Here is a 115343-nt window from a genome sequence, read left to right on the forward strand (position 1 = left end):
TCGGGTCCGGCGCGCTCGTGCTCGCGAGGGCCTGCTCGTACGCGGCCGTCGTGCCGGGGCCGCCGAAGTCGGCCTGGGTGTAGTCGAGACCGGTGTCGAGGACGGCGACGTTGACGCCCTTGCCGGTGCGGCCGGTCTGCTGCCACGCGTCGAGCGAGCGCGTGTAGACGTCGCTCGCGGCGTTCTTCGGGCTGACGCCGTCCGCGCCCGGCTGCACCAGGTCGGGGTCGACGCCGCTCGGGGCCTTCGACGCGTCACCCGGGGTCGGGTCGACGATCTTCTTCGGCGTGAGCGGGATGATGCTCTCGACGTCCGACCGGCTGGCGATGTCGCGCAGGGCGTCGACGTCGGCGACGACGGCGACACCGGGGACGGTGTACTCGGTCGAGTACAGCTCCGTCGCCTCTGCGTCGGACCGCTTGACGGCGGCGCGGACGGCGTCGACGGTCGACGTGATCGCCTGCACGCGCTCCTTCGCGGCGGACGACGGCGTCTTCGACCTCGTCAGGTCGCCGCCCTTCGCCTTCGCGTCGACCTCGAGGGCCCCCTGGCCGGTCGTGCGGACGAACGCCGCGACCGTCTTCTGGGGCTTGGCGTCGCGCAGGGGCGCCGCGAGCTTGAGGTCGGCGGCGGAGAGACCGCTCGGCGCGGCGTTCGCTGCGCCGCCCACGGCGAGACCGCCGCACGACAGGGCGACGGCGGCGATGCCGGCGGTCAGGATGCGTGCGACGCGTGACCGCGTGGTGCGCTCCGTGGTGGGTGGTTGCTCGGGTACTGCACGGTTCGGTGTTGCACGTGTCACAGGGCGCACTCCTCGGCTCTGTCCGTGGTGGGAATTCCTGTGAAGTTATGCGTTCGTTCACAGGCGGAACAGTCCGCACTTTGGAGGACTGGCCCTCGTTCGGGGGTACAGCACCTCGTAACTTGCACAGCAGTGTGCACGTTATTACGATGGTGCTCGTGACCACCACCGACCAGCCCGGACGCGCGCCCCGACGGGACGCGACGGCGAACCGGGCCGCCCTGATCGAGGCCGCACGGAGCGTCCTGCAGCAGGACCCCGATGCCTCGCTCGAGACCATCGCGTCCGCCGCGGGCCTGTCGCGCCGTGCGGTCTACGGACACTTCCCCTCCCGCGACGACCTCGTGCGCGAGGTCGTGACCGGCGGCGCCGCACGGATCGCCGGCGCGATGCCGTCGTCGTCCGAGCTCGCCGACCTCCCGCCCGCCGCACGGCTCGCGGCGATCGCCGTGACGCTCTGGGCCGAGGTCTCGCACGTGCGCTCCATGGCCCGCGTCGCCCTGCGCAGCCCGTTCGCCGAGTCCGTGGCCGAGGTGTTCGCGCCGCTGCGGGCACAGGTCCGCACGGCCTGCGCGCTCGGCATCGACGAGGGCTCGATGCGCGACGACGTCGACGCGGACACGCTCGCCCGCCTGGTCGAGGCCGCGTGCATCGCCGTCCTCGACGAGGCCACCCGGTCCGGCACGAGCGACGAAGCCGGTCGCCGCACGGTCGTGCTGTCGGCGCTCGGCACCGCCGGCATCGACTGGCGCACCGCGCTGCTGTCGGAACCCGCCGCACCCGCACCCCGTACCGAGCAGGAGACCCGCGCATGACGCTCGAACTCGACCACGTCGGCATCAGCGACGAGCCCGGCGCCGCGCTGCCCGTCGTGTCCGCCGTCGCCGCCCCTGGTCGCCCCGGTGTCGTCGCCGTCGAGACCGAGCAGGCCCCGGTGCTCGCGTCCCTGATCGCCGGCGGGCGGATGCGTCCCGAGTCCGGGCGGGTGCTGCTCGACGGACACGAGGACCCCGCAGCGGTGCGCGCGGCCTTCGCGCTCGTGGACACCCCGGGCGTCGCCGAACCGTTCCCCGTCATGACGCTCCGGAAGGTCGTGCGCGAGGAACTCGCGTTCGCCGGGCAGCGCCCCTCCCGCGACCACGTCGACACCGTGCTCGACGAGCTCGGCGTGCGGGACCACGCCGACACGCAGGTGCAGCGGGTCCCGACCGACGTGCGGGTGCGGCTGCTCGTCGAGCTCGCGCTGCTGCGGGGCGGGGTCACGGGCATCGTGCTCACCTCGCCCGAGCGGCACGGCGGCGCCGTGGCCGACTGGTTCGCGGTCGTGCGCGACGTCGCCCGGCGCGGCGTCACCGTCGTCCTCGTGACGTCGAAGGCCGCCGCAGCCACCGTCGAGCAGCTGCTCGACACGATCCGCACCGAGGGTCCCGACGACGCGACCTCGACCGACGGAGGCGACCAGGGCCTCCCGTCCGGCCCCTCCGACCCCGAAACTCCCGCAACCGTCCCGACGGAGGCACCCGCGTGACCATCCCCTCGCTCATCCGCGCCGAACTGGCGCGCCTCACCGCCACGCCGCTCGCCCGGCTCGCGTTCGTCGCCCTCATGGTGGTGCCGCTGCTCTACGGCGGCGCGTACCTCTGGGCGAACCGCGACCCGTACGCCAAGCTCGACCAGATCCCGGCCGCGATCGTCGACCAGGACGCCGGCGCGACGCTCGACGGCGAGCGGGTCGACTACGGCGAGGACGTCACGAAGGAGGCGATCGACGGCGCCGACTTCAAGTGGACCGAGACGACCGCGGCCGACGCGCGCTCCGGCGTGCGGAACGGCAAGTACGACTTCGTCGTGACGATCCCGCACGACTTCTCCGAGGCCCTGGCGTCGGCGCAGGGCGACGACCCGAAGCGTGCCGAACTCGTCATGACGACCGCGGACACGAACTCGTACCTCGCCTCGACCATCGCGGAGCAGGCCGGCAAGACCATGCGCACGGCCGTCGCCGAGCGGGTCGGCAAGCAGGCGGCGACGACCCTGCTCGTCGGACTCGCCGACGTGCGGGACAGCCTCGGCGACGCCGTCGACGGTGCGGGACAGCTCGCATCGGGGGCCACCACGGCTGCCGACGGTGCGTCCTCGCTCGCGTCCGGCACCTCCGCGCTTTCCGACGGGGCCTCGCAGCTCGCCTCCGGTACCGCCTCGCTGCCCGCGCAGACCGCGCAGCTCGACAGCGGCGCACAGCAGGTCGCGTCCGGGGCCTCGACCCTGGCGTCCGGGCTGCAGTCCGCACAGCAGCAGACCGCCTCGCTGCCCGCGCAGACCGCGCAGCTGAACGACGGCGCGCAGCGGGTCGCCGCGGGGAACGCCGCGTTGGCCGACAAGGTCGACTCGGTCAGCGCCGACGTCGACGCGGTGCAGCCGGTGGACGCCGCCACGGTGCTCGCGCAGATCACCGCGAACCTGCCGGAGGGCGTCACGCTGACCCCCTCGCAGCAGGAGGCGATCACGAAGGCGGTCGGCGACGTGAACACCGCCGGCGCCTCGGCCAAGGAGACCTACGCGTCGACCAAGTCGGCCGTCGACCAGCTCCGCGACGGGTCGGCCCAGGTCGCGGCCGGCACGTCGGCGCTGGCCTCGGCGTCGCCGCAGCTCGCGGACGGCATCGCATCGGCGTCGAGCGGCGCCTCGCAGCTCGCATCGGGCTCGTCGCAGGTCGCCGCGGGCACGTCGAAGCTCGCCGCCGCGGCACCGACGCTGTCCTCCGGTGCGGCCTCGCTCGCGGACGGTGCCGCGTCGGCCGCCTCCGGCGCCTCGCAGCTCTCATCGGGTGTCGACCAGCTCGAGGACGGCTCGAAGGAGCTCGCCGCGAAGCTCGACCAGGGACGCACGAGGATCCCGGCATCGACCGCCGCCCAGCGCTCGTCGCAGGCGTCCGTGATCTCGGACCCGGTCAAGGTCGGCGACGACAACGTCGCCGCCGCGTCGAACTACGGCGCCGGCCTCGCACCGTTCTTCATCTCGCTCGCCGCCTGGATCGGCATGTACGCGCTGTTCCTCATCCTCAAGCCGATCTCCAAGCGGGCGATCACCGCCGTGCAGAAGCCGCTGCGCGTGGTGCTCGGCGGCTGGCTCACCCCGGCGCTCCTCGGGGTCGTGCAGATGGCGGCGCTGTTCCTGATCGTGCGGTTCGCGCTCGACCTCGACGTGGTGCACGCCGGGTCGACGGTGGCCGTGATGGTGCTCGCCTCGGCGACCTTCGCGGCGATCATCATGGCGCTCAACGTGCTGCTCGGCTCGGTCGGGCAGTTCCTCGGCCTGGTGCTCATGCTCGTGCAGCTCGTGACCGCCGGCGGGACCTTCCCGTGGCAGACGCTGCCGGGGCCGTTGGCGGCGCTGCACTTCGCGCTCCCGATGACCTACTCCGTGGACGCGATCCGGCAGACGATGTACGGCGGGTCGTTCGCGGCGGTGTGGTCGGACGCGGGGGTGCTCGCGTGCTGGTTGCTCGGCGCGCTGCTCGTGTCGTACGTCGTCACCGCGCGGCAGACCCGCTCGCGGACGCTGCGCGACCTGCGGCCGAGCCTGATCGGGTAGCGCGGGCGCGGCGCGGAGCGCGGCGCGGAGCGCGGCGGCGCGGGCGGCGCGGGCGGCGCGGGCGCGGCGCTCGGGGCGGCGCGGGCGGCGCTCGGCGCTCAGGGCGGCTCGGCCGTCAGCACAACGAGAAGCACGTCGCGCCACGCGGTTCCGTGGCGCGACGTGCTTCCGGTGGTGCGCGAGCACCCAGCACCACACGCCGCCTCCGCGCCACCTCCGCCCCGCGAGCACGCCGGACGCCCCGCGCCCGCTACACCCATCCCATCGCACCCCACCCACCCCGGTCGGCGCACCATGTCCTGACAACCGCTCGAGTCGGGGCCGCTACGATCGAGGGACACCACGACGGGTCGAGGGAGATCATGGGAGACGGCAGGTCCGCCACCGCAGACGGCAAACCGGCGACCATCTACGACGTCGCCGCCCGCGCAGGGGTCTCGAAGTCCCTCGTCTCGCTCGTGCTCCAGCGGTCCCCGAAGGTCAGCGACCAGCGCCGCGAGGCCGTCCTGCGGGCCATCCAGGAACTCGACTACCGCCCGAGCACCGCGGCCGTGTCCCTCGCCGGCACCCGCAGCCGCACGATCGGCGTCGTCCTCGACGACTTCCGCAACCAGTGGTTCGTCGACCTGCTCACCGGCCTGCGCGAGGCGCTGCAGGACCAGGGGCACCGCCTCGTCGTCGCCGACCGCTTCCTCAACACCGGGCTCGACGCCTCACCCGTCGAGGGCTTCCTGTCCATGCGCGTCGAGGGCATCGTCATCGCCGGCGAGCCCGACACCGACCTCGCGATCCCGGCGAGCATGCCCGTCGTCGTCGCCGGCGGTCGTGCGGCGCTCCCCCGCGCCGACACCGTCGCGAACGACGACCGCGCCGGTGGCCGGATGGCCGCCGAGCACCTGCTCGCGCTCGGCCACACGCGCATCGGCTTCGTCGGCGGGCGCTCGGCTGCGTCCGCGGAGCGGCTCACCGGCCTGGAGGCACGGATCACCTCCGCCACGTCGCCCACCTCGCTCGCCACGCACGTCATGCCCGTGGAACCCACCGAGGAGGCCGGCGCCGAGGCCGTCGGGCACCTGCTCGACGCCCACCCCGACGTCACCGCGGTGTTCGCCGCGAACGACGTCATGGCGCTCGGTGCGATGTCGGGGCTCGCCGCACGGGGCTTGCGCGTCCCCGAGGACGTGTCGGTGATGGGCTACGACGACACCCCGCTCGCGGCGTCGTCCTACGTCGGCCTCACGAGCATCGACGACCGCAGCGTGGAGATCGGCCGCGGCGCCGGGGAGCGCCTGCTCGCCCGGATCGCCGACCCGACCGCTCCGGCGCAGGAGACCCTGGTCGAGCCCCGGCTCGTCGCCCGCCGCACGACCGCTCCGCGCTGACGCGAGCAAGCCCGCCCGCGCCGCCCGCGCGCACGAGACTCGTCTGAGCGGACACGTTCGCGGCCCCGGCGTCGCGAACGTGTCCGCGGAGCCGAGTCTCGTGCGCGGCCCCGCCGGCCCGGCGGCCCCGCGGCCCGGCGGCCCGGCGGCCCCGCGGCCCCGCGGCCCCGCGGCGAGCGCGTCAGTCCATGGGCAGGACCGCGTGCTGGACGACCCAGGCGTGCATGACGATCGCCGCCGCGGCCGAGGCGTTGATGCTCCGCGTCGACCCGAACTGCGTGATCTCGAGGTGGGCGTCCGCGCCCGCGACGGCCTCGTCGGTGAGCCCGGGTCCCTCCTGCCCGAACAGGAACACGCAGCGCTCCGGGATCGCCGCGGTCTCGATGCGCTCGGCTCCCGGGGTGTTGTCGATCGCGACGACCGGTCGTCCCTCCTCGTGCATCGCAGCCAGGAACGCCGCGACGTCCGGGTGGTACCGCACGTGCTGGTACCGGTCGGTGACCATCGCCCCGCGCTTGTTCCAGCGCCGCCGACCGATGACGTGCACGGTGCCGGCGAGGAACGCGTTCGCACTCCGCACGATCGACCCGATGTTGAGGTCGTGCTGCCAGTTCTCGATCGCGACGTCGAAGGCGTGCCGGCGGGTGTCGAGCTCGGCGACGATGGCGTCCATCGACCAGTACCGGAAGCGGTCGACGACGTTGCGGGTGTCCCCGGCGGCGAGGAGCTCCGGGTCGAGCCGGGGGTCGTCCGGCCAGGGCTCGGGGTGCGGCCCGACGCCGTTCGTCGTGGCCTCGTGGGTCGGTGGCAGCGTGGGACCGTCCGGCTGCGCCGGTCCCGTCGACGGGACCACGGGGTCGGACGGGAGGCGCTCGGTCACGTGACCAGCGTAGGGCGCGTGCCCCGCGCCTCCCGTCCGGCGACCGCCGTCAGCCGACGGTCAGTACGACGTCGGGTACGTGACCGACGGCTCGGACATCGCGACCGCGACGAGCGCGATGAAGAGCACGGCGTAGAAGACCGTGATCACCCCGCCGACGATGACCGCTGCGAGCGCCAGGCCACGGCCGCCCTCGTCACGCTTCTTCGCCTGGGACATCGCGACGAAGCCGAGGACGAACCCGACGATCGGCGCGACGAACGCCGCCACGAGCGCGATGATCGCGAGGGTGTTCGTGCGCTGCGGGGCGGCCGGCGCCGTTGCGTACGGCTGGTACGGGTGCTGCTGGGGCTGGACGTTCTGTTCTGACACGGCTGACGAGCCTAGGAGCGCCGCGTTTTCGTGGAGAAGTGCCAATCTTCGTCCGGCCTCAGGTCGTGCCGGGGCGCAGGTAGTCCTCGGGGTCGTCGCCGCTGCCGGTCGTCGTGAAGATGCGCTTGCGGTCGCCGGGGCGGGCCGGGTCGTGGAGCACGGTGACCGTCCCGCCGAGCACCGGAGCGGTGCCGTGGGTGAAGCCCTCGGTCCGCTCGACCCAGCGCCGGACGCCGTGCAGGTCCATGAACGAGAACGTCCACCGCAGCAGCGTGCGCGACGCGTCCGGGGTCGTACCGCCGCTGATCGCGGTGACCTCGCCCGTCGTACGACGGCCGTTCGCCATGACGTCCGTGAGTCGGGCGCGACGGTTCCCGCGGCCGACCCGCGTGGCACCGCCGGCCACGAGCGCGAGGACGGTCACGACGGTGAGGAGCCCCGGCAGCCACCACACGGCGGTGTACAGGATCCAGCTGCCGATGCCCCACGTCTCGTCGTGCCCGAACGTCGGGTCGACGGCCACGCCGACGCGGTCCGGGGCGGGCCACTGCGTGGTCGTGGCCCACCAGGTGCACGCGGTGGCACCGACGAGCCAGAGCGGCAGCGGCCCGAGCCCGACCAGGTCGGTGGTGCGCCCGGACCACCGGTGGTTCCACCGCGTGTACACGCCGACGGCCACCAGGGTGCCGACGACCGCGCTCGGGGCCGCCCACAGGTGCGTCTCCGGGTCGGGGCTGTCGGAGAAGATGCTGTTGACCGTCATCATCCGGAAGCGCAGGACGAAGTCCGACACCGCGAGTCCACCGATCACCCCCGCGGCGACGACCAGCAGTGCACCGACGACGGTCATCGTCAGGGCGGTGGTCGAGCCGCGGTACCGGGCCTCGCGTTCGCGGCGTGCCTGCTGCGGGTCGACCGTGCTCACGACGCGGTGGTGCCGTGCGTGCGGACGCGGGCCTCGATGCCGGCGGTGATGATCTCGAGGCCCAGGGCGAAGCGGTCGTCGTACGAGTGCTCGCCGAGGATCTCCCCGACCACGCGGTGCCGCTCGGGGCGCCCGGCCTCGGAGTCGCCGCGGCCGACCTGCACGCCGGCGTGCCCGACGACGAAGTCGTAGACCACGAAGAACGCGTACATGGCCTCGCGCTCCGGCAGACCTGCCTGCTGCAGGGCCCCGACGACCTTCGCCACGACGGCGTCGGACTCGGTGGAGGCGAGCGGGGCGCGCTGGCTGTGCGACTCGAGCACGAGGGGGTGGGTGCGCATGAGGTCGCGGAAGGTGCAGGCGAAGACGTGGACGACCGAACGCCAGTCGTCCGGCCAGACGAAGGTGGCCGTGAACTCGTCGACGGTACGACGGACGAGCTCGGCATGCAGGTCGTCGAGGCCGCCGATCGTCCGGTGCACGGTCATCGGTGCGACGCCGAGCTTCGCGCCGAGGGCGCGGAAGGACAGGCGGTCGAGGCCCTCCTCGTTGGCGATGGCGGTGGCGGCGTCGACCACCTGCTGTCGGCTCAGGACGTTGGGGCGACCGCGGCGGCGACGGGGCGCGGCGGCGGTTTCGGCTGCCGGTGTCGTCCCGGTGGGGGCGTCGGCCGCTCCCGCGCCGGTACGGCCGTCGGTCGTGGTGCGCGGCTGTGCGGTGGGGCTGCCGGGGTCGACGAGCACGGGGAGGCCTCCTTGATCCGGTACGTGTCCCGAAAATCGTAGCCCAAAGCCGAACGCCGGTCGGTGTCCGGTCGGCCAGTCCTCCACAGTCGGGTGACCACCGGGTCCGGCGAGCGGCGGCCCCAGTACGCTGGGCCCATGGCGACCCGCGACGAAGTCGAGTGCTGGCTGACCGACATGGACGGTGTGCTCGTCCACGAGAACCAGGCCCTGCCGGGCGCTCCCGAGCTCATCCAGCAGTGGCTGGACGAAGGGACCGAGTTCCTCGTCCTGACGAACAACTCGATCTTCACGCCGCGTGACCTCAGCGCCCGGCTGCGGTGGTCGGGTCTCGAGGTCCCCGAGGAGCGCATCTGGACGTCGGCGCTCGCCACGGCGGACTTCTGCCGCTCGCAGATGCCCGGGGGCTCCGCGTTCGTGATCGGCGAGGCCGGCATGACGACGGCGCTGCACGAGGCCGGCTTCATCATGACCGAGACCGCGCCCGACTACGTCGTCGTCGGCGAGACCCGCAACTACTCGTTCGAGGCGATCACCAAGGCCGTTCGGCTCATCCGCGACGGTGCCCGGTTCATCGTGACGAACCCCGACGCCACCGGGCCCAGTGCCGAGGGGGTCCTGCCGGCGACCGGGGCCATCGCCGCGATGATCGAGAAGGCCACCGGGAAGCAGCCGTACGTCGTCGGCAAGCCGAACCCGATGATGTTCCGCTCGGCGATGAACCGGATCGGGGCCCACTCCGAGAACACGGGCATGATCGGCGACCGCATGGACACCGACGTGCAGGCGGGCATCGAGGCCGGGCTCCACACCGTCCTGGTGATGACCGGCATCAGCGACCAGGCCGAGATCGACCGGTACCCGTTCCGCCCGAGCGAGGTCATCGCCGGCGTGCACGAGCTCGTCCGCGCGGAGCCGATCGAGGTCGAGCTCTAGCGAGGGCGTGAACGCGCGCTCAGACCGGGTTCGCCCGGAGCAGCCGCTCCGTCGCGATCATCGCGCCGCCCACGACCGCCGGGATCCCGCCGCCGGGGTGCACCGACGCTCCCACCCGCCACAGCCAGGGCCGCCAGCGGTCGTTGTACGAGGGGCGGTGGAACGGCCCGCTCTGCCACGGCGGACGGGCCGCCCCGTAGAGCGCCCCGTGCGGTTCGCCGCCGGTGCCGTAGTACTGCGGGTCGAGGACCACGTGGTCGTCGAGCAGGTCGGTGATCGGTCGGTCGAGACCCAGCGCTGCCGACACCCGGTCGACCTCCCGCCGCACGAAGGGGTGGTCGACCTCGTAGTGCGCGCCGTCCGCGGGTGCGGTCAGCAGCACGCCCACGGTGCCGTGCGGGTTCGGGGAGAGCTCGCCGGCGCGGTAGTGGTTGACGAACACCATCGTGTCCGCCGGTTCGTCGCCCGCCTCGAGGCTCCGGTGCAGTGCGTCCGGCTTCGTCGGCAGCACCACGCTGTGCGTCGCGAGGTTCTCGGGCAGCTCCTCGCGCAGCACGCCGTAGAGCGCGACGGCGGAGCAGGACAAGGCTCGGGGGCGGGAGCGCGGGCGGGGCAGCGCGGACATCGCGGACATCGCGGACGGACCGGACGGACGGGTCAGCGCGGCGAGCCGGTCGGCGTCGAGGGCGCTGACGACCAGGTCGGCGGGGTGGTGCGCGGCCTCGGTGGTGACGCCACCGCGCGCGATGCAGGTGACGGCCTCGCCGGTGCGGACCTCGACGCCGGCGGCCTCGGCGAGTCGCTGCAGCGCGAGCACGACCTCGTAGACGCCGCCGCGGGGCACCCACGCGCCGGTCTCCGCCATGATCGCCGGCATGCTCGCGTAGAGCGCAGGGGTGCGTGCGGGTGAGACCCCGGCGTTGAGGGTGTGGATCGCGATGATCTCGCGCAGCCCGTCCGGCAGCCACGGCAGGCCGTCGAGGTACGCACGCGTGGTGAGCCGCGAGCCGTACACGGAGAGCAGGCGACGGACGGCCGGCAGGGCCGAGCGGTCGAGCGGGTCGGCGAGCAGGAGCCGCGTGACGTCGTCGGCGAGCGGCGCGTGCAGGTCGGCGAAGCGTCGCCACGCCGGGTACCAGGGGTGGTCGGGTGCCACCGGGAGCGCGGTCTCCTCGCCGCCGTGGAAGTACCGGCCGACCTCGGGCATGCGCACCAGGTCGAGGTGCCCGTCCTCGCCGGAACGTCCGCCGAGTCGCCGCAGCAGCTCGTCCCACACCGCCGGGAAGGTGACGAGCGACGGCCCGGTGTCGATCCGGTCCGCCCCGAGCTGGATGCGACGGCTCTTGCCGCCGAGCCGGTCCGACGCCTCGAGCAGGGTCACACGGTGCCCGGCACGGGCGAGCAGGGCGGCGGTGGTGAGGCCACCGATCCCACCTCCGACGACGACGACACGACTCACCGGGCACCTCCGAGCACGATGGACACCAGGAGCAGCACCCCGGCGAAGGACCCCGCGATGTACGGGAAGGCGACCGACAGGCGGTACAGGCGGTGACCGGTCTCCGGCGACGGGGCGCGCAGCAGGCACACGACGAGGACGCCGGCGATGAGCAGGTTGACGGCGGCGACGGGGATGCTGACCACGGCGAACAACACCGTCGACACCACCCACCAGGCGCCGCTCCACAGCGCGGTCCCCCGGGGTCCGAGCCGGACCGCGGTCGTGGTGATGCCCGCGTCACGGTCCTCGACGATGTCCTGCACGGCGTCGAAGGCGTGCTTGGCGACGCTCCAGGCCATCAGTCCCAGCGCGGCGGGCCACGTCGGCTCCTCCTCGAGGGCGAACGGCACGATGACCAGCGGCAGCGCGTACGCCGCGTTGCTCAGCGAGTCGAGGTACGGCCGCGCCTTGAAGCGCACCGGTGGCGCGGAGTAGCAGACGAAGACGACCGCGTAGAGCAGGATCGCGGCGTTCGCGAGCGGCGGCAGCGTCAGCAGGAACGCGACGAGGAACGGCACGTTGACCACGGCGACCGCCCAGACGATGAGTCGGACCTCGGACTGCCGGATCCTGGCACCCTCGATGGACCCCTTGCGGGGGTTCGTCGCGTCGGTGTCCTGGTCGAACACGTCGTTGACGCCGTAGATGAGCAGGTTGAACGGCAGCGTCAGCCAGATCAGGATCGGCAGCGCCCGCAGGTCGAACAGCGCGCCGGTGAGCCACACGGCGACCAGCCCCGAGCCGATCGTGTTGATCCACAGGACCGGACGCGAGACGTGCACCAGTCGGCGCACGGTCGCACCGGCCCCGGACCGCAGGGTCCTGGGCAACTGTCCGGTCCCGTCGGTCACCGGCCCGAGCGTACCCGGCGGCGCCCGTGCTACTCCACCGTCACGAGCGTCCCGAGCGGCAGGGCGTCGAGCGCCGCGACCCCCTCCGCGGAGAGCCGCACGCACCCGTGGGACACCGTCCCCGAGGCCGCCGCGTTCCAGTGCAGGCCGATGAGCCCGCCGTCCGACCCGCCGTACGGTTCGTCGGCTGCGCTCGAGTGCAGCGACGTCAGCTGGATCGCGTGGTCGCCCGTCCCTTGCGAGGGGTCGACGTACCGCTGCTCCAGGTACCCCGTCACGCCGGTCGGCGTCGGGGTGTCGGAGGTGCCCACCCCCGCGGGGAAGCTCCGGGTGACCCGTCCGGACGAGGACTCGATGGACACGGTCTGGTCGGCGGTCGAGATGACCACGTGCGACGTCGGTGTCACCTGCTGCACGAGTGCCGTCCGCGGCATCCACGCGGCCGTCTGCGCGGCCGCGTGTCCGTCGGCCGCCGAGGGCAGCTCCCGCCGCGCCGGCGTGAGGACGAGCTCCCAGTCCCCCTCGTGCCGCAGTCCCACGACCGTCGTCGGCTGGCCGAGGAAGTCGGTGGCCGCGAAGCGCGCGACAGGGTGCTGCCGATCGGACCCGAAGAGCGGTGCGTCGGTGCGGAGGTGGAAGACCTCGGCGGACGACACCGTCCGGTCGACGGGCAGCAGGCCGCCGACCACGGCCGAGTAGCGCGCTTCGGGCAGCGCGGCGAGCGCCGCTGCGGCGACGTCGGGGACGCTCGGCACCGTGCGCGCCGTGGCCGTGGGGGTGCGGTCCGCCGCGGCGGGGACGGCGTCGCCGCCGGTCGCGCCGGTCAGCACCGGGACGGCGATCGCGGCGGCGGCGACCACGACGGCGGCGATGCCGACGGTGGTCCAGGTCTTGGGGTACGGCACGGGGGCCTCCGGTGGTGCGAGGGGGGTGAGCGGTCAGGCGCGGCGGACGGGAGGCGCGGGGCGGGCCGGTCCCGCGCCTCCCGTCGGGTGGGTGCGGACGGGAGGCACGTGACGGGCCGGTCCCGCGCCTCCAGTCCGGTGGGTCAGCCGCTGACGACCGGCAGGTGCACGCCGGCGGGGACGGTCCCGGTGGCGCCGGTGCCGCCCGACGTGCCCGCGCCGCCGGTCGATCCGCCCGCGTTCGACGCCGCGGTCACGGTGATCGCGAGCGGCGTCACGAGCACCGAGGCGCCCGACGCGTCGGCGAGGTCGAGCGTGTGCGCGCCGACCGGAGCGTCCGCGGGGATCACGACCGAGCCGGTCGCGGAGCCGTCCGGACCGACCGTGAGCGTGCCGACCGTGACCGGGTCGGACCGCAGGACGACCTGCAGGGTGGCGCCGGCGGGGAGTCCGGTGCCGGCGAGGGCGATCGTCTTCCCGGCCTGCACGGAGGTGCCCTCGGGGGCGCTCAGCACGCCGGAGACGACGCGGGCCTGCCCGCCGGTCGAGACGACCGTCGCGGTGCCGTCCGCGCCGACGGCGACGGTCGCGCTCGTCGCGGCTGCGAGGTCGAGCCGCTCCCACGAGCCGTTCGCGGAGCCGGACTGGTCGAGGGGGTGGCCCGAGGCGATCTCGGTCTGCGCGAGCACCTGCGTGCGCTGCGCGTCGGTCAGGGTCGGGAAGGTCGACAGGAGCAGGTTCGACGCGCCGGTGGGGACCGACGGGGCGAGACCCGCGGTGCCGGTCTGCGCGAAGCCGTAGGTCATGCGCTCGCGGTAGACCTGCACGGCCGAGGCCCGGTCGGTGACGACCTGCGCGGTGCCGCCGGGCATCGCCTGGCCGCCGTAGGGGTCGTCGGTGTAGGGCCGCTCCGCGGCGATGCAGTTCGCGAGGGTGTCGCCGCACGTCGCCTCGAGGTACGCCGTGAGCTCGGCGCGGGCCGGCTCGAGGACCTCGGTGCGGTACCGCGTGTCGGACCAGCGGGCGGCGAGGGCGGCCTCGCCGTCGATGCGTCCGCCCATGATGTCGAGCGGGTAGTGGACGCCGAGGACGATGCGGTCGTTGCCGGCCTCGGACGTGCGGGCGAGGATCTCCGGCGCGAGTTCGGGCACGAGCGTGGCGAGGGTGATGCCCGCCTGGTACGCCGTGGTGGTGTGCCCGGACGGGTACGAGCCGCCGGTGCAGATGCCCTTCTGGCCGTAGCCGGCGTCGAGCACGACGTCGTTCGGCGAGAACTCGTGCGTGGTGTCGGTCGTGGCCGGCACCCGTGTGATCGTGAGGTTGCCCTTCGCGTCCGCCCAGGCCGTGCCGGTGCGGTTCGCGGCGAGCGACGACGCGTTCACGGTCGCCGGGTTGCAGCTGGCCGTGTCGTCACCGGCGGGCAGCGTCGCCGCGGTGTCGGTCGGCAGGTACGGCCGCGGGTAGCTGTAGTGGGCCTTTGCGTCGCCGGTGCCGACGTAGGCGCCGCTCGTACCGTTCGACGAGTTGACGAGCGCGTCGACGAGCGGCAGGTCGCCGTCGTTGCGCCCCTGCACGAACAGCTTGCTCAGCGTCTCGCCGAGCCCCTGCGACACGGTGAAGGACTGGTCGTAGGCGGTGTTCGTCGCGTTGTCGTACTCGGCGTCCTGCAGCGCCCGGAACTGTTGCGCCGTCGTCGCGTGCTGGTTGATCCACGACGTCAGCTGGTCGTTCTTCGCCAGCGTCGCCGGGTCGTCCACGGTGCCGTGCAGGTCGTTCTTCCCGCTCGACGTCCAGTACTGGTCGTACCCGCTGAGCAGCGACACCAGGTCGGGCTCGGTGGAGTCGCTCGGGTACGTCGCAGCCTGCGCGGCGAGCGGCGACCCGAGCACGAGTGCGGTCGCGACGGTGGCGACGGTCACGCCGCGGACGGTGGATCTGCGCATGTGGTGGTGGTCGCCCGGGGGCGACGCCCCTTCCTGTTGTACCGGTGTGGGAACAGGGCGAACCTAGGGACGGGTGGTTGCCGGACGGCGAACGGTCCCCCACCCGGGGGTGAACCGGGCCGCAGGCTGTGCGCATTCGCAGCCCGTCGCCCTCGTGGACGAGTCGGCCCGGCGGCGCCCGCCGGGCCCGGCACCTGAGCGCGGGCGGTCGGGTCAGACGGCGGACGGGAGGCGCGGCTCGTCCCCCTGCACCGCGGGCGCCCCCACGGGCGGCACCGACCGCCACCGGCGCAGCAGGCGGCGACCCCGGTCGTCCCGCCATGCGACCACGCCGCCGGCGACCACCCCGAGGGCGAGCACCGCGAACGCGAACAGTCCGAGGAGCCCGACGGGCACCATCCGCACCAGGTCCTGCGTCGGCACGGTGGCCGACACCGCGATCGACCCGAAGTCCCAGAAGGCGTGCAGCAGCACGGGCGCGAGCAGGTTCCCGGTGAGCCGGCGGGCGAGGTAGAGCGTCGAGCCGAACGACGCCGCGAAGACGACCTGCACGACGGTCGCACCGACCTCCGCGCCGGCGAGGACGTTGAGGAAGTGCAGCAGCCCGAACAGCACGCACGACGCGATCCACACGCCGAACTCGGGCAGCCGCCGCCGGAGCCCGACGAGCAGCACGCCGCGGGTGAGCAGCTCCTCGAACACCCCCACGAAGAGGACCCCGACGGCGAGCAGCAGGAAGTACCGCACCGGCTGGGCGCCCCACTCGACGAGCGGGAGCCGGGCGACGCACACGGCTGCGATCAACGCCGGGGCCGTGAGCGTCCACCGGAGTGCCGTCCGACGACGGTCGGCGGTCGCGATCGGCCACCAGCCCAGCGCGGTGACGTAGACGCAGAGCACGAGCACCGCGATGCCCTCCGGCACCACGAGTGCCCCGAGGACGCCCTCGACGGTCTGCCCGAGCGTGCTGTAGTCGTCGCTCGGCCGCGAGCGCCAGGCGCTGACGGCCGCGAAGGCGACGAGCGGCGCGAGGCCGAGCAGGAGCGACGGGGGCACCGGCCAGCGACGGCGTCGGACGGGTGCGGTGGTGGTCACCCGCCGTTTGTACCATTGACGCATGCGCCTGCCCTCCCTGTCCGTCATGGCGGAGGACTACGTGAAGCTCGTGTGGAAGTCGACCGAGCGCGGCGGCGAGGGGCTCGCGACGCGGGACATCGCGGCGGCCCTCGGGGTCTCGGCGTCGACGGTGTCGGGGAACCTCCGGAAGCTCGACCGCGACGGCCTCATCGAGCACACCCCCTACTACGGCGTCGTGCTCACCCCGCTCGGGCAGCAGGTCGCCGTGGCGATGGTCCGTCGCCACCGGCTCATCGAGACGTACCTGGTGCAGCGGCTCGGCTACTCGTGGGACGAGGTCCACACCGAGGCCGAGGCGCTCGAGCACGCGGTGTCCGAGACGTTCCTCGAGCGGGTCGACGCCGACCTCGGCCACCCGACGCACGACCCGCACGGTGACCCGATCCCGGCGACGGACGGGTCGGTCCCGTCGTCGGCGGGCACGCTGCTCGGCTCGGTCGAACCCGGAGCCTGCGGGGTCGTGGACCGGGTGTCCGACGACGACCCGGCCCTGCTCCGGTACTTCGACGAGCTCGGGGTCGCACTGGGCACGCACCTGCGCGTCGAGCGTGTCCGCGACTACGCGGGTGTGATCGCCGTCAGCCGGCGGGCTCCCGACGGCGAGGAGTCCCTCGTCGACCTGCCCGCCGCCGCCGCCTCCGCCATCTGGCTCGCCCCCGACGCCGACTGACGCCAGCCGCCCGCCCGCTCGCCGAGCGGGCACTTCCTGTCACACTCGGCGGCTCCTGCCGACGGATCCTGCCCGCCCGACGGGACGCGCGCGGCACGTCCTGCCCGTTCGATGCGGCTGGTGCCCACGAACGGACGGGAGGCCCGGTGCCAGCCCGCCCCGAGCCTCCTGTCCCACGATTCCCGTCGCACGACATGCTGCTCACCTCCGCCGCCGACGGCACGTCGTGCGACCTGAACGGTCGCCGACGGCAGGTCGTGCGACCGGAACCGCCGGCACGCCCATCGGACGGGAGGCCCGGTGCCAGCCCGCCCCGAGCCTCCCGTCCCACGATTCCCGTCGCACGACATGCCGCTCACCTCCGCCGCCGACGGCACGTCCTGCGACCTGAACGATCGCCGACGGCACGTCGTGCGACCGGAACGGCCGCCGGCGGCAGTCGTACGACCGGAACCGACCGCAGCCGCCGCGGCCGCGGCCGCGGCCGCGGGCGGAGCCGCGCCGCCGCCTACGCGGCCGGAACGCCGGCGGCGCTGGCCCGCCGGAACGGCGCTCGCAACGTCGGCACGATGTCCTTCCGGTTGATCCACAGCACCACGAGCGCCGCGACCACGTGCACCCCGCTCAGCACCCAACGCCCGCTCGTGTCCGTCACCACGAACTGCACCGCGAACAGCGCCACGAGCGCGATCGCCGACCACCGGTGGAAGCGCAGCGCGATGATGATCGCCACGCCCAGCACGGTCTGCGACGCGGTGAGCACGAACTCCTCGACCTGCCGACCGTCGAGCGGCAGCCCGCCCGTCGTCCCGCCACCGAGCACGTGGGCGATCGGCAGCGACCCGACGAGCAGCGACCACTGGTTGACCTTCGACGCGATGAGCGTCCCGATCGCCGCGCCGCCCATCCCGCGCAGGGCGAAGAGCGCTGCGACGATGAACTCGGGCGCCTCGGTCGCGAGCGGCGCGAGCCACTGCACGAGGAAGTAGCTGTCGATGCCGAGCGCGCTCCCCGACTCGACGAGTGCGTCCGCGAACGGCTCCGCCGACGACAGGATGACGGCGGCGGCCACGACGAACAGCGCGACGATCGTCCAGCGTCGCGCACGCTGCGGCATCGAGGCGATGTTCCCCGCCATGCCGACCATCTCCTCGTCGCCGCCGTCGTCCGGCGCCTGCGATGCCCGCCACAGGTACGCGACGAAGGCGGCGAGCAGCACGAACCCGAACCAGAGCGGGATCGAGCCCATCAGCGGGATGAGGAACGCGACGACCGCCAGGAGCGCCAGGAAGCCGATGTCCAGCCGCGAGGACTGCTCCAGCTGCAGCACCGTCGTCGCCGACCGGGGCAGGGTGCCGGCGCGGACGTACCGGCGGGCGACGAGCAGCGAGATCACCACGACGAGGGGCCAGCCGAACCCGAGCAGCAGCCGGTTCGAGCCGGTCATGTTCGCGGCGGCGAACTGCTCGTACGACGGGTCGTACCCGGAGCGGAACGCGTAGTACAGGTCGACGGCGTACTCGGGCAGCACGGCGATGAGCGCGAGGATCGCGATGGCGAGCGCGCCGGAGATGTCCTTCTGCGCGGCCTCGGCGGCCCAGGCGAGCAGGAACGAGGCGGCGACCACCGCACCGCCGAAGACCAGCAGGTCGACGACGGGGTTCGGGGCGGAGCCCGTGACGCGGAAGACCACGGCGGGCAGGGCGATCACGATGCAGATCGCGATGCGCCCCCAGGCGCTGCGGCCCATGCGGGCGGGTGGTGCGTCGGCATCGACGACGCGGACGGGTGAGGTGTCGATCACGGGATGGTCCCTTGGTCGGGCCGCACCGATCGCGCAGGGGTGGGGAGCGCTTCGGCACGGCAGAACGGCCGAAGGTCTCGCTCGCCCGCCGGGTGGGACCGGCAGGTGGTGCACCGGGCCGATCGTCGTGATGGCCAGTGTGTCGATGCACGCGCTGGGAGCTACTCCCCTTCGCCGTCCACCTTGGCGCGCTCCGATCCGCGTGCGCAAGCCGATCGGGCCTGTTCGTCGACCCGAATCCGGGTCTTCCGCGGCCCGCCCCGGAACGGCGGGACGCGCTCGTGGCGCACCGCGCGTCGGACGGGAGGCCCGTGGCGGCGCAGCCACGGGCCTCCCGTCCGTCAGGTGGTCACCCGGAGGCGCGTTTGCCGCGTCCGAGCGCCATCTCGCGACGGGCGCGTTCGAGCGCGAGCGCCGATCCGGCGTCCGGGTCGGCGAGCAGTCGTCCGGTCTCGTCGACGTGCGCGCGGACGGCCTCGCCGCGACGTTCGGACGCGTCTGCCAGGACGGGGGCGACGACGTCCTCGCCGAGCGAGACCAGCGCACGGCTCAGCGCGAGTCGGGTCTCCCGGTCATCCTGACCGAGTTCGCGGGCGAGGCGTCGGGCGAGGGCGGGACCCTCCTCGGCCGGAGCGAGCAGGACGGCCGCGCGCCAGGCCGTCCGACGCACACCGGGGTCGTCGTCGCCGAGCCGGTCGGCCACCTCGGGGTACACCGACCCGTCGCGGATCTTCGACAGGGTGTGGAGCGCCTGCGAGCGAGCCTGCGCCTCCGGACGGTGCAGCTCGTGCGTCAGCCGGGGCACGACGGTCTCCGCCGGCAGCCTGACGAGCGCCCAGGTCAGGGCCTCGCGCACCTGCAGGTCCGGCTCGACGGCACAGCGTTCGACGAGCACCTCGAGGTCGGACGGCCTCGCCTCGGTGCCGGCGGCCATCACGGCACGGAGTCGGACGGACGAGCGGGGGTCGGTGAGGTCGTCGGCGAGGGTGGTCATCCCCTCATGCAACACCGGGTACCCGCTGGTCACGTGCACGGAGCCGGGGCATAGCGTGGACGAGACCCGTACCGCACCGGAAGGACTCCCCATGCCCCGCATCGGAACCAGTGACCTGCACGTGTTCCCCCTCGCCCTCGGCGGCAACGTCTTCGGCTGGACCGCCGACGAGCAGACCTCGCACCGGGTGCTCGACGCGTACACCTCGGCCGGCGGCGACTTCGTCGACACCGCGGACGTCTACTCCGCGTGGGCGCCGGGCAACGAGGGCGGCGAGTCGGAGCGCGTCATCGGCTCGTGGCTCCGCGCCTCCGGGAAGCGCGACGACGTCGTGGTCGCGACGAAGGTCTCGCAGCACCCGCAGTACAGCGGCCTGTCCGCGTCGAACGTCGCTGCGGCTGCCCGCGCGAGCCTCGAGCGGCTGGGCACCGACCGGATCGACCTGTACTACGCGCACTTCGACGACCAGGACACCCCGCTCGAGGAGACCGTCCGCGCGTTCGACCAGCTCGTGCAGGAGGGCCTCGTCCGGTACACGGCGATCTCGAACTACTCGCGTCCGCGTGCCGAGGAGTGGATCCGCATCGCGAAGGAGAACGGGCTGGCGCTGCCCGTCGCGATCCAGCCGCACTACAACCTCGTCACCCGTGAGCCCTACGAGTCGGACATCGCCCCGCTCGCAGCGTCCGAGGGCTTGGGGGTCGTGCCCTACTTCGCCCTCGCCGCCGGGTTCCTGACCGGGAAGTACCGCACGAAGGACGACTTCGCCGGCAAGGACCGCGAGGGGCAGGTGTCGGGCTACTTCTCGGACGAGGGACTGGCCGTGGTCGACGCGCTCTCCCGCATCGCCGAGGCGCACGAGGCCGAGATCGCATCGGTCGCCCTCGCCTGGCTGCAGGCCCAGCCGGACGTCGTCGCACCGATCGCGAGCGCGCGGAACATGGAGCAGCTGCCGGCGCTCCTGGCGTCCGCGGACCTCGAGCTGGGCGCCGAGGAGCTCCGCACCCTGGACGAGGCGTCCGCGCGGGTCCCCGCCGCGTCCTGACCGGCGCCGCCCACCCCACCCTACGCCCCCGCGCCCGCGGCCCTGCGGCGCGGCTACCCTCGCGAAACGCAACGTCGGCGGTTGCTCGCAGCGGTACAACGCTGCGAGGAACCGCCGACGTTGCGTCTTGCGGAGAGGGGATCGGGTCAGGTGCCGCTCGGGGCGAGCGAGCCCGTCAACGGCTGGCCGCTCGAGCGCGTCGCGAAGCACGAGATGAAGGTGTTGCCGCGGTCCCAGGTCTCCTGGTCGGGCGCGTAGGTGCCCTGCACCTGCACGTCGCCGTACCGCGCCGCCGCCGCGGTGTCGACTGCCTGGGCGGTCTGGCACACCTGAGCCGCCTGCGCCGCCAGGTCGTCCGGCCCCGGCCACGCTCCGGCCTCGACCTGGATCCGGGCGGTCAGCTGCCCGGCGTGCGCTGCTGCGCAGTCGACCACCGTGAAGGACTGCGCCCAGGCGTCGGTGAACGGCGACAGGCACTCACCGCCGGCGAGCTCGTTCCAGGCGTGCTCACCCGGGGCGGCCTGGGTGGTCGCGAACTGCAGCGGCGGTGCGGGGGCCGCGGCGGCCTCGGTTGACTGCTCGTCCGAGGGCTCGTCCGAGGGAGCGGCCGACGCAGCGGCGGACGACGCGCTCGCCGCGGGAGCGCTCTCCTCGCTGATGGAGTTCCCGAGGATCCAGCGGGTGAGCCCGAAGACCGCCACGAGCAGCACCACGATGAGCACGACGGCGCCGATCACGAGCAACTGCTTGCCGCGCTTGCCCTCGCCCGCGAGCCGACCGAAGCCCTCGTTGATGAAGTTGTCCCGTCCGCCGCCGTCGCCGGGAGCCGTGCTCCCCGAGGCGGTGCGGTCGGGAGCCGTCCCAGGGGTTGCCGCGCGTGCACCGGGCGTCCCGTCACGACCGGGAGCGCCGGCCGGAGCGGCGACCGCGGGCATCATGCGCGTCCCCGAGTCCTCGGGGTCGTACCCGGTGTCGCCGAGCTGCCCGACCGCAGCCGTGCCGAACAGGTCCTTGATGACGCTCGTGTCGCTCGTCTCGCGGCCGTCCCACTCGTCCTGGTCGAGGTCGTCCGGTGCAGCGGCGGGCAGGCGCTCGACGGGGTGCTCGTCGTACCGCTCGTCGTGGACGTCGTCCTCGTCGCGGCGGTCGCTGCGGGCGTCGCGATCGCCGGCCAGCCCCCGGAGGTCCTGGCCGACGGACGGCGGGAGGTGCGCCGGGTACGCAGCGGTGGCGTCCGACGACGCCGGTTCGATCAGCGGCGGCGCCGCGGTCGGCGGCACGGTGGCGTCGGGCTCCGCCCACCAGGGGGTCGCCGCTGCGGCGACGGGCATCGGCGCGTCCGCAGCGGAGTCGTCACGTCCGACACCGCCCACGGCCGGCACCGCCGTCGTCCGTGCATCGTCGTCGCGGTGTTCGCGGTTGCCCCGGTCGTCGTCCTGCACCGACGGCAGCGCCGTCGTCCGTGCCACGTCGTCGTCCTTCGCATCCGCCGGGGCCGACGTCGGCACCGGAGCGGGTACCGGCAGCGGTGCCGGCACCGGCGCCGCGAGCAGCCCGCTCGGGAGCCCACCGGCAGGCGTGTCGACCTCGCCCGCGACCACGTCGTCGTCCGCCTCGTCCGCGAGCGACCACGACCGCGCCCCGAGTGCCGTGGTGTCGAACCGGTCGGTCGTCAGCGTCGTCGGGACCTCGCCGGTCTCGTCGTCCCGGATCGCCCAGTCGAACGGCCGTTCCGTCGCGCCGGCCGGGGCAGCGTCACCCGCTCCCTGCAGGCGCAGCAGCTCGGTGAAGCTCGGCGGCTCGTTCGTGGGTGCCGGCGCGGGCGGCAGGACGTTCTCGACCCCGAGCGGCTGCGCGACCGGCCCGGTCGGCGTCGGCGCGGGCGTTCCCGGCTGCGACCCGGTGACCCGCCCGAGCCAGTCGACGTCGCTGCGCCCCTGGCCGAACGGGTCGGCACGTCGTCGCTCGTCGTCGACGGCGCGGTTCTCGGCAGCGCGCTCGTCCCGGTGGCGCATCGCGGTCGGCAGCGAGATCGAGGACGGGTGCGAGACCGTGCTCGTCGGCGGCACCGGCGCAGCGGGCGGGATGCGGTCCCCGAGCGTCTCGCGCTCGTGCTCGACCGTCGCCTGCGGGTTCTCCGACGGCTCGCGGAGCTCGTCGCCCATGTGGATCGCCTGGGTCGCCCCGGCATCCTCGTCGGACTCGGATCCGGACGCAGCCCCGGACGTGGACCCCGGCCCGGACCCGGCCTCACGGTCGCCGACGGGCGGCGCCGGCACGACCGGTGCGGGCGCGACCGGTGCGGGATCGACGGCCTCCGGCTCGAACGGCTCCGGCAGCGGCGCGCCGGTCTCACGAGCGGCCCGCTCCGCCTCGCGCCGCTCGCGGCGCGAGGGCCACTCGTCGGCACCACGCGGCGCACCGAAGATGTCGGCGGCACTGCGGAGACCGCGGAACGGAGCGTCCGAGCCGGACGCGCGCAGGGCCTCCCGGTCGTCCGCCCCGTCTGTCGGGCCGGACGGACGGTCGGGATCGCGCGCGTCGTCCGGACGCTCCCCGGTCACGCGCTCAGCCCCAGGTCGGCCAGTCCGATCGCGGCGAAGTAGGGGTAGCCGGCCGCCTCGATGCGCTCCTTCGCGCCGGTGTCGCGGTCGACGACGACGGCCACTGCGGCGATGATCGCGCCCTCGCGCTCGAGCGCCTCCGCGGCCTTGAGCGGCGAGCCGCCCGTCGTGGAGGTGTCCTCGAGCACGACGACGCGCTTGCCGCGGACGTCCGGACCCTCGACCTGGCGGCCGCGGCCGTGGTCCTTCGGCTCCTTGCGCACCACGAACGCGTCGTAGGCGAGGCCGCGCGCCGCGGCCTGGTGCAGCACGGCACTCGCGATCGGGTCGGCGCCCATGGTGAGGCCACCGACGGCGTCGACGTCCGGCACCTGCTGCAGCAGGTCCGTCATCACCTGACCGATGAGCGGAGCGACCCGGTGGTCGAGGCTCACCTTGCGCAGGTCGATGTAGTACGACGCCTGCTTGCCGCTGGTGAGCGTGAAGTCGCCGTGGAACACCGCGTCTGCGGAGATGTGCTGGATCAGCTGGTCGCGCGTGTCGGTCACAGCCCACAAGGGTAGTCGCTCGGCCCCGGAACGCCATCGCCAGGCGGCGTCACGGCTCGCTCGGTACGCTCCGCTCATGTCACCCGTCGCGCCCGGCCCGTCCGGCCGCGCTGCGGTCCCGGAGCCGGTCGCGATCGCTCCGGCGGGTCCGCCGTCGCGCCGCCGGTGGGTCGCGTCCGGCCAGGAGGCACTGGGCGCCGCCGTCGCGCTCGCCCTGGCCGTCATCGCCCTCGGCCACGTCCTGGTCACCGAGCGGGTCGCCCTGCTCTGGTACGACGGCGACTCCGTCCTGCTGCCGCTCGTCGAACGGTCGATCCGGCTCGGGCAGCCGTTCGAGTGGGCGATGTCACCGGCCCTGTTCTTCTTCCCCGAGCTGCCCGTCTACCTGCTCTGCTCCCTCGTCACCGCGACCCCGCAGCAGGCGCTGGCGCTGAACGGCGTGCTCGTGCTGCTCGCCGTGTACGCGCTGGTGCGGGCGGCGGCGAACGAGCTCATGCCGGCCGCACGCCGGTCGGCCAGGATCGCGGTGTCCGCCGTCGCGCTCGGGTTCGTGACCGCGATCGTGCTCACGGAGTACACGGCAACTGCGACCTCGCTCGAACTCGGATCACTCCTCCTGACGACGACCTACTACTACGGCGCTGTGCTCGCCATGCTCGGCACCGCGGTCCTGGTGCTCCGCGCGGTCCGGACCGGCCGCACCTCCGTCGTCGTCCTCGTCGTGACCGGCCTCGTCGCCGCGTGCACCACGGCGTCGAACCCGTTGTACGTCCCGTGGTCGGCGGCGCCCGTCGTCGTGACCCTCGTGCTGCTCTCGCTCGCGCGACGCGTCCCCTGGCGTCCGACCGGGTGGATGTCGGCCGTCCTCGTCGCCGGTTCCGTCGTCGGGTACCTGCTCCGGATCCCGCTCGCCCCGTTCGTGTCGCTCGACCCGTCGACCTACGTGCACCCGGAGCAGGCGGGCCGGACGCTCGCCTTCTTCGCGGCGCTGACCGACGACCGCGCCGGGTCGGCCCGTGGCGACGCCGAGCTGCTGCTGCTCTTCGCGGGCGTGGTGCTGGCCGTCGGCGGCACGGTCTGGGCCTGGCGGGTGCGGACCGCGCGGACCGTGCTCGTCGCGACCGTGCTGCCGCTCGTGACGGTCGTGGCGGTGTCCGTCGGGGTGGTCGTCGCCGGGTCGGAGACACCGCGGTACCTCGAGCCGATCGTGACCGCACCGCTCCTGGCGCTCGTCGCCGTCGCCGAGCTCGTGCGCTCCGCCGTCCGTCGGACCCGGGTGCACCGGCCGCGCCGCGGCGTGCAGCTCGCCGCGGCGATCGCCGCGGCGGTGGTCCTGCTGGGTGGGGCGGCCGTCGCCCCGACCACGGTCAGCACCGTCGCGACGGCCCGGTACGCGCCGGCGGACTGCCTGGACCGCTGGGCGGACGGACGGCAGGTCACCGGCGTCGGGCAGTTCTGGACCGTCCGGCCCCTGGCGGCGTACGCGTCCGACGACGTCGAGCTCCTGCAGGTCCGGGACACGTTCGAGACCTACCCGTGGCTCGTCGACCTCGGCGCCTACCGGGACGCCAGACCGACCTTCGTGGTGATCGGTGCCAACGACGTCTGGACGACCGCGGTCGAGGACTCGCTCGGGGCGCCGGCGACCATCACGCACTGCACCGGGTTCGACGTCTACGACTACGCGGGCACGGTCGGGGCGGCCGTCCTGCAGCGCGACGTGGTCGGCAGCGCGGACGCCATCCGTCGCGAGCGGGGCTTCTGAGGCGCGGTCGCGGCCCGCGATGCCGTCGGGAGTTCTCCACAGGCGGCGCGGCGGCGTGTCGCGCCGGCTGTACGGATGTATAGGCTCGACCCCGTGACTCGTCCCACAAGCCACCGCGTCCCGCGCCCCGCCCTCCGTCTCCGCATCGCCGCCACCGGCCTGGCCCTCGCCGGCCTGCTCGCGACGGTGCTCGTCGACGCGCCGAGCGCGAGCGCCGCGAAGTACCCCTCGTGGGACGAGGTCATGGCGGCCCGGGGGCAGGAGTCCGCGAAGCAGGAGCAGATCACGAAGATCCGCGGGGTCATCTCCGGGCTGTCGGACCAGGTGCAGGAAGCCGAGGCCGAGGCGAAGCGCCTCGGTGACGACTTCTTCGACGCGCAGAGCGAAGCGCAGGAAGCCGCGGCCACCGAGCAGAAGCTCCGTGCCGAGGCCGACGAGCACGCCGAGATCGCCGAGCGCAGCGCGTCGCAGGCGGGGCAGTTCGCGGCGCAGATGGCGCGGCACGGTGGCGCCGACGTGACGGCGTCGGTCCTGGCCGAGGGCGAGGACGCCCGCGACCTGCTGTACGACCTCGGCGCCCTGAGCAAGCTGTCGGAGCAGGCCGAGCGGGTCGAGGCAGCGGCGAGCGCCGACGCCTCGGTCGCCCGGTCGCTGACCGCGCAGGCCGACCGCGCGTCGAAGGCGCTCGACGAGCTCGCGGCCGAGGCCGAGCGCAAGATGCAGGCGGCCCAGGCAGCCGCCGACAAGGTCCAGGCCGCGTACGACGAGCAGCAGGAGAACAAGGCGCGGCTCGACGCCCAGCTCGCGACCCTGACCTCGGGGCGTGTGCGCACCGAGGCCGAGTTCGCCGAGGGTGAGAAGGTCCGCAAGGCGGCTGAGGAGAAGGCCCGGCAGGAGGCCGAGGCCGCACGGCAGCGCGAAGCCCAGCGGCTGGCCGACGCACAGGCGGCGGCAGCGAACCGCGGTGGCGGTGGCGGCGGCGGTGCGCCCGCTCCGGCTGCCGGCGGTGGCGGCGGGGGCGGCGGGGTCGGTTCCGGCTCCGGCACCGGCTGGGTGCGCCCCGGCGGTGGCTACGTCATCAGCCCGTACGGGTACCGCGTGCACCCGATCACCGGTCGCGTCACGAAGCACGACGGACTCGACCTGACGAGCGGCTGCTCGACGGCGATCGTCGCGGCCTCGTCCGGCACGGTCGAGTACGTCGGCTGGTACGGCGGGTACGGCAACTACGTCCGCATCAACCACGGCGGCGGTGTCTCGACCGCGTACGGCCACATCGTGAACGGTGGCTTCCGGGTCTCCCCCGGCCAGCGGGTCTCGGCGGGGCAGCTCATCGCCCTGGTCGGCTCGACGGGCAACTCGACCGGCTGCCACCTGCACTACGAGGTCCACATCAACGGCGCCACGATCGACCCGGCTCCGTTCATGGCGGCGCGGGGCGTTCGCCTCTAGTCCGGAGCGCACGGCGGGCGGCGCACGTCGGCGCTGCACGGTGGGCGGCGCGCGTCACGCCGCGACTCCGACATCGCACCTGTCGATCGACGGGTGCGATGTCGCACACCCGGCCAGCGGCGTCGGGCCGGACGCGCCGGGTGTCAGCTCCTGGTCCGGCGCGAGCGGCGTGCCAGCCGTCACCGGTAGGTTCGATCCCATGCGCGTGGCGACCTGGAACGTGAACTCCGTCCGCACCCGAGTGGGCCGGATCGTCGACTGGCTGGAGCGCGAGGACGTCGACGTCCTCGGCATGCAGGAGATCAAGTGCAAGCCGGAGCAGTTCCCGGTCGAGGCGTTCGAGGCGGCCGGCTACCAGGTCGAGGCGCACGGGCTGAACCAGTGGAACGGCGTCGCGTTCGCCAGTCGCCTGCCGATGGAGGACGTCACCCGCGACTTCCCCGGTCAGCCCGGCTTCCTCAAGGGCCACGAGGGGCCGGACCTGCCGGTCGAGGCACGGGCGATGGGCGTCACCGTCGACGGTGTCCGGCTGTGGAGCCTCTACGTCCCGAACGGCCGGGAGCTCGGTGACCCGCACTACACGTACAAGCTCGACTGGCTCGCACAGCTGGCCGACCGCACGACCGAGTGGCTCGACGCCGAACCGGACACCCCGCTCGCGCTGATGGGCGACTGGAACGTCGCGCCGCTCGACCAGGACGTCTGGGACCTCCGGGTGTTCGAGGGCGCCACGCACGTCAGCGAGCCGGAGCGTGCGGCGTTCCGCGAGTTCGAGACCCGCGGGCTGCAGGACGTCGTCCGCCCCCTCGTGCCCGAGGGCTACACCTACTGGGACTACAAGTCGCTCCGCTTCCCCCGCAACGAGGGCATGCGCATCGACTTCGTGCTCGGGTCGCAGGCGTTCGCGGACGTCACCGTCGGCGCCACGATCCACCGCGACGAGCGCAAGGGTGACGCCCCGAGCGACCACGTCCCGGTGTCGGTCGACCTCGACCTGGAGACCTCGCTCGACGACGATCGTCCGATGATCTTCTGACGCCGGCCCGGTCCCGGCCGACAGCCGGCGCCGCACCCGCGGTTGCTGAGCGCGCCCGCCCCTGACGTCCCCGAGCGCGCCCGCCGCTGACGTCCCCGAGCGCGCCCGTCCCTGTCGTCCCCGAGCGCGCTCGAGGCCACCCTGAGTGCGCTCGGACCACCGCGAGCGTGCACGACGTGCCGCGCGCTGGTCACCGACCGGGCTCGATCGGTCGCCCGGACCCGCTGACCGTGACAGAGATGGCCCGGTCAGCACCGGTAGGCGTCGGCAGGGCAAGCCCCGGCAGGGCACCGATCGGCACAGGCAGGCACCGGCAGGCACCGGCAGGTTCGGCAGACCCCGGCATCCCGCGGTCGGCGCGCCCGCGCTAGGGGTGCAGGAGCGCGGCGATGACGACCAGGACCGGGACGGCGCCGATCGTCGAGACGAGCACCACGTCGCGCGCCACCGGGACGGCCGCCTGGTAGCGCTGGGCGTAGTTGAACACGTTCTGGGCCGCCGGCAGCGCCCCCAGGGTGGTGAGGACGAAGACGTCCTGGTCGTCGAGCCCGAAGACGAACCGGGCGACGACGTACGCCACCGCCGGCATGACGAGCAGCTTGAGCGCCGAGGCCACGAGCACGTCCGGTCGTGTGGCACGGTCACGTAGCGGGGTCGCGCCGTGCAGGCTCATGCCGAACGACAGCAGCACCACGGGCACCGCAGCAGCACCGACCAACGAGAACGGTTCGAGCACGGGCGCCGGCAGCTCGAGGCGGAGCGCGGAGCACACGAGCCCGACGAGCGAGGCGATGATGATCGGGTTCCGGAACGGCCCGACGACCCGGGACCGCCAGCCGCCACCGCCCGCCGTCGCCGCGTCGAGGACCGTCAGGGCGAGCGGGGCCAGCACGACGAGCTGCAGCAGGATGACCGGGACGACCGCGGTGGCCTGGCCGAGGACGTACACCGCGACCGGCAGACCGATGTTGTTCGCGTTCACGTACCCGGACGCCAGGGCCCCGACCGTGGTCGTGGCGACGGACCGCCGGAGCACCAGGCGGAACACCGCGACGGCGACGAGCCCGACCGTGACGGCGCTGACCAGCGACACCCAGAGCATCGGGGAGAGCAAGGACTCGATGTGCGCCGTGGCGATGGTGTGGAAGAGCAGGCACGGCATGAGCACGAAGAACGCCAGACGGCTCATCACGAACTGCGCGTGCGGGCCGAGCAGGCGGACGCGCCCGACCACGTAGCCGGCGGCGATGATCGCGCCGATGATCGCGAACCCCGTCAACACGCCACCCATCGCCCCCATCCTCGCAGCCCGACGGCACGGACGGCGACCAGGACGGCAACACGTGCGGCCGGCCGGCGCACATGTGACGTCACTCAGCCGGGAAATGCGTTCGCATCGAATACCGTTGCAGGCACCATGACCTCGACGCCCGACACGCTCTCCCGTTCGACCGACTCCAGCCAGCCCCTCGTGCCGCTGCTCGAGGAGCGCTGGAGCCCGCGCTCCTACGACGACACCGCGACGATGACCGACGCCCAGCTCGACGCCGTCCTCGAGGCCGCTCGCTGGGCCGCGTCCGCGATGAACCACCAGCCGCGCCGCTTCGTCGCCGGCCGTCGCGGCACGGACACGTTCGCGAAGATCAACGACAACCTGCTCGGCTTCAACGCCGCGTGGGCCTTCCGCGCCAGCGCCCTGGTGGTCGGCATCCTCGAGACCACGACCGAGGACGGCGACGAGCGCCCCTTCGCACAGTACGACCTCGGCCAGTCCCTCACCGCGCTGACCGTCCAGGCGCACGCCGAGGGCCTCCACGTGCACCAGATGGCCGGCATCGATGCCGAGGGCCTCCGCGCCGCCTTCGACCTGCCCGAGCGCTTCCTCCCCTACACCGTGACCGCGATCGGCACCGTGGCGGACCCGTCGCAGCTCGACGAGAAGGCCGCCGAGCGCGAGGTCGCTCCGCGCACCCGCCTGCCCCTCGACGAGGTCGTCCTCGTCAAGGAGTAGGGACGATGCGCAGCAGCGCACGACGACGCGCACCGCTCCACGACGACGCGCAGCAGCGCACGACGACGACCGGGACCCCGCTGCCCACCGGGCCTGACAGAATCGGTGTCATGACCACGCCCCGCCTCGTCGCCTTCGACCTCGACGACACCCTCGCGCCGTCGAAGTCCCCGCTCGACCCGCGCATGCTCGAGACGTTCGCCGCGCTGCTCGCCACCGTGCCCGTCGCGGTGATCTCGGGCGGCAACTTCCAGCAGTTCGAGCAGCAGCTCGTGCACCCGCTCCGCGAGCGCGAGGGCCTCGTGCTCGACGACCTGCACCTGCTCCCGACGTGCGGTACGGCGTACTACCGCTGGTCCGGGTCGGACTGGGCCCTGCAGTACGCCGAGGACCTGACGGACGACGAGAAGGCCCGTGCCCTCGCGGCGGTCGAGTCGCAGGCGAAGGCCGCCGGCTACTGGGAGTCGGAGACCTGGGGCGAGATCCTCGAGGACCGCGGCTCGCAGATCACGTTCTCGGCGCTCGGCCAGTCCGCCCCGGTGGACGTCAAGAAGCGCTGGGACCCGACCGGCGAGAAGAAGGACCACCTGCGTCGGCTCGTCCAGGCGGAGCTCCCGGACCTCGAGGTCCGGTCCGGCGGGTCGACCAGCGTCGACATCACCCGGAAGGGCATCGACAAGGCGTACGGCATGCGTCGCCTCGCCGAGCTGTCGGGCATCCCGCTCGACGACATGCTGTTCGTCGGCGACCGCCTCGACCCCGAGGGCAACGACTACCCGGTGAAGGCGCTCGGCGTGCCCTGCCACGCGGTGGAGGGCTGGGAGGACACCGACGCGTTCCTCACGGACCTGATCCCCACCCTGCGCTGACGCGCACACGGACGGACGGGAGGCCCGGTGCCAGCTGGCACCGGGCCTCCCGTCCGTCCCGTGGTGGCGTCAGGCGCGACGTCGCCCGCGGTCAGGCGATGCTGCGGACCGCCTCGACGAAGGAGCGGATCTTCGCGGCGTCCTTGACGCCGCGCTCCGACTCGACGCCGCTCGAGACGTCGACGCCGTCCGGGTCGAGCGCCTGCACGGCGGCGACGACGTTCGCGGGCGTCAGACCGCCCGCGAGGATCCAGGCCTCGTCGACCCGATCGGCGAGCGTCGCCGGGTCGACCAGCGTGCCGCTGCCGGGCACCGCGGCGTCGAGCAGCAGCAGGTCGTGGTCGAACGCCGCGCGCTGCTCGGCGGTCTCGCGCAGGTAGTCGTCGGCGGACACCGCGCGGATGGTGAAGAAGCCCGCGTCGCGGGCACGGGCGAAGTCGCTGGCCGACTCGCGGCCGTGCAGCTGCAGGGTGGTGAGCCCGACCTCGGACGCGATGCCCACGACCTCGTCGATCGGCTGGTCACGGAAGACCCCGACGGCGTCGATGCCGTCGGGCACCCGCTCGACGAGTTCCTTGGCCAGGTCGACCGTCACGGTGCGGGGGCTGCCGGCGGCGAACACGAACCCGACCGCGTCCGCACCGGCGTCCACAGCGGCGTCCACGGTCTCGGGCGTCGACAGGCCGCAGATCTTGATCCAGCGCTGGTCGGTCATGGTCCCATCCTGCCAGGGCGGACCGTCGGACGATGCCCTCGATCTGCGCTGTGGACGAACCCGCTCAGTGCAGCGTGCCCGCGACGTACGCTGCCGCACACGCGGCGAGCACACCGAACGTGGCGAACGAGCCGACGAGCACGTTCCGGCGACGCCAGCGGCGCACCGCCGTGAAGGTCCCGCGCTTCGCGTGCTTGTGCGCCGCGCGGTGCAGCTTGTGGTCACGCTTGTGCTTCGTGCGGTCCGGCCCGAGCGGCACGGGACCGGTGATCTGCGTCGACCCGCCGCGCAACGCGTTCGCGACGGCCACGGCCGTCGGGCGCTTCGCCGGGTCGCGGTGCGTCATCTTGGCGAGCAGGTCCTTCCACTCGACACCCACTTCCGCGGGGACCTGCGGGTCGTTGCGGAGCCGCGCGAGGGCCGCCTCGATGAGGGTGCCGGAGTACTCCTGCTTGCCGGTCAGCGACTCGAGCAGCACCAGACCGAGCGAGTACACGTCGGTCGCGAAGCCGATCGGCTCACCGGCCACCTGTTCCGGGCTGAGGTACGCGGCGGTGCCGATGATCGTGCCGTCGTTCGTCAGGCGGGAGCCGTCGACGAAGTGGGCGACGCCGAAGTCGGTGAGCTTGACCGAGCGGACGAAGCCGGATGCGCCCTCGTCGTTGATGAGGATGTTCGCCGGCTTGACGTCACGGTGCACGATGCCGCGCGAGTGCACGTAGGCCAGGGCGTCGGCGAGCTGTGCGCCGAGGTCGGCGACCTCGTAGTTGTGCAGCGCACCGCCGGCGAGCCGACGGAGCAGCGTCGTGTCGGCGATGAGCTCCATCACGATGAAGCGGTGCGGGCCGTCCTCGAACTCGTGGGTCCCGGCGTCGTAGAGCGGGACGAGGCCCGGGTGCGAGAGCATGCTGAGCAGGCGGATCTCGCGTTCCTGACGGACGCGGTCGGCCGTGGTCATCGAGTCCGGTGTCGCGAACAGCTTCACGGCGACGAGCCGGTAGGTGTGCTCGTCGCGGGCCTCGTACACAGACCCCATGCCACCGGTACCGATGAGCTTGACGAGCCGGTAGCGGCCGGAGAGGACCGTGTCGGCTCGTGCGCTGTCGACCAGGGTCATGGTGCACGTCGTTCCGTCTGGAGCCATCGGGGACCGCGGCACACGCCGCGAACTGACTCGCCGTCAACGGTACGCGTCCCACCTCGATCCCGCAGGGGCGTTACGACATCGTGATGGGGGACAGATGCCCGTGGATCCGCGGATCTGCGGGGGTACGGTCCGGAGTCACGGAACCACACCCACTACGCAAGGAGGACATCGTGGCGCTGTCGAAGGGCGACGAGGTGCACTGGAACACCTCGCAGGGCAAGACGACCGGCAAGCTCGTCGAGAAGAAGACGAAGGACTTCACGTTCGACGGTCAGGACTTCAAGCCGACGGACGACGACCCGTACTGGATCATCGAGTCGGAGAAGTCCGGTAACAAGGCCGCCCACAAGGAGTCGGCCCTCACGAAGAAGTGACCGGTCAGTCGTTCGCGGGCGTCGCACGGCGGCGTCCGCGGGCGGCTCCGGTCGTCGCGCCGTCCTGCGCCGCCGCACGCTGCTCGGCCCGCTCGGCACGGACGCGGCGGATGCGCCGGACCACGAACGTCACGACGACGACCGCGATCGCCACGTAGAGCACCCGGTCGATCCACTCGGTGTACTGCTCGACCTTGTCGTACTGCGTGCCGAACGCTGCCCCGAGCAGCACGAGCGCACTGTTCCAGATGCCGCTGGCGATGATCGTGAAGACCGAGAACGGCACGAGGTGCATCCGGTCGGCGCCGGCGGGCAGCGAGATCAGGCTGCGGACGATCGGCACGAAGCGGCCGAAGAAGACCGCGCTCTTGCCGTGCCGGTGGAACCAGTCGGCGGCCTTGCGGAAGTCGTCCTCGTCGACCAGCGGCAGACGCCCCAGCAGCCGCACGGTCCGTTCGAACCCGATCACCGCGCCGAGCCAGTAGAGCACGAGCGCACCGAGGTACGACCCGAGCGTCGCCAGCACCAGGACGAGGACCAGGTTCATCTGCCCGGCTCCCGCCAGGAACCCCGCGAGGGGCAGGATCACCTCGGACGGGATCGGCGGGAACACCGTCTCGACGAAGAGCATCAGTGCGACGCCCCACTCCCCCAGCGCGTCGATGAGCTGGAGCACGAAGCCCGACAGCCCACCGAGGTCCTCGGTGCCCTCCGGCCGGGAGCCCGCGGCGGTGGTCGTCGCGGGCAGGGTCGGCGGCAGCGTGAGGGCGGTCGTCATGCCCCGAGTCTCCCTGAGTGTCCTGACAGATCACGGTGCGCTCCTGCTCGCGCTGGACGCCGTGCGCGCACGGACGACTCCACGCCGCGGTCGCGCCGCCGTCACGCCGCCGTGGCGAGGAAGACCGGAGCGGTCGCGAGAGTCCGAGGCGCCGCCAGGAGTGCGGGATCGAACGGGGGGACCGCGGTGTGGAAGATCCTGGGGTGGACCGACCGTCGGCCGATCTCGCCGCCTCCGAGGAGTTCCTCGTGGAGCTTCTCGCCCGGACGCAGCCCGGAGAACACGATGTCGCTCTGGCTGCCGGTCATCGCGAGCATGCCCCGCGCGACGTCCAGGATCCGCACCGGGTCACCCATGTCCAGCACGAGGACCTCCCCGGGCTCAGCGATCGCCGAGGCCTGGACGACCAGCCCGCAGGCGTCCGGGATCGACATGAAGTACCGGGTGGCATCGGGGTGCGTGACCGTCACCGGGCGCCCGGTCCGCATCAGTTCGGCGAACAACGGGACCATCGACCCCCTGCTCCCGAGGACGTTCCCGAACCGTACCGACACGAAGTGCCGCTCCGATTCCGCCGCGTACCAGGCAGTGAGACGCTCCCCGACCCGCTTCGTCGAACCGAGGACGCTGGACGGATCCGCGGCCTTGTCGGTCGAGACGTTGACGAGCGTCTCGACCCCGGCATCGACGGCAGCCCCGAGCACGTTCGCCGTACCGATGACGTTGGTCTTCCAACCCTCTGCCGGGTACTGCTCGAGCATCGGGAGGTGCTTGAGCGCTGCCGCATGGAAGACGATGTCCGGACGGCGGTCCCGCACGAGTTCGGCGATCGTGTCCGCGTCACGGATGTCGGCGAGGATCACGTCGGGCGTGTCGAGCAGGCCGTGCCCCGCCACGGCCACCTGGACCTGCTGCAGCGCCGTCTCGTCCCGGTCGAGCATGAGGAGTGCCGATGGGTCGGCCCCGGCGAGTTGCCGGCAGAGTTCGCTGCCGATGGATCCCCCTGCGCCGGTGACGAGCACCCGCTTCCCGCGGACCAGTTCGGCCGCCCCCGCCACCTCCGCAGGATCGCCGCCGACACCGACGAGCTCGGCCACGCGGGCGGTGAGCGCCCCGGCATCGGCGGCACTGTTCCAGCTGCTCTTCGAATCGATCACGAGGGCATCGTAGAACGTGGTATGTAACACCCGCAATACTCACGGTCCGGCTGTGGAGGACGACCACCACGAGCGCCGGGCCCGGACCTGACCGGCCACCAGAGCACGACGACGAACGGGAGGCCCGGTGCCAGCTGGCACGACCTCCCTCGCAGGCTCGGGCGGCGCGCCCCGCGCAACGCTTCGCGTTGCTGCTGAGCGGGGCGCGCCCGTCCGTCAGGTGGTGACGACCGCTACACGGCGGCCGGCGCGCGCTGCCCGACCGTCTCGCCGGCCACCGCTGCCTGCTCGGCGGCGACGGAGTCGGCGGAGGGCGACTTGCGCACCCACTTCTTCAGCCCGACCAGGACCAGCGCGGAGACGACCGTGCCCGCCAGGATCGCGACGATGAACATCAGGACGTCGCCGATGGCGAAGAAGACGAAGATGCCACCGTGCGGGGCACGCGACGTCACGCCGGCCGCCATCGAGATCGCACCCGTGACCGCGGCACCGATCATCGAGGCGGGGATGACGCGCAGCGGGTCGGCCGCGGCGAACGGGATCGCCCCCTCGGAGATGAAGGACGCACCGAGCAGCCAGGCCGCCTTGCCGTTCTCGCGCTCCGGCTTCGTGAAGCCCTTGCGGTACAGCACGGTCGAGGCGAGCGCCAGGGCCAGCGGCGGGACCATGCCCGCGGCCATCACGGCCGCCATGATCTCGAACGGCACCACGTTCGTTGCGGTGCCCGCACCGAGCCCGGCGACGGCGAACGCGTAGGCCACCTTGTTGACCGGGCCGCCGAGGTCGAACGCCATCATCAGGCCGAGGATGATGCCGAGCAGGATCGCCGAGGCGCCGGAGAGCGAGTTGAGGAACCCGGTCAGCTGAGTCATCAGCCAGGCGATCGGGCCACCGAGCACGAGGAGCATGAGGCCCGAGGCGATGATCGACGCGAAGAGCGGGATGATCACGACCGGCATGAGGCCACGGAGCCAGCGCCAGGTCGGGATGCGGCCGATCCAGTACGCGGCGGCACCGGCGATGAGACCACCGACGAGCCCGCCGAGGAAGCCGGCGTTCATGAACACGGCGATCGACCCGGCGACGAAGCCCGGCGCGATGCCCGGGCGGTCGGCGATGGCGTAGGCGATGTACCCGGCCAGGGCGGCGACGAGGAACCCGAGGGACACCCCGCCGATCTGGAAGGCCGCTGCGCCGAGGTAGTAGCCGAGGCCCTCCGGCGGCAGGTTGAGGAGCGTGTAGTTCGTCAGCGTGTAGACGGCGTTGTTCTGGCCGGAGTCGCCGTGCGGGAGCGCGATGGCGTAGCCGGAGAGCAGGAAGCCGAGGGCGATGAGGAGACCGCCGCCCGCGACGAACGGGATCATGTAGCTCACACCGGTGAGCAGCCAGCGCTTGAGCGCCTGCCCGAAGTGCTCGTCGGCCTTGTTCGACTCGGTCGCGGTGGCGGCACCGCCCTGGACGCGCGCGGCGTTCGGGTCGTCGGCGGCGCGGATCGCCTCGGCGATCATCGCGTCGGGCTCGTCGACGCCGCGCTTGACCGGCCCGGACACGAGCGGCTTGCCGGCGAACCGGCTGCGGTCACGGACGTCCACGTCGACCGCGAACACGACGGCGTCGGCGCGGGCGATGAGCGCGGGGTCGAGCGGCTCGACCTGCGAGGAGCCCTGCGTCTCGACGTGCATCTCGGCTCCGGCGCGCTCCGCGGCGGCGACGAGGGCGTCGGCGGCCATGTAGGTGTGCGCGATGCCGGTCGGGCAGGCGGTCACCCCGACGATGACCTTCCGCGCGCCGGTGGCGCCGCCGGTCGCGCCGCCGGCTGCCGCGGGCTGCGTCGTGGTCGGACGGGAGGCACTGCTCCCGTTCCCGACACCGGCTGCGGCGACCTCGCCGCCCACTTCACGCTGCACCAGGTCGACGACCTCCTGCGGGGTCGAGGCGGCGCGGAGCGCGGCGGTGAAGTCCTCGCGGATGAGTGCCCGGGCGAGGGTCGACAGGACCGTGAGGTGGTCCTTGTCGGCACCCTCGGGCACGGCGATCATGAAGACGACGTCGGCGTCGCCGTCCGGCGCACCGAACGGCACCTTCCGGGCGAGCCGCGAGAACGCCAGCGTCGGGCTCGACACCGAGGCCGACCGGGCGTGCGGGATCGCGATGCCGCCGGGCACACCGGTGCCGACGCTCGCCTCGCGCTTGATGGCATCCTCGGCCAGGGTGGCGCCGTCGGCCGCGCGGCCGGTCGCGGCGACGCGGTCGGCGAGCACGCGGATGACGTCGGACGACGTCGCGCCGAGGTCCTCGTCGAGGCCGACGAGCTCGGCGCTGATGAGGCGCTGCGTCGTGTCTGCGGACATGGGGTTGCTCCTTTGCAGTGGCGCCGGGGGCGCGGGCAGTGCTGGTTCTGGGTGGTGCTGCGGGGTGGTGCTGCGGGGTGGTGCTGCGGGATCGGTCAGGCGATCGGCGCCGGGACCTGCGTCGTGTGCAGGGTCCGGACCGTCACGCTGCCGGGGTCGGTGTGGTCGAGGGCGGGCACGTCGCTCCCCGGCAGTGCCGCGGCAGCGGCCCCCGTGGCGACGGCCTGGGCGAGGCGCTCGGACGCCGAGGCTCCGGCGACCTCGGCGAGCAGGTAGCCCGCGAGGGACGAGTCACCGGCACCGACCGTCGAACGGGCGACGATGCGGGGTGCGGCGGCGACGTGGCTGCCCTCGCCGGAGACGAGGACGGCGCCGGCGCTGCCGAGTGTGAGCAGCACGGTGTCGACGTGCTTCTCACGCAGCCGGTGTGCGGCGGCGACGGCTGCCTCGAGGTCCTGCTCGTAGACCTCGGGGTCACCGCCGACGACCTCGGCGAGTTCCTCCGCGTTCGGCTTGACCAGGTCGATCCGCTCCCCCGACTGCAGCAGCGCGGTGAACGGGATGCCCGACGAGTCGACCGCGACCCGGACGTCGTCGCCGTGGCGCTCGCGCACGGCACGGACGAGCACGGCGAGCGCGTCGTCGGGCAGGCCCGGCGGCAGGGACCCGGCGAACACCACCCAGCGGGCGGACGGCCCGGTCGGGGTCGGTCCGGCGGCGTCGGCGACGAGCGCGGCGAGGTCCTCGAGACGACCCGCGAGCGAGGGCCCGGGCTCGTTGAGCTTCGTCGTCGTGCCGGTCGGCTCGGTGACGGTGACGTTCGAGCGGAGCGGGGCACCGATCGGCAGTGCGGCGGTCGGGATGCCCCGGGTCGCCAGGCCGAGCAGGACGGGGTCGAGCTCGTCGCCGGGCAGGACCGCGAGGGTGTCCCCGCCGCTCGCGACGACGACCCGGGAGACGTTGACGCCCTTGCCGCCCGGCTCGGCCGTGGTCCGGACGGCCCGCTGCACGGCGCCGCGCTGCAGCTCGCCGCCCAGCTCGATCGTGCGGTCGAGGGACGGGTTCGGCGTCACGGTGACGATCCGGGTGCTGGGGTGCACGGTGTGCTCCTGCTGGTTCATGCGACCACGACCTCCACGTCGGCGTCGGCGAGCGCCCCGGCGAGGTCCGCCGGGGGCTCCTGGTCGGTGACGAGGGTGTCGACCTCGTCGAGCCGGGCGAAGCGCATGAGCGCCTCGACGCCGTGCTTGGCGGCGTCGGCGAGGACGACGCTCCGTCGGGCCGCGAGGACGTAGGCGCCCTTGACCCCGGCCTCGTACTCGTCGGGCGTGCTCAGCCCGAAGCCGGCGGACAGGCCGTTCGTGCCGACGAACGCGATGTCCGGGCGGAGCGCCGCGATCTGTTCCACGGTGGCCGTACCGACGGCGGCGCTCGTCAGCCCGCGCACCCGCCCGCCGAGCAGGTGCAGCTCGACGTGCTCGCTGTGCTGCAGGGTGGCGGCGATCGGGACCGAGTTCGTGACGACGGTCAGGGTCGCTCCTGGGGTGGCGGGTTCCCAGCGGACGAGCTCGGCGGCGACGGCGGCGCAGGTGGTGCCGGCGTCGAGGGCGATGGACCCGGTGAACGACGACGGCACCAGGCGCATCGCGGCGCGGGCGATCGCCGTCTTCGCGGTGCCGTGCTGCCCCTCGCGCTCGGCGACGGAGAGCTCGACCACGCTGGAGCGTCCGACGGGGACCGCTCCCCCGTGCACCCGGCGCAGGACACCGGCGGTCTCGAGGGCGTCGAGGTCGCGGCGCACGGTCTCGGTCGTGACGTCGAAGTGCTCGGCGAGGTCGGCGACGGACACCCGCCCGGCCGACTGCAGCGTGGCGGCGATGGCGTCCTGCCGCTCGGTTGCGTACATGCCGGAACTCCTTCGTTCTCGTTGGTTCGAGGAACTGTACGTCCGAAAGCAACACGAACGCAACTGTTTCGCGGCAGAACCAACACGAACGAAGGAACGCCCGACCTGCCGGTGCAGATCGGGCGTTCCTGTGGAGGCCGAATGGAGCGTCAGTCGTCGAAGGGGACCCGGTCGCTCGACCCCACCCCGGCACGCTGCCGGTAGGACAGGTGTCCGCCGAGGTACCCGCCGACGCTCACGACGGTGAGCCCGACGACGCCGAGCGCCTTGCCCGCCGCGGTGTTGCCCTTCCGTCGCTGCCACCACGACAGGCCGAAGAACGTGATGCCGACCCAGTTCACCGCCTGGTGCACCCACCCGGTCCGGCGCTGCTCGAGCGAGAGCTCCGCCCAGTCGACGTAGCCGGCGATCGACGCACTGCCCGCCGATGCGATCCCGACCCCGGTCAGCGTCTGCGCCGCGCGCGCGTTGCCCTTCCCGCCGATCAGGTCGAGGACGGCTGCCGAGATCCAGGCGCCGAGTGGCACCTGCACCATCAGCGGGTGCAGGGGGTGTCCGAACGGCACGCCGTGCAGCAGCTGCCGCAGGGCCTTCGGCTTCGCGACCGCGCGGACGACGCGCGTGTCGAGGTCGACGGCCTTGTCGAGCACGCTGGCGTGCTCGATGGAGTCGGTGAGGCGACGGACGATCGGCAGCTCTGGCATGCCCTGGACGCTAGGCCGCCGGGCCCGGTGTCGGTTCCAGGAACCGGCACCGGGCCTCCCGGCCGGTGCGCCCGGCGGACCACGCGACCGGTCAGACCGCTGCGAGCGCCGAGGTGGGCGGGATGCGTGCGGCGCGGGCCGCCGGGTACAGCCCCGAGACGCCGCCGATCACCACGGTCGCGGCGAGTCCGCCCCCGACCGCCCACAGCGGGATCGCCACCGGCCACCCCTGCGCGAGCGCGAAGGCGATCGTGACGCCCAGCCCGATGACCACCCCAGCGACACCGCCGAGGAAGGAGAGCAGCAGCGACTCCACCAGGAACTGGTCGCGGATGTTCCGTCGTCGGGCGCCGAGTGCACGCCGGACACCCACTTCTGCCCGTCGTTCGAGGACCGTGATCACCATCGTGTTCGCGACACCGATCCCGCCCACGAGCAGGGCGACCCCACCGATCCCGACCAGGAGGCCGGTGAACGAGTCGTCCGTCGCGTTCTTCGCCGCGAGGGCGTCGGACGGACGGGTCACCCCGACGTCCTGCGGGTGGTCGGGGCTGATCGCGTTCGCCAGGACGTCCCGCGCGTCGGCCACCCGTTCCGGGTCGACGCGCGTGTAGACCGCGGTCGGGTGTCCGTCGAACCCGAGGGTCGTCGCGAGCGCCTGTGGGACGAAGACCTGGTTGTCGAGGTCCTCCGCGAGTTGCAGCGGCGCGAGGACGCCGACGACCTGCACCCACTGTCCGCCGATCCACACCCGGGTGTCCGGCCGGAGCTCGTCGATGCCGAGGTTCTTCGCGGCGACCGCCCCCAGCACGGCCTGGGCGGGGGCGTCCGGCGACGGGTCGACCCACCGTCCGGCCGCCAGGGATCCGCCGAGCACCGTCGGCACGTCACCCCAGACGGTCATCACGCCGATGCCCTTCGTCTCCGCCGCGGGCACGAAGGGGTTCCGGTAGACGCGGCCGTCCTCGGCCTCGCCGACGCCGGCGGCGTCCTGCACGTCGGACTGTCGGAGCGCCGACTCGACGGCCGTGCTCGGCAGGGGCGGGACGTCCCCGAAGCCCTGTGCCTTCGTGACCGTGAGGACGTTCGTGCCGAGTGCGTCGAGCACCTGGTCGAGGGCCGCCTTGCTCGACGACGAGATGCCGACGACGGCGATCATGGCGGCGATGCCGATCGCGATGCCGAGCGCCGACAGCACGACCCGGCCCGGACGGGTCCGGAGCCCGAAGACCCCGAGCCGGAGCAGGTCTCCGGCGCCGACCGTCCGCGGGCGCTGCACTCGCGCCGTGTGCGCGCTCACCGTCCGGCTCCGACGATCGCATCGGCGAGGGCACCCGCGTCCGAGGTGCTCGAGTCGTCCTCCACCGCCCCGTCCCGCATCCGCACCTGGCGGGGCAGCGAGGCCGCCAGTGCCAGGTCGTGCGTGATGACGAGCACGGTGGTCCCGGCGTCGTTGAGCTCGCGGAGCAGCCCGAGGATCTTCCGACCGCTCGCGGTGTCGAGTGCACCGGTCGGCTCGTCGGCGAGCAGGATGGTCGGATCGCCGACGATGGCGCGGGCGATCGCGACGCGCTGCTTCTCACCGCCGGAGAGCTGCGGCGGGCGGTGCCCGACGCGGTGCTCGAGACCGACCCGTCCCAGTGCGTCGACCGCGCGCTCCATCCGAGCCCGACGCGGGACGCCGGCGTAGAGGAGTCCGTCGGCGACGTTCTCCGCCGCGGTCGCGCCGGCCTGCAGGTGGAAGTGCTGGAAGACGAACCCGATGTGCTCGGCGCGGAGCCGGGACAGGTCGTCGTCGCGCATCGACCCGACGTCGTGCCCGGCGATCGTCACGGTGCCCGAGGTCGGCCGGTCGAGCGTCCCGACGGTGTTGAGCATCGTCGACTTGCCGGAACCCGAGGGACCGACGACCGCGACGAGCTCCCCGGCGGTGACGTCGAGCGACACCCCGCGGAGCGCCTGCACGTCACCGTAGGTCTTCACCACCTCACGGAGGCGGACCACCGTCTCCGCGGCGCGTGGGCCGGCGACGGCATGATCGGCGAGGGTCGCCGCGCTCACGAGGGCACCACGACCTCGTCGCCCTCGTGCACGTCGCCGGTGACCGCCGCACGACCGTCGGCGACGAGCCCGACCTGCACCGTCACGCGCTTCGTCGTGCCGTCACGTCGGGCGACCTCGACGCCGTACTCGCCGGAGCGTCCGGTCGCGGACAACGCCTGCACCGGCACCGAGAGCACGTCCTTCGCGGTCTGCCCGGGGGCCTCCACCCGGACGGATGCCGCTGCGGGGATGCTCTGGTCGCCGGCGTCGAACGCGATCGTCGTCAGGACGGTCTTGCCGCCCGTGTCCGACTCGTCCGGCTCGGCGTCGACGACCTCGCCCTCGATCGCGTCCTCGCCGCCGTTCAGACGCACCCGGACCTTCGTGCCGACGGCGAGGCGCGCGGCGTCCGCCTGGGACACTGCGGCGTTCACGACGCGCTTCGTGCTCGTGACCTGGAGGACGTCCCCGGCGGCGGACTGGCCGAGCTTCGCGACGACGGAGTCGACGCGGACGGGGCCGTCGACGAAGACGATGTCGTTCGCCGTGAGCGCGCCGGTGACCTCCAGCCCACGGTCCTCCTGCCAGCGCTGCACCGCTGCCCGGGTGCGCTTGCCGAACGTCTCGTCGATGGACACGTCGTAGCCCAGGGCGGCGAGGTCCTCGTTGAGCTGCCGGACGTCGGCCCCCTCGATGCCGTACTCGAGCGTCCGCCAGAGCGGGGTGGCGCCGTACATCGCACGGACCGGTCGCTCGTCGACCGCGTACACCGGCTGGTCCTGCTCGATGACCTGTCCGGGTTCGGGCAGCCAGGTCACGGTACCGGACGCCGCGCCCGGGACCCCGGTCGGTGCGCCGTACCCGAGGGCACCCGCGAACAGCTTCGAGTCGGTCAGGTCCCCCTTCTCGACCGGGGCGGTGGCCTGCTTGCTGCGGGTCTCGGCGGCCGAGGACTCCGTCGGGGTCCCGCCGACGACCGCCCACGTGCCGACTCCGGCTGCCAGCACGGCGACCAGGCACGCACTGACGACGACGGTGCGCCCGCGCACGGTCCCGGTCACTTCGTCTGCACCTTCGCGCCGGAACCCTCGTAGCACTTCCCGAGGACGTCCGCGTACGCGGTGTCGCCCGCTGGGGCCCGGTACGCGTCCGCGCGCTCCGGGTCGTCCGGGTAGTCGGTGTACCCAGCCTTCCGCATGCACTCCGCGACCTTCAGGGCGAGCGCCCGGAACTCCGCGCTGTCCCGACCGCTCTCGGCCTCGCGCGCCGCCTCGGGGTCGTGCTCCCGCGTGCACTCCGCCAGGGCGTCCTGCTGACCCTGCACGTCTCCGGTCGTCGGGGTGAACCGGTAGTCGTCGTCGGTCACGTCGTAGCCCGCGTCCCGCATGCAGGACGCGACGGCGTGGTCACTGCTCGTCTCGGCGGGGCCCGTCGGCCGGCCGGGGTCCGGCTGCGAGGCGGAACAGCCGGCGAGGACGCCGGCGAGGACGAGGATCGCCGCGGCGATCCCGGTGCCGGTGATGGTCCGTGTCATGGTGCTCTTCGCGTCGTCGGGGATGGTGGTGGTCCTGGTGCGGCCGGTCATGATCAGTTGCCCCGCGTCTTCGTGTCGGGCGCGTGCTTCGCCAGGCACTCGTCGAGGTGGTCGTCGAACGCCGGGTCCTCGGAGAGGGCGCCGTAGTCGATGACCCCCGGCTTCTGCGCCGGTGCGTCCGGGTACTCCTCGCGCACGCAGGCGTCGACCGCGGCGTACTGGCGCTTCCACTCGTCCTTCTGCGCCGAGTCGGCGGACTGCACGCCGATCTGCTGGTTGCACGTCTGTGCGGCCTCCAGGAAGGCAGCCTGATCGACCCCGGGCGGCGTGAGCACCGAGCCGCTGGTGACCTCGTCGTCGCTCGGGTCCTCGGCCTCGAAGCCGGCGTCCCGCATGCAGGACCCCCACTTCGACCCGAGCCCGTTGGACGCGGCGGTGTCAGCCGCTCCCGCCGTGTCGTGCGCGGTGCACCCGGCGAGGGCGAGCGGAGCGCCGACGACGAGCGCGAGGACGACGGCGGCCCGGTGGAGGATCGAGGGAGTCGGTGTGGTGGTGTGGTTCATGCATCCAGGACACCGGACAGGGTGTTTCGCGAACGGCTGCCCGCGGATTACACCGACGAAACACCGATCACACCGATCACACCGATGAGACACGAACGACGGCGCGGAGCCCGCCGTCGGCCAGGGGCTCGAGCCGGAGCGACCAGCCGTGCGCGTCCGCGATCGCGGCGACGATCGACAGCCCGAGGCCGCTGTGCCGCTTCGAGCCCGGGTGGTCCCCGCGACGGAACGGCTCGGTGAGGTGCTGGACCTCGTCCGGGTCGACGAGCACCCCGGTGTTCTCGACCGTCACCCCGTGCACGCCTGTGCGGACGAGGACCGTGCCGCCCGGTTCGTTGTACTCGATCGCGTTGTCGACCAGGTTGCCGACGAGTTGCCGGACGAGCAGCGGTTCGCCGGTCAGCCCGCGGGGCACGTCCTGCTCGTCGACGACGAGCGTGATGGCGGCGTCACGCGCAGCACCGGCGGCCTGCGCGACGACGTCACGGGCGACGGCACCGAGGTCGACCGCCGTCGACCGGTCCTCGAGTCCGCGCTCCGCCTCGGCGAGCACCAGGAGCGAGTCGACGAGGTGCTCGGTGCGGCGGTTCTGCTCGAGGAGCTCCGCCCGGACCGCCGCGAGCTCGGCCGGGGTGGCGCCGTCGGGCAGCCCGATCTGCACCGACGCGCGCTGCACCGCGAGCGGCGTGCGCAACTCGTGCGCGGCCTGCGCCACGAACCGCCGTTGGCTCGCGAACGCCGCCTCGAGCCGGTCGAGCAGGGCGTCCACCGTGCGCGCGAGCCTGCGGAGTTCGTCGTCGGGACCGTCGAGCGCGATGCGTTCGTGGAGGGTCGACGCCGAGATCCGGTCGGCGGTGCGCGCCATCCGGTCGATCGGGCGCAGGACCTGGCGGCTCAGGACCCAGCCGAGCAGACCGGCGAGCACCCCCGCGACGGCGATGCCGACCGCCGACCACTGCCACTGCTGCTCGGCGGCGACCTGCACGAAGGCGACCGCACCGGAGGGCACCGCCGAGGGGTCGACGTGCGGATCACGTCCGACCGACGGCGTCGCGGCCGAGGACAGCGCCGTCGGTCGGAACTCGGTGGCTGCGCGGAGCGACCACTGGGACGCGAGCGCGACGAACACGAGCACGCCCGTGGTCAGGGCCATCGCGGAGACCGCGAATCCGACGGTCGTCCGGACGCCGATGCTCCAGAGCCGCGTCACAGTGCGTACCCGCACCCCGGGACGGTCCGGATCGGGTCGGGCGGCCCGAGCTTCTTGCGGAGCTTCGACAGGGTCACCCGGACGGCCGCCGTGAACGGGTCGATGTTCATGTCCCAGACCTTCTCGAGCAGCTCCTCGGACGAGACGATGCGACCGTCCGCGCGGAGCAGCACCTCGAGCACGCCGAGCTCCTTCGACGTCAGGTCGAGCGGTCGGCCGTCGCGGGTGGCGATGCGCCGGTTCGAGTCGACGACGATCCCGTCCCGCTCGAGCACCGGCGCGACCGGCGCGACGCTCCGCCGCCCGAGCGCACGGACCCTGGCGACGAGCTCCGGGTACTCGAACGGCTTCGCGAGGTAGTCGTCCGCACCGAGTTCGAGCCCGTGCACGCGGTCTGCCAGCGTGGTCGCGGCGGTCAGCATGAGGATCCGGGTCAGCGAACCCCTCGCCGCGAGTCGACGCGCGACCTCGTCCCCGTGCAGACCCGGCAGGTCGCGGTCGAGCACGACGACGTCGTAGTCGTTCACCGACAGGAGTTCGTCCGCCTCGTCGCCCCGGTGGGCGACGTCGACGGCCATGTCCTGGCGACAGAGTCCCTTCGCGACGAGATCGGCCAGGGAGGTCTCATCGTCGACCACGAGTACACGCACATTCGACATTTCACATGCGATGTCTATGAATCCGCTGAGTCGAGGTGGACGGTCCCCCGCCGTTCGTCGAACCGCACGACGAACTCGGTCGTCTCCGCGGATCGGGTGATGAACAGGGGGACGGTTTCGACGGTCTGTGGTTCCATGCGACCACCGTCGCGCGTGCATTGTTTCGCGGCCGTAACGCTGCCGGGGGCGACGCAACGACCGGGAGGCCCGGTGCCGGTCCGTCGGACCGGCACCGGACCTCCCGGCCGCACCCTGCCGCGGGGCGGACGCGACCTACTCCTCGACGATCTCCGCGAGCTCGAACGGCTCGACCGTCAGCTCGTCGCCGCCCGCGGCGACGTCCACGCGGACGGTGTCCCCGTCGCGGACGTCCCCGGACAGGATCGCCCGCGCCAACCGGTCGTCGATCTGCCGCTGCATGAGGCGGCGGAGCGGCCTCGCCCCGTAGACGGGGTCGTAGCCGCGGTCGGCGAGCCAGCTGCGCGCCGCCGGCGTCACGGCCAGCTCGAGTCGGCGGTCCGACAGACGACGAGCCAGACGGTCGACGTACAGCGACACGATCTGGCCGAGGTCGTCGGTGGTGAGCGCCTGGAACACGACGATGTCGTCGAGACGGTTCACGAACTCGGGCCGGAACGCCTGCTGCACGAGCTCACGCACGGCCTCGTCCCGTTGCTCGTCCGTGAGCGTCAGGTCGGTCATGAACTGCGATCCGAGGTTCGACGTCAGGACCATGATCGTGTTCCGGAAGTCGACCGTGCGCCCCTGCCCGTCCGTCAGGCGTCCGTCGTCGAGCACCTGGAGCAGGACGTCGAACACCTCGGGGTGCGCCTTCTCGACCTCGTCGAGCAGCACCACCGAGTACGGGCGGCGCCGGACGGTCTCGGTGAGCTGCCCGCCGGCCTCGTACCCGACGTACCCGGGCGGGGCACCGATGAGCCGAGCGACCGAGTGCTTCTCGCCGTACTCGCTCATGTCGATGCGGACGAGGGCCTTCTCGTCGTCGAACAGGAACTCGGCGAGCGCCTTGGCGAGCTCGGTCTTGCCGACGCCGGTGGGACCGAGGAACAGGAACGAGCCCGTCGGGCGGTCCGGGTCGGAGATGCCGGCGCGGGTGCGACGCACCGCCTCGGACACGGTGGACACCGCGGCGCGCTGCCCGATGATCCGACGGCCGAGCTCGGTCTCCAGGTGCAGGAGCTTCTCGGTCTCGCCCTGCAGCAGGCGCCCCATCGGGATGCCCGTCCACTGCGCGATCACGGCGGCGATGTCCTCGTCCGTGACGCTGTCGTTCACCATGCGGTCGGCGCTCTCGGCCTGCTCGGCCGCCGCGAGCTCGGCCTCGATCCGGGGCTTCTCGCCGTACTCGATGCGCGACACCGTCTCGTACTGCGCCTCCCGCTGCGCGCGCTGGCTGCGCATGTTCAGCTCGTCGAGCTGCTGCTTGAGCTCGCCGATGCGGTTGAGGCTCGCCCGCTCGGCCTGCCAGCGCTGCTCGAGCTCGTCGAGCCGCTCCTGGCGCCCGGCGAGCTCCGCGCGCAGGGTCGCCAGCCGCGCCTTCGACGCGTCGTCCTTCTCCTGCTTCAGCGCGAACTCCTCGACGCGCAGCCGGTCCACGCTGCGCTTGAGCTCGTCGATCTCGACGGGGCTCGAGTCGATCTCCATGCGCAGTCGGCTGGCGGCCTCGTCGATGAGGTCGATCGCCTTGTCGGGGAGCTGTCGCCCCGAGATGTACCGGTTCGACAGGCTCGCGGCGGCGACCAGGGCGGAGTCGTTGATGGTCACCTTGTGGTGCGCCTCGTACCGCTCCTTGAGCCCGCGGAGGATCGCCACGGTGTCCTCGACGCTCGGCTCCCCCACGAACACCTGCTGGAAGCGGCGCTCGAGCGCGGCGTCCTTCTCGATGTACTCGCGGTACTCGTCGAGCGTCGTCGCGCCGATCAGCCGCAGTTCACCGCGGGCGAGCATCGGCTTGAGCATGTTCGACGCCGCGACGGAGCCTTCACCGCCGCCGGCCCCCATCAGCGTGTGCAGCTCGTCGATGAACGTGATGACCTGACCGTCGGAGTCGTCGATCTCCTTGAGGACGGCCTTGAGCCGCTCCTCGAACTCGCCGCGGTACTTCGCGCCGGCGATGAGTGCGGACATGTCGAGCGACACGAGCCGCTTGTCCTTCAGTGAGTCGGCGACGTCGCCGGCGACGATGCGCTGCGCGAGACCCTCGACCACGGCGGTCTTGCCGACACCGGGCTCACCGATGAGCACAGGGTTGTTCTTGGTCCGCCGCGTCAGCACCTGGGAGACACGGCGGATCTCGGCGTCACGACCGATCACCGGGTCGAGCTTGCCGCTCCGCGCGATCGCGGTGAGGTCGACGCCGTACTGCTCGAGGGCGGTCTTCTGCCGTTCCTGCGAGTCTGGGGCGCCCTGGAGGTTCGCCATGCGGTCCGTCCTTTCCGTGCGGTGGTGATGTACTTGAGTCTACTGCACTCAACTTACGAGCGCAGCGGTGCATTCCGGATCCCGACCGCGCTGACGACGGCGCCGGCGGCGAGCAGCAGCGCCATCACGACCATCGCGCGGTGCAACCCGTCGACGCTCACCCCGCCACCCAGGACGACGCCCGCCAGGGCCACCGTCACCAGCCCGGCGATGCGGGCGACCGCGTTGTTCACGGCGGACCCGGCACCGGCCTCCGTCTGCGGCACCGACCCGAGGACGGCACTCGTCAACGGCGTCACCATGGTCGCGATCCCCGCGCCGATCAGCACCAGCCCGGGCAGCACCGACCACCAGTAGCCCGCCGGGTCGTCGCCGGCGAGCAGCATCAGCAGCGCGCCGACCGCGGCGACGGCCGGCCCGGCAGCCATGAACCACCGTGGACCGTACCGACCGGAGAACGACCCGACCGTGGTGGACAGCGCCAGGAGCATCAGCGTCGGCGGCAACGTCGCGAGTCCGGCGACCCACGCGGGGAAGTCCCAGACCTCCTGCAGGAACAGGGTCACGACGAAGAACACCATCCCGAGCGCCCCGTAGATCGAGAGCGTCGCCAGGTTGCCGACCGTGAAGTTGCGCGCGCGGAACAGCTCCAGCGGCACCAGGGGCGAGCCGGCGGTCCGGGTCACGCGGAGCTCCCACGGCACGAACGCCACGAGGGACGCCGTGCCGAGCACGAGCGCGGCGACGACGACCGGCGCGCCCCACCCCAGGCGCTCCTGCTCGATCAGGCCGAGGACGACACCGCCGACCCCGACCACGGCGAGCACCGCGCCGACGACGTCCACCCGCGGGCGGTCACCGGTGACCACGTCGCCGGAGATCCGCCGGACCAGGGGGATCGTCACCGCGATCGGCACGGCCGTCACCACGAAGATCCAGCGCCAGCCGATGCCGTCGACGATCAACCCGCCGACGACCGGTCCGAGGATGGACGCGGCGCTCGACCAGGCCGTCCACGACCCGATGGCCTTCGCCTGCGCGGCGCCCCGGAACGCCGCGACGATGAGCGCCAGGGCGCTCGGGGTCACGAGCGCCCCGCCGACGCCCTGGAACGCACGGGCGACGACCAGGACCTCGCCCGTCGGCGCGATCGCGCACACCACCGAGGCGACACCGAAGACGACCAGGCCCCACCGGATGATCCGGACCCGGCCGAACAGGTCCGAGAGTGAGCCGGCGACCAGGATCAACGAGCCGAGCGTGACCAGGTAGGCGTCGACGGTCCACTGCTGCACGACGAGACCACCACCGAGCTCCCGGCGGATCGCGGGCAGGGCGACGTTGACGACGCTCGAGTCGAGCCCGACGACGAAGGACGCGAGGATCGCGACCACGAGGACCACCCGGCGGTCGTCACGGAGCGGGGCCGTTGCGGCCGGAGCGGTCATGCGCCCCATCCTCCTCGTCGGAGTGATCCGGCGACCGGTTGCGCCGACGAAACAGCGCGCTCGCGAGCATCGTCGACATGCAACATGTCAACGCCCCCACTCGTCCACGTCTCGCCGGCCTCGACGCCGCTCGCGGGCTCGCCGTCCTCGGCATGTTCGCCGCCCACGTCGGAGCGGCGGACACGCTCTTCGACTGGTCGGACCCGGCGAGCTGGCCGGACCTGGTGAACGGCCGGTCCGCGATCCTGTTCGCGCTCTGCGCCGGGGCCTCCCTGGTCCTGCTCACCACAGGTCCGGGGCCGGCCGGTCGGGTCCGCGACCGACGGCACGTCCTCGCCCGTGCCGCGACGCTCCTGGCGATCGGCGGGCTCCTGACCCTGGTGCCCGGAGGCGTGCTCGTCATCCTGCCGACCTACGCCGTGCTGTTCGTCGCCGCGCTGCCGTTCCTGCGGCTCCGGCTCCGCTGGGTCGTCCTCGCCGCCGTGCTCGCCCTCGTGGTCGGTCCCGTGCTCGCCCTCGTCGGACAGGCCGTCGTCGAGATGACCGGCGGCAGCAGCACCGCGGGGCTGCTCTTCACCGGGTACCCCGCCGTGTCGTGGTTCGGGGTCGTCCTCGCGGGCGTGCTCGTGGCTCGACTCGGGCTCGGCCGCGCCGACGTCCTGCGCCGGGTGCTCCTGGTGGGTGTCGGGCTCGCCGCGACCGGGTACGGAGCCGGAGCCGCGATCGGCACCGCACTCGGCATCACGGGACCGGTCGGGACGATGATCCCCGTCGGCGGAGGCGGGGACAGCGGCAGCGGCAGCGGCTCCGCGCCGGTGGCGCCCGCCGTCCCGGAGGGCGGCCCCGGCATCGTCGCCCAGAACCCGCCCTTCCCGCGGATCGACTGGGCACGCCTGCTCGACGTCACCCCGCACGCCGGGTCGACCTTCGAGCTCGTCGGAGCCCTCGGCATCGCCCTCGCAGTGCTGGCTGCGCTCGGGCTCCTCGGTCGGTACGCCCCGACGGTCCTGCTCCCGCTCAGCGCCGTCGGCCGTCTCGCGCTGACGCTCTACTGCGCGCACGTCCTGGCCGTCGGCGTCTGGTCGCGATCGGGCGAACCGGACCCGCTGCCGGCACTCGGCGGGTGGGGGCCCTTCGTCGTCCTCCTCGTGGCCGCCGTCGTCGCCGCACTGCTCGTCCACCGCTCCGGGCGTCGGGGTCCCCTCGAGGCGCTCACCCGACGTGCCGCCCGAGCACTCGACGATCCACCGACCACGACGTCCTGACGTCGAGCAGGACCAGGGCCGGAGCAGGACGTCGCCCGAACGCCGAAGCCCCCGCGACCAGAGTGGTCGCGGGGGCTGCCGACAGGACGGGGCTGGGTGTCCTAGGTCTTGGGCTCGGCGGTCGAGTGCACGTCGGGCTGCACCGAGGGGCCGGGGTTGACGACGGGCTGCGCGGTCGGCTGCGCCGTGTTCTGCACGGTCGGACCGGTCGTCGCCGTGTTCACGGTGCCGTCGTCGTTCTTCTTCTTGTCGTCGCCCATCTCCTTCTTGAAGATGTTGATCGACTGGCCCAGGCCCTTGGCGAGCGCCGGGAGCTTGGTGGCACCGAACAGCAGGATGATGATCCCGAGGATGATCAGCAGGTGGATCCCCGTCAGGTTTCCGAGCATCATGTCTCCTTGTTCTGGGTCTGGCGACGCCCGTCCGGTCATCGTCGACCGGGAGGGCGGAAGTCCGTCGTCCGATCATCGTAACCCGCACCCGACCGGAAGCCCAGGCGGGAGCCGGAACGGACACCGTTCGCACAGGCTGCACCGGACGACATGGCAGCACCCCCGGAGGCCGTTGCTCTCCGGGGGCGCGCTGTTGCGACCGCGGGTCAAGGCGCGGCCGTACCGGTGGTGACACCGGACACGTCCAGTATATCAGTCCAGAGTGCGACGCTCCGGATCGAGGAGGGCGTCGTCGAGCGACCAGAGCGCCGCGCCCTCCGTCAGGCGAGCAACCTCGGCGTCGGACAGCCCGCGGACCCGGAAGCCCACGCGCTCCCCCGGCAGCAGCGTCATGAAGCCGCGGTCGACGGTGCCGGTCGGCGCGATGCGGTCCGGCTGCACGAGCAGGTCCCGCACGAGCGACTCGGCCTCGACGACCAGGTCGTGTCCGTCACCGTCGGCCGCGGGGGCGACCGTCGTGCGGTACCGCGCCGGCTCCCACTGCACGTCCTTGTCCGGCGACGCGGTCCAGACCGCACGACGCCAGTCCATGTCCGCCACGACGAGCTCACGCGTCGGGTCGTCCAGGACGCCGACCGACTCGGGCAGGTCGACGACGGCGACGCCGGCCTCCGACAGCCGGACGGGCAGCGTGACCTCGGCGAGGATCCTGCCGGACACGTGCATGCGCCGGACCCGCACCACGCTGTCGCGACCGCCGCGGGAGGACCGCACCGCGATCTCGACGGGCGAGTGCCCGAACGACCCGGGCGACACCCCGAGCGACAGCGTGTCGACGAGCCCTCCGGACTCGGAGGCGCCGTCGGCGGTACCGGTGCTCGCGGCGGTCCCGGCTGCCCCGTCGAGGGGAGCCGACGTGCCGACGTGGTCCGCGCCTCCAGGCCGGTCTCCGGACGACGTCGGAACCGCGTCGTCGTCAGCGGACGGACGCACGACGGGCCGGATCGCCAGCAGGACGTCGTCGTACAGCCGACGCAGCTCGTGGGCGAGCGGCTTGAGCCGCCCCGCGGAGTCGATCGCGGACCACGACGCCACCGGCCACAGGTCGTTGAGCTGCCAGACGACGACCCCGGTGTTCCGCGGCCAGTGCGTCCGCCAGTGCTCGACGCCGGTCGCGACGGCCCGCGTCTGCTGCAGCTGCGTCAGGTAGTGCCAGCGGTCGAACTCGGCCGGATCGACGGCACCGAAGCGCGGCGCGATGCCGCGCGCGAGCTTGCCCATGCCGTCGTCGGCCTTCTGGTGGTGGACCACCCCGGGCGAGTCGACGCGCATCGGCTCGTCGGAGACCGCATCGCGGAGCGTGCGCCACGCGGGCGGAGCCTGCCACCCGAACTCGGAGACGAACCGCGGCACCGAGTCGCGGTAGTGGTCGTCCGACAGGCGGTTCCAGACGTCCCACGAGTGGTGCGTCTCGTGGTCGACGTGGTTCGCGGGCAGGCTCTCCGACCCCGACCACGGTGAGGCGACCGTGTAGAAGCGCGACGGGTCGACCGCGTCGACGATCGTCGGCAGCAGGTCGAGGTAGTAGTCGAGGCCCCAGCCGCGGTCACCGAGCTCCTCGGCCCAGCCGTCGGCGTCGTGCAGCCAGATGTTCTCGTTGTTGCCGTTCCAGACGACGAGCGACGGGTGCCCGGCGAGGCGGGCGACGTTGTCCCGGGCCTCGGCGATGACCTCGCTGCGGATCGGCTCGATCTCCGGGTAGGCCGAGCAGGCGAACGCGAAGTCCTGCCAGACGAGCAGGCCGAGCTCGTCGCAGACGTCGTAGAAGTCGTCGGACTCGTAGACCCCGCCGCCCCACACACGGACGAGGTTCACGCCGAGGTCCGCGGCGACGCCGAGCCGGTCCGCGGTCCGCGCGCGGTCCACCCGCGACACGATGACGTCGTCCGGGATCCAGTTCACGCCGCGGACGTCGATGACGGTGCTGTTCACCACGACGGTGAAGGGCTTGCCGATCGCGTCGTCCGCGGTGTCGATCCGGGCCGAGCGGAAGCCCGTCTTCGCCGTCCGACGGTCCAGGACCTCGCCGTCGACGGTCTGCAGCTCGACGGTCACGTCGTACCGGGGCTGCTCGCCGTAGCCGCGCGGCCACCAGCGCCGCACCTCGGGCACGCGCACCGTGACGACGGTCTCGTCGTCCTTCGGGGTCAGCTGCGCCCGGGAGCGCTGTCGGGTCGTCCCGCCGTCCACGGTCGGGCCGGCGACCGTGACGACGAGCACGAGGTCGTCGTCCTCACCGTCCTGGTCGAGGTCGTTCATCCCGGACCGCTCGACCCGCACGTGCGCGTCGAGGACGCCCTCGCCGGCCTCGACGTCGACCAGCGGCTTCACCTCGGCGAGCCGCGCCGTGGACCAGCGCTCGATCGCGACCGGACGCCACGGACCGCTCGTCACCGCGGTCAGGCCCCAGTCCCAGCCGAAGTTCGAGGCCTGCTTGCGGATGTACGGGAACGGTTCGTCGTACGGCCCCGGCATCGAGCCGGCGCGGGCGGCGACCCGGCCGGCCTCGCGGTACGGCGACTCGAAGAGCAGCTCGAGCTCGCGGTCGCCCGCGGCACCCGGGACGTCGTTGAGGTCGAACCGGTACCGCCGGTGCATGTTGCGGGTGGCGCCGACGACCACGCCGTCGAGGCTCAGCTCGGCGACCGTGTCGAGCCCCTCGCACACCAGGTCGACGCGCTCGTGCCCCCGAGGTGCGACGTCCACCGTCCGCCGGTAGGCCCAGTCGGCCCGGCCGACCCACTTCGCGCCGTCCTCGTTGCGGTCGAACGTCGGGTCCGCGACGAGTCCCTCGCGTTCGAGGTCCGTGTGCACCTGACCCGGCACCGTGGCGGGGATCGTGCGACCCGTGATCCCGGCCGGTGCCCCGGTCGGCACCTGGTCGCCGGCGATCGCCACGGTCCAGTCGTCGCGGAGTTCCTCGCGCTCGAGGGTCATGCGGGTCCTTTGCTGGGCGGACGGGGAGGGCGGACAGGACCCGGCGGCGGCTCGTGGCCGCCCCGGCACCGTGACACCGGCCGGCGGTCGTGCCCGTGGTCGCGTGAGCGGCCGGGAGGCACGGCACCGGTCGCCCAGGCGTCGTCGCGTCCGCGCGCGCGGACGAGTGCTCGTCGCGCGCGGGGGTGCTCGGCGATGCTAGTACGTCGACCTTGCCGGCGACCACGTCCGCGACGACGGACCGCGCGACGCGTCCTGACGGCGTCGGACCCCGTCGGGTCGCGTCCGCCCTCCGGCCCTGCGTGGCAGGGTGGTGCGGTGATCACCGTCGAACTCGCCCGGTCGCTGCGCGACGCCGGACTCCGCTGGCACCCGGGGACGGGCGACCGGTTCGTCATCGACAAGCCCGGGGTCGACGACGACGTCTACACCGTCTCCGAGATGACGGTGGAGCGGCACGACCACCCCAGCGGCACCTCGCTCGGCTTCAACGGGACGACGGAGTGGGCGCTCGACTCGGTCGAGGCGTCCGAGTCGCTCTGGCTCCCGCGGGAGGACCAGCTGCGCGACCTGCTCGGACCGGCGTTCGTGTCGCTCGCCGCCGGGTTCGTCGTGACGGCGACGATCGACGGGGTCGCCCGGGAGTTCCGGAGCGCGGACGCGGCCGAGGCGTACGGGGACGCACTGCTCGCGTACATCACGGCCGCACTCGCCTGACGGACCGCCCCGGCCGGCGCTGAGGCCGGTCGGGGCGGTCACGTCATCGCGTTTCGCTCAGTCGTCCGTGGGCGTCACCGAGTCCTCCCGACGGCTGCGGCGGATCCACACCAGGAGCACCGCGCCTCCGAGCAGGAGCACGATCGCTGCGGGCAGCGCGACCGCGAGGACCGAGGAACCGGTGAAGGCGAGCTCGATCGGCGTCGGCTCCGCTCGGACGATCGTCCGCACCCGCTCCGACGAGACCTCGGCGCCCTGCGGTGCTGCTCCTGTGGTCGCGGACCCGCCTACGGCCCCGGTCGCGATCCCGGTTCCGGCGAACGTGCTGGTGCCTCCGGTCTGCTGGGTGGTCACGTCACTCTCCACGACGGTGTCGCCGTCCGCCCGCGCGACCGTCCCGGTGACCTGACCGACGATCACGACCTCGCCGGCCGCTGCCTCCGCGTCGGTCACCGTGTGCGGCGCCGACGTCGCGGTCGTCCGGGCCCCCGGCTCGAGGGCGGTCTGCTCGAGGTCCATCGCGACCGAGCCGTCCTGCGGCGCGATGTGCTCGGCCGTCAGGTTGCCGGTGTTGACCACGGTGTAGTGGACACGCACCTGGTCGCCCGGACGGAGCACCCGGTCGTCGTCCAGCGCGACGAGCTGCCCCGCGCGGTCCTCGACCACGGGCTCCGCGGTCAGGTCGAGTGCGCTCGCGGCGGTGAGCCCGACGCGGACCTCGTCCCGGCCGTTCGCGGTCAGTGCGTCCGGACCCACGGCGTCGACGACCGCAGCGACGGTCACCTGTCCGCGCTCGACGTCGGCCTGGTCGAGGACGTGGTCCGGAGCGGTGCAGTCGACGGACGCCCCCGGGGCGAGCGGCTCCGTGCCGCATTCGACGGGGAGGTCGGCCAGCTCGACGACCTCGCTCGTGACCGACCCGAGCGTCACGGTACCGGTGTTGGTCACCCGCACGCCGACTGCGACGTGGTCACCGGCGCGCGGCGCGGAGGAGTCGTTCCCGGCGAGGTGCGCGAGCACCTGCACGTCCACGGCGGGAGTCCGGTCGATGTCGGTACCGGCTCGCGTCGACGCAGTCACACGACGGTCATCCGTCCCGGTGGCCGTCGCGGCGAACGCGAAGTCGACCCGGCCGGCATCGACGTCCGCCTGGGACAGGCGGTACCGCGCCACCGTGCAGGCGGCCTCGGCTCCCGGGGCCAGCGTGTCGTCGGCGCAGGTGACGGCGAGGTCCTCGCGGTCGTCGACCGCCGCCGTCAGGCCGTGCACCGTGACGTTGCCGGTGTTGCGCACCCGGAGCGAGGCCTCGACCTCGTCCCCGGCGACGGGCGTCGCGTGTGCGCCGTCGACGACCTTCGCGGTCGCGTTCGTGTCGATCGCCGGAGCCCGGACGACGGACAGCGTCGTGTCCCCGGTTGCTTCGGCTCGCTGCTTGTTCGTGCCGGTCGCTGCGGCCTTCGTGTCGAAACGGACGGATCCAGCGTCGATGTCGGCCTGCGTCAGGGCGTACTGCGACACGGAACAGGTGGTCTCGGCGCCGGGGGCGAGCGCGTCGGTGACGCAGTCGACGTCCAGGTCGTCGCGGTCGACGACCGTTCCGCGGACACCCGTGACCGTGACGTTGCCGGTGTTGCGCACCGTCATCTCGACCGTCGCCGTGTCGCCGGCGAGGGGCACCTCGTGCTCGTTCGCGTCGAGGACGCTCGTCGCGGTCGTCGACACCGCGGGCACCCGGGCGAGCGAGACGGCTGCGGTGTCCGCCGCGGAGGCCTCGCGTCCGTCGGGACCGGTCGCACGCACCGTCACGGCGAGTTCGACCATGCCGGCGTCGACCTCGTCCTGGGTGAGCTCGTGGTCGTCGATCGTGCACGTCACCTCGGCCCCGGGCGCGAGGGTGCCCTCAGGGCACTCGGATGCGAGCTCGCGGCCGTCCACCTCGACCGCCAGGTCGGAGAGCGTGACGTTCCCGCTGTTGCGGACGAGGACGTCCAGCGCGACGTGGTCGCCGGCCCGCGGTGCAGAGCCCTCGTCGACGAGTGCGGCGTGTGCGACAGCGGTGACGCCGCGGAGCTGGTCGATCGTGACCGAGGACGTGTCCGATGCCGCGACGTCCTGGCCCTTCGGGCCGCGCGCGGTCACCTCGGCGGTCAGGTCCACCGCGCCGCGGTCGATGTCCGCCTGGGTGAGTGCACCGTCCTCGACGGTGCACTCGACGTCCTCGCCGGGGGCGAGCGGTCCGGGCGGGCACTCCACCGGGAGTCCGCCGTGGTCGGCGATCACCGCGACGAGGTCGGACAGCGTGACGTTGCCGGTGTTCTCCACGACGAGGGTCGACGTGATCCCGTCGCCCACCGCCGGACGGCCATCCTGCGACTGCACGGCCGACGTCAGGACGGAGTCGACGGCCGGCGCCTGCGCCACGGTGTCCTGGGTCGTCGCAGCGTCGGAGCTCACCGTGCCGCCGGTCGCGCCGGTGCCGTGCAGCGCCGCGGCGAAGGCGACCGAGCCCGTGTCCACATCCGCCTGGGTCACCGTGTGGGACCCCTCGACGGTGCAGTCGATCGACGCACCCGGGGCGAGCGGGCCGTCCGGGCAGGTCGCACGGAACCCGGGGCGGTCCGCGATGGTGACCTCGAGGTCCGTGATCGAGACGTTCCCCGTGTTGGTGACCCGCGCCTCCAGGCCGATCTCGTCGCCGACGCCGGGTCGCCCGACGGCCTTCGAGGTGACGGTCAGGTCGGCAGCCGGCTGTCCGGCCGTCGCGGCGACGGATGCGGAGGCCGTCGCCGTCACGTCCTGCCCGAGTCGAGAGGACGCGTGCACCGACACGGCGTCGGTGACCGACCCCGCGTCGATGTCGTCCTGGGTGACGGGCCGCGCCGGCTCCGCGCACTCCGTCTGTGCGCCCGGCGCGAGCTCACGCACGGCGCAGGCGCCCTCGTCGGCCTGGCCGGTGGCCGCGAGGTCGCGGACCGTGACGTTGCCCGCGTTCCGGACGGTCGTGACGAACGTGACCGACTCTCCGAGGTCCGCCACCGCGTCACCGTTGCCGCCGGTCAGTTCCGCGCGCTCGGATGCCTCGAGCACGTTGTCCTCGGGCAGGAAGGTCACCGAGGAGTCGACGGCGACGTCGAGGCCCTTCGTCTGTGCGACGTCGGACGAGGACACCGTGTAGGTCCCTGGCGTCGTCGCGATGACGTCGAAGGAGACCGTGCAGTCAGCCGAGTCGATGGCCAGGTCGCCGCGGACCGACACCGCCGTCGCACCACCGGCGACGTCCGTGTCGGCGTTCGCGCAGGTGGTCTCGACCTTCGCGTCGTCGGCGACGGTCAGCCCGTCGGGGAGGCGCTCCGAGAACGACCAACCGGGCTTCCCGCCCTTCTCCGAGGTGTTCACGACCCGCAGCGACATCCGCGCCGTGTCGCCGACGATCGGCGTGCCCGCGAAGGCGTTGGCGAGCGTCGGGGTCGAGTCGACGATCGTCACCCGGTCGATGGCACCGTCGTTGCCGCTGTAGGAGGTCTGCTTGTTGACGAGCCGCCAACGCAGCTGCTCGCCCTGGAAGAGCACGCCGCCGCTCGAGACGAACTCGCCGCCACGGTACGTCGCACCGTTGACCGTGTAGCTCGCCGAGCGCTCGTCGTCGCACGGGTCGATGGGCCGATCCGACACCGAGTGCTCCTCGTTGCCGTCGACGAGCCGGAAGTCGAGCAGCGGGTGCGCGTAGTTCGCGCAGGCGCCGGCCGCCGCGTTGACGCCGAACGACACGAAGCGCCCGCTCGCGCCCAGGGAGAACGCGTCCTTCGACTCGATCTGCACGCCGTCGCGGGGCAGGTCACGCGAGGACGTCCACGCGCTGATCACGTGGTTCCGAAGCCCGTCGGACTCGGGGTCGGCGACCTTGCCGAGGACCTCACCGAGGGCTCGGAGCTGTGCGTTGCTGGAGCACCCGGCCATGTTCGTGCTCTCGGCACTCGTGATGATGCCGTTGCACTGTGAGGCATCGATCCAGGCTCGGTCGGCCGTGTAGGTCCCGCCGTCGCTGCCGACGTACTGGTCGAGCATGATCGGTGTCGTGCCGAGACCGTTCTCGAAGTCCTCGACGAACAACGGGCGGGGGTCGAGCGCGGTGCGGGCCAGCCCGCGCCCCGCGGAGGCCGGGTCAGCGGGGGCTGCCGCAGCCGGGACGACGGTGCCCAGCGTCGATGCGACGACGGCGGCGAGTGCGGTCGCGGACAGGGACGCAGAGAGAGCGGGCAGGGACGAACGCCCCCGTGATCGAGTGAGCAAAGGTCCTCCTGGTTCGGGATGAGCGCATATCAGTATGTCGCACGTTGTATACGCCCGCAAGAGCTGGGGCTGGAGGATCGTCCCTGGATGTTCCCGGCACGTGCTCTGGAAGTCGTTTGGTTGCATGGCGTCATGACCGTTCCGAACATCACCCTGAACGACGGCAAGACCATCCCGCAGCTCGGCTTCGGCGTCTTCCAGATCGAGCCCGAGAACACGAAGGAAGCGACCCTCACCGCACTCGAGGTCGGCTACCGCCACATCGACACCGCCGAGATGTACGGCAACGAGAAGGAGGTCGGCGAGGCCATCGAGGCGTCCGGCATCCCGCGCGAGGAGATCTTCGTCACGTCGAAGCTCAACAACGGCTTCCACGACCCGGCCCTCGCCGCCGAGAACGGCAAGAAGTCGGCCGACCTGCTCGGCGGGTACACGGACCTCTTCCTCATCCACTGGCCGCTGCCGACCGTGACGGACTTCGTCCCGACCTGGAAGGCGATGGAGGAGCTCTACCACGCCGGCACCGCCCGCTCGATCGGCGTGAGCAACTTCCAGGCGCACCACCTCAACCGCCTGGCCGCCGAGACGACGATCACCCCGGCCGTCAACCAGATCGAGGTGCACCCGTACCTCGTGCAGGACGAGCTCCGCGCATACGGCACCGAGCACGGCATCGCGACCGAGGCCTGGTCCCCGATCGCTCAGGGCCTCGTGCTCGACGACGAGACCATCACCCGCATCGCCGGCGCCACGGGCAAGACCCCGGCGCAGGTCGTCCTCCGCTGGCACATCCAGCGCGGCGACATCGTCTTCCCGAAGTCGGTCACGCGCTCACGGGTCGAGGAGAACTTCGCGATCTTCGACTTCGAGCTCTCCGACGACGACATCACGGCGATCACGTCGCTCGACAAGGGCCACCGCACGGGCCCGGACCCCGACACGTTCGACTACGTCCCCGCCTGATTCGAAGTCACGTCGACGAAGCGCCCCGCCACCGGCGGGGCGCTTCGTCGTGCACGGGGTATCGCTCACACCCGGAATAGTTTCAGTATGCGAAATACAACATGGGTGCTCATCCGCACTGTCACTGGTCGGATCCCACCGAAAGGAACCCATGCGCAAGATCACCCGTACCGCCACCGGGGCGGCACTCGGACTCGTCCTCACCTCGTCGGGTTTCGTCGTCGCAATGGCCGCCAACGCGGCACCCGACCTCCCGACGATCCCTGGCGCGACGCACGAGCGACCCATCGCCGACAGCTTCACCGGCATCAACGAGGTCCAGGGGGCGCGGAGCACCGGCGAGCGTGACGGGCTCAGCGTCTTCGAAGCGAGCCGCGCAACCCCGTCCGTCGCCGTCACGAGCTCGGTCTCGAAGGGCTCGCTCAAGGTCGTCGACCAGCAGGGCCACCTGCTCTGCACCGGGCACAACACCCCGGCGAACCAGCACCTCTACACCTGCGACCTCGCCGTCCTGCCGTCGGGTCCGCAGGTCATCACCGCCGCGGTCGTCAAGGCGGACGGGCACCACAGCGCTCCGGACCAGGCACAGCTCGACGCCTACGCCGCCGACCCGGTCGTCTCGTCCGTCGACCGGAAGGGCGACGACCTGGTCGTCCGTGGCACCGCGAACCGCGACGTGCGCGTCGAGGCATCGCTCGACCGGGGGTCGATCGTGGCGAGCGCCCCGACCGGCGCCGACGGCCGCTTCGAGATCACGATCCCGGGCGGTGCCGCCGCCGAGCAGGCCGCGCTCCGCGCCGTGAACGACGCGATCCCGGCCAGCACCCCGAACCACGACCTGTTCGCCGTGAGCAACTGGGCCCCGGTCGACACCGGCAGCACGCAGCCCGGCGACGGCGAGCAGCCGGGCGACGGCCAGCAGGACGGCGGCGAGCAGCCGGGCGCCGGTCAGGGTGACGGCCAGCAGGGCGGCGGCGAGCAGCCGGGCACCGGTCAGGGTGACGGCGAACAGGGCGGCGGCGAGCAGCCCGGCGAGGGGCAGTCCCCGGTCGAGGCCGTGACGAACCTGCACGACGGTGACGAGGTCCGCACCTCGCAGCCGACGTTCGAGGGCACCGCCCGTCCCGGCGGCTCGGTGAGCATCGGCGGGATCACCGGCCCGGCGCTCGGCGTCGCCACCGCCGACGAGCACGGGCATTGGTCCACCAAGCTGGAAGGCTCGCTCAACAAGGGCGAGAACCGGCTCGTCGTCCGCTTCCAGCAGGCGAACGGCGACTGGGTCGAGCGCCAGCGACTCGACATCACCTACACGCCGAAGTCCTCGACCTTCGAGCCGGCCCTGGCGAGCGGATCGACCGTTCACGAGGCACGTCCCGCCATCTCCGGCTCCGGCGTCCGCGCCTACAGCCCGGTGGACCTGGAAGACGCGAACGGCCGCACCTACGCGTCGGGGCGTGCGAACGCCGACGGCGAGTTCACGCTGGCCTTCTCCCGCGACCTGCACGAGGGCGAGAACGACCTGCACTTCCTCTTCGAGAGCCGTACGGGCGCCTGGACCAGCTCGGACTACGTCCTCACCTACTCGGCGCCCGGCGAGGGCACCGAGCAGCCCGGTGACGGCAGCGGCACCGAGCAGCCCGGCGACGGCACCGAGCAGCCCGGCGAAGGCACCGAGCAGCCCGGTGACGGCACCGAGCAGCCCGGCGACGGCAGCGGCACCGAGGAGCCGGGTGACGGCGCGTCCGACACCGCGTTCGCCGTCGACTCGACCCGCATCAGCGACAGCCAGGTCGCCGTGGACGTCCTCGGCCCGAAGGGCACCGAGGTGACCGTCGCGGCCAACGGCGAGACCAAGACGGTGACCCTCGGCGACGAGGAAGCGGCCCAGGTCGTCGTGACCGCTCCGAAGAAGCTCACCACGGTCGTCACCGCGACCGCCACGATCGACGGCGAGCAGGTCGAGCGCACGCTCACGATCGGCAACGGCGACCACGCCGCCGACCAGCTCGAGGCCCAGGTCACGAGCACCAGCGCCCTCTTCGGCACCGCGCAGATCACCGTGTGGGGCCTCCCCACCGGCATCGCCGGCCTGCAGGCCCACGAGGGCGAGCAGCAGCTCGCGGCGGGCGCGATCAAGGCCGACGGCGAGGGCAAGCTCTCCCTGTCCGGTCTCGCGAAGGGTGACCACGTGATCACCGTGACCGCCGGCGGCAAGCAGACCCAGGTGTCCGTGCACATCTGAGCCCGACCGCTCGCGCACGACGGCCCCGTCACCACGGTGACGGGGCCGTCGTCGTCCCCGCCTCAGTCGGCCCGGCGCGAGGCCGTCACCGTGAACTTCGCGGTCCGGACGACCTGTCGGGTCGGTCCGACGAGCCGCTCGAGCACGGGTCGGTACTGCAGGTGCGAGTTCCAGACGCACCACAGTTCACCGCCGGCCTGGAGGATCGTGGCCGCGTTGCGGAACATCGCCTCGGCCGCGTCGGTGCTCACCGTGGTGCCCTCGTGGAAGGGCGGGTTGCAGAGCACGAGCTTCGCAGACCCCTCGTCGAGCTCGTCGCCCGCGTCCGACCGGACGACCGTCACCCGGTCCGCGACGCCGTTCGCCACCGCCGTCGCCCGCGTCGACGCCACGGCGATCGCCGAGACGTCGGTCGCGACCACCTTGACGGCCGGGCGGCGGCGCGCCAGAGCAGTCGCGATGACGCCGTTCCCGCACCCGAGGTCGACCGCGACCCGCGCCGACGGGACGGCGTCGTCCATGACGTCGAGCAGCACCCGGGTGCCCTGGTCGAGCGACGTCCCCGCGAAGACACCGCCGTGCGCGACGAGCGTCATCCCGAGCTCGTCGACGTGCACGGACCGCGGCCAGGGGTTCGTCGCGTCCGCGCGCACCGCCGTCGCACGGAGCGGGTCCTGCGCGACGAGCAACCGGGACTTGCCGCGCCCCCGTGACGCGGTGACCTCGCCGAAGTACCGGCGCAGGACGTCGTTCTGCGACAGGTTCATGTGCTTCGAGACCCCGCCGCAGAGCAGGACCACGTCGGGCGCCGCCCATCGTGCGACGGCGCGGGCGAGCTCGTCGAGCCGGTCGTTCGACTTCGACAGCCGGAGGAGCACCAGACGGACGTCGCGGAAGGCCTGCTCGAGCGTCTCGGTCAGCACGAAGCCGCTCCGGCCGAAGGTGCCGGCGTTCGCCTGCAGCGCCCGCACCCCGACGAGCGAGTCCTGCACGACCCGGACGCCCGACGCGCCGTGCACGGTCATGGCGCCGAGGGTCAGCACCCCGTACCGGTCGTCGACGACGGCGACCTCGCCAGGCTGCCGGAGCGCGTCCCCGTGCACGTGCGGTGCCTCGTCGAGCATGAAGCGGTCGGTGCCGTCGATCGCGACGAGGTCGGGCTCGTCGCTGACCGGGGAGCGCCGGAAGTGGTCGGCGAAGTCGAATGGCACGGCCCCAGGGTACTCAGACGACGGCGCGGAGCCGCGCCGGTGCGCAGAGTGGCGGTATATCACCGGTGCCGGTGGTATCCCAAGCCCCTACGCTCGGAGGAGACCGTTGCGCGACGAGCAACGGCAGGACGAGCGAGAGGGGCCGATGTTCGCTTCGCCAGACGCCGGCCGGCGTCCCCGCCTGCGGGACCAGGCGCGGGAACGCCTGCGGACCGAGATCATGAGCGGGGCGCTCGCCCCGGGGACCCTGCTCGACGACGAACAGCTCGCGCTCCGGCTCCGGTGCTCCCGGACGCCGGTGCGGGAAGCACTGTCGGACCTCGGGCACCTCGGTCTCGTCGAGTTCCGCCCGAACCGGTACACGCGCGTCACGGTCCCCCGCCGCGACGAACTCATCCCGACGCTGCAGACGCTCGGACTGCTCTTCGGGGGCGTCGTCCGCACCACGATCGGCGACCTCGGGGACCGCGACCGCGCCGCACTCTTCCGCCGCATCGGGCTCGTGCTCGACTGCATGGCGATGCCGACGTGGCAGTGGGGCTCCGACGCGATCACCCCGGTCTACCGGACCTTCCTCGCGGCGTGCGACAACCCCCTGCTCGTCGCAGCCCTGAGCGGGACCCTCGACGGCCTGACGTACCGCCTGCGGCACGACGACATCCGGAGCGCGCTGCCCTGGGAGCACATCCGGAACGGCCTCGTCGCACTCCGCGTCGCGGTCGACTGCCGCGATGGACGGCTCGCGGAGCGGGCGACCTGCACGGTCCACCTGCTCCCCGACCCCGACCGCGGACGGTCCTGACGTGTGCGCGTCCTGCGTCCGCTCGGTCGTCGAGACGGTTCGCGCGCGTCGCCCCGGCCGCTGCTCCCCCGAGGACGACCGTCCCACGCTCCCCCGGTGCACGGCGGTCGACGGCGTCCGTCGTGACCTGTTCGACGACGACCTCCCGTGACGGCCGAGACGGCGGCGGCACCGGTCCCGGCCCCGCCGCCGACTCGTCGGACGAACCGTCGGGCTCAGCCCTCGGGGACGATCCGAACCGTGTCTCGCGTGGTGTTCGCGCCCTTCGACAGCGCCGTCGCGACCAGGTCGTGGTCACGGAGCGCGAGCGCCGGGGTCGTGATCGCCCAGTGGCCGTCAGCGTCGGCAGTGACGGACCCGTAGGCGGCGTCGTCATCGCCCTCACCGAGGCGCACCTGCGCGTGCGGTTCGGCGTTCCCGCTCACCCGCACCCGGTTGTAACCCGGGGTGATCGCGAAGCCGTCCCCGGGTGAGGTGATGCGCACGGCCCGACCGTAGTCGACCTCGACCTGCTCCGAGCCGGCGGGCTGGCCACCGATGGTCTGCACGGCGGTCACGGCCTGCTTCCCCGGCTGGTCCGGCGCCGGCACGGTGACCGACCAGTGTCCGTCCCCTCCGACCTCCACCGGCTGGACGGTCGTCCAGACCCCCTCGAGCGTGACGGTCCCACCAGCGGTCCCGGAACCCTCGATGACCACAGGCTTCGTGACGTCGTCCTCGAAGCGCGCCGTCGCGTCGAACGGCGCGGCGTCGAGGTGCACGGTGACGGACACGGGGTCGCCGATCGCCTGCTCACCGACCTTCGCCACGACCTCGACCGCCGTGTCGCCGACCCGGAGGCCGTCGACGACGAAGCGCCAGGCTCCGTCCGACGGCGTCACCGTCCGCGTGACGGTCCCGCCGTCGCGCTCCCACGTGACGTCGAGGGAGTCCGCACGGCGGGGCGCCGTCCCGGTCAGCGTCGCCGTCCGGGTCACCTCGTCCTGACTCTCGACCCGAGCAGTGAGCGCCTGGTCGACCACGGTGGTCGCGGTGGTGGCGGTCGTGTCGAACGAGGCACCCGGGAAGCTCCCGGTCAACTTGCCGGTCATGCCACTCGTGGTCGTCGCGACGTCGGCCGGGGTCTGCACGTCCAGCGTGAAGCGGAAGCGCTGGTCCTTCGCCACGTCCCAGTCACGGTTCCCGAGCTGGAAGGTGTACGTCCGCCCGTCCGCCGCTCGCGACCCGTCGACGAGCGAGTCCCCGCCGAAGCGGTGCCAGGTGCCGCCCTCCAGGTACTCGCCGCGCTGCCGGTCCTGGCCCGGAGCGAACGTCGTACCCTCCGGTGCGGTGACCACGAGCTTCCCCGTCGGCGTGTGGAACGCCGACTTCGCCGTGTACGACACCGAGACCGGCGTCGTGGCACCGCGCTGCAGGTCCGCCGTGCCGGTGTCACCGACGATCTGGCCGGGCGTCGGCGGGAAGTCCACCACGACCGACGTCTCGTCCCGGTACCGACCGTCGACCCACTGCTGGAACGTGATCCGGTTCTGCCCGGTCGACAGTCCCGTCACCGTCGCGCTCCACGTCCCGGTCCGATCACTCGTCGCCGTCGCCACCTGGGCGCCGCCGCGCTTGATGACCGCTCGGCCGGTCGCCGTGCCGGTGATCACCGCCGAGCGGTTCGTGTCGTTCTTGCTCTGCACCCTGGCGGTGATGCCGAGCTGCGGGAACGGGCGCGTCGCGGAGCCCGCCGTCACCGTCGCCGAGTTCTTGCACCCGAAGACGGAGCAGGCGTACGTCCAGTAGGTCGGCGTCCGCGTCTCGCCGTACCCCCACCCGTCGAACTCCGCGGTCGAGGTCCCGCCGTCCCAGTGGTAGTCACTCGAGCTCGTCGGCCCGACGTTCCCGACGTGGATCTGACACGTGTACTCGATCACCCCGCAGTGCGGCTGCCCGGTCACCTGGTACCGGTCCGGACCGAGGGGCGTCAGGCCCACCCCGGTCGGAGCCTTCGCGATGGTCCGCGTCGATCCCACCGGCGAGCCGGGCTGTTCATCGGTCGCCGCCGTCGCCATCGCCGTGGGTACCAGCGCCAGTGCGGCCGCCAGCACCGTGATGCCGATCATGCCGAGCGATCGTGTTCGTCGTCGCATCGTTCCTCCTGTTCTCGATCACGACCTTCGTGATCGAGAACAGTCAATCGAAATACGACATGCTACGTTCGGTCACCGCTCCGGGCGGTACAGCACGACCGCGGTGTTCCGCTGTGGTCGCATGCCGGCGCGCAGCGGGACCGCAGCGCCGGTCGTCGTCGCCGCGAAGACACGGGCGCCCGGTCGCGCGATGAGCTGATCGGCGAGCGCCCGCTCCAGCTCGCGCACGCGATCGCGCAGCACCTGGTTCTCGTTCTCGAGGTCGAGCACCCGTCGAATCCCCTCCAACGACACCCCCTCGGAACCGAGCCGCGCGATCTCGCGCAACTGCGCGACGTCGCGCATCGAGTAGCGGCGCGAGCCGCCGCGGGTGCGGCCCGGCACGACCAGGCCGAGCCGGTCGTACTGCCGCAGCGTCTGCGGGTGCATCTCGGCGAGCTCCGCCGCCACCGCGATCGCGAAGACGGGCGAGTTCTCGTCCATGTCGGTCATGGCTGGTTCCTTTCCGTCGTCCGCGTGGTCCGGAAACCAGTCTGGAGGCCCGGTGACGGTTCCTGACGGAGCCGCACCGAGCCTCCAGACCGGTTCACTGCTGTGGCTGCGCAGCGCTAGCCGCGCGCCTTGGCGAGGAGGTCCTCGCGGGGGTCCTCGTCGGGCAGGGCTGCGCGGAGGGCCTCGACGGCCTCGCGCTGCTTGTCCGACAGGTGCGACGGCACCGCGACCTGCACGGTGGCGAGCAGGTCACCGGTGCCGCTCTTGGTCGTGACCCCGCGTCCCTTGACGCGCAGGACGCGGCCGGACGGCGTGCCGGGGGCGACCTTGAGCTTGACGGGCTCGCCGCCGAGCGTCGGCACCTGGATCGTCGCGCCGAGCGCCGCCTCGACGAACGTCACGGGGACATCCACGCGGAGGTGCTGCCCGTCGCGCTCGAAGACCGGGTGCTTGCGGACGGAGACGCTGACGACCAGGTCGCCGGCCTCTCCGCCGTCCGGACTCGGCTCGCCGCGCCCGCGCAGGCGGATCTTCTGCCCGTCGGCGACGCCCGCGGGGATACGGACGTTCACCGGTCGGCCGTTGCCCTGCGAGAGCTTGACGGTGTCACCGGCGATCGCGGTGGTGAAGTCGAGCGTCGTCGACGCCGTGACGTCGCGGCCCTTGGTCGGACCACCGAAGCCGCGGAAGCCGCCGGACGACTGCCCGAAGCCCTGCCCGCCGCCGAACATCCCGCCGAGGATGTCCTCGAAGCCGCCGGCGCCGCCGCGAGCACCGCCCTGGCCGAAGCGCACACGCTGCCCGCCCTGCTGGCCGAACATCCCGCCGAAGACGTCCTCGAACCCGCCGCCCTGACCCGGGCCACCCGCGGTGAAGCGGGCGCCGGACCCCATGGCACGGACCTGGTCGTACTCGGCGCGCTGCTCCTTGTCGGAGAGCACCGAGTAGGCCTCGCTGATCTCCTTGAAGCGGGACTCGGCGGCAGCGTCACCCGGGTTGGAGTCCGGGTGGTACTGCCGGGCGAGCTTCCGGTAGGTCTTCTTCAGCTCAGCGTCGCTCGCCGTCTTGTCGACGCCGAGGACCTTGTAGAAGTCCTTGTCGAACCAGTCCTGACTGGCCATGAATCCCTACCTCCTTCCCGAGCCTCAGGCCGGGACCGCGACGGCGACCTTGGCCGCGCGGAGCACGCGGTCGCCGAGCTTGTAGCCCGGCTCCACGACGTCCGCCACGGTCTGGTCGGTCGCACCCGGCGTGGGCAGCTGCACGATCGCCTCGTGCACGTTCGGGTCGAAGAGCTCGCCCTTCTCGCCGATCTGCACCAGCTTGAACTTCTCGAAGCCGCCGCGGATCTTCTGGCCGATGACCTGCATGGGGCCCTCGGTCAGGTCGCCGTGCGCCTCGGCGCGGGTCAGGTCGTCGAGGGCCGGCAGCAGGGCGCGGACGACCTCGGCGATGACGGCGTCGCGGTTCGCCTCACGGTCGCGCTCGACGCGCTTCCGGAAGTTCACCAGCTCGGCCTGCGCGCGGAGCATGTCGGCGCGCATGTCGGCGACGAGGTCACGGTCGGCCTGCGACAGCTTGTCCTCTTCCATGCCGCGGGCCGCGTCGTCGAGCAGGGCCTGGTCCTCCGGGGAGAGGTCGCTGGCCTCGTCGGCACCCGCCTGGTCGCCCTTCGCCCGGTCGGCCTGCGGGCCGCCGGCGGCGGGGCCGTCCGTGGGGATCTCCACGTCCGGCCCCTCCGCCTCGATGAGGTCCTCGGGCTCCTGCGCGTTGGTGGCGTCGCCCTCGACCTGGGGCTCGTCCTCGTTCGGCACGTTGTCCTTGGGGTCCGTCATCGTTACTTCTTGTCCTTGTCGTCCTCGTCGTCCACGACCTCGGCGTCGACGATGTCCTCGTCGTCCTCCTGCGGCTGGTCGGCGGTCGGCTGCTCGCCACCGGCCGCGGCGCCCGCGTCCTGCTGGGCGTAGATGGCCTGGCCGAGCTTGCCCTGCGACTCGTTGAGCTTGTCGAAGGCGGTCTTCACGGCCTCGTCGTCGTCACCCGCGAGGGCCGACTTGAGGGAGTCGACGTCCGCCTGCACCTCGGACTTGACGTCCGCGGGGAGCTTGTCGTCGTTCTCCTTGATGAGCTTCTCGATCGAGTAGACGAGCTGCTCGGCCTGGTTGCGACGCTCGTTGGCCTCACGGCGGGCCTTGTCCTCGGCGGCGTGCTCCTCGGCCTCGCGCACCATGCGCTCGATGTCCTCCTTCGGCAGCGACGAGCCGCCGGAGATGACCATCGACTGCTCCTTGCCGGTGCCCTTGTCCTTCGCGGACACGTGCACGATGCCGTTGGCGTCGATGTCGAAGGTGACCTCGACCTGCGGCACGCCGCGGGGAGCCGGGGCGATGCCGGTGAGCTCGAAGGTGCCCAGCGGCTTGTTGTCGCGGGTGAACTCGCGCTCGCCCTGGAAGACCTGGATCGCGACCGACGGCTGGTTGTCGTCGGCGGTCGTGAAGGTCTCGCTGCGCTTGGTCGGGATCGCGGTGTTGCGGTCGATGAGCTTCGTCATCAGGCCACCCTTGGTCTCGATGCCGAGGGACAGCGGCGTGACGTCGATGAGCAGGACGTCCTTGCGCTCGCCCTTCAGGACACCGGCCTGCAGGGCGGCACCGACGGCGACGACCTCGTCCGGGTTGACGCCCTGGTTCGGCTGCTTGCCACCGGTCAGGCTCTTGACGACCTCGGCCACGGCGGGCATGCGGGTCGAACCACCGACGAGCACCACGTGCGCGATGTCGTTGACCGAGACCCCCGCCTCCTTGATGACGTCGTTGAACGGCTTCTTCGTGCGGTCGAGCAGGTCGGAGGTCATCTGCTCGAACTGCGCGCGCGAGATGGTCTCGTCGAGGTTCAGCGGGCCCTCGGCGGTGAGCGTGAGGTACGGGAGCTGGATGTTCGCCGACATCTGCGACGAGAGCTCCTTCTTGGCCTGCTCAGCGGCTTCCTTCAGGCGCTGCTTCGCGATCTTGTCGGTCGACAGGTCGACGCCGTGCTCGTCCTTGAACTTCTTGACGAGGTGGTCGACGATGCGCTGGTCCCAGTCGTCGCCGCCGAGGCGGTTGTCGCCCGAGGTCGCGCGGACCTGGATCGTGGAGAAGTCGTCGTCCTTGCCCACCTCGAGCAGGGAGACGTCGAACGTGCCACCACCGAGGTCGAAGACCAGGATGAGCTCGTCCTCCTTGCCCTTGTCGAGGCCGTAGGCGAGCGCCGCGGCGGTCGGCTCGTTGATGATGCGGAGGACGTTGAGGCCGGCGATCTCACCGGCGTCCTTCGTGGCCTGGCGCTCGGCGTCGTTGAAGTACGCCGGGACGGTGATGACCGCGTCGGTGACGTCCTCGCCGAGGTACTGCTCGGCGTCGCGCTTGAGCTTGCCGAGGGTGCGGGCCGAGATCTCCTGCGGCGTGTAGCTCTTGCCGTCGATGTCGACCTTCCAGTCGGTACCGATGTGGCGCTTCACGGAGGCGATGGTGCGGTCGACGTTCGTGACGGCCTGGCGCTTGGCGGTCTCGCCGACCAGGACCTCGCCGTCCTTCGTGAAGGCGACGATCGACGGCGTGGTGCGGAGCCCCTCGGCGTTCGCGATGACGGTGGGCTCGCCACCCTCGAGCACGCTGACGACCGAGTTGGTGGTTCCGAGGTCGATGCCTACTGCACGTCCCATGTTGTGGTGCTCCTTCGGTTGGGTTCGTGGTCTTGCTGAAGCCTACGCGGAGTTGCGTCCGCTGCACTCAAGTTTACTCGGGTCGCCGGGTGCGTCAAGTCGAAGGCCTGGAAGTTGCGCCGACCGGACTCAAGCGGCCCGCGGGTATGCATCACGCTTCGGAAGAACTCAGCGTCCGTTGCAATGTTTCAGATTCCACGTTGGCGCCGCGGAGTTGCGCGGCACGATCCGAAGGATGTCCTCACAGATGAAGAAGACCCTCCGAGCAGCCGGGGCCGTCGGCCTCACCGCCGCGACCATCGTCACCGGGCTGGGTCTCGGCCATGCTGCCGCGACTGCGGCGCAGGACGACAGCAGCAACGAGACCCGGGGACTCGCGTCGCCGGCCGGCGCGAGGACACCGGCGGAGCGCGAGGTCAGGGCCCTGGAGGCGACAGCCACGTTCTCGTCGAACGTCGAGACCGTCGTCCAGCTCTCCGGGACCGGTCAGCCGAACACGACCGTGAACTTCTGGTCCGGGTCGAACAAGCTGCCGTTCACCGCTCAGACCGACGAGAAGGGCGATTGGGAGGCGCCACTCAATCCGCCGAACCGCCCCGGCGTCTACCGACTGACCGTGAGCCAGACGATCGGTGGTGACGAGCACGACAGTGAGATCGAGCTCCCGGTCGACTACGGGAAGGGCGTCGAGGTGACCTCGGACGAGACCCCGACACTCGGGCCGGACGGCTCGGTCACGATCGACGGCACGGCACCGGACGGAACGGTCGTGCAGGCACGGGAGGTCGGGAGCGACCGGGTGCTCGAGTCCGCGACCGCGGGACCGAGCGACACCTTCACGCTGCGGCTCGATGGCCTCGAGGACCGCGAGCACCACCTCGTCGTCGAGGGCATCACGAAGGGGTACAACCGCACCTCGGACGATGTCACGGTGAAGCCGGAGCAGGGCGGCCTCGTCCCCGCGACGGTCACGACGAAGGACTTCACCGCCGGGACCGCGAACACCTTCACGGGGACCGCCACCCTCGGTGCGACGGTCCGGATCCTCGATGCAGACGACCACGACATCCTCGGCCGGGAACTCCCCGTCGACGCCGACGGCGGATGGGAGTTCACGAAGTCCTTCCCGTCGGACGCGACCGAGTTCGCCTTCAAGGTCCGGCAGAGCAGGGGAACCGACACGCTCACCAGTGACCTGTTCACCCTGCGGTCCGACATCGCGGACTTCTCCCCGGTCACACTGGCGACGAAGACCGTCATCCCGGGCCTGGAGAACACCGTCACCGGACACGCGACGCCGGGCGCGAGCCTCCGGATCCTGAACGCCTCCGGAACGCAGATCGTCACCGGCACGATCACGGCGGACAGCGCCACCGGGGCCTTCTCGTTCACCCGCGTGGTCTCGAAGGGAGCATCGAAGCTCGAGTTCGCGATCGAGCAGACGAAGGACGGCAAGAAGCTGACCTCGCCGCTGTTCTCGCTCGCCGCCGACACCGCTGCAGCCCCCGCTCCGGTCGTCGTGGACAACACGATCGTCGAAGCCGGTGTGGAGAACACGTTCACCGGCAAGGGGCCGGCAGGCGCGGTCTACCGCGTACTGAACGTGTCGAACACGCAGATCGTCCCCGGAACCTTCGCCATCTCGAAGGACGGCGACTGGACCTTCACGCGTGTCGTCTCCTCGACCGCATCGAAGTTCGACTTCAAGCTCGAGATCACCCTGCCCAGCGGACAGCAGTACCGCACCTCGGTGTTCTCCCTCGCCGCGACCGTGTTCCGCCCCGTCACCGTGGACCAGACCAGCGTCACCCCCGGAGTCCCGAACCGCTTCACCGGCAACGGGACGCCCGGCGCGACGTTCCGCGTGCTGAACGTCTCCGGGACGCAGATCGTGCCCGGCACCTTCACGATGACCGGTTCGGGCAGGTGGCAGTTCGACCGCGTCGTGTCGTCCACCGCGAAGAACTTCCGCTTCAAGCTCGAGGTCACCAAGAACGGGCAGACCGAGACCAGCGAGCTCTTCGACCTCCCTGCGGAGTGACCTGACCACGACCGGGAGGCCGCACGCACCAGCGGTGCGGCCTCCCGCTTTCCCCCTCGCTCGTCATGAACGCCCCTCGGAGGACCACCGTGCACCTGATCCGCTCCCTGACCCTGGTCGCCCTGACCGCTGCGCTCTCCTTCGGCGCTGCCTCGTGCTCGTCGGAGGTCACCGATCCGCCAGGACCGACGCCGTCCTCGACGACCGCCGAGGCGGTGTACAACACGTGCGTCGACGGGGCTGTGCAGCTGTGGGACCAGCACGGCGGCGATGCGCCGATCACCGCGGAGGACTGCGCCGCCGCGAACCTGATCAGCGCGGACCGGCAGTACGTCCTGGACGGGATCGCGACGATCACCGTGGAGGCGAGTGGTACGACCATCGAGGTGACCGGAGCAGAACGCATCGTCATCACCGGCGACGACAACACCGTCCACTGGCGCGGGACCCCTCCGCAGATCGACGACCAGGGACAGCGCAACACCGCCTCCGCCGCCTGACGAGGACGACCCGACGAACGTCGTCACCATCTGATCTGTAGTGTCTGACATGCCAGCATGGACGTAAGACCCCCGGAGGAAACCGTGAACCCGCTCCTGCTCGTCCGAGCGCTCCTGTCCGGGTGGTGGATCGTCGCCGGCGCCGCTGCGCTCGGTGTCGTCGGTGCGGTCGGCTGGACGGCGATCACACCACCGACCTACGAGGCCACCACGTCCTACTACGTCTCCGTCGCGGGCCAGTCCGAGACCTCCGCCGGGGAGATCGCACAGGGATCGACCGCGGCGCAACAGAAGATCAAGTCGTACGTCGAGCTCGCGTCGTCGCCCCGTGTCCTCGCGCCCGTCGTGCGGGAACTCGGTCTCGCCGAGACCCCGACCGCTCTCGGCGCACGGGTCCGGGCGACCGGCGGTACCGGAACCGTGATCCTCTCGATCGCCGTCGACGACAGCGATGCCGCACGGGCAGCCGAGATCGCTGCGCGTGTCGGCGCGACCCTGTCGGCGGTGGTCTCCCAGATCGAACCGGAGACCGCTGACGGCAGACCCTCGGTCAAGCTCGAGGAGGTCGCTCCCGCCGCCGAGCCGACCGCACCGAAGTCCCCGCGTGTCGGCAGCGACCTCGCCGCCGGCGCGATCATCGGTCTCCTGGTGGGAGCAGGTCTCGCGCTGCTCGCAGCCTCGCTCGACACGCGCATCCGACGCCCGCAGGACCTCCAGACGGGAACGCCCCTGGTCGGGGAGATCTCCTTCGACGCCGACAACGCCAGTCGTCCGCTCATCCACCGGGACGATGTCAACAGCGAGCGGGCCGAGGCCTACCGGAGCCTCCGCACGAACATCCAGTTCCTCGGCTCCGGGTTGCGCGAGGGGCGGACCATCGCCGTGACGAGCGCCCGTCCCGCGGAGGGCAAGACGACGACGACCGCCAACCTCGGGATCGCCCTGAGCAAGAGCGGCCTCGAGACCCTGATCATCGACGCGGATCTCCGACGTCCACGGGTGGCGAGCCTGCTCGGGCTCGAGGACGCCGTCGGTCTGACGGACGTGCTCGTCGGTCGTGCCGAGCTCGACGACGTGGTGCAGGACTGGGGCGTCGAACGGCTCGCGGTGCTCCCCACCGGGACGATCCCCCCGAACCCCAGCGAGCTCGTCGCATCGGAGGCAATGCGACAGGTCCTCCTGCAGGTGCGGTCCACCTACGGCGTCGTGCTCGTCGACACGCCGCCGGTGCTCGCGGTCACCGATGCCGCGCTGGTCAGCACCGTCACGGACACGACCCTCCTCGTCGTCGCGGCCGGCCAGACCCGGCAGTCCGACGTCCGGTCCGCCGTCGATGCGCTCGCCCGGGTCGGCCAGCGGCCCGACGGCATCGTCCTGTCGAAGGTGAAGCAGGGTCGGCTGCGGGATGCGTACCGCTCGGCGTACTCCTCGCGGGACGACCAGGCATGAGGGACACGGACCGGACGACCCGCGCTGGTGCTCCGGCACAGGAGGGCCCCCGACCGAGGACCCTGCGGGCGAAGCGGGTGCTCGACGCCGTCGGCGCAGCGTTCGCGCTCGTCACGCTCAGCCCGGTCCTGGCCACGACCGCAGCACTGGTCGCACTCCGGCTGGGTCGGCCCGTGCTGTTCCGGCAGGAGCGGCCGGGGCTCGGAGGTGAGACCTTCACGATCCTGAAGTTCCGGTCGATGCTCCCGATCGACCACGACCGGGGCGTGGAGTCCGATGCCGACCGCCTGACCCCGTTCGGACGTGCGCTCCGAGCGAGCAGCCTGGACGAGCTCCCGAGCCTGTGGAACATCCTGCGGGGCGACATGAGCTTCGTGGGTCCCCGCCCGAGCCTGTGCCGCTACCTCGACCTCTACACCGCGGAGGAGTCGCGACGACACGAGGTGCGTCCGGGCCTCACCGGGCTGGCGCAGGTGCGGGGCCGCAACGCGCTCCCCTGGCCGGATCGGCTGCGCGCCGACATCGAGTACGTCGACCGGATGTCGCTCCGTCTCGACGCCGCGATCCTGCTCCGGACGGTGCTCGTCGTCGCGCGACGCGACGGCATCACCGCTCCGGGCCACGTGAGCTCCGACACCTTCGAGGGCACCAGGACGACGGAGGAGCAGGGGTGACGAGGACGCTCTGGATCATCAACCACTACGCACACCACCGTGATCGCGACGGGCGAGCCACCCGGCACCAGCACCTGGCCGGTGCGCTCGCGGCCCACGGTTGGCACACGGTGGTCATCGCGGCAGGGACGGACCACCCGACCGGGCGCTCCCACGTGTCCGGTCTCCGCCTGAGGGAACGGTGGTCCGGCGACGATCACGAGTTCTGTTGGCTCCGCGGTGTCGACCATCGGGGATCGGGACGACGTCGAACGGTCCGGCGCGTCGCCGACATCGCGGTGTTCACCGCACTCCTCCTGGCGCCGGGAACGCTGCGCGGCCTGCCCCGCCCGGACGTCGTCATCGGTGGGTCGTTCCACCCGTTCGCCGCGCTGGCTGCCTCCACCCTCGCCCGCCGGTTCGGCGTCCCCTTCGTCTTCGAGCCACGGGATCTGTGGCCGGAGTCCGTCCTCGGGCTGGCCGGGATGTCCGAGCGGCACCCGGTGGTCCGTGTGCTCCGTGTGGTCGAACACCGCACGGTGTCCCGAGCCGTGCACGTCACCTCACCGCTCGAGGGAGTCGGCCGCTACTACCGGGAGCGCGGCCACGACGTGCCCTTCACGTGGGTACCGAACGGTGTCGACCTCAGCGAGGAACCCGACGAACGCGACGGACACGACGGACACGACGGACGATCCACGGACAGGAGGACGACCGCCGACGCCGACGCCTTCACCGTGACGTACCTCGGTTCGATGGGCCCGGCGAACGCGCTCGAAGCCGTGCTCGACGGCTTCGACATCGCGTGGCGGCGGAGCCGGCTCGACGGCGGACCGGCACTCGCACTCCGCCTGGTCGGGGACGGATCGGACGTGAGCCGTCTCCGGGAACGTGCGTCGCGCCTCCCGTCCGCCGCGGCGGTGCGCTGGGACGGTCGCGTACCGCAGGACGTCGCCAGGACCATCGGTCGCAGCGCCGGCTGCCTCGTCGTCAACATGCACGACCTGCCGCTGTACCGTCACGGCGTCTCGCTGAACAAGCAGTACGAGTACATGCTCCTCGGGCGGCCGTTGCTCGTCGGGGCGCCGGTGCCCCTCGAGCCCGTGCGTGCCTCCCGGTGCGGTGTCCACGTGCGACCGGACGACCCCGGCGCCCTCGCGGCGGGCATGCTCCGTCTGGCGGCGATGCCCGCAGCGGTCAGGGACGAGATGGGCCGCCGAGGCAGGGAGCACGTCCGTCGGGAGCACGACTACCGGGCGCTCGCGGCGACCCTCGCCGAGGTGCTCGACGGGGTCGTCATCGACCGGCAGGCGCCGTCCCCCGACCTCCGAGGGGGCCGGTCGTGAACCCGCAGATCGTCCACGTCTCGAGCGCGCACCCGTGGGTCGACAACCGCGTGCACCTGCGCGAGGCTGCGGCTGCGGCTGCCGCCGGGTACCGGGTCCGTCTGATCGCGGTGGCGAGTCCGCTCACCGCACCGGAGACCGGAGTGGAGGTCGTCACGATCCCGGTGCGGCGACGGGCGCGCCGGATGGCCGTGTCGACGGTGCAGGCACTGGTGCTGGCCCTCCGCTCACGCGCGCGGATCGTCCACCTCCACGACCCGGAACTGATCTGGACCATCCCGGTCCTCCGGCTCGCTGGCCGCATCGTGGTCTACGACGCACACGAGGACCTCCCCGACCAGGTCCGGGGGAAGGACTACCTGACCCCTCGGCAACGCGCGGTGTTCGCGGCGTTGTCCCGCGCGCTCCTGGAGCTCGCCGGCACCGCCCACCGTGTCGTGACCGCCACCGAGTGGACCGGTCGACGCTTCCGAGCCGACCGTCGACTCGCGATCCACAACTTCCCACTGGGCCGACCGGAGGACGACCGTCAGCGCCCGGTGCTCGAGCGTGACGCCGTTGTGGCGCACGTCGGCGTGCTCAGCCACGACCGGGGCATCGACGTCCTCGCCAGTGCGGTGCACGAGGAGGAGTTCCCGGCTGACTGGCGCCTCGAGATGGTCGGGTCGATCGACCGCGCGACACCGGTCGAGCAGCTCCGGCGGGCCGAAGCGACCGGTCGTGCGCACCACGGTGGTGTCGTCGGGCCGATGCAGGCTCGCGACCTCCTGTTGCGCGCCCGGATCGGGGTCGTCCCGTTCCTCCGGACGCCGGTGAACGACCAGATCTTCCCGACGAAGCTGTTCGAGTACCTGGCAGCCGGACTCGCCGTCATCGCCACCGACGTCCCGCTGTGGCGAGGGCTGCTCGACGGCGTCGAGTGTGTCTCGTTCGTCCCGGCCGGCGACCCGGCGGCCGTCGCACGTGCTGTCCGCAGGTACGCCGACGATCCGGCGCTGCTCGAACGACACAGCGCGGAGGCGAGACGTGCTGCGCGACGGTTCACCTGGGCACCGGAAGCCGCGCGACTGGTGCGGATGTACGACGAGCTCGCCCCGGGCCTCCGCACCGGAGAGGGGGCGTGAACGTCCCGTCCGCCGAGGCGCTGCGGCTCCGTCGAGCCGTGAGCACCGCGGTCGGCACCGTGCTCGCGGTCAGCGTCATGGACCTGACGATGCGCTGGATCTCGGCGGAGCTCGTCGCGCCGCTGTTCGGGTACCTGGGGTACGGGTACGTGCCGGCCCCCTGGGAGGCGACCCTCGCGACCGTCTCGCTGACCAGTGCGACCGCACTCTCGCTCCCGCGTCGGCTCCACCGTGCGTCGCACGTCGTGCTGTGGACGATCTTCGTCGTCTGCGTCGCACCGACGATGTTGATGAGCGTGTCGACCGGACACCTCGACCGGGGAGCTGCGCTCATGCTCACCGCTGCGGTGGGGACGGCGTTCTCGGCGGTCGCCGTCACCACCCCTCGCGGTCCGATCCCGGCGGGCGACGCGTGCACCAGCCCGGACGAGTTCCGGTTCGGAGGAGCACGGATCGGACGGGCGACGACGACGTGGCTCGTCTGTTCCGCGTACAGCCTGGCGACCTACGGGCTCATGGCGGTCACGGTGGGGGTGCACCTCCGGCTCGTCGCACTCGACGAGATCTACGACGTGCGCGCGGACTACACGTCGGAGGTCGGCACCGGCGGTCTGCTCGGCTACCTGCTGACGGGGCAGGCGTACGTCGTCAACCCGCTCGTGCTCGCCCGCGGACTCCTGCAGCGGCGACCCGCTCTGGTCGCGCTGGCCCTCGCGGGTCAGTTCCTGCTGTACTCGAGCACGGGGTTCAAGGCCGTCCTCTTCTCCTTCGTCGCGGTGCTCGGGATGGCCGTGCTCTTCGGGGTCTCCCCTGTCCCGCGGGCACGCACCTTCCTCGTGGCGCCGCTGGCGATCATGGTCGTGTCCGCCGTCGCCGACGAGATCCAGGGCGGGATCACCTGGACCTCGGTGTTCACGCGACGCTTCATGCTCACACCGGGACTGCTCTCGTCCGTGTACGTCGAGTACTTCTCGGGCCACCCCACGGCTCGGTACGGGTACTCCTTCCTCCGGTGGTGGGTCGACTACCCCGACGAGCTGCCGCCTCCGAAGCGGATCGCCGACTTCCTGGTGCCGGGTGCCGTCGGCTACGCCAACGCCAACCTCTTCGCGGACGGCTTCGCGAACTTCGGCTGGCTCGGCATCGCCGTCGCCGCGCTGGCCCTCCTGGTCTGGACACGCTTCCTGGACCGAGCCACGCGTGGTCTACCGATGCGCGTGACCGCGATGGCGGTGGTGATGCCGAGCATCATGCTGTCGAACACCTCGATCTTCACCGCGATGCTCTCGCACGGCCTGCTGGTCGGGACGCTGTTGCTCGCGCTGGCGCCGCGGACCGGATGGACAGCCGCGGGCACGCGAGGCCGTCGATCCACGGACGCCGCGCTACGACTCCTCGGCGGTCGGGACACGAGCGGCTGCAGCGGGGGCCCACCGGACCACGGCGACGACCATCGCCAGCATCGCTCCGTACGCCACGACCATGGCGACGGCGAGCGCGGCGAGGACGACGGGGACGGACGCCCCGAGCGCGGACGGCACCAGCACGGCGCCCGTCGTCAGGACGAGGCGGCCGACGTCCCAGGCGAGCTGGGCGGCCTGCTGCCCGACCATCGCGAGCACCTGTGTCACCGGCGAGACCGCGACCTGCGCGGCGAACGCCGGGACGAGGATCCGGGCGTACTCGCCGGACACCGCCCACTCGGCGCCGAAGACGCTTCCGAACGCCCCCGGGCCGACGACCACGGCGACGAGGACGCCGACGGCGCCCGCGATCGCGAGACGGCTGACGAGGCGCCCGACGAGCGGCGCCATCGGTCCACCGCTCCGGCGCACCCGGCCGAACGCCCCGGCCGCGTACTGCGCGACCGCATCCGCCAGCATGCCGACCGGTGCGCCGAGGACGCGCATCGTCAGGGCGACGAGACCGGCTGCCGTCGCACCGTGCAGTGCAGCGAAGACGAGGGCCGGAGCCTGCTGTCCGAGCACGTTCGTCGCGGCCGACCAGGGCGTGAGCAGGAAGAACCGCCGGTGGTGACGCACGGCATGCCCGACCGCGACGCGTGAGAACGGGGTCGGTCGGCGCAGTCCGACGCCGACGACCGCGACCAACCGCCCCGCGGCGAGCCCACCGACGAGGCCGACCGGGCCCGCAGCGGACGCCAGGAGGTTCCACGCGGTCTGGCTGATGCCCTGGACCGCATTCCGGAGCCCGATCGCTCGGTGCTGCTCGCGACGAGCGAGCACGGCGGACGCGAGACGGTGCGCCCCGACGGCGACGACCGACACCGGCAGGACCCACCAGGACGACTCGAGGACGGTCGTCACGAAGACAGCGGACGTCCAGCCGCGGAGCGCCCAGGCGGCGACGGCGACGACGGTCCCGGTGGCCGTGATCGACAGGCTCCCGGCCCAGAGGAGGGCGTGGACGCCGCGATCGTCGCCCGCCACGACCAGCGCCCGGTCGGTCCCCGCGGTCGCGCCGGCTCCGATGACCGAGGCGATCGCCGTGACGACGGCCAGTGCGCCGAAGTCCTCCGGCCGGTAGAAACGCGTCAGCAGGGGGGAGACCGCGACGACGAGCCCCTGCCCCACGACGGTCCCGCTGAGGATGAGCGCGACCCCGCGCGGACGGAACCGCGAGCGCATCCGTGGCCGGCGGCCGGCGGTCGTCACGGCGCCCCGCCGACCCCGCCGCCCCCGACGACCCCACCGCTCCCGATCGCCAGGACGGTGACGCCGGACCACCGCCGGGGGTCGAGGACACGACGGCCGTCGACGATGGTCCGCACCCCGGGGAGGTCGGTCGGCTCGAGGGCCGTGTACTCGGCGTGGTCCGCCTGGACGATCGCGGCGTCGACGCGCGATCCGGCCTGGTGCGGCCGCAGTCCCGACGCCGCGAGTTCCCGGTCCGGGAACAACGGGTCGGTGGTGGTGACGATCGCACCGCGTGCGCGGAGCGCATCGACCGTCGCGAACACCCCGGAGAACGCCGTCTCCTTGACGCCGCCGCGGTAGGCAGCGCCGAGGACGACGACACGCTGCCCGTCCAGACCGCCGTGTGCGCGTTCGAGCAGAGCCACGGCGTGCTCGGGCATCGCCGTGTTCCGCTCGCGCGCGGCACGCACGACCGTTGCCTCCGGGTCGTTCCACAGGTACAGCCTCGGGTAGACCGGGATGCAGTGGCCGCCCACGGCGATGCCCGGGCGGTGGATCTGGCTGTAGGGCTGCGAGTTGCATGCGGTGATCACCGCCGCCACGTCGATGCCGTGATCGTCCGCGAACCGTGCGAACTCGTTCGCGAGCGCGATGTTGACGTCGCGGTAGGTGGTCTCGGCGAGCTTGGCCAGCTCTGCGGCCTCCGTGCTGCCGAGGTCCCAGACCCCGTTGGGACGCCCGAGGTCGGGGCGCTCGTCGAACTGCAGGACGTCCTCGTAGAAGCGTCGGGCTGCTGCGGCCCCGGCGGAGGACACCGCTCCGACCAGTTTCGGGTACCGGCGCAGATCGGCGAACACCCGCCCGGTGAGCACCCGTTCCGGCGAGAAGACCACGTGGAAGTCCTGTTCGGCGACGAGACCCGATGCAGCCTCGAGTCGGGGCAGCCACCGCCCGCGGGTGGTTCCCACCGGCAGGGTCGTCTCGTACACGACGAGCGTGCCCGGTCGGAGGTGCGTCCCGATCGATGCCGTCGCGCCGTCCATCCACGTGAAGTCCGGCCGACCATCGCCGTCGACGACGAGCGGCACGATGACCACGACGACGTCCGCCGCGGGGATCGCCGCGGCGGCGTCGACCGTGGCGCACAGCCGACCGGAGCTCACAGCAATCCGGAGTCGTTCGGCGAGCTCGGCCTCACCGGGGAAGGGTTCCGTTCCGGCGTTGACGGCGTCGACGACCCGCGCCGAGACGTCCAGACCGGTCACCGTCGCGCCCGAACCGGCGTACTGGACCGCGAGCGGGAGGCCGATCTTGCCGAGACCGACGACGACGACGTTCATCCTGCGACCCCTCCTGCTGCCGCGTGGTCGACGATCGAGACCGTGCCGGTGCGTGCGGCCGTGATCACCCGCTCGGCGACGGCGACCGTCCGCATGCCGTCGGCGAGCGTCACGACGTCGCACCGGCGGCCGAGGACGGCGTCACGGAACGCCTCGTGCTCGAGGACGAGTGGCTCCCGCTTCGGGATGGCGAACCGTGTCGACGCCCCCTCGGTCACACCGCGGAAGGCCGCGACCTGGTCCCACGCGGTCGCTTCGGTCCCGTTCTCGTGCAGGGTGAGGTCGGCGGTGAGGGTGTCCGCGACGTAGGCGCCCCGCGCACCGGTCACGATGACGACCCGTTCCTTGAAGGGGCTCAACCAGTTGACGAGGTGCGACGTGACGGTGCCGTCCTCCAGGCGCCCCGTGGCAGCGACGAGGTCCTCGTGCAGCCGCCCGCTCCTCGTGGTGGCGTGCGCGCTGATGCTCGCGTAGGGCGAGCGCGCGATCCAGGTGGTCGCATCGATGTCGTGCGTGGCGAGGTCCTTCACGACGCCGACGTCCGCGATCCGGTCGGGGAAGGGGCCCTGACGTCGCGTCGCGATCTGGAACACGTCACCGAGCTCGCCGGCGTCGAGCCGTTGCCGGAGGGCCTGCAGCGCGGCGTTGTACCGCTCGATGTGCCCGACTGCTCCGACGAGTCCGGCTCGGTCGAACGCGGTGACGAGTCGCGCTGCCGAGGCGGGATCGACCGCGACGGGCTTCTCGATCAGGGCGTGGACCCCTGCCGAGGCGAGTCGGAGACCGACCTCCTCGTGCGTCGCGGTCGGAGTGGCCACGACGGCGACGTCGACACCGACCCGCAGGAGATCGTCCACCGAGCCGACGACCGGGACGCCCTGGGCAGCCCCGGATCGGTCCCCCGCCTCGTCGGCGACCGCGACGAGTTCGATGCCGTCGAGGGCGCGGAGCACCCTCGCGTGGTGGCGCCCCATCATGCCGAGCCCGACCACCCCTGCGCGGAGCACGGCGCTCACCGGCCGGCCCCCGCCAGGGAGTTGACGGCGTCGACGATCCGGTCGAGCTGCCGCAGGGTGAGCGACGGGTACACCGGCAGCGCCAGGACCTGTGCGGACGCGAGCTCGGTCTCGGGCAGGTCGATCGCGACCCCGAAGGACGGCAGGCGGTGCACCGGCGTCGGGTAGTAGACACCGGTGGCCACTCCGAACTCCTCGAGGAGCGCCGCAGCGAAGCCGTCCCGGTCCTCCGGCACCCGGATCACGTACTGGTGGAAGACGTGCTCGGCCTCCGGCGCGACGACCGGTGTGCCGACCCCGCGGAGCTCGCCCGTCAGGTACGCCGCGTTCGCCTGCCGCTGCGCGGTCCACTGCGGGAGCTTCGCGAGCTGGACACGTCCGATGGCGGCGTGGACGTCGGACATCCGCGCGTTGAACCCGATGACCTCGTTCTCGTAGCGGTGTTCCATCCCCTGGTTCCGCAGGAGGCGGACGCGGCGAGCACTCGCTGCGTCCGCCGTGGCGACCATGCCGCCTTCACCCGCCGTCATGTTCTTGGTCGGGTACAGGCTGAAGGCGGCGGCGTCCGAACCGCTGCCGACGCGGTGACCGGCCCACCGCGCACCGTGAGCCTGCGCGGCGTCCTCGACGACGAGCAGACCGTGGTCGGCGGCAAGGGCTGCGATCGCCGTCATGTCGGCCGGGTGGCCGTAGAGGTGGACCGGCATCACCGCACGCGTCCGTCCGGTGATCGCGCTGCGGACGGCGCCCGGGTCCATGCAGTAGGTCGCGGGATCGATGTCGACGAAGACGGGGTCCGCGCCGGCGAGACGGACGGCGTTCGCGGACGCGGCGAAGGTGAACGACGGGACGACGACCTCGTCGCCGGGGCCGATCCCGAGTGCGACGAGTGCGAGGTGCAGGGCGGCGGTACCACTGTTCACGGCCGTGACCGGACGGGACTCCACGAGCGCCTCGCTGAACTCGCGCTCGAAGGCCGCCACCTCCGGTCCCTGGGCCAGACCGCCGGACGTCAGGACGGCGTCGACGGCCCGTCGTTCCGCCGTCCCGATCAGGGGTCTCGCCGCCGGGATGACCTCCGGCGCCGTCGCGGTCATCGGACGACCTCGAGCCGCTCGCCGTCGAGGACGAACCGGTCGCCGGTGTCGGAACACGCGAAGGTCAGGTCGTCGACCCGCACGAGCCGTGTGCCGGTCCGGCCGACCCACCCGATCTGCCGCGCCGGCACCCCCGCGACGAGGGCGTGGTCGGGCACGTCCGCGACGACCACCGCTCCGGCTGCGACCATCGCCCACCTCCCGATGCGGACGGGCGCCACACAGACCGCGCCGGCGCCGAGGGACGCCCCCTGCTCCACCACCACGGCAGAGGGCTGCCAGTCACCGGCGCGTCGCACCGCGCCGTCGGCATCGACCGCTCGCGGCACGTGATCGTTCGTGAGGATGCATCCCGGCCCGACGAACACACCGTCTCCGAGCATCGCGGGACCGTAGACCAGCGCCGCGTTCTGCACCTTGCAGTCGGCGCCGACGCGCACGCCGGCACCGATCGTCACCCCACGGCCGACGGTCGTGCCGGTGCCGATCACGGCGCCGGCCTCGACGTGGGACGTGCCCCAGACGCGGACTCCCGCTGCGAGCACGACGTCGCTCGCAACCGTGGCGTCGGGAGCGACGACGGCGCTGGGCGCCGCGGACGCCGCAGGTGGTGCTGTTCGGGCCTGGGTCATGTCGGAGGCTCCTCCTCGAGAACGGGCAACTGCTGCGACCGTACTGAATGTGGAGTACGTGTGTTACAGTGGTATACGAGTCCCACGCCGAGTATGCTGCTGTCCGTGCGATGGAGTCGAGTGGGCTGGCCCGGGGTCGGGTACGTCTCCCTCGAGGACGTCGAGGGCTACGCCGAGCACCTCGCCCGCCTGGTCACCGACGCACCCCCGTCCGTCGCGGCCCTCGCGTCCGTGACGTGGAACGAGGCCCGCGTCGCCGAGTGGCACGAGACCGAGACGACGACGCCGACCGGCACCCCGGACACCGCCGGCATCGACGAGGCGCCGACCCGCACGGTCCGGGCCGTCGTGGTCGTCCGGACTGACGAGGTCCTCGACACCCCGGACGGCCTCTGGCGCCGCTGGAACCACGCCCGTGTGACGCTCGAGTTCCACCGCGCCGTCCTCGAGCCCGCGGACACCGCACCGCTCGCGGTCCTCGCCGGCGACGTGCAGGTCTCCCGCGGTGAGATCGCCCACGTCGACGCCGACGTCTGGGAGCTCCGCCTGCTGCTCTCCCCCACCGGCGAGCTCGCGGTGCACTTCCGCGACGTGGTGATCGAGGTCCGCCCCGTCGCCGAGTCGGCGTGGTCCGACCTGGAGGCACGCCCCACCCACGGCTGGCACGGCCCGGTGCCGGACGGCTGGCTCGAGTGGGCCGCCCCCGCGGTGCGCGCTGCGGGTCACGGGGACGTCGGCGGGCTCTCGCTCGAGCTCGACGGGTTCGGCGCGGACCCGACCGGGATCGACGAGGTCGACCCGCGCTGGGGCTTCGCCCCGCTGCACGCCGCCGCCTGGTTCGACCGGCGCGGGACGACGGAGGCGCTCATCGAACGGGGCGCGGACGTCACGGTGCTCGACGCCGAGGACCGGACGGCGCTCGACATCGCCCGCGAGCGCGGGTCGCGCAAGGCGGAAGAGGTGCTGCTCGCCTGGTTCGACGCGCACGCCTTCGGCGAGGCCCACGTCGCCGACGATCCCTCGAGCGACGAGGCGACCCGCTGATCGAGGGGCCCATGGACGGACTGGAGGCGCGGGGGCAGCTGGCACCGCGCGACCCACGCCCGCGTGACGCTCGAGTTCCCCCCCGCCTCCAGTCCGTCAGGGGATCGCGTCAGTCGCGACGGGTCTCGAGCGCGTTCGCCTGCGCGACCTTCCCGTACCAACGGGCCGAGTCCTTCGGCGTGCGCGCGAAGGTCTCGCGGTCCCAGGCGACGAGCCCGAAGGTCGGGCGGTAGCCGGAGGCCCACTCGTAGTTGTCGAGGAGGGACCAGTGCTGGTAGCCGAGGACCTCGATGCCGTCCTCGATGCAGCGGTGGATGCCCTCGAGCGCGCCCTGCGTGTAGGCGACCCGGCGGGAGTCGTCGGCGGTGGCGATGCCGTTCTCGGTGATCATCAGCGGCACGTGGCCGGAGAGCTCCCACGCGCTGCGGAGCCCGTCGGCCGACGCCTCCGGCCAGAACTCCCACCCGGTGAGGGTCGTCTCCACGTCGTTCGACACGGGCAGCGGCCCGTCCGGCCCGATGAAGGTACGGGTGTACGCCTGCACGCCGAGGAAGTCGTCGCCGGCGGCCTGCTCGAGGTACCAGTCGTCACGCGGGTAGCCGTACTCGCGGAGCATCTCCTCGGAGCCGGGCTCGCCGTTCGCGCGGAACGCCTGCGTGGCGATGGTCCAGCCGGACTGGAGCCCGGCGACCTGGGACAGGACCTCGCGGGACCGCTTGTGCGACGCGAGCAGCTGGTCCGCCACGTGCAGGTCCGGGTTCGGCAGGCCGTAGGCGACCAGGTTGGCGGCGTCCTCTCCCCCGGCGAGCATCGCGGCGATGTTCGGCTCGTTGATCGTGCAGACGTAGCGGACGCCGTCCTGCACGACCGGCAGCGCGGCCTCGGTGTAGCGGGCGAACAGGTCGGCCGCGTCGTCGGCGCGCCAGAAGCCGTCGCGCTCGAACCAGCGCGGCACGGTGAAGTGCATGAGGGTGACGATCGGCTCGATGCCGGCCTCGTGGCACGCCTCGACCATGCGGCGGTAGTGGTCGACCTCGGCGCGGGAGACGTGACCGCGCTCGGGCTCGATGCGTGCCCACTCGATGCTGAACCGGTAGGAGTTCAGGCCGAGGTCGGCGGCGATGCGGATGTCCTCGCGGTAGCGGTGGTAGCTGTCCGCGGCGTCGCCGGAGGGTTCGACGATGGTGGTGTCGGGCTCGTGCTCGTGCACCCACCAGTTGCTGTTGACGTTGTTGCCCTCGATCTGGTGGGCGGCGGTGGCGGCACCCCAGAGGAAGCCGTCGGGGAACTGCAGCGTGGTGATGATGGTGCCTTTCAGGTGCGAGCCGGCGCGTGCCGGCCGAGGAAGTCGTCGAAGAGCGCGATGGTCGCGGTCGGGTTCTCGACGTGGGGGCCGTGGTAGCTCGTGGGGACGACCTCGTAGCGGGCGCCGGTGTCCTCGGCCATCTGCTGCTGCCACGGGATCGGCCAGGCGCCGTCCCACTCGCCGTGCGCCACGAGGACCGGCAGCCCGGTCGCGCGGAGTTCGGCGGACGAGTCGGTGTGGTCCTCGAGGATGTGCCCGCCGGCGACGACGCTCAGCGGGCTCGTGGCGTCGAAGCGGTCGCGGACCATCCGGGCGTCGTCGGGGAGTTCCTCGTCGGGTCGGTACGCCCAGAGCGGGTTCGTCGCGTCGAACAGCTGGCGGAGGTTGCCGCCGGTGTCGTGCAGGATCGTCAGCTCCGTGACCTTGCGGTAGGGCCAGCCGTAGGGGCCGGAGCAGAACTGCACGAGGGACCGGAACGACTGCGGCGAGGCGATGGCGGCCTCGCGGGCGATCACGCCGCCGAGCGAGTGCCCGATCAGGTGCACGGGCGCGCCGTCGTCGAGCAGGGCTGCGACCCGGACGACGTCGGCGGCCTCCTCGTCGAGGGAGTAGTCCGATGGACTCCCTGGCGCGGCCGAGTCCGCCTGGCCGCGGCGGCTGATCGCGACCGCGGTCCAGCCGGCCTCGCGCAGGAGCGGCATGAAGGTGCGCCAGTCCTCCTTCGAACCGGTGTACCCGGGGACGACGAGCACGACGCCCTTCGACGGTCCGGACGGGACCACCCGGTAGGCGGTCAGCCGTCCGACCGGCAGGTCGATGCCGACGACGTCGACGCCCTCGGGCGTGGGGAGGTGCCCGAAGGCCGGGACGGACGGGAACTCGTGCACCGTGGTCATGCGAGCAGTGTCCGCCGCGGGTTGGGCACCGCGTCCAGCAGCGCGACCGTGTAGTCGTCCTGCGGGTGCTGCAGCACGTCGGCCGTCCGGCCCCGCTCGACCACCGCGCCGTCGTGCAGCACCATGATGTCGTCGGTGATGAGCCGCGCGCTCAGCAGGTCGTGCGTGATGTAGAGGAGCGAGACACCCCACTGCTCCCGCAGGTCCTCGAGCAGCGCGAGCACGCCGGCGCGCAGCGTCACGTCGAGCATCGAGACGGGCTCGTCGGCGATGATCACCTGCGGGTCGCTCGCGAGCGCCCGGGCGATGACGACGCGCTGCCGCTGCCCGCCGGAGAGCTGGTGCGGGAGCTTCTGCGCGAACTGCTCGACGGGGGTCAGGCCCACGGTCTCGAGGATCTCGAGCATCCGGCGCCGGGCATCCCGCCCGCGGAGCCCGGTGTAGTTCGCGATCGGCCGGGACAGGATGTACTCCACCGTGTGCAGCGGGTTGAGCGCCGCGTACGGGTCCTGGAACACCATCTGCACCTCGGAGCGCAGGTCCTTGAGCCCCCGCCGCCCGAGCTTCGCCACGTCCGTGTCGCCGAAGCGCACCGTGCCCGAGGTCGGCTGCTCGACGCCGGTGAGCATCTTCGCGATGGTCGACTTGCCCGAGCCGGACTGGCCGACCAGGGCGAGCGACTGCCCGGGTTCGAGGGTGAACGACACGTCGCGGACCGCCTGCACGGGCTGCTCACCGCGGCGGGGCGCCGGGTACGTCTTCACGAGGTGGTCGACGACGATCGGGTTCTTCGCGGCACTGCGCTCACGCGACCCGACGGTGGCGAACGACGAGGTCGTCTCCTGACGGGAGACCGACCGCTGCGACCGATCGGGGAAGCCCGGCAGCGACACGACCTCCGCGCGCGGATCGGCGTAGTGCGACAGGAGCATCTTCGTGTAGTCGTCCTGCGGGTCGCGGAGGACCTCGAGCGAGCGGCCGTCCTCGACGATCCGCCCCTCGTGCATGACGAGCACGCGCTCGGTGGCCTCGAGCACGATGCCGAGGTCGTGGCTGATGAGGATCGCCGTGAACCCCTCGGAGCGCTGCAGCTCGATGATCGTGTCCATCACCGCGTGCTGCACGAGGACGTCGAGCGCCGTGGTCGGCTCGTCGAACACCATGAGCTGCGGCTCGAGCGACAGCGCGAGGGCGATCGACACGCGCTGCCGCATGCCGCCGGAGAGCTCACCGGGGTACCGCGCGAGCATCGTCTCGGGCAGCTTCACCTTGCCGATCAGTTCCCGCATCCGGGCGTCCCAGCGCTCGCGCGGCACGTGGCCGTGGGCCTTGAAGACGTCGATGAAGTGGTTGCGGATCGTGCGCACCGGGTTGAGCGCGTTCATGCCGGACTGCAGCACCATCGCGAAGCCGCCCTGGCGCTGCTGCCGGAGTGCCTCGTCGTCGAGGTCGCGGATGTCCGCCCCGCCGAAGACGATGCTGCCGCCGTTGGTGCGCGCCGGCGGCTTCTGCAGCCGGGTCAGCGCGTAGCCGAGGGTCGACTTGCCCGAGCCGGACTCGCCGACCAGGCCGACGAACTCGCCCTTGCGCAGCTGGAAGGAGACGTGGTCGACGGCCTGGACGGCCGTCTGGCCGGCCGACTCGTAGACGACGGACAGGTCGCGGACGTCGAGCAGGACCTCGGCCTGGGTGCCGTCGGACGGGAGGCGCGTGGCGGTGCCGCCACGGGCCTCCAGGCCGTCGCTGGTTGCGCCGCTCATGCGGTGACCTCCTTGCGCTTGCGGCGCGCGCCCTCGCGCAGCCGCGGGTTGGACACGGCGTCGACGCCGAAGTTGATGAGGGTGAGGCTCATCGCCAGCAGGGCGATGCAGAGACCGGGGGCGAACAGCAGGATCCACTGGCCGGTGAGCAGCGCGTTCGAGTTCTGCGCCCAGTAGAGGATCGTGCCCCAGCTGACGATCGACGAGTCGCCGAGTCCGAGGAACTCGAGACCGGCCTCGGCGAGGATCGCGCTGGTCGCCGCGCCGAAGAAGCTGCCGACGATCAGGGACGTCATGTTCGGCAGGATCTCGCGGAAGACGATGCGCGTCGCGCCGTCGCCGGAGAACTGCGCGGCGGTGACGAAGTCGCGGCTGCGCAGGGACTGCGTCTGGCTGCGCAGGACGCGCGCACCCCAGGCCCAGCCGGTGACGACGATCACGGCGATGATCACCGCGATGCCGCCGTTCTGCAGGTAGGCCGCGATGACGATCATGAGCGGCAGGCCCGGGATGACGAGGAACAGGTTCACGATGAAGCCGATGACCTCGGCGACCCAGCCGCGGATGTACCCCCAGCTCAGGCCGATCGCGACGGCGACGAGCGTGGACAGGAGGCCCGCGACCGCGCCGACGAGCACGGAGACCCGGGCGCCGTAGATCAGTTGGGAGAGGACGTCCTCGCCGGCGGCGGTGGTGCCCATCCAGTGCGCCCAGCTGGCGTCGGCGTTCCGCGCGAAGCCGTTCTGACTGCCGCCGTAGGGGGCGAGGAGCGGGGCGAACAGGGCGATGAGGACGAAGGTGCCGAGGATGCACAGGCCGATGCGGGCCTTCGTGTTGCTCCAGACGACGCCGAACTGTCGTCCTGCCGATCGGAGCTTGGAGGGGGCCTGCTGGTCGTTGTTCTGCTGTTGCTCGTCTCGGGTCCGTACGGCGACGGTCTCGTTGGGTGTGCGCGTGTTGGTCATCGGCGCGTCCTCGGGTCCAGGACGCCGTACAGGACGTCCACGATGAAGTTGGCGATGAGCACCGACACGGTGATCATCAGGAAGAGGGCCTGCATGAGCGGGTAGTCCTGCCCGATCACGGCGTTGAACAGCAGGTAGCCGATGCCCGGGTAGCCGAACACCTGCTCGACCAGCACCGAGCCGCCGACCACGCCACCGAGCGCCAGGCCGAAGCCGGTCAGGTTCGGCAGGATCGCGTTGCGCGCGGCGTACCGGACGGCGACCGTGCGACCGCGGAGGCCGTTGGCCTCGGCGAAGGTGACGTAGTCGTCACCGAGGGTGTTGATCATCGCGTTGCGCATGCCGATGATCCAGCCGCCGAGGCTCGTCACGAGGATCGTCACGGCCGGCAGGACCGCGTGCCGCAGGACGTCGCCGATGTAGGTGCCGTTCCAGCCCGGGACGCTCGTCGCGGACGACGCGCCGGTGGTCGGGAACCAGTGCAGGACGTAGCCGAGGAAGAACAGCAGCAGGAGCGCCGTCCAGAAGTACGGGAACGTCGACATGAAGCTGCCGGACAGGGTCGGGAGCGAGTCGAGCCACGTGCCGCGCTTCCACGCCGCAGCGACACCGATCAGCGTGCCGATGACGAACGCCAGGACCGTCACCGTGCCGACGAGCACGAGCGTGTACGGCAGTGCGCGGCCGACCAGGTCACCGACCGGCTGCGGGTAGAACGTGTAGCTCGTGCCGAAGTCGAGGGTGACGACCTGGTGCAGGTAGCTGACGTACTGGTCCCAGAGGTTGCCGCTGGGGACGCCGAGCTGGGCCTCGATGGCCTTCTTCGTGGCGTCGGTGACCGGACCGTTCTGGCTGAGCTTCGCGAGCGCGGCGTCGGACGGGCTGCCCGGCATGAGGCGTGGGAGCACGAAGTTCAGCGTGACCGCGGCCCAGAGGGTCAGGACGAAGAGGACGAGTTTCTGGAGGATGTACTTCACTTGCCCGCCTCCTTCTGCTGCGTCTTCTGCTCTTCGAGGATCTGCTTGCCTGCTGCGCTGTCACGGAGCCGGAGCTTCGTGAAGATGAGCAGCGGGGCCGAGTCGTAGTTCTGCGGTGCCATGTACGGGTCCTCGGCGCTCGGCCAGCCGACGAACTTGCCGGTGTTGAACAGGCCCCAGAGTCCGCCGTAGTACATGCCGATCACGGGCAGGTCGTCGTACACGATGGCCTGCAGCTGGTCCAGGATCCGCTGCTGCTCGGCACGGTCGGTCGTGCCGCGGTACTCGTCGAGGAGCTTCTGGGTGTCCGCGTTCCTGTACCGCTCGAAGTTGTTCACCGTCGACTTGCCGACCGGCTGGTAGAAGTCGCTCGACAGCAGCGAGTTGTACGCCTGGAAGACGTCGCCGTTCCCCATGCCGCCCATCGCCATGTCGAACTTGCCGTTGTTGATGTTCTGCTGGTAGCCGGCGGGCTGCGGTGCCTGGATCTGCACCTTCACGCCGATCTTCCCGAGGTCACGCTGCACCTGCTGTGCGGCACGGAGCCAGTCCGAGTAGCCGTTCGCGGTCATCAGGTTGATCTCGAGCTGCTTGCCGTCCTTGACGAGCTTGCCGCCCTGCTGCTCGTAGCCGGACTTCGCGAACTCGGCGAGGGCGCGGTCGGTGTCCTGCGTGATCATCCCCTTGTCGGGGATCGACGGGTCGAGGTACTGCTCCTGGTTCGGCAGGATCAGGCCGGTCTGACCCGCGGCGCTGAGGTTGCCCTCGGAGGCGGTCTCGGCGATGCCGTCGCGGTCGAGCGCGTAGGAGATGCCCTTGCGCACGTTGACGTCGTCGTACGGCGCCTTCGTCAGGTTCGGGATGAGACCGATCACGCCCCCGGCGGGGAACCACCACTGGTTCGTGTCGGACGCGGCCCCCCACGTGCCCTTGACGTCCGAGATGAACGAGTACGCCCAGTCGTAGCCACGCGTGACGGTGTCGAGCTGCGTGTTCGTCGCGGGGAGCACGAGGTGCTCGATCGCGATCTTGTCCGCCTGCCAGTACGTCGGGTTCTTGTCCATCGAGTACTGCTGGTCGGAGTAGTTGCCGAGCACGAACGGGCCGGTGCCGACCGGGTTCGGGTCACGCCAGGTGACCGGGTCCTTCACCTTCCCGTAGTGGTGCTCGGGGAGGATGTAGGTCGCGCCGATGATGTTGAGGCTCGGGACGTCCTCGCCGTTGAGGTGGAAGACCAGGTGGTCGCCGTCCCGCTCGATGCGGTCGATGTGCTGCCAGGCACCCTTGACGTCCATCGCCGGGAACTTCTTGAGCAGGTCGAACGTGAAGAGGACGTCCTCGGGGGTGAACGGCGTGCCGTCGGACCACTCGACGCCCTTGCGGATCGTCATGTCGATCGTCCGCGCGTCGGGCAGCTCCCAGGAGCTCGCGAGCCACGGGGTGCCCTTGCCGTCGAGCGGGTTGATCTCGATGAGCGGCTCGTACATCCACTTGCTCGCGGTGCGGGCGTTCGGGATGTACGGGTTGAAGTTACGGTCGAACAGTGGGTTGCCACGGTCCGCGTTGATGAGCATCGTGTCCTTGCCGATGCTCGGGTCCGGCTGGGAGCGGACCTGGATGCTGCAGCCGGTGGCCACGAGGGCCACGACCGCGAGTCCGGCGATGGCGGCGGCGATGCGGCCGCGCCGGCGGGCGGGGGTGTGCGGCGCCGGTGGCGTCCGCCGTCCGTCCGTGCGCGGGTCGCGGTGCCCGCGCGTGCGCTGTGGGGGAAGCGTCATTGCTCGGTCGACCTCCGTGTCGAGTGGGTGCTCCGCCCAATGTATGCGCTTACATCGCGCTCCGCAACTGCGGTCCCTTCTGGTGGTCGCCACGACCGAGGGCCGTCCACGAGCGTTCCGGTCGCACGACATGCCGCCCGTTCGCCGTACAGACGGCAAGTCGTGCGACCGGAGCGGCAGTCGGCGGCATGTCGTGCGACCTGAGCCAGGGCCAGATCCCGACCCGGCGACGCCTACATCGAGGGCGGGCAGCTCTCGCGCAGCAGCACCTCGACCGGCAGCCGCACAGCGCGCGGGGGCCCGTCGCGCCGCTCGAACCGGTCGACGATCGCCCGGACGGCCGCACGACCGAGCTCCCCCATCGGCTGGTGCACCGTCGTCAGGGGCGGCGTCGAGAAGCGCCCGGCGTCGATGCCGTCGAAGCCGGTCACCACGACGTCCTCGGGGACGCGCAGCCCCCGCGCCCCGGCGGCGTCGAGCACGCCGAGCGCGGACTGGTCGTTCGAGCAGATCACCCCGCGGGGGACGTCGACTCCGTCGAACAGGGCCGACGCGAGCTCACGAGCCCGTGCGCGCCCGAAGTCGCCGTGCACCACCCGCACGTCGGACGCCGCCAGGTCGTTGTCGGCGAGCGCCTGGCGGAAGCCCGCCGAACGCTCGATGTCGTCCGGAGAGTCGATCGGCCCCGCCAGGTACGCCAGCGAGCGGATCCCGAGCCGACCGATCACGTGCGAGGCGAGCGTGCGCATGCCCGCGGCGTTGTCGACGCTCACCGAGTCGAAGCCGTGCGAGCGCCGGTCGTCCGCGAGCACCACGACCGGGATGCGCCGGGCGACGTGCTCGAGCAGGTCGTCGGGCACCGTCTGCGCGAGTACCGCGAGGCCGTCGACCCGACCCGCGACGTCGTTCACGATGACGTCCCGCGAGGACCCCCGCCCGGCCGCCACCATCAGGGCGAGCCCCCGCTGCCACGCCTCGGTCTCGGCACCGCGCAGGACCTCGTCGAAGTACAGGTTCGACGAGAACGGTTGCGTGACGTGGCGTCGGTCGTCGACCACCCGGACGCCACCGTCCGTGACGAGGTCGGGTCGCTCGTCCGGGACGACGTCGAACCCCGGCAGCAGCAGGCCGACCACGCCGGTCCGCTTGCCGGCCAGGGCGCGTGCGTTGCCGGACGGCACGTAGCCGAGGCTCCGGATCGCCGCCTGCACGCGGTCGCGGGTGCCCTCACGGACGGCGTCCGGCGTGCGGAGCACGCGGGAGACGGTGGCGATGGACACGCCGGCCTGGGACGCGACGTCGTAGACCGTGGGAGGTGCGGTGCGCTGCGCGCTCATGCCGTGCCTCCCGTCCGACGTCCACCCGGCCGCAGCACCGGTGCGCGGCCGCACCATCCTAGGCACGGGCCCGGCTCCGACTCCTCCACAGGCCGGCCGACACCCTTGCGCTCCGCGGAGGGGCGGGCGCAGACTGTTGCGACCTCAGAACGTCCCGTGAGGAAGCGCACCACGACGGTGCCCACGCACACAGGAGGAACTCTCGATGTCCCAGCAGACGCGGTCCGGCAGCAAGCACGCCATCCGACTCAGCACCGACGAGGCCGAGGTGCGCGACGCGCTCCTCGACCACACCGAGCACGGCGCGACGCTGTCCGCCCAGGAGATCGACGGGTCCGAGGAACCCACGACCAGGGCCTGACCAGCCGGGAGGCACGGGTCGGGTCCGCCTCGTCGGTCCGGCCGGTGCCTCCCGGCCGGTGCGCCCCGGTGCCGCCTGGCCGGTGCGCCCCGGTGCCTGTTGGCCGGTGCGCCCGGGTGGCGAGTGCGACCGGTCGCTCCTGACCGGTGCGCCCGGGTGGTCAGTGCGCCTGGGTGGTTGCCGGGTCGCCGTCGCCGAGCAGCTCCGGGCTGCCGACGATCGCCATGCCGGCACCGCGCAGGCGCCGTCGCTCCTGCGCGATGAACGCGAGCAGGCGATCGTTGGTCCCCGCGACGTGCGCCGCCAGCAGCTCGGCCGCGCGGTCGGCCTCGCCGGCACGGACGGCCTCGAGGATCGCGCTGTGCTCGTCCCACGCGGCCTCGCGCGCCTCGGCGGTGCGGACCTCGATCCACCGTGTCCGCTCGAGCCGGGTGAGGGCGTCGGCGATCGCGTCGGTGACGAAGCGGTTCCCGCCGAGTGCCGCGAGGTCGAGGTGGAACGTCGAACCCATGCGGATCCCCGCCTCGCGGTCGGGGGTGCTCCGGAGCTGGTCGAGGTGCGCTCGGACCTCGTCGAGCTGCTCGGCGGAGGCACGCTCGACGGCGAGCCGCGCCGCGGCGGGTTCGAGCACGCCGCGGAGCTCGGCGAGCGACGCGATCTCGTCGAGGTCGATCGGGGTGACCGTCCACGACCGCCCCTCGTGGAGGATGAGCCCCTCGCGCTCGAGCCGTGACAGCGCAGCGCGCACGGGGGTCCGCGAGGCGTGGAAGCGTCCCTCGAGTCCGCGCTCCGAGATCCGCTCTCCGGGGGCGATGTCGAGGGTCAGGATCGCCGCGCGCAGGTTGTCGTAGAGCTGGCTCGTCTGCGAGACGGGCGCGGCGGTCTCGGTCGTCTCGGTCACGGCGGACCAGCGTAGTGCAGATCGACGCGTGTTGGTATACCGTCCTGGTACACCAACCGCTCCCCGATCGAGACGACGTGCCCGCGCAGACCACCACCGCCGCTCCGCCCGTCGTCCCCGCCAGGGCGTGGACCATGCTCGCGCTCGGCGTCGCAGCACAGGCTGCCGGGACCCTCGTCGTCTCCGCCCCGGCGCTGCTCATCCCGCACCTGCTGGCGCAGGGGATGCCCTTCGCGTCGGCGGGACTGTTCGCGGCCGCCCCGACGATCGGCCTCGTCCTCACCCTCATCGCCTGGGGCGCGGTGACCGACCGCGTCGGCGAACGGGTGGTGATCGCCGGCGGACTCGCGCTGACCACCCTGACCGTCGTCGCGGCGTGGGTCACGGCGGGCGACCCACTGCTGCTCGGGGTCGCGTTCCTGGCCGCGGGCATGACGAGCGCGTCGACGAACGCGGCGAGCGGACGGGTCGTGGTCGGGTGGTTCCCGAGGGAGCGCCGCGGTCTCGCGATGGGCATCCGGCAGATGTCGCAGCCGCTCGGCGTGACGCTCGCTGCCGTGACGGTGCCGCTGCTGACCGAGACGCACGGTGTCCGGACCGCACTCGTGCTGCCGTTCGTGCTGTGCGCGGTGCTCACCGTGCTCTGCGCCGTGAGCATCGTCGATCCCCCACGGCCTCGGCAGGCCCGGGCAGCGGCGGCGACCGCGACGATCGACGGGGGCCCAGCGAACCCGTACCGGGCGTCCGGGTTCCTGTGGCGGGTGCACCTCGTGTCGGTGCTGCTCGTCGTGCCGCAGTTCACGCTCTCGACGTACGGGCTGGTCTGGCTGGTGGGCCTCGGCTGGTCGACGCCTGCGGCCGGGCTGCTGGTCGGCGCCTCGCAGTTCGTGGGGGCCGTCGGGCGCATCCTGGTCGGCGCCTGGAGCGACCGCGTCGCTTCCCGGGTCGGGCCGTTGCGCGTCGTCGCGGTGGCCGCAGCGGCCGTGATGGGCGCACTCGCGCTCGTCGACGTGTCGCACTGGGCGCCCGCGGCGGTGTTCCTCGTCATCGCCACGAGCGTCACCGTGGCGGACAACGGGCTCGCCTACACGTCGGTGGCCGAGGCGGCGGGGCCCTCGTGGTCGGGCCGGGCGCTCGGTGCGCAGAACACGGGGCAGTTCCTGGCGGCGAGCGCCGTCGGCCCCGGTGTCGGTGCACTCGTCGGGGTGCTCGGCTTCGCGGCGTCGTTCGCGATCGTGGCTGCGCTCCCCCTGCTCGCGCTGCCGGTCGTCCCGCGCGACGACGTCTCCCACGACTGACGCCCAGCACCGCCCGCAACACGCAACGTCGGCGGCGGCTCGCAGGGGTGTACCGCTGCGAGCAACCGCCGACGTTGCGTCCCGCGGAAGGGGCGTCCGTGCGAGGGGCCTCCGCGGCGGACGGGGTCAGGCAGGGACGGCGGGACCGACCGGCCAGCGCAGGAGCGCGGACGCGGGGGCACCGCTCGGCAGCGACGCCGCGTTCACCAGGACGAGTTCGGCGTCGGTCAGGACGACCGCCCGGACGAGTGCGCACACCGCCGGGACCTGCCCCAGCACCGACGCCCCCGCGGCCTGCTCGGGAGCGGTGGCGACCCAGGGTGCGGCATCGAGCGCGTACAGCGTCCGGTCCCCGAGCGCACCGGCGTCGAGCGTGACGACGGCTGCCTGGGCCTGCTGCAGCGCGGACACGACGGCACCGATCCCGCTGACGCTCTCGTTGTCCCCGCGACCCTCGTGCGTGCGGAGCAGGTCCTGCACGTCGTGCCGCCGCGACGCCAGGACGCGGGCGAGGGCGAGGTCGACGTGCTGCACGAGCGCCTTCTCGGAGGCGTCGTCGGCGCGCGGGTCGACCGCGACCTCGGTGACCAGCGCCCGGGTCGACGTCGAGAGCTCACCACGCAGGAGTTCGCGGGCACGGATGTCCCCGGCGAGCACGATCAGCCGGGGCGCGGTCGCCCGGACGGTCTCCTCGATCGCGGCCGCGACCTCGCCGGCGGTCTGCTTCCAGATCTCCTCGGCGTGCTGGTGCCAGTGCGGCTGCTTCCACCCGGCACCGGACTTCGCCTTGTGCAGCGTGTCGGTCCGGCCCTGCACGCGCTGCTCGTCCTCGGTGGCGCCGGTGGGGGCGTGCCCGAGTCGGTAGCTGCGGAAGCCGCCGCCCTCACGTCCGACGGTGACGACGAGGAACGGCAGGTCGAAGGGCCGGTGGGCGAGCAGGGGCAGCAGGTCGGGGACGGCGCCGGTGCCGATCGACTCCTGGCCGTGCAGGTGCCCGGGCAGCACCTCGCTGAGCACGAGCTCGTCGTCGCGGACGAGCACGTACCGGGCGACGGGTGCGGGCACGCCGGGCTGTTCGACGAGCTCCTCCTCGATGATCTGTGCGGCACGCTCGGAGCAGCCCTGCCCCGCGAGCGCATCGGAGACGGTCCGACGCTGGAGCGCGGCGATGCGGCGCGGGTCCTCGCGGTTGCCCGACGCGTCGACGTAGGCCCACGTCCAGGTGCCCGGCGTCTGGAGCGCCTGGACGATCTCGGGCTGCAGGGCGCTGGTCTCGCGGGTGGTCTGGGCCATCAGCGCTCGCCCTCCTCGTCGGTATCGGTCGTGAAGACGGCGTCCGATCCCCCGCCGACGCCCGATCCGTCGTCCTGCAACGACCCCTCGAGCTCGCCGTCGTACCCGGAGGCCGTCACCGTCTCGGCGTCGTCGGTGTCGTCGGGCACCGGTTCGGACTGCCGGAACTCCTCGACGTGTGCGTTGCTGCCGTGCCCCTGGACGATGCTCTGCGCCTCGTGCGCGAGCTGGTCGTCGAGCTCGGGTCCGTGCGTGCTGTTGCCGCGATCGGTCATCGCCTGCCCCTTTGCGTCGGTGCCGCCGACGTCGCTGTCGGGCCGCCTGCGGCTTCGGTGTTGTGCGTTCTGACCACGGTGCGCGCTCGGCGCTGACCACGTTCGGAGGTCGGAGCGAACACGCAGCCAGCGCGGTGCGGGGCGGCGACTACCCGCCCCGAGGCTCGCGTGAGCGGACGGATTCGCGTCGCCGCGACCGCGAACGTGTCCGCGGAACCGAGTCTCGCGCCGTCGCGCGTGCCGCACCGCGTCGCGTCGCCGGAGGCACCGGGCCACGGTTCGGTCACGACGTTCTGTGGATACTTCGGGAATGCACAGCCTCGCTCGGTTTTGTGCTTTGCTGGCTCCGACCCCGCTCAACGACGAACCGGAGCCGTGATGACACCCATCCCATCGAGAACCGTCCTGTCACGACGGAACCTGCTCGGACTCGGACTCGGAACAGCTGCGGCGGGGTTGCTCGCCGGGTGCGCCGTCCCGGGATCGACGAACGTCAACAAGGCTGCGCTGGTCCCCGCGGCAGCCGGTGGCGAGACCGTCCAGATCACCTACTGGGCGTGGCTCAAGGACCTCCAGAAGGTCTGCGACGTCTGGAACGCGAAGAACCCGCGCATCCAGGTCACCGCGAACTGGATCCCCGGGGGCAACGCGGGCGGGTACCAGAAGATGTACTCCGCGCTCGCGGCCGGCGGCGGTCCGGACATCGGGCAGGTCGAGTTCCGGCAGATCCCGGAGTTCATGCTCGCGAACGGCCTGGTCGACCTCGCCCGGTACGGCGCGAAGGACGTGCAGTCGAAGTACGACGAGGCCGCGTGGTCGCAGGTCGAGTTCGTCGACGGCGTCTACGGCATCCCGCAGGACACCGGCCCGATGGGCTTCTACTACCAGACCGCGATCCTCGAGCAGGCCGGCGGTCAGCCCCCGACGACGTGGGACGAGTGGCGCGACCTGGCCGACAAGGTGCGCGGCACGGGCAACGGCAACTACCTCGAGGTGTTCCCGGTCGCCGACGCCTCGCCCTTCGCCGCGTACGCGCAGCAGGCGGGCGCGCGCTGGTTCCGGACCGACGGTGACGCCTGGGTCGTCGACATGACCGACGACAAGACGATGATGGTCGCCGAGTTCTTCGACGGGGTCATCGACGACAAGTTGGTCGACACGAGTGCCGGGGCGTACTCCCCGGGCTGGTACGCCGCCGCCGCGAGCGGCAAGATCGCCGCGGTCACGAGCGCGAGCTGGGGCGACGCCCTCATCCAGTCCGTGCAGGGCGGCGAGGGCAAGTGGAAGGTCGCCCCCATGCAGACGTGGGGCGACACCGGCTACGGCTCGAGCTCGATCGGCGGCTCGACGGCCGCCGTGCTGGCGAACGCGAAGCACCCGGCGGAAGCGCTCGAGTTCATCACGTGGATGACGACCTCGAAGGAGGGCGTCGACGCGATGATCAAGTACTGCGGCATCGGGTGGTCCCCGGCGAAGGACTACATCGGCAAGGCGCGCCAGCAGCCGTCCGAGTGGTTCTCCGGGCAGAACTACAACGAGGAGGTCTTCGTCCCCTCGGCCCAGGAGCAGAACCTGGAGTGGTCGTGGTCGCCCGTGACCCAGTCGGCCTTCACCAGCCTGCAGAACCAGTTCCGCCGCAAGCTCACCGGTGGGCTGAAGCTCACGGACGCGGTCGAGCTCGCCCAGCGGGAGATCGTCCAGTCCTTCAAGGACAAGGGCCTCAGCGTCAGGACCGCACGATGACCGCCACCCAGCCGGGATCCGGCTTCCGCACGAGCACCAAGGCCACGAGCGCCCAGAAGCGCGCCCCGTGGATCCTGCTCGCCCCGTTCCTCGCCCTGTTCGTGCTGACGTTCATCATCCCGATCATCAGCGCACTCTTCCAGAGCTTCACCACCGTCGACCGCGAGGGCCTGTTCGGCGAGGACGGCGTCACCGGCCGCTTCGCCGGCTTCGACAACTACGTCACCGCGCTGAACGACGCCGGGTTCGTCGGCTCGATCTGGCGCATGCTCCTGTTCGGCATCGTGCAGGTGCCGGTGATGATCGTCCTCTGCACGATCCTCGCGCTGCTGCTCGAGTCGGCGAGCGCCCGCTGGCCCGCCTTCTTCCGCGCGGTCTACTTCATGCCGTACGGCGTCCCCGGCGTCATCGCGACGATCCTCTGGTCGTTCCTCTACGTGCCCGGCCTGTCGCCGATCGTGTCGCTGCTGCAGTCGGTGGGGCTGCAGCCGGACTTCCTCGGCGCGAACAGCGTGCTGTGGTCGATCGCGAACATCGTCACGTGGACCTACACGGGCTACAACATGCTCATCATCGTGGCGCAGCTCAAGTCGATCCCCGGCGAGGTCTACGAGGCCGCGAAGATGGACGGCGCCGGCCCCTTCCAGGTCGCGTGGCGGATCCAGATCCCGCTCATCGCCCCGGCCCTGGTGCTCACGACGGTCTTCTCGATCATCGGCACGCTGCAGCTCTTCGCCGAGCCGCAGATCCTGTCGACGGTCGCGCCCGCCATCGACACCGAGTACACGCCGAACTACGCCGCGTACACGAACGCCTTCGCGTTCAACGAGTACGGCGTCGCGAGCGCGCAGGCCGTGATCATCGCGCTGGCCGCGTTCATCCTGTCGTTCGCGTTCCTCGCGCTGACGAACCGCGCGCCGAAGAACGAGCGCGACCAGAAGAAGCGGGCCAAGCGCGACGGCCTGGAGGCGCGGCGTGCGCTCCAGACGCGCGGCACGTCCGCCACCGGGTCGCGACCCGCCACCGGCGTCGCGGACCGCAGCACCACCACCGGAGCCGCGCCGCGCCTCCAGGCCGACAGCAAGGGGGCGGAAGCATGACCAGCGAAGCCATCGAGGCGCCAGTCACCAAGCAGGCGGCCGAGCCCGTCGACACCACGTCGATCACGGCGCACCAGCGCCGCAAGCTCGACCGCTCCCCCCGCTCGCAGATCGTGGTGACGGCCATCCTGGTCATCGTCGCGGTCTACTTCCTCGTGCCGCTGTACTGGGTCGTCATCGCGGCGACGAAGACCACCGGCGCCCTGTTCGCGACGAACGGGTTCTGGTTCGGCGGCGAGTTCGCGCTGTTCAGCAACATCCAGCAGGTGTTCTCGTACGACGGCGGCATCTTCGTCCGCTGGATCGCGAACAGCGTCCTGTACTCCGGCGTCGGCGCGGTCCTGGCGACCTACTTCGCCGCGGCCGGCGGGTACGCGCTCGCGAAGTACGAGTTCCGCGGGCGGCAGCTGGTGTTCGGCACGATCCTCGGCGGTGTGCTCGTGCCGGGGACCGCGACGGCGCTGCCCCTGTTCCTGCTCTTCTCGACGATGGGCCTGACCGACACGTACTGGAGCGTGCTCATCCCGAGCCTCGTCTCCCCGTTCGGGCTGTTCCTCTGCCGGGTGTACGCCGCCGCCTCGGTCGACACCGCGCTGCTCGAGCAGGCACGCATCGACGGTGCCGGAGAGCTGCGGATCTTCCACACGATCGTGCTGCGCCAGATGACCCCGGCGCTCGTGACCGTGTTCCTGTTCCAGGTCGTCGGCATCTGGAACAACTTCTTCCTGCCGCTCATCATGCTGGCAGACCAGAAGCTCTACCCGATCACACTGGGACTCAACAACTGGCGGGCACAGGTCGATCGTCTGCCAGAGTTCTACCAGCTCACCACCGGCGGCGTGCTCGTCTCGGTGATCCCGCTGGTGATCGCGATCATCGTCCTGCAGCGCTTCTGGCGCGGGGGCCTCACGGAAGGATCGGTCAAGGGTTGACCATCGCTGCTCACTCGTCCTCCACCAGCACCACGCCCGATGCGCTCGACGCGCTCGCCTCGACGGCACCGGGCTCGGACACCCGGCTCGCGCCGCGGGCCTGGTTGCACACCGACGCCCCGTCCCTGTCGCTCGACGGGGACTGGGACTTCCGGTGGTCGCCGGTCGCGGACGTCCCGCTCCCGGGGGTGGAGGACGGGTGGGGCAGCCTCCCCGTGCCGTCGCACTGGGTCCTGCACGGGCACGGCGCGCCGAGCTACACGAACCTGCAGTACCCGTTCCCGATCGACCCGCCGCACCCGCCGGAGGAGAACCCGACCGGCGACCACCGCCGCACGTTCGAGGTACCCGCGTCCTTCGACGCCGCGGCCCGGGTGCTGCTGCGCTTCGACGGTGTCGAGTCGCACTTCCGGGTGTGGCTCAACGGGTCCCTCGTGGGCTGGTCGACCGGATCCCGACTCGCGACCGAGTTCGACGTGACCTCGCTGCTCGTGCCGGGATCGAACGAGCTGCTCGTCCGGGTGCACCAGTGGTCGGCCGCCTCGTACCTCGAGGACCAGGACCAGTGGTGGCTGCCCGGCATCTTCCGCAGCGTCACCCTGCTCGCCCGACCGACCGCGCCGATCGACGACGTGTTCGTGCGCGCCGGCTGGACCGCCACGCTCGGCAACGCCGCCACGGCCGGTACGGCTGCCTCCGGACGGCCGGAGACCGGCACGGGGACGATCACGTTCCCGACCCTCGACGCCGCGTTCCCGGTGCGCTTCCGGGTGCCCGACCTCGGTGTCGACGTGACGTGGGCCTCGGCCGACGAGGTCGCGCCGATCACCCTCGAGGGCGTCGAGCCGTGGAGCGCCGAGGTCCCGAAGCTGTACGACGCGACCGTCTCCACCGGCACGGACGCCGGCGGCCGCGCGGGCGGCGAGACCGTCTCGCTGCGCCTCGGCTTCCGCGCCGTGTCGATCGTCGGCGACCGGTTCCTGGTGAACGGCGAGCGCGTGGTGTTCCACGGGGTGAACCGGCACGAGACCCACCCCGTGCGCGGCCGCGTCTTCGACGAGGAGCACGCCCGCGCGGACATGGCGCTCATGAAGCGGAACAACGTCAACGCGATCCGCACCTCGCACTACCCGCCGCACCCCCGTGTGCTCGACCTGGCGGACGAGCTCGGGTTCTGGGTGGTCCTGGAGTGCGACCTCGAGACCCACGGCTTCCTCTTCACCGACTGGGTCGGGAACCCCTCGGACGACCCGGCCTGGCGCGAGGCGTACCTGGACCGCATCGCCCGGACGGTCGAGCGCGACAAGAACCACGCGTCGATCGTCATGTGGTCGCTCGGCAACGAGTCCGGCACCGGCCGGAACCTCGCCGCGATGTCGCAGTGGGTGCACGACCGCGACGACGAGCGCCCGGTGCACTACGAGGGCGACTACACCGGCGCCTACACCGACGTGTACTCGCGGATGTACCCGACGCTGCAGGAGACCGAGTCGATCGGCGGCGGCCCGAAGACCCCGCTGCTCGGGTGCGGTCCGGCCGAGGCCGCGCGGCAGCGGACGAAGCCGTTCCTGCACTGCGAGTACGTCCACGCGATGGGCAACGGACCCGGCCAGATCCAGGAGTACGAGGACCTGGTCGACAGGTACCCGCGACTGCACGGCGGCTTCGTGTGGGAGTGGCGGGACCACGGGCTCCTCGCCCGCACCGCCGACGGCCAGGACTACTACGCCTACGGCGGCGACTTCGGCGAGGTCGTGCACGACGGCAACTTCGTGATGGACGGCCTCGTGCTGCCCGACGACTCCCCGACGCCGGGGCTGGCGGAGTTCGCGGCCGTCGTGGCCCCGATCCGGTTCTCGCTGTCGGACACCACCGTGCTCGTCGAGAACCGGTACCACTCCGCATCGACCGCGGGACTGCGCTTCCGGTGGACCCTGTCGCGGAACGGGGTCGAGGAGGCCAGCGGCCGCTTCACCCCCGGCGTCGTCGCGGCCCGGCAGTCGGCCACGGTCCCGGTGCCCGACGAGGTGCTCGCGGCAGCCGCGGACGCCGCGTCCCTGGCCCCCGGCGACGAGCTGTGGCTCGACGTGACGGCGGAGCTGGCGGGGCCGACCGCGTGGGCGGACACCGGCCACGTCGTCGCACGCACGCAGCGGCTCGTGGCGAGCCGCGCGGCGGACGTGCCCCGGGCCTCCCGACAGGGCTGGGACGGCGACCGTCTCGGCGAGGGGACCTTCACCGCCCGCGGTGACCTGGTGTCCTGGAAGGGGCACGAGGTCGCCGGGCCGCGGCTCGAGCTGTGGCGCGCACCGACGGACAACGACAGCCTGGCCTCGCAGGGCGGGTACGAGACGGCCGACCCGGTGCTGACGAAGGGCGTCGGCGACCCCACCGCTCCGGCGTCGGCGGTCCGGTGGCGCGAACGCGGGCTCGACCGGTTGACGCACCGGCTCGTGTCGGTGTCGCGGACCGACCACGGCCTCGAGCAGCGCGTCCGTGTGGCGGCGGCGAACAGCGGGTGGGGCGTCGACGTCACGCACCGCTGGACCCTGACCGACGACGGACTGCTGCTGCAGACCGACGCGGTGCCGTTCGGGGCGTGGGACGTCACCTGGCCGCGGATCGGCGTGCGGTTCGACCTGCCGGCGTCGCTGCTCGACGAGGACGCTTCGTGGTTCGGGACCGGACCGGCGGAGTCGTACGCGGACTCGTCGCGTGCTGCTCGGGTCGGCCGGTTCAGTGCGCCGGCGCGGGCGCTGACCGTGGACTACTCGATGCCGCAGGAGACCGGACACCGGCCGGGGCTGCGGACGCTGTCGGTCGGGCCGTTCACGGTGTCGACCGTCGGGGCGCACCGGGCGGGCTTCACGCTCTCGCCGTGGACCGCGCAGGAGCTCGGGCGTGCGATGCACCCGTACGAGCTGCCGACGCCGGAGCACGCGTACCTGTACCTCGACGCGGCGCAGCACGGGCTGGGGTCGCGGGCCTGCGGGCTCGACGTGCTCCCGGAGCACCAGCTGTGGCCGCAGGCGTTCTCGTGGAGCGTGGTGCTCGGGTAGGGGCGGCGCGGCGGCGGCGCCTGCGCGCCGGCACGCCGGCACGCCGGCACGCCGTGGCGCGGCTTGCTCGCGCACAACCGGAAGCACCTCGCGCCACGGGTTCCCTTGGCGCGAGGTGCTTGCGGTTGTGCGGCGGCGTCGCGCCGACACCGCGGTGCGCGGCGCCGCACGGTCGGACTGCATCCGCAGCGGGCGGCAGCCGCGCAGCGGCGCCGCCACGCCCGCCCGCTACTCCCCCGCGGTGAGGGCGCGGAGCGCCTCCGGGTCCGACGCGTCGAGGAACTCCGTCAGGCGCTCGGGCTCGCCCGGCTCCTCGATCGCGGACGCCGCGCGGCGCAGGGCGAACAGCGCGCGGAGCACGCCACGGTTCGGCTCGTGCGACCACGGCACCGGCCCGGCACCGCGCCACCCCGCCTTCCGCAGGGCGTCGAGACCGCGGTGGTACCCGACGCGGGCGTAGGCGTAGGACTCGAGGGTCGCGCCGCGCGCCCAGGCCTCGTCGGCGAGGAGCGCCCACGCCAGGCTCGAGGACGGGTGCGACACGACGACGCTCGACACCGGGGCGTCGGCAGCGAGCGCGGCGGTCACCTCGGGCTCCTCCGGCAGCAGGGTCGCGGGGTTCGCGGTCGGGTTCGGCAGCAGGTTCTCCGGCATGCCCCCAGCCTGTCACCTCTTGCCGAGGAGCGGCGTCCGCCCTACGGTGGGTGACACCTCGTCGTCACGCGGGGCCGCCGGGGCGGGAGACCGACCGGCAGCACGGGTGGCGGACACGGGGGTCCCCGACGGAACGAGCAGCCTTGCAGTCGATCACCGGTACCGCGCAGTCCTCGCGCTGACACCGTGATCGTCGCGCCCCGTCGGGCGCCCTGGTCGTCGCGCCCCCTCGGGCGCTCCCGTGTGCCGACCCCTCCGGTCGCCGCGGGTCCGGTGTCGTGCGCCCAGCTCACGATCCGGGAGGCACCCCCATGCCCGCAACACCGTCCGTCGTCCTGCACGACCTCACCTTCACCTGGCCCGACGGCACCGTCGCGCTCGACCGCCTCACCGCCGCCTTCGGCCGCGGACGCACCGGCCTGGTCGGGAGGAACGGCGCCGGCAAGTCCACGCTGGTCCGGCTCGTCACGGGCCGGCTCCAGCCCACGTCCGGCTCGGTCAGCACGACCGGTGCGGTGGACCACCTGCCCCAGCGGCTGCACGCCCGCCCCGGGGACACCGTGGCGGACCTGCTCGGGATCCGCACGACGCTGACGGCGCTCCGAGCCGTCCTGGACGGCGACGCCTCGGCTGCACACCTCGACGCGGTCGGCGACGACTGGGACGTCGAGGAGCGTGCCGCCGCAGCGCTCGCGGACGTCCCCGGGCTCGACGGCGACGACCTCGACCGACCCGTCACGACCCTCTCGGGTGGGCAGGCGGTCCTGGCGGCTGTGGCCGGCATCCGTTTGCGGGGACGACCGATCGCGCTGCTCGACGAGCCGACGAACAACCTCGACCGTCGGGCCCGCGCGGCCCTGCTCGACCTGGTCGACGGCTGGCGCGGCACCCTCGTCGTCGTCGGGCACGACCGGGAGCTGCTGGAGCACGTCGACGAGACCGTGGAGCTCCGCAGCGGCTCGGCGACGGTGTTCGGCGGGACGTTCAGCGCGTACGAGGAACACCTCGCCGTGCAGCAGGCGGCCGTCGCCCGCGAGGTCCGCGTCGCCGAGCAACGGCACCGCGCGGAGAAGCGGCAGCGCATCGAGGCCGAGACGACGATCGCGCGCCGGGCTCGGGCGGGCGAGAAGGCGGGTCGCTCGATGCCGAAGATCCTGGCGAACGAGCAGCGGAAGAAGGCGCAGGAGACCGCTGGTCGGCTCCGGACGGCGCACGGTTCGGCGGAGGCGCAGGCCCTGTCGGCGGTCCGGGAGGCCGAACTGCGCCTGCGCGACGACGAGCCCCTGCACGTGGCGCTGCCCGACCCGGACGTGCCGGCGTCACGGCGCATCGCGACGATCACCGTGCGCGGGCGGGACACCGTCGTGCAGGGACCGGAACGCCTCGCCGTGACGGGCGACAACGGCGTCGGCAAGACGACGTTGCTCGACCAGCTCGTCGGGAGCGCCACCGCACGGGACCACCCGGTCCCGGACACCGCGGCGGTGCCGCACGTCGACCGGATCGGGTACCTCGCGCAGCGTCGGGACGGACTCGACGACGACGCCACGGTGCTCGAGAACGTCCGGCGGGACGCCCCGCACATGCCCGACGGGGATCTGCGGAACCGACTCGCGCGTCTGCTCGTCCGCGGCGACACGGTGGACCGGCCCGTCCGCTCGCTGTCGGGCGGAGAGCGCTTCCGGGTGGCCCTGGCCGCGCTGGTGCTCGCGGACCCGCCGCCGCAGCTGCTGGTGCTCGACGAGCCGACGAACGACCTCGACCTGACGAGTGTCGACCAGCTCGTGGCGGCGCTCCGGGCGTACCGCGGCGCCCTCGTCGTGACCAGTCACGACGAGACCTTCCTCGAGCGGCTCGACCTGACGGGTCGGATCGCGTTGCGGTAGCCCTTCCGCGCCGGCCCGGGTGGCGGCTACCGCTTCCGGGTCGGCCGGATCGCGACCGACTCGATCGTGCCGCGCTCCGGCAGGTCGACGACGGTCCGGACGGCCGCCGCGACGTCCTCGGGTGCCAGGTAGTAGGCGGTGTCGTAGTCCTCGCCGAGCTTCTCGGTCAGGGCACGCTGCATGTCGGAGTCGGTGCGGCCCGGGTGCACGCTCGAGACCCGCACGCCGTTCGCCCGCTCCTCCTCGCGCAGCGCGTCCGCGAAGGCCCGGAGTGCGAACTTCGACGCCGCGTACACACCGCCGCCGGGACCTGCGGTGAACCCCGAGCCGCTGTTGATCGGCACGACGATCCCACGTGCTGCGCGGAGCGCCGGGAGTGCGACCCGGGTGAGCTCGGCGACCGCGAAGACGTTCGTCGCGAAGACGGTCTCCCAGACCTCGCGCGAGGTGTCCGCGATGCGGGTGCCCTGCTCGACCCCGGCGCTGTGCACCAGGACGTCGAGCGACGCCGGCAGGTCCGGCACGTCGCCCGCGCCGAGGTCGCCGACGAACGGTGACGCGCTCGGCAGCTCGGCCACGAGCGCGGCGACCGCGTCGGCGGAGCGGCCGCCCACCAGGACGTGGTGGGTCCGCCCGAGGTCCAGTGCGATCGCGCGGCCGATGCCGCGGGTGGCCCCGGTGACGAGCGCGGTCGGGCGGGCGGTGGCGGGAGCGGTGTCGGTCATGCGTCCCACCCTACGGAGCGGGCGTGGCGGACCGGCACCGCGCCTCCCGGCTGTGGAGGGCGGGGCCGGCCGCCGCCGCTGTGCAGGAGCCGGTCAGTCCTTCGAGCGCCCGGCGCTCTCGCGGATCCTGATGCCCTCGAGCACGTCCTTGGCGTGCTGCTCGTCCTGCTTCTCGATCTGGCGGGTGTCGCGCTCGGGGAGCTGGATGTCCTCCTCAGCCCGGATGCCGGCCTGCAGCTGGCGGCCGCGCTCGAGCTCGGCGTCGAACTCCGCACCGAAGAGCAGCGCGTTGTTCGTGATCCAGATCCAGAGCAGGAAGACGATGACGCCACCGAGGGAGCCGTACGTCGCGTTGTAGTTCGAGAAGTTGCCGACGTAGAAGCCGAAGCCGACGCTCGCGATGATCCAGATCGTGATGCCGACCAGCGCGCCGCCGCTCACCCACTTGAACTTGGACTGGCGGATGTTCGGGGCCCAGTAGTACAGCACCGCGACGACGACGATCATGATCGCGAGCAGGATCGGCCACTGCACGATCGAGACCACGAGCGCTGCGGCGTCGCCGAGGCCGATGACGTCGCCGAACGCCCGGGCCAGCGGTCCGGAGACGAGCACGAGGAGCCCCAGCACGAGCAGCACGACGGTGAACACCGTGACGCCGAGCATGGTCGGTCGGAGCTTCCAGATCGGCCGGCCTTCACGGACGTTGTAGATGCGGTTCATCGCACGGCCGAAGGCGCCGACGTAGCCGGAGGCCGACCACAGCGCACCGAGCACACCGACGATGAACGTGATCGGCGCCGCCGGGGAGCGGACGAGCCCCTCGACCGGGTCGCGCAGGAGGTCGGCGACCTGCCCACCACCGACGTTCGTGACGACGTCGAGCAGGGTGTCGATCGTGTCCTTCGGGTTGGACACCAGGCCGAGGATCGAGACGATCGCCAGCAGGCCGGGGAAGAGCGCGAGCACCGTGTAGTAGGTCAGGCTCGCGGCCAGGTCGGTGCACTGGTCGCTGGTGAACTCGCGGAGCGTCTTCTTCAGCGTGTACGTGAACGACGGCTTCGTGAGGTCCGTCGGGCTGTCCGGCTTCCGGGGGTCGTCCGGCGCTGGCTTGTGCTGCATCTCCTGCTGGAGGGTCTTGTCCTTGTGCGCCATGGTCTAGCCCTTCGCCTTCGCGAGGGCCTTCGCCGCCGCCTTCGACCGCGCGGCGGCCTGCTTCCGGTTCTTCGTCGCGCGGCGCTGGACCGCGGCGATGCCGGCCCGCTGCTTCACGCGGTTCTTGTGCACCGGGTCGCGTTCGAGCGACTCCTCGGCCGCCTTGCGCCGGGCCTTCCGCCCCTTCCGTCCGCCGCGCGCCTGGTCGGCGTCGAGCTCACCGCGCGCGCCGAAGGGCAGGAGCGCGGTGAACGCGGTCGACGCCGCCGGACGGTCGAGGTGCCCGGCGTCGGTCCGCCCGATGCGGGTGCCGAGGACGATCGCCGCGATGCCGGTCGCCGCGGTGACGCCCATCGCGATGAGCGGCGTCGGGTCGCGGTGCCAGCGCTGCCGGGCCTTCGCGAGCGCCAGCCGGGTGCGCGCGGGCACGTCGGAGCGCCGCCGGATCTCGCTGACGCTGTCCGTCAGGCGTTCGCGGGTCCGCACGTTCGCGAGCTCCAGCTCGGGGATGCTGTCCTTGGCCATGCTTCGTGCCTACCAGGCGGTCCCCGGCATGGCACCGAGCGACCGCGGTCTACGGTGCAGCCCATGCTCTTCCGGGACGTCGCCGAGGGGATCCACCGCCTCGAGATCGCACACACCAACACGTACCTCGTCGAGACGGGCGACCGCCTGCTCGTCGTCGACGCGGGGCTGCCCGCCGCGTGGCCGCACCTGCTGCTCGCCGTCCACGACCTCGGGTACACGCCCGCTCGGGTCGAGGCGCTGCTCCTCACGCACGGGCACTTCGACCACGTCGGCACCGCCGCTAGGATGCACCGCGAGTGGGGCACGCCCGTCTTCGTGCACCCGGGCGACCGCGACCTGGCGGCTCACCCGTACTCGTACCGGCCGCAGACGAACCGCTTCGGCTTCGTCGCGGTGCACCCCGGCGGACTCGCACCGCTCGGTCGGATGCTGCTCGCCGGTGCGGCGACGGTGGACGGGATCGCGGAGACGCAGCCGCTGGTGTCCCGCGCTGACGTCCCCGGCAACCCGTGGATCATCGAGACGCCCGGGCACACGGACGGGCACGTCGCGCTGCACTTCGCCGACCGCGACGCGCTGATCGTGGGCGACGCCCTGGTCACCTTCGACCCCTACACCGGTGGGATCGGGCCGCGGGTGGTCGCGCCGGCCGCGACGGCGAACGTCGACGAGGCCGTCGCGTCGCTCGGTCGCCTCGAGGACACCGAGGCCCGGCACGTGCTGCCCGGGCACGGCCCCGCGTTCTCGCGGGGCGTGCGCGCCGCGGTCGCGCAGGCCCGGAGGGCAGCCGGCGCCGCGTAGCGCTGCCGGGCCCGAGACCCGGGCCTGGCGACGGCCCTCGCGTGCACGCGCGCGAGGACCGTCGCGCAGCGCGAGTCCCGCGGCAGTGGTGCCGGGTGGACGACGGACGGGAGGCGCGCGGCGGCCCTGCCCCGCGCCTCCCGTCCGTCGTGACGTGCGTCCCCGCGCACCCGTTCCTTCCCAGAACGGTTGCGATGGCTGGTGAGAACGGGCGTACCTGGTCGAACGGATCGACCAGGTACGCCCGGATCGACCAGGTACGCCCGGAACCACCCGAGCCCGCGACGCCCTACTCGGGCAGGACCACGTCCTCGGGGCGGCCGGAGGCTGCCGAGCGACCAGCGGCCTCCATCAGCGCCAGGCTCCGCAGGTTGTCCCGGCCGCTCGTCTCGGGAGCCGGGCCGCCCTCGACGGACCGGGCGAAGGCCTGCAGCCCGCCCTGCCGGTCGGTGTGCTCGAGCGTCGGGAGGTCGACGGCCTCGGCCTCGGCGTCCTGGTCGGCCCGCAGCGTCACGCGGTCCCCGGCGATCTCGCTCGGCGATCCGTCGCGGCTCGTGAACCAGATCTCGCCGTCCTCGCCCTGGATGCTCCACTCCCCCGCCCACGCGGTCCGCGGAGCACGCGAGAGCCAGCTGCCGCGGTAGCTCACGACGAGACCGTCCTCGAGCTCGATGATCATCGACGTGACGGCCTCGTCCTGGTACTTGCTGTGGCTCGGGTACGACGCGCGGGCGTACACGCGGACGGCCTCGAGCCCGGTGATCATCCGGAGCAGGTCGAAGTGGTGGATCGCCATGTCGTTGATCATCGGGTGCGGGAACCGGTAGTGCGGGTAGGTCTCGACGGGCTGGTCGTTGTCCCACTGCCGGAAGTCGATGCTGATCGCGGACAGCTCGCCGAGCTCCTTCGCCGCGAGCAGCTCCTTGACCGCCCGGGGTGCCGGGTACCAGCGGTAGTTCTGGCTGACCTGCAGCACGAGCCCGAGCTCCTCGGCCCGACGGACCGCCGTGAGCGCCTCGTCGGTGGAGTTCGCGAACGGCTTCTCGACCAGGACGTGCTTGCCGGCCTCGAGGGCCTCGAGTGCGAGCGGCACGTGCGTGACGGCCGGTGCGGTGATGACGACGGCGTCGGCCTCGACCCCGGCGAGCGCCTCGGTGAGCGAGGCGAAGGCGGCGGATGCCGGCAGGTCGAGGTCCTCGCGCACGGCGTCCAGCGTCGCGGGGACCGGGTCGACGAGCCCGACCACCTCCACTTCGGTGACCTGCGGGATGGCGGTGCGGGCCCAGTTGCCGCCCCACCCTCCGAGACCGACGTGGATGATGCGGACCGTCATGCGTGCACTCCTTCGTGACCGGCGCGCCACGACTCCCGCGGCGCGTGCGTCCAGTCTGTCAGGCCGACGACGAGTGTCGTGCAGCCGCACCCACCGCCCGCGCAGCAGCCTGCGTCAGTGCGTCCAGGCGTAGCCGATGAGGGCCATCGTGACGATGAACCCCGCCAGGTAGTTGATCCAGAGGAACCGCTTCCATCCCGCGTTCGCCGCCTCGGCCCCGGCGTCGGTGATGTTCCACCACGGCAGGACGTTGAGCGCGTACGGCACGACGACGATCGCCGCGATCGGCCCCGGGAAGTCCGAGAACAGCAGCGCGACGCCGGCCACGAGGTACGCCACGAACGCCAGCCGGACCGTCGCCCGGGCGCCGATCACCGTCGCGACGGAGCCGATGCCGCCGGCCCGGTCGGCCAGCACGTCCTGCACGGCGCCGAACGCGTGCGAGGCCACGCCCCACAGGAAGAACGCGACGCAGACGGCGACGAGTGCCCCGGTCCAGTGCGGGCCGGCGAGCGCCAGCCCGTAGACCGCCGGTGAGACGAAGTGCGTCGACGACGTCAGCGAGTCGAGGAACGGCTTCTCCTTGAAGCGCAGCCCCGGTGCCGAGTACGCGATCACCGCGAAGACGCTGATCGCGAGCACGAGCCACGACCACGGCCCGTTGCCGCTCAGCGCGCCGAGCACCACGAGTGCGACGAGGAACGGGACGTTCGTGACGACGACCGCCCACAGCGTGGTGCGGTGGACGCTCTTGTCCAGCAGCGCGCCCTCGACCCCGCCCTTCCGGGGGTTCCGCAGGTCGGACTCGTAGTCGAAGACGTCGTTGATGCCGTACATGGCCAGGTTGTACGGCACGAGGAAGTACAGGACCCCGACGAGGAACGCGACGAGCGAGAAGCCGCCGCCACCGTCGACGCCGACCCCGCTGCCGAGCAGGTACGCGGCACCGAAGGGGTAGGCGGTGTTCACCCAGCTGATCGGTCGCGACGACACGAACAGGGCGCGCGCGGTCGACGGTCTGGAGGCACTGCTCACGGTCACGGGGTCTCCTCCGGTCGACGGGGTGGCTGGGTCGGCGTTCCGACCGTACCGGTCCCGCGTCCCGCCCCGCGGACGGTGGGGTGCGCGGACGACCGGGCCCGCGGCCGCTCGAGCAGGACCCAGCAGCTCGGCAGCAGCAGGGCGGCACCGAGCGAGTAGGCCAGGTCCTCGACCGGGAACAGCCCGACCCGGGCGCCGGAGACCAGCGCGTCGTCGTACGCGACGATGCCGAGCCCCACGATCACGTTGTTGAAGACGCCGGTCATCAGGAGCAGGACGACGCCGGCCGCCACGGCGCTGACGACACCGCCCACACCGACCCACCGGCGCCCCGCCCGGCCACGACCGGCCCGCCCACGACCGGCCTGTCCGCGACCGGCTCCGCGGCGACGGGCCGACACGACTCCGGCCGCCACGGCGACGAGGGCCGCGAAGGCCAGGAACGGCACCGCGAGCAGGGCGTACGTCGCCGTGCCGGTCACGAGCGTCGCTCCTCGTCGGGCCCGACCCGGGACCCGGCACGGTCGAGCCGCCGGGCCACGACCGGACGCAGGGCACCGAACAGGTCCATCGTCGTCCAGCAGAGCAGCACGAGGAAGAAGACCTCCTCGAGCGGGACCTCGGGCGCGAGCAGCACCCCGGTCAGCAGGTCGCCCTGCCCGATGAAGAAGATGCCGAGGTGCACGCCCGCGACGTCCCACACGAGGAAGAACACGAGCCCGATCACCATCACCGCCGCGGCACGCAGGGGGCTGCGCCAGAAGAACAGCCGGTACCGGGCGTCGAGCACCGCGATGCCGGCGATCGACACCACGAGTCCGGCGAGGTACGCCCCCGGCATCAGCCCGCGGTCCGGGCGGACCCGGCCGTCGACGACCCGGCGGGCCCCGACGACGGTGCCGGCAGTGGCGTCGGCAGCGGTTCGGTCGACGTGTCGCCGTGGATGCGCTTGAGCAGCACCTCGGCGCTGATCAGGCACATCGGCAGGCCGATGCCCGGGGTGGTCGAGGCGCCCGCGTAGTAGAGGCCGTCCACCTTGCGGGAGACGTTCGCCTCGCGGAAGAACGCGCTCTGCGCCAGCGTGTGCGCCGGCCCGAGCATCGAGCCGCTCCACGCGTTGTAGTCGTCGGCGAAGTCCTGCGGGCCGATCGTGCGGCGCACGCGGATGCGGTCGCGCAGGTCGGGCACGCCGGAGCGCTCCGCGATGACGTCGATCGCGCGGTCGGCGATGCGCTCGACCTCGGCGTCGCCGGCACCGTCGATGCCGCCCTTCCCGATGGACAGGTCGGCGGGCAGCGGCACCAGGACGAACAGGTTGCTCGAGCCCTCGGGCGCGACGGTGTCGTCGGTGAGCGAGGGCGCGCAGAC

The 115343-nt window shown here is 72.3% G+C and carries 100 protein-coding genes and 1 pseudogene (2 of these 101 running past the window's edge); 33 read left to right on the forward strand and 68 right to left on the reverse strand.

Annotated elements, in window-relative coordinates:
* Nucleotides 1-802, reverse strand: partial view of a S8 family serine peptidase gene (locus M3677_RS10185; RefSeq protein ID WP_251160468.1) — the beginning only. It extends 2858 nt beyond the left edge of the window; the window shows 802 of its 3660 coding nt (coding positions 1-802); its start codon is at nucleotides 800-802; its stop codon lies beyond the left edge, outside the window.
* Nucleotides 803-960: 158 nt separating this feature from the next.
* Here M3677_RS10185 and M3677_RS10190 point away from each other — a divergent pair, with 158 nt between their 5' ends.
* The 4 genes from M3677_RS10190 (at nucleotide 961) to M3677_RS10205 (ending at nucleotide 5778) form a co-directional block, all read left to right on the forward strand.
* Nucleotides 961-1617 carry a TetR/AcrR family transcriptional regulator gene (locus M3677_RS10190; RefSeq protein ID WP_066657692.1) on the forward strand — a complete coding sequence of 219 codons (657 nt, stop codon included), beginning with the start codon at nucleotides 961-963 and terminating at the stop codon, nucleotides 1615-1617.
* A complete protein-coding gene (locus tag M3677_RS10195) occupies nucleotides 1614-2330 on the forward strand; it encodes a hypothetical protein (RefSeq protein WP_251160469.1) in 717 nt (238 codons plus the stop codon). The genes M3677_RS10190 and M3677_RS10195 overlap by 4 nt, the downstream gene beginning before the upstream one ends.
* Entirely contained in the window at nucleotides 2327-4396 is a 2070-nt protein-coding gene (locus M3677_RS10200) for a YhgE/Pip domain-containing protein (protein WP_066652051.1), read from the forward strand. Before M3677_RS10195 ends, M3677_RS10200 begins: the two co-directional genes overlap by 4 nt.
* A gap of 362 nt (nucleotides 4397-4758) precedes the next feature.
* Nucleotides 4759-5778 (forward strand): LacI family DNA-binding transcriptional regulator, encoded by a 1020-nt coding sequence (locus M3677_RS10205; protein WP_209684088.1) that lies wholly within the window; start codon nucleotides 4759-4761, stop codon nucleotides 5776-5778.
* Between the two features lie 181 nt (nucleotides 5779-5959).
* Here M3677_RS10205 and M3677_RS10210 read toward each other — a convergent pair whose 3' ends face one another.
* The 4 genes from M3677_RS10210 to M3677_RS10225 form a co-directional block, all read right to left on the reverse strand.
* The gene (locus tag M3677_RS10210; RefSeq protein WP_251160522.1) at nucleotides 5960-6589 is read right to left on the reverse strand and encodes a TrmH family RNA methyltransferase; all 630 of its coding nucleotides are present in this window, start codon (nucleotides 6587-6589) and stop codon (nucleotides 5960-5962) included.
* Nucleotides 6590-6718: 129 nt separating this feature from the next.
* The gene (locus M3677_RS10215; RefSeq protein ID WP_066652049.1) at nucleotides 6719-7030 is read right to left on the reverse strand and encodes a DUF4190 domain-containing protein; all 312 of its coding nucleotides are present in this window, start codon (nucleotides 7028-7030) and stop codon (nucleotides 6719-6721) included.
* A gap of 58 nt (nucleotides 7031-7088) precedes the next feature.
* The gene (locus M3677_RS10220; RefSeq protein WP_251160470.1) at nucleotides 7089-7955 is read right to left on the reverse strand and encodes a DUF3592 domain-containing protein; all 867 of its coding nucleotides are present in this window, start codon (nucleotides 7953-7955) and stop codon (nucleotides 7089-7091) included.
* Nucleotides 7952-8698: a TetR/AcrR family transcriptional regulator gene (locus M3677_RS10225; protein WP_209684094.1), complete on the reverse strand. Its 747-nt coding sequence runs from the start codon at nucleotides 8696-8698 to the stop codon at nucleotides 7952-7954. Before M3677_RS10225 ends, M3677_RS10220 begins: the two co-directional genes overlap by 4 nt.
* A gap of 138 nt (nucleotides 8699-8836) precedes the next feature.
* Here M3677_RS10225 and M3677_RS10230 point away from each other — a divergent pair, with 138 nt between their 5' ends.
* On the forward strand, nucleotides 8837-9634 hold the full coding sequence (locus tag M3677_RS10230; RefSeq protein WP_058730132.1) for an HAD-IIA family hydrolase: 798 nt from the start codon (nucleotides 8837-8839) through the stop codon (nucleotides 9632-9634).
* Between the two features lie 19 nt (nucleotides 9635-9653).
* On the opposite strand, the gene M3677_RS10235 is transcribed toward M3677_RS10230, so the two are convergent.
* The 5 genes from M3677_RS10235 to M3677_RS10255 all read right to left on the reverse strand — a co-directional run bounded on the left by M3677_RS10235 (nucleotide 9654) and on the right by M3677_RS10255 (nucleotide 15929).
* Entirely contained in the window at nucleotides 9654-11093 is a 1440-nt protein-coding gene (locus tag M3677_RS10235) for an NAD(P)/FAD-dependent oxidoreductase (protein ID WP_251160471.1), read from the reverse strand.
* Nucleotides 11090-11986: a UbiA family prenyltransferase gene (locus M3677_RS10240; protein ID WP_209684098.1), complete on the reverse strand. Its 897-nt coding sequence runs from the start codon at nucleotides 11984-11986 to the stop codon at nucleotides 11090-11092. Before M3677_RS10240 ends, M3677_RS10235 begins: the two co-directional genes overlap by 4 nt.
* 29 nt (nucleotides 11987-12015) lie before the next feature.
* Nucleotides 12016-12891, reverse strand: coding sequence for a L,D-transpeptidase (locus tag M3677_RS18425; protein ID WP_251160472.1), 876 nt, complete (start codon nucleotides 12889-12891; stop codon nucleotides 12016-12018).
* 143 nt (nucleotides 12892-13034) lie between these two features.
* Nucleotides 13035-14810 carry a phosphatase PAP2 family protein gene (locus M3677_RS10250; protein WP_251160473.1) on the reverse strand — a complete coding sequence of 592 codons (1776 nt, stop codon included), beginning with the start codon at nucleotides 14808-14810 and terminating at the stop codon, nucleotides 13035-13037.
* Between the two features lie 237 nt (nucleotides 14811-15047).
* Nucleotides 15048-15929 (reverse strand): CPBP family intramembrane glutamic endopeptidase, encoded by an 882-nt coding sequence (locus M3677_RS10255; RefSeq protein ID WP_251160474.1) that lies wholly within the window; start codon nucleotides 15927-15929, stop codon nucleotides 15048-15050.
* Between the two features lie 22 nt (nucleotides 15930-15951).
* On the opposite strand from M3677_RS10255, the gene M3677_RS10260 reads away from it, so the two are divergent.
* Entirely contained in the window at nucleotides 15952-16641 is a 690-nt protein-coding gene (locus M3677_RS10260) for a metal-dependent transcriptional regulator (protein WP_066652032.1), read from the forward strand.
* Between the two features lie 508 nt (nucleotides 16642-17149).
* Here M3677_RS10260 and M3677_RS10265 read toward each other — a convergent pair.
* The gene (locus M3677_RS10265) at nucleotides 17150-18445 is read right to left on the reverse strand and encodes a sodium:proton exchanger (RefSeq protein ID WP_251160475.1); all 1296 of its coding nucleotides are present in this window, start codon (nucleotides 18443-18445) and stop codon (nucleotides 17150-17152) included.
* Between the two features lie 349 nt (nucleotides 18446-18794).
* The gene (locus M3677_RS10270) at nucleotides 18795-19439 is read right to left on the reverse strand and encodes a HEAT repeat domain-containing protein (RefSeq protein ID WP_251160476.1); all 645 of its coding nucleotides are present in this window, start codon (nucleotides 19437-19439) and stop codon (nucleotides 18795-18797) included.
* Nucleotides 19440-19530: 91 nt separating this feature from the next.
* Here M3677_RS10270 and M3677_RS10275 point away from each other — a divergent pair, with 91 nt between their 5' ends.
* Nucleotides 19531-20484 (forward strand): aldo/keto reductase, encoded by a 954-nt coding sequence (locus M3677_RS10275; protein WP_251154124.1) that lies wholly within the window; start codon nucleotides 19531-19533, stop codon nucleotides 20482-20484.
* 146 nt (nucleotides 20485-20630) lie between these two features.
* Here the strand turns inward: M3677_RS10275 and M3677_RS10280 are convergent, their stop codons facing one another.
* Nucleotides 20631-23048 (reverse strand): hypothetical protein, encoded by a 2418-nt coding sequence (locus M3677_RS10280; protein ID WP_251160477.1) that lies wholly within the window; start codon nucleotides 23046-23048, stop codon nucleotides 20631-20633.
* Nucleotides 23045-23596, reverse strand: coding sequence for an orotate phosphoribosyltransferase (gene pyrE / locus M3677_RS10285; RefSeq protein WP_058729844.1), 552 nt, complete (start codon nucleotides 23594-23596; stop codon nucleotides 23045-23047). The genes M3677_RS10280 and pyrE overlap by 4 nt, the downstream gene beginning before the upstream one ends.
* A gap of 76 nt (nucleotides 23597-23672) precedes the next feature.
* On the opposite strand from pyrE, the gene M3677_RS10290 reads away from it, so the two are divergent.
* From M3677_RS10290 to M3677_RS10300, 3 genes are all read left to right on the forward strand, one after another.
* Nucleotides 23673-25361 (forward strand): hypothetical protein, encoded by a 1689-nt coding sequence (locus M3677_RS10290; protein WP_209684110.1) that lies wholly within the window; start codon nucleotides 23673-23675, stop codon nucleotides 25359-25361.
* A 93-nt stretch (nucleotides 25362-25454) separates the two neighbouring features.
* Nucleotides 25455-26813: a M23 family metallopeptidase gene (locus tag M3677_RS18430; RefSeq protein WP_251154127.1), complete on the forward strand. Its 1359-nt coding sequence runs from the start codon at nucleotides 25455-25457 to the stop codon at nucleotides 26811-26813.
* A 199-nt stretch (nucleotides 26814-27012) separates the two neighbouring features.
* Nucleotides 27013-27849 (forward strand): exodeoxyribonuclease III, encoded by an 837-nt coding sequence (locus tag M3677_RS10300; protein WP_209684112.1) that lies wholly within the window; start codon nucleotides 27013-27015, stop codon nucleotides 27847-27849.
* A gap of 367 nt (nucleotides 27850-28216) precedes the next feature.
* Here M3677_RS10300 and M3677_RS10305 read toward each other — a convergent pair whose 3' ends face one another.
* Nucleotides 28217-29140: an AEC family transporter gene (locus M3677_RS10305; protein WP_066652019.1), complete on the reverse strand. Its 924-nt coding sequence runs from the start codon at nucleotides 29138-29140 to the stop codon at nucleotides 28217-28219.
* A gap of 126 nt (nucleotides 29141-29266) precedes the next feature.
* Here M3677_RS10305 and M3677_RS10310 point away from each other — a divergent pair, with 126 nt between their 5' ends.
* Nucleotides 29267-29860 carry a nitroreductase family protein gene (locus M3677_RS10310; protein ID WP_066652018.1) on the forward strand — a complete coding sequence of 198 codons (594 nt, stop codon included), beginning with the start codon at nucleotides 29267-29269 and terminating at the stop codon, nucleotides 29858-29860.
* Between the two features lie 110 nt (nucleotides 29861-29970).
* Nucleotides 29971-30729 (forward strand): HAD-IIB family hydrolase, encoded by a 759-nt coding sequence (locus M3677_RS10315; protein WP_251154128.1) that lies wholly within the window; start codon nucleotides 29971-29973, stop codon nucleotides 30727-30729.
* Between the two features lie 91 nt (nucleotides 30730-30820).
* Here M3677_RS10315 and M3677_RS10320 read toward each other — a convergent pair whose 3' ends face one another.
* Together M3677_RS10320 and M3677_RS10325 are read right to left on the reverse strand one after the other, a co-directional pair.
* Complete coding sequence (locus M3677_RS10320) at nucleotides 30821-31444, reverse strand: phosphoribosylanthranilate isomerase (RefSeq protein WP_251160478.1); 624 nt, start codon at nucleotides 31442-31444, stop codon at nucleotides 30821-30823.
* Nucleotides 31445-31508: 64 nt separating this feature from the next.
* A complete protein-coding gene (locus tag M3677_RS10325) occupies nucleotides 31509-32561 on the reverse strand; it encodes a serine/threonine-protein kinase (RefSeq protein WP_066652012.1) in 1053 nt (350 codons plus the stop codon).
* Nucleotides 32562-32761: 200 nt separating this feature from the next.
* Between M3677_RS10325 and M3677_RS10330 the strand changes: the two genes are divergently transcribed.
* A complete protein-coding gene (locus M3677_RS10330; RefSeq protein WP_058729617.1) occupies nucleotides 32762-32965 on the forward strand; it encodes a DUF2945 domain-containing protein in 204 nt (67 codons plus the stop codon).
* Nucleotides 32966-32969: 4 nt separating this feature from the next.
* Here M3677_RS10330 and M3677_RS10335 read toward each other — a convergent pair whose 3' ends face one another.
* From M3677_RS10335 to M3677_RS10405, 16 genes and pseudogenes are all read right to left on the reverse strand, one after another.
* On the reverse strand, nucleotides 32970-33743 hold the full coding sequence (locus tag M3677_RS10335) for a DedA family protein (RefSeq protein WP_081984594.1): 774 nt from the start codon (nucleotides 33741-33743) through the stop codon (nucleotides 32970-32972).
* A gap of 101 nt (nucleotides 33744-33844) precedes the next feature.
* Nucleotides 33845-34780 (reverse strand): annotated as a pseudogene (locus M3677_RS10340) (UDP-N-acetylglucosamine 4,6-dehydratase family protein); the annotation flags it as partial.
* 353 nt (nucleotides 34781-35133) lie between these two features.
* On the reverse strand, nucleotides 35134-37254 hold the full coding sequence (locus tag M3677_RS10345; RefSeq protein ID WP_251160479.1) for a fructose-specific PTS transporter subunit EIIC: 2121 nt from the start codon (nucleotides 37252-37254) through the stop codon (nucleotides 35134-35136).
* A gap of 95 nt (nucleotides 37255-37349) precedes the next feature.
* Nucleotides 37350-38354, reverse strand: coding sequence for a 1-phosphofructokinase family hexose kinase (locus M3677_RS10350; protein ID WP_235426453.1), 1005 nt, complete (start codon nucleotides 38352-38354; stop codon nucleotides 37350-37352).
* A gap of 17 nt (nucleotides 38355-38371) precedes the next feature.
* On the reverse strand, nucleotides 38372-39160 hold the full coding sequence (locus M3677_RS10355) for a DeoR/GlpR family DNA-binding transcription regulator (RefSeq protein ID WP_066652003.1): 789 nt from the start codon (nucleotides 39158-39160) through the stop codon (nucleotides 38372-38374).
* A gap of 149 nt (nucleotides 39161-39309) precedes the next feature.
* Nucleotides 39310-39864, reverse strand: a complete 555-nt coding sequence (locus M3677_RS10360; protein ID WP_251160480.1) for a DUF2231 domain-containing protein — start codon at nucleotides 39862-39864, stop codon at nucleotides 39310-39312.
* A gap of 91 nt (nucleotides 39865-39955) precedes the next feature.
* Complete coding sequence (locus M3677_RS10365; RefSeq protein WP_066651999.1) at nucleotides 39956-41164, reverse strand: ABC transporter permease; 1209 nt, start codon at nucleotides 41162-41164, stop codon at nucleotides 39956-39958.
* Nucleotides 41161-41925 carry an ABC transporter ATP-binding protein gene (locus tag M3677_RS10370; protein WP_235426449.1) on the reverse strand — a complete coding sequence of 255 codons (765 nt, stop codon included), beginning with the start codon at nucleotides 41923-41925 and terminating at the stop codon, nucleotides 41161-41163. The genes M3677_RS10365 and M3677_RS10370 overlap by 4 nt, the downstream gene beginning before the upstream one ends.
* Nucleotides 41922-42968: a peptidoglycan-binding protein gene (locus M3677_RS10375; protein WP_251160481.1), complete on the reverse strand. Its 1047-nt coding sequence runs from the start codon at nucleotides 42966-42968 to the stop codon at nucleotides 41922-41924. Before M3677_RS10375 ends, M3677_RS10370 begins: the two co-directional genes overlap by 4 nt.
* On the reverse strand, nucleotides 42965-43492 hold the full coding sequence (locus M3677_RS10380; protein ID WP_251160482.1) for a hypothetical protein: 528 nt from the start codon (nucleotides 43490-43492) through the stop codon (nucleotides 42965-42967). Before M3677_RS10380 ends, M3677_RS10375 begins: the two co-directional genes overlap by 4 nt.
* A gap of 2 nt (nucleotides 43493-43494) precedes the next feature.
* Complete coding sequence (locus M3677_RS10385; RefSeq protein ID WP_251160483.1) at nucleotides 43495-44004, reverse strand: hypothetical protein; 510 nt, start codon at nucleotides 44002-44004, stop codon at nucleotides 43495-43497.
* A 76-nt stretch (nucleotides 44005-44080) separates the two neighbouring features.
* Nucleotides 44081-45229 carry a HAMP domain-containing sensor histidine kinase gene (locus M3677_RS10390; protein WP_251160484.1) on the reverse strand — a complete coding sequence of 383 codons (1149 nt, stop codon included), beginning with the start codon at nucleotides 45227-45229 and terminating at the stop codon, nucleotides 44081-44083.
* A complete protein-coding gene (locus M3677_RS10395; RefSeq protein ID WP_200884151.1) occupies nucleotides 45211-45864 on the reverse strand; it encodes a response regulator transcription factor in 654 nt (217 codons plus the stop codon). The genes M3677_RS10390 and M3677_RS10395 overlap by 19 nt, the downstream gene beginning before the upstream one ends.
* Before the next feature lie 23 nt (nucleotides 45865-45887).
* The gene (locus tag M3677_RS18075) at nucleotides 45888-46010 is read right to left on the reverse strand and encodes a hypothetical protein (protein ID WP_271826999.1); all 123 of its coding nucleotides are present in this window, start codon (nucleotides 46008-46010) and stop codon (nucleotides 45888-45890) included.
* Between the two features lie 136 nt (nucleotides 46011-46146).
* Complete coding sequence (locus M3677_RS10400; RefSeq protein WP_081984593.1) at nucleotides 46147-48315, reverse strand: ATP-dependent Clp protease ATP-binding subunit; 2169 nt, start codon at nucleotides 48313-48315, stop codon at nucleotides 46147-46149.
* Between the two features lie 53 nt (nucleotides 48316-48368).
* Nucleotides 48369-49763 carry an MFS transporter gene (locus tag M3677_RS10405; protein ID WP_251160485.1) on the reverse strand — a complete coding sequence of 465 codons (1395 nt, stop codon included), beginning with the start codon at nucleotides 49761-49763 and terminating at the stop codon, nucleotides 48369-48371.
* Nucleotides 49764-49840: 77 nt separating this feature from the next.
* Here M3677_RS10405 and M3677_RS10410 point away from each other — a divergent pair, with 77 nt between their 5' ends.
* On the forward strand, nucleotides 49841-51028 hold the full coding sequence (locus tag M3677_RS10410; RefSeq protein WP_251160486.1) for a heparan-alpha-glucosaminide N-acetyltransferase domain-containing protein: 1188 nt from the start codon (nucleotides 49841-49843) through the stop codon (nucleotides 51026-51028).
* 101 nt (nucleotides 51029-51129) lie between these two features.
* Here the strand turns inward: M3677_RS10410 and tatA are convergent, their stop codons facing one another.
* Together tatA and M3677_RS10420 are read right to left on the reverse strand one after the other, a co-directional pair.
* Nucleotides 51130-51417 carry a twin-arginine translocase TatA/TatE family subunit gene (tatA, locus tag M3677_RS10415; RefSeq protein WP_251160523.1) on the reverse strand — a complete coding sequence of 96 codons (288 nt, stop codon included), beginning with the start codon at nucleotides 51415-51417 and terminating at the stop codon, nucleotides 51130-51132.
* Nucleotides 51418-51672: 255 nt separating this feature from the next.
* The gene (locus M3677_RS10420; RefSeq protein ID WP_251160487.1) at nucleotides 51673-54417 is read right to left on the reverse strand and encodes a glycoside hydrolase family 2 protein; all 2745 of its coding nucleotides are present in this window, start codon (nucleotides 54415-54417) and stop codon (nucleotides 51673-51675) included.
* A gap of 318 nt (nucleotides 54418-54735) precedes the next feature.
* Between M3677_RS10420 and M3677_RS10425 the strand changes: the two genes are divergently transcribed.
* A complete protein-coding gene (locus tag M3677_RS10425) occupies nucleotides 54736-55134 on the forward strand; it encodes a pilus assembly protein CpaE (RefSeq protein ID WP_251160488.1) in 399 nt (132 codons plus the stop codon).
* Between the two features lie 57 nt (nucleotides 55135-55191).
* Here the strand turns inward: M3677_RS10425 and M3677_RS10430 are convergent, their stop codons facing one another.
* A complete protein-coding gene (locus M3677_RS10430; RefSeq protein ID WP_251160489.1) occupies nucleotides 55192-59424 on the reverse strand; it encodes a hypothetical protein in 4233 nt (1410 codons plus the stop codon).
* Between the two features lie 132 nt (nucleotides 59425-59556).
* On the opposite strand from M3677_RS10430, the gene M3677_RS10435 reads away from it, so the two are divergent.
* Nucleotides 59557-60387, forward strand: a complete 831-nt coding sequence (locus M3677_RS10435; protein ID WP_251160490.1) for an aldo/keto reductase — start codon at nucleotides 59557-59559, stop codon at nucleotides 60385-60387.
* A gap of 151 nt (nucleotides 60388-60538) precedes the next feature.
* Nucleotides 60539-62629: a hypothetical protein gene (locus M3677_RS10440; protein ID WP_251160491.1), complete on the forward strand. Its 2091-nt coding sequence runs from the start codon at nucleotides 60539-60541 to the stop codon at nucleotides 62627-62629.
* A 62-nt stretch (nucleotides 62630-62691) separates the two neighbouring features.
* Here the strand turns inward: M3677_RS10440 and M3677_RS10445 are convergent, their stop codons facing one another.
* The gene (locus tag M3677_RS10445; protein WP_251160492.1) at nucleotides 62692-63840 is read right to left on the reverse strand and encodes a class I SAM-dependent methyltransferase; all 1149 of its coding nucleotides are present in this window, start codon (nucleotides 63838-63840) and stop codon (nucleotides 62692-62694) included.
* Between the two features lie 145 nt (nucleotides 63841-63985).
* On the opposite strand from M3677_RS10445, the gene M3677_RS10450 reads away from it, so the two are divergent.
* Nucleotides 63986-64642, forward strand: coding sequence for a GntR family transcriptional regulator (locus tag M3677_RS10450; RefSeq protein WP_251160493.1), 657 nt, complete (start codon nucleotides 63986-63988; stop codon nucleotides 64640-64642).
* A 215-nt stretch (nucleotides 64643-64857) separates the two neighbouring features.
* Here M3677_RS10450 and M3677_RS10455 read toward each other — a convergent pair whose 3' ends face one another.
* From M3677_RS10455 to dnaK, 5 genes are all read right to left on the reverse strand, one after another.
* Nucleotides 64858-66750 carry a hypothetical protein gene (locus M3677_RS10455; RefSeq protein ID WP_251160494.1) on the reverse strand — a complete coding sequence of 631 codons (1893 nt, stop codon included), beginning with the start codon at nucleotides 66748-66750 and terminating at the stop codon, nucleotides 64858-64860.
* Nucleotides 66751-66849: 99 nt separating this feature from the next.
* Nucleotides 66850-67260 (reverse strand): heat shock protein transcriptional repressor HspR, encoded by a 411-nt coding sequence (locus M3677_RS10460; RefSeq protein ID WP_251160524.1) that lies wholly within the window; start codon nucleotides 67258-67260, stop codon nucleotides 66850-66852.
* 125 nt (nucleotides 67261-67385) lie between these two features.
* The gene (locus M3677_RS10465; protein WP_251160495.1) at nucleotides 67386-68390 is read right to left on the reverse strand and encodes a DnaJ C-terminal domain-containing protein; all 1005 of its coding nucleotides are present in this window, start codon (nucleotides 68388-68390) and stop codon (nucleotides 67386-67388) included.
* Between the two features lie 24 nt (nucleotides 68391-68414).
* Nucleotides 68415-69104, reverse strand: a complete 690-nt coding sequence (locus tag M3677_RS10470; protein WP_251160496.1) for a nucleotide exchange factor GrpE — start codon at nucleotides 69102-69104, stop codon at nucleotides 68415-68417.
* 2 nt (nucleotides 69105-69106) lie between these two features.
* Nucleotides 69107-70972 carry a molecular chaperone DnaK gene (gene dnaK, locus M3677_RS10475; RefSeq protein ID WP_209684142.1) on the reverse strand — a complete coding sequence of 622 codons (1866 nt, stop codon included), beginning with the start codon at nucleotides 70970-70972 and terminating at the stop codon, nucleotides 69107-69109.
* Between the two features lie 235 nt (nucleotides 70973-71207).
* Between dnaK and M3677_RS10480 the strand changes: the two genes are divergently transcribed.
* The 6 genes from M3677_RS10480 (at nucleotide 71208) to M3677_RS10505 (ending at nucleotide 78085) form a co-directional block, all read left to right on the forward strand.
* Nucleotides 71208-73013, forward strand: a complete 1806-nt coding sequence (locus M3677_RS10480; protein WP_251160497.1) for a hypothetical protein — start codon at nucleotides 71208-71210, stop codon at nucleotides 73011-73013.
* A gap of 89 nt (nucleotides 73014-73102) precedes the next feature.
* Nucleotides 73103-73513: a DUF3060 domain-containing protein gene (locus M3677_RS10485; RefSeq protein ID WP_251160498.1), complete on the forward strand. Its 411-nt coding sequence runs from the start codon at nucleotides 73103-73105 to the stop codon at nucleotides 73511-73513.
* 57 nt (nucleotides 73514-73570) lie between these two features.
* Nucleotides 73571-74962: a polysaccharide biosynthesis tyrosine autokinase gene (locus M3677_RS10490; RefSeq protein ID WP_251160499.1), complete on the forward strand. Its 1392-nt coding sequence runs from the start codon at nucleotides 73571-73573 to the stop codon at nucleotides 74960-74962.
* Nucleotides 74959-75636, forward strand: coding sequence for a sugar transferase (locus M3677_RS10495; protein WP_251160500.1), 678 nt, complete (start codon nucleotides 74959-74961; stop codon nucleotides 75634-75636). Before M3677_RS10490 ends, M3677_RS10495 begins: the two co-directional genes overlap by 4 nt.
* Nucleotides 75633-76961, forward strand: coding sequence for a glycosyltransferase family 4 protein (locus M3677_RS10500; protein WP_251160501.1), 1329 nt, complete (start codon nucleotides 75633-75635; stop codon nucleotides 76959-76961). The genes M3677_RS10495 and M3677_RS10500 overlap by 4 nt, the downstream gene beginning before the upstream one ends.
* A complete protein-coding gene (locus M3677_RS10505) occupies nucleotides 76958-78085 on the forward strand; it encodes a glycosyltransferase (RefSeq protein ID WP_251160502.1) in 1128 nt (375 codons plus the stop codon). The genes M3677_RS10500 and M3677_RS10505 overlap by 4 nt, the downstream gene beginning before the upstream one ends.
* A 718-nt stretch (nucleotides 78086-78803) precedes the next feature.
* Here the strand turns inward: M3677_RS10505 and M3677_RS18570 are convergent.
* The 7 genes from M3677_RS18570 to M3677_RS10530 form a co-directional block, all read right to left on the reverse strand.
* Entirely contained in the window at nucleotides 78804-79019 is a 216-nt protein-coding gene (locus M3677_RS18570) for a hypothetical protein (protein ID WP_368859908.1), read from the reverse strand.
* A 153-nt stretch (nucleotides 79020-79172) separates the two neighbouring features.
* Nucleotides 79173-79361, reverse strand: a complete 189-nt coding sequence (locus M3677_RS18575; protein ID WP_368859909.1) for a hypothetical protein — start codon at nucleotides 79359-79361, stop codon at nucleotides 79173-79175.
* 109 nt (nucleotides 79362-79470) lie between these two features.
* A complete protein-coding gene (locus M3677_RS18580) occupies nucleotides 79471-80733 on the reverse strand; it encodes a lipopolysaccharide biosynthesis protein (protein ID WP_368859910.1) in 1263 nt (420 codons plus the stop codon).
* A gap of 23 nt (nucleotides 80734-80756) precedes the next feature.
* Nucleotides 80757-82082, reverse strand: coding sequence for a nucleotide sugar dehydrogenase (locus M3677_RS10515; protein WP_251160504.1), 1326 nt, complete (start codon nucleotides 82080-82082; stop codon nucleotides 80757-80759).
* Entirely contained in the window at nucleotides 82079-83098 is a 1020-nt protein-coding gene (locus M3677_RS10520; protein ID WP_308201978.1) for a Gfo/Idh/MocA family oxidoreductase, read from the reverse strand. Before M3677_RS10520 ends, M3677_RS10515 begins: the two co-directional genes overlap by 4 nt.
* Nucleotides 83095-84195, reverse strand: a complete 1101-nt coding sequence (locus tag M3677_RS10525; protein ID WP_251160505.1) for a DegT/DnrJ/EryC1/StrS aminotransferase family protein — start codon at nucleotides 84193-84195, stop codon at nucleotides 83095-83097. The genes M3677_RS10520 and M3677_RS10525 overlap by 4 nt, the downstream gene beginning before the upstream one ends.
* Nucleotides 84192-84827: an N-acetyltransferase gene (locus M3677_RS10530; protein ID WP_251160506.1), complete on the reverse strand. Its 636-nt coding sequence runs from the start codon at nucleotides 84825-84827 to the stop codon at nucleotides 84192-84194. Before M3677_RS10530 ends, M3677_RS10525 begins: the two co-directional genes overlap by 4 nt.
* A 105-nt stretch (nucleotides 84828-84932) precedes the next feature.
* Between M3677_RS10530 and M3677_RS10535 the strand changes: the two genes are divergently transcribed.
* Nucleotides 84933-85871, forward strand: a complete 939-nt coding sequence (locus M3677_RS10535; protein ID WP_251160507.1) for a hypothetical protein — start codon at nucleotides 84933-84935, stop codon at nucleotides 85869-85871.
* A gap of 109 nt (nucleotides 85872-85980) precedes the next feature.
* On the opposite strand, the gene M3677_RS10540 is transcribed toward M3677_RS10535, so the two are convergent.
* The 7 genes from M3677_RS10540 to M3677_RS10570 form a co-directional block, all read right to left on the reverse strand.
* Nucleotides 85981-87165: a family 1 glycosylhydrolase gene (locus tag M3677_RS10540; protein ID WP_285841002.1), complete on the reverse strand. Its 1185-nt coding sequence runs from the start codon at nucleotides 87163-87165 to the stop codon at nucleotides 85981-85983.
* A 20-nt stretch (nucleotides 87166-87185) separates the two neighbouring features.
* The gene (locus M3677_RS10545) at nucleotides 87186-88073 is read right to left on the reverse strand and encodes an alpha/beta fold hydrolase (RefSeq protein WP_251160508.1); all 888 of its coding nucleotides are present in this window, start codon (nucleotides 88071-88073) and stop codon (nucleotides 87186-87188) included.
* Nucleotides 88070-89833: an ABC transporter ATP-binding protein gene (locus M3677_RS10550; RefSeq protein WP_251160509.1), complete on the reverse strand. Its 1764-nt coding sequence runs from the start codon at nucleotides 89831-89833 to the stop codon at nucleotides 88070-88072. The genes M3677_RS10545 and M3677_RS10550 overlap by 4 nt, the downstream gene beginning before the upstream one ends.
* Complete coding sequence (locus tag M3677_RS10555) at nucleotides 89830-90798, reverse strand: ABC transporter permease (RefSeq protein WP_251160510.1); 969 nt, start codon at nucleotides 90796-90798, stop codon at nucleotides 89830-89832. The genes M3677_RS10550 and M3677_RS10555 overlap by 4 nt, the downstream gene beginning before the upstream one ends.
* Entirely contained in the window at nucleotides 90795-91775 is a 981-nt protein-coding gene (locus M3677_RS10560) for an ABC transporter permease (RefSeq protein WP_066651916.1), read from the reverse strand. Before M3677_RS10560 ends, M3677_RS10555 begins: the two co-directional genes overlap by 4 nt.
* A complete protein-coding gene (locus M3677_RS10565) occupies nucleotides 91772-93553 on the reverse strand; it encodes an ABC transporter substrate-binding protein (RefSeq protein WP_251154154.1) in 1782 nt (593 codons plus the stop codon). The genes M3677_RS10560 and M3677_RS10565 overlap by 4 nt, the downstream gene beginning before the upstream one ends.
* A gap of 233 nt (nucleotides 93554-93786) precedes the next feature.
* Nucleotides 93787-94890 (reverse strand): LacI family DNA-binding transcriptional regulator, encoded by a 1104-nt coding sequence (locus tag M3677_RS10570; RefSeq protein WP_209684160.1) that lies wholly within the window; start codon nucleotides 94888-94890, stop codon nucleotides 93787-93789.
* A 205-nt stretch (nucleotides 94891-95095) separates the two neighbouring features.
* Between M3677_RS10570 and M3677_RS10575 the strand changes: the two genes are divergently transcribed.
* Nucleotides 95096-95251 carry a hypothetical protein gene (locus M3677_RS10575; RefSeq protein WP_251160511.1) on the forward strand — a complete coding sequence of 52 codons (156 nt, stop codon included), beginning with the start codon at nucleotides 95096-95098 and terminating at the stop codon, nucleotides 95249-95251.
* 160 nt (nucleotides 95252-95411) lie between these two features.
* Here the strand turns inward: M3677_RS10575 and M3677_RS10580 are convergent, their stop codons facing one another.
* Nucleotides 95412-96152, reverse strand: a complete 741-nt coding sequence (locus M3677_RS10580) for a GntR family transcriptional regulator (protein WP_251154156.1) — start codon at nucleotides 96150-96152, stop codon at nucleotides 95412-95414.
* 134 nt (nucleotides 96153-96286) lie between these two features.
* On the opposite strand from M3677_RS10580, the gene M3677_RS10585 reads away from it, so the two are divergent.
* Nucleotides 96287-97450 (forward strand): MFS transporter, encoded by a 1164-nt coding sequence (locus M3677_RS10585; RefSeq protein WP_251154409.1) that lies wholly within the window; start codon nucleotides 96287-96289, stop codon nucleotides 97448-97450.
* 126 nt (nucleotides 97451-97576) lie between these two features.
* On the opposite strand, the gene M3677_RS10590 is transcribed toward M3677_RS10585, so the two are convergent.
* Nucleotides 97577-98743 (reverse strand): Vms1/Ankzf1 family peptidyl-tRNA hydrolase, encoded by a 1167-nt coding sequence (locus M3677_RS10590; protein WP_251160512.1) that lies wholly within the window; start codon nucleotides 98741-98743, stop codon nucleotides 97577-97579.
* Nucleotides 98743-99018 carry a hypothetical protein gene (locus tag M3677_RS10595; protein WP_066651909.1) on the reverse strand — a complete coding sequence of 92 codons (276 nt, stop codon included), beginning with the start codon at nucleotides 99016-99018 and terminating at the stop codon, nucleotides 98743-98745. The genes M3677_RS10590 and M3677_RS10595 overlap by 1 nt, the downstream gene beginning before the upstream one ends.
* A 378-nt stretch (nucleotides 99019-99396) precedes the next feature.
* Between M3677_RS10595 and M3677_RS10600 the strand changes: the two genes are divergently transcribed.
* The 4 genes from M3677_RS10600 to M3677_RS10615 all read left to right on the forward strand — a co-directional run bounded on the left by M3677_RS10600 (nucleotide 99397) and on the right by M3677_RS10615 (nucleotide 105852).
* Nucleotides 99397-100761 (forward strand): ABC transporter substrate-binding protein, encoded by a 1365-nt coding sequence (locus tag M3677_RS10600; RefSeq protein ID WP_251160513.1) that lies wholly within the window; start codon nucleotides 99397-99399, stop codon nucleotides 100759-100761.
* Nucleotides 100758-101861, forward strand: coding sequence for a carbohydrate ABC transporter permease (locus M3677_RS10605; RefSeq protein ID WP_251160514.1), 1104 nt, complete (start codon nucleotides 100758-100760; stop codon nucleotides 101859-101861). Before M3677_RS10600 ends, M3677_RS10605 begins: the two co-directional genes overlap by 4 nt.
* Entirely contained in the window at nucleotides 101858-102793 is a 936-nt protein-coding gene (locus tag M3677_RS10610) for a carbohydrate ABC transporter permease (RefSeq protein ID WP_081984575.1), read from the forward strand. The genes M3677_RS10605 and M3677_RS10610 overlap by 4 nt, the downstream gene beginning before the upstream one ends.
* A gap of 104 nt (nucleotides 102794-102897) precedes the next feature.
* Nucleotides 102898-105852: a glycoside hydrolase family 2 TIM barrel-domain containing protein gene (locus M3677_RS10615; RefSeq protein WP_251160526.1), complete on the forward strand. Its 2955-nt coding sequence runs from the start codon at nucleotides 102898-102900 to the stop codon at nucleotides 105850-105852.
* A 228-nt stretch (nucleotides 105853-106080) separates the two neighbouring features.
* On the opposite strand, the gene M3677_RS10620 is transcribed toward M3677_RS10615, so the two are convergent.
* On the reverse strand, nucleotides 106081-106506 hold the full coding sequence (locus M3677_RS10620) for a DUF3151 domain-containing protein (RefSeq protein WP_209676372.1): 426 nt from the start codon (nucleotides 106504-106506) through the stop codon (nucleotides 106081-106083).
* A gap of 311 nt (nucleotides 106507-106817) precedes the next feature.
* Here M3677_RS10620 and M3677_RS10625 point away from each other — a divergent pair, with 311 nt between their 5' ends.
* Nucleotides 106818-108392 carry an ABC-F family ATP-binding cassette domain-containing protein gene (locus tag M3677_RS10625; protein ID WP_251160515.1) on the forward strand — a complete coding sequence of 525 codons (1575 nt, stop codon included), beginning with the start codon at nucleotides 106818-106820 and terminating at the stop codon, nucleotides 108390-108392.
* A 26-nt stretch (nucleotides 108393-108418) separates the two neighbouring features.
* Here M3677_RS10625 and M3677_RS10630 read toward each other — a convergent pair whose 3' ends face one another.
* From M3677_RS10630 to M3677_RS10640, 3 genes are all read right to left on the reverse strand, one after another.
* A complete protein-coding gene (locus M3677_RS10630) occupies nucleotides 108419-109117 on the reverse strand; it encodes an SDR family oxidoreductase (protein WP_209684171.1) in 699 nt (232 codons plus the stop codon).
* Nucleotides 109118-109210: 93 nt separating this feature from the next.
* Nucleotides 109211-110272, reverse strand: a complete 1062-nt coding sequence (locus tag M3677_RS10635) for a YihY/virulence factor BrkB family protein (protein WP_209684173.1) — start codon at nucleotides 110270-110272, stop codon at nucleotides 109211-109213.
* Nucleotides 110273-110275: 3 nt separating this feature from the next.
* Nucleotides 110276-110797, reverse strand: a complete 522-nt coding sequence (locus M3677_RS10640) for a hypothetical protein (protein ID WP_209684174.1) — start codon at nucleotides 110795-110797, stop codon at nucleotides 110276-110278.
* A 63-nt stretch (nucleotides 110798-110860) separates the two neighbouring features.
* Between M3677_RS10640 and M3677_RS10645 the strand changes: the two genes are divergently transcribed.
* On the forward strand, nucleotides 110861-111601 hold the full coding sequence (locus M3677_RS10645) for an MBL fold metallo-hydrolase (protein ID WP_209684175.1): 741 nt from the start codon (nucleotides 110861-110863) through the stop codon (nucleotides 111599-111601).
* Between the two features lie 289 nt (nucleotides 111602-111890).
* On the opposite strand, the gene M3677_RS10650 is transcribed toward M3677_RS10645, so the two are convergent.
* From M3677_RS10650 to crtI, 5 genes are all read right to left on the reverse strand, one after another.
* Nucleotides 111891-112934 carry a Gfo/Idh/MocA family protein gene (locus M3677_RS10650; RefSeq protein ID WP_251154163.1) on the reverse strand — a complete coding sequence of 348 codons (1044 nt, stop codon included), beginning with the start codon at nucleotides 112932-112934 and terminating at the stop codon, nucleotides 111891-111893.
* Between the two features lie 114 nt (nucleotides 112935-113048).
* On the reverse strand, nucleotides 113049-113975 hold the full coding sequence (locus tag M3677_RS10655; RefSeq protein WP_209684178.1) for a prenyltransferase: 927 nt from the start codon (nucleotides 113973-113975) through the stop codon (nucleotides 113049-113051).
* Nucleotides 113972-114457 carry a lycopene cyclase domain-containing protein gene (locus M3677_RS10660; RefSeq protein ID WP_209684180.1) on the reverse strand — a complete coding sequence of 162 codons (486 nt, stop codon included), beginning with the start codon at nucleotides 114455-114457 and terminating at the stop codon, nucleotides 113972-113974. Before M3677_RS10660 ends, M3677_RS10655 begins: the two co-directional genes overlap by 4 nt.
* Nucleotides 114454-114816 carry a lycopene cyclase domain-containing protein gene (locus tag M3677_RS10665; protein ID WP_209684182.1) on the reverse strand — a complete coding sequence of 121 codons (363 nt, stop codon included), beginning with the start codon at nucleotides 114814-114816 and terminating at the stop codon, nucleotides 114454-114456. The genes M3677_RS10660 and M3677_RS10665 overlap by 4 nt, the downstream gene beginning before the upstream one ends.
* On the reverse strand, nucleotides 114816-115343 hold the final stretch of the coding sequence (gene crtI, locus M3677_RS10670; protein ID WP_209684184.1) for a phytoene desaturase family protein. 1137 nt of this gene lie beyond the right edge of the window; the window shows 528 of its 1665 coding nt (coding positions 1138-1665); its start codon lies beyond the right edge, outside the window — the gene reads right to left on this strand; it ends in the stop codon at nucleotides 114816-114818. The genes M3677_RS10665 and crtI overlap by 1 nt, the downstream gene beginning before the upstream one ends.

The sequence above is a fragment of the Curtobacterium sp. P97 genome, assembly GCF_023712445.1.
GTDB lineage: Bacteria > Actinomycetota > Actinomycetes > Actinomycetales > Microbacteriaceae > Curtobacterium.

Excerpts from the sequence above, each read along its gene's own strand:
- M3677_RS10570 (WP_209684160.1), bottom strand. The coding sequence starts at position 94,890 with ATGAGCGCGCAGCGCACCGCACCTCCCACGGTCTACGACGTCGCGTCC.
- M3677_RS10230 (WP_058730132.1), top strand. The coding sequence starts at position 8,837 with ATGGCGACCCGCGACGAAGTCGAGTGCTGGCTGACCGACATGGACGGT.
- M3677_RS10305 (WP_066652019.1), bottom strand. The coding sequence starts at position 29,140 with ATGGGTGGCGTGTTGACGGGGTTCGCGATCATCGGCGCGATCATCGCC.
- tatA (WP_251160523.1), bottom strand. The coding sequence starts at position 51,417 with ATGCTCGGAAACCTGACGGGGATCCACCTGCTGATCATCCTCGGGATC.
- M3677_RS10590 (WP_251160512.1), bottom strand. The coding sequence starts at position 98,743 with ATGGCCCAGACCACCCGCGAGACCAGCGCCCTGCAGCCCGAGATCGTC.
- M3677_RS10355 (WP_066652003.1), bottom strand. The coding sequence starts at position 39,160 with ATGTACGCAACCGAGCGGCAGGACGCCATCGCCGCCACGCTGCAGTCG.
- M3677_RS10515 (WP_251160504.1), bottom strand. The coding sequence starts at position 82,082 with ATGAACGTCGTCGTCGTCGGTCTCGGCAAGATCGGCCTCCCGCTCGCG.
- M3677_RS10290 (WP_209684110.1), top strand. The coding sequence starts at position 23,673 with ATGTCACCCGTCGCGCCCGGCCCGTCCGGCCGCGCTGCGGTCCCGGAG.
- M3677_RS10405 (WP_251160485.1), bottom strand. The coding sequence starts at position 49,763 with ATGACCGCTCCGGCCGCAACGGCCCCGCTCCGTGACGACCGCCGGGTG.
- M3677_RS10545 (WP_251160508.1), bottom strand. The coding sequence starts at position 88,073 with ATGACCACGGTGCACGAGTTCCCGTCCGTCCCGGCCTTCGGGCACCTC.
- M3677_RS10410 (WP_251160486.1), top strand. The coding sequence starts at position 49,841 with ATGCAACATGTCAACGCCCCCACTCGTCCACGTCTCGCCGGCCTCGAC.
- M3677_RS10550 (WP_251160509.1), bottom strand. The coding sequence starts at position 89,833 with ATGAGCGGCGCAACCAGCGACGGCCTGGAGGCCCGTGGCGGCACCGCC.
- M3677_RS10650 (WP_251154163.1), bottom strand. The coding sequence starts at position 112,934 with ATGACGGTCCGCATCATCCACGTCGGTCTCGGAGGGTGGGGCGGCAAC.
- M3677_RS10645 (WP_209684175.1), top strand. The coding sequence starts at position 110,861 with ATGCTCTTCCGGGACGTCGCCGAGGGGATCCACCGCCTCGAGATCGCA.
- M3677_RS10435 (WP_251160490.1), top strand. The coding sequence starts at position 59,557 with ATGACCGTTCCGAACATCACCCTGAACGACGGCAAGACCATCCCGCAG.
- M3677_RS10450 (WP_251160493.1), top strand. The coding sequence starts at position 63,986 with ATGTTCGCTTCGCCAGACGCCGGCCGGCGTCCCCGCCTGCGGGACCAG.
- M3677_RS10360 (WP_251160480.1), bottom strand. The coding sequence starts at position 39,864 with ATGCCAGAGCTGCCGATCGTCCGTCGCCTCACCGACTCCATCGAGCAC.
- M3677_RS10635 (WP_209684173.1), bottom strand. The coding sequence starts at position 110,272 with ATGGCGCACAAGGACAAGACCCTCCAGCAGGAGATGCAGCACAAGCCA.
- M3677_RS10440 (WP_251160491.1), top strand. The coding sequence starts at position 60,539 with ATGCGCAAGATCACCCGTACCGCCACCGGGGCGGCACTCGGACTCGTC.
- M3677_RS10525 (WP_251160505.1), bottom strand. The coding sequence starts at position 84,195 with ATGACCGCGACGGCGCCGGAGGTCATCCCGGCGGCGAGACCCCTGATC.
- M3677_RS10380 (WP_251160482.1), bottom strand. The coding sequence starts at position 43,492 with ATGACCGGCCGCACCAGGACCACCACCATCCCCGACGACGCGAAGAGC.
- M3677_RS10345 (WP_251160479.1), bottom strand. The coding sequence starts at position 37,254 with ATGTCCGCAGACACGACGCAGCGCCTCATCAGCGCCGAGCTCGTCGGC.
- M3677_RS10470 (WP_251160496.1), bottom strand. The coding sequence starts at position 69,104 with ATGACGGACCCCAAGGACAACGTGCCGAACGAGGACGAGCCCCAGGTC.
- M3677_RS10490 (WP_251160499.1), top strand. The coding sequence starts at position 73,571 with ATGGACGTAAGACCCCCGGAGGAAACCGTGAACCCGCTCCTGCTCGTC.
- M3677_RS10625 (WP_251160515.1), top strand. The coding sequence starts at position 106,818 with ATGCCCGCAACACCGTCCGTCGTCCTGCACGACCTCACCTTCACCTGG.
- M3677_RS10585 (WP_251154409.1), top strand. The coding sequence starts at position 96,287 with ATGCTCGCGCTCGGCGTCGCAGCACAGGCTGCCGGGACCCTCGTCGTC.
- M3677_RS10665 (WP_209684182.1), bottom strand. The coding sequence starts at position 114,816 with ATGCCGGGGGCGTACCTCGCCGGACTCGTGGTGTCGATCGCCGGCATC.
- M3677_RS10620 (WP_209676372.1), bottom strand. The coding sequence starts at position 106,506 with ATGCCGGAGAACCTGCTGCCGAACCCGACCGCGAACCCCGCGACCCTG.
- M3677_RS10465 (WP_251160495.1), bottom strand. The coding sequence starts at position 68,390 with ATGGCCAGTCAGGACTGGTTCGACAAGGACTTCTACAAGGTCCTCGGC.
- M3677_RS10275 (WP_251154124.1), top strand. The coding sequence starts at position 19,531 with ATGCCCCGCATCGGAACCAGTGACCTGCACGTGTTCCCCCTCGCCCTC.
- M3677_RS10565 (WP_251154154.1), bottom strand. The coding sequence starts at position 93,553 with ATGACGCTTCCCCCACAGCGCACGCGCGGGCACCGCGACCCGCGCACG.
- M3677_RS10575 (WP_251160511.1), top strand. The coding sequence starts at position 95,096 with ATGTCCCAGCAGACGCGGTCCGGCAGCAAGCACGCCATCCGACTCAGC.
- M3677_RS10495 (WP_251160500.1), top strand. The coding sequence starts at position 74,959 with ATGAGGGACACGGACCGGACGACCCGCGCTGGTGCTCCGGCACAGGAG.
- M3677_RS10310 (WP_066652018.1), top strand. The coding sequence starts at position 29,267 with ATGACCTCGACGCCCGACACGCTCTCCCGTTCGACCGACTCCAGCCAG.
- M3677_RS10455 (WP_251160494.1), bottom strand. The coding sequence starts at position 66,750 with ATGATCGGCATCACGGTGCTGGCGGCCGCACTGGCGCTGGTACCCACG.
- M3677_RS10555 (WP_251160510.1), bottom strand. The coding sequence starts at position 90,798 with ATGACCAACACGCGCACACCCAACGAGACCGTCGCCGTACGGACCCGA.
- M3677_RS18580 (WP_368859910.1), bottom strand. The coding sequence starts at position 80,733 with ATGCGCTCGCGGTTCCGTCCGCGCGGGGTCGCGCTCATCCTCAGCGGG.
- M3677_RS10595 (WP_066651909.1), bottom strand. The coding sequence starts at position 99,018 with ATGACCGATCGCGGCAACAGCACGCACGGACCCGAGCTCGACGACCAG.
- M3677_RS10335 (WP_081984594.1), bottom strand. The coding sequence starts at position 33,743 with ATGACGACCGCCCTCACGCTGCCGCCGACCCTGCCCGCGACGACCACC.
- M3677_RS10300 (WP_209684112.1), top strand. The coding sequence starts at position 27,013 with ATGCGCGTGGCGACCTGGAACGTGAACTCCGTCCGCACCCGAGTGGGC.
- M3677_RS10530 (WP_251160506.1), bottom strand. The coding sequence starts at position 84,827 with ATGACCCAGGCCCGAACAGCACCACCTGCGGCGTCCGCGGCGCCCAGC.
- dnaK (WP_209684142.1), bottom strand. The coding sequence starts at position 70,972 with ATGGGACGTGCAGTAGGCATCGACCTCGGAACCACCAACTCGGTCGTC.
- M3677_RS10400 (WP_081984593.1), bottom strand. The coding sequence starts at position 48,315 with ATGGCGAACCTCCAGGGCGCCCCAGACTCGCAGGAACGGCAGAAGACC.
- M3677_RS10260 (WP_066652032.1), top strand. The coding sequence starts at position 15,952 with ATGCGCCTGCCCTCCCTGTCCGTCATGGCGGAGGACTACGTGAAGCTC.
- M3677_RS10605 (WP_251160514.1), top strand. The coding sequence starts at position 100,758 with ATGACCGCCACCCAGCCGGGATCCGGCTTCCGCACGAGCACCAAGGCC.
- M3677_RS10205 (WP_209684088.1), top strand. The coding sequence starts at position 4,759 with ATGGGAGACGGCAGGTCCGCCACCGCAGACGGCAAACCGGCGACCATC.
- M3677_RS10640 (WP_209684174.1), bottom strand. The coding sequence starts at position 110,797 with ATGGCCAAGGACAGCATCCCCGAGCTGGAGCTCGCGAACGTGCGGACC.
- M3677_RS10600 (WP_251160513.1), top strand. The coding sequence starts at position 99,397 with ATGACACCCATCCCATCGAGAACCGTCCTGTCACGACGGAACCTGCTC.
- M3677_RS10610 (WP_081984575.1), top strand. The coding sequence starts at position 101,858 with ATGACCAGCGAAGCCATCGAGGCGCCAGTCACCAAGCAGGCGGCCGAG.
- M3677_RS10315 (WP_251154128.1), top strand. The coding sequence starts at position 29,971 with ATGACCACGCCCCGCCTCGTCGCCTTCGACCTCGACGACACCCTCGCG.
- M3677_RS10480 (WP_251160497.1), top strand. The coding sequence starts at position 71,208 with ATGTCCTCACAGATGAAGAAGACCCTCCGAGCAGCCGGGGCCGTCGGC.
- M3677_RS10270 (WP_251160476.1), bottom strand. The coding sequence starts at position 19,439 with ATGACCACCCTCGCCGACGACCTCACCGACCCCCGCTCGTCCGTCCGA.
- M3677_RS10320 (WP_251160478.1), bottom strand. The coding sequence starts at position 31,444 with ATGACCGACCAGCGCTGGATCAAGATCTGCGGCCTGTCGACGCCCGAG.
- M3677_RS18075 (WP_271826999.1), bottom strand. The coding sequence starts at position 46,010 with ATGGAACCACAGACCGTCGAAACCGTCCCCCTGTTCATCACCCGATCC.
- M3677_RS10385 (WP_251160483.1), bottom strand. The coding sequence starts at position 44,004 with ATGAACCACACCACCACACCGACTCCCTCGATCCTCCACCGGGCCGCC.
- M3677_RS10195 (WP_251160469.1), top strand. The coding sequence starts at position 1,614 with ATGACGCTCGAACTCGACCACGTCGGCATCAGCGACGAGCCCGGCGCC.
- M3677_RS10460 (WP_251160524.1), bottom strand. The coding sequence starts at position 67,260 with ATGGACGAGAACTCGCCCGTCTTCGCGATCGCGGTGGCGGCGGAGCTC.
- M3677_RS10630 (WP_209684171.1), bottom strand. The coding sequence starts at position 109,117 with ATGACCGACACCGCTCCCGCCACCGCCCGCCCGACCGCGCTCGTCACC.
- M3677_RS10420 (WP_251160487.1), bottom strand. The coding sequence starts at position 54,417 with ATGACCCTCGAGCGCGAGGAACTCCGCGACGACTGGACCGTGGCGATC.
- M3677_RS10325 (WP_066652012.1), bottom strand. The coding sequence starts at position 32,561 with ATGACCCTGGTCGACAGCGCACGAGCCGACACGGTCCTCTCCGGCCGC.